We start from the raw sequence: 115343 nt of genomic DNA, 5'->3' as shown, positions 1-115343 counted from the left end.
GAGGAGAACGTCCGCGACCAGATCCAGGCGATCGGCGACGCGGTGCAGGAGCTGGCCGCCGAGGGGCCTGGCGACATCCTGGTCTTCCTCAGCGGTGAGCGGGAGATCCGGGACACCGCCGAGGCGCTGGGCAAGCTGACCCAGTCGAAACGCGCGCTGCTCGGCACCGAGATCCTGCCGCTGTACGCCAGGCTGTCGGCCGCCGAGCAGCACCGGGTCTTCGCCCCGCACGCCGGACGCCGGGTGGTGCTCGCCACGAACGTCGCGGAGACCTCGCTGACCGTGCCCGGCATCAAGTACGTGGTGGACCCGGGTTCGGCCCGGATCTCCCGCTACTCCAGCCGGCTCAAGGTGCAGCGGCTGCCCATCGAGCCGGTCTCCCAGGCGTCGGCCAACCAGCGCAAGGGCCGCTGCGGCCGGACCTCGGACGGCATCTGCATCCGGCTCTACGACGAACAGGACTTCGCCTCCCGGCCGGAGTTCACCGACCCGGAGATCCTGCGCACCAACCTCGCCTCGGTCATCCTCCAGATGACCGCCATCGGCCTCGGTGACCTGGCCGCGTTCCCGTTCATCGACCCGCCGGACCGGCGCAACGTCACCGACGGGGTGAACCTGCTGCACGAGCTGGGTGCGCTGGACCCGACCGAGGCCGACCCGGCCAAACGGCTCACCCCGTTGGGCCGGCGGCTGGCCCAGCTCCCGGTCGACCCCCGGCTGGCCCGGATGGTGATCGAGGGCGAACGCAACGGCTGCGCCACCGAGGTGCTGGTGATCGCCGCCGCGCTGTCGATCCAGGACCCCCGGGAGCGGCCGGCGGACAAGCAGGCCCAGGCCGACCAGGCGCACGCCCGGTTCACCGACCGGGAGTCCGACTTCGTGTCGCTGCTCAACCTGTGGCGCTACCTGCGCGAGCAGCAGCGGGAGCTGTCCTCCAGCGCGTTCCGCCGGATGTGCCGGGCGGAGTACCTCAACTACCTGCGGGTCCGCGAGTGGCAGGACATCGTCGCCCAGTTGCGGCAGGTGCTGCGTACCCCGGAGCAGGGTGACGGGCGGCGGGGCCGGCGGGGCGCGGCGCAGCCCCCGGCCGACGGGGGCCGGCGCGGGGTCGCCGCCGACCTGCCGGAGGAGATCGACACCCCGAAGGTGCACCAGTCGCTGCTGCCCGGCCTGCTGTCGCACATCGGGCTCAAGGACGCCCAGAAGCACGAGTACCTGGGCGCCCGGGGGGCGAAGTTCGCGGTCTTCCCCGGTTCGGCGCTGTTCAGGAAGCCACCGCGCTGGGTGATGGCCGCCGAGCTGGTGGAGACCTCCCGGCTGTGGGGGCGGGTCGCCGGGCGGGTGGAGCCGGAGTGGGTCGAGCCGCTGGCCCAGCACCTGGTCAAACGCAGCTACAGCGAGCCGCACTGGGAGAAGAAGCAGGCCGCCGTGATGGCCTACGAGAAGGTCACCCTGTACGGCGTCCCGCTGGTCACCTCCCGCAAGGTCAACTTCGGTCGGATCGACCCGGCGCTGAGCCGGGAGCTGTTCATCAGGCACGCCCTGGTGGAGGGCGACTGGCAGACCCACCACCAGTTCTGGCGGGACAACGAGAAGCTCCGCGCCGAGGTCGAGGAGCTGGAGAACCGGGCCCGCCGCCGGGACATCCTGGTCGACGACGAGAGCATCTTCGCCTTCTACGACCAGCGGATCCCGGCCGACGTGGTCTCCGGACGACACTTCGACGCCTGGTGGAAGAAGGCCCGCCACGAGCAGCCCGACCTGCTCACCCTCACCCGGGAGGTGCTGGTCAACGCCGGGCGCGGCGGGGTCGACGAGGCCGACTTCCCGGACGAGTGGCGGGCCGACGGGGTGACCCTGCCGCTGACGTACACCTTCGACCCGACCGCGCCCACCGACGGCGTCACCGTCGACATCCCGCTGCCGCTGCTCAACCAGGTGCCGGCGGAGAGTTTCGACTGGCAGGTGCCGGGGTTGCGCGAGGAACTGGTGATCGCGCTCATCCGGTCGCTGCCCAAGGCGGTCCGGCGCAACTTCGTCCCGGTGCCGGACCACGCGCGTGCGGCGTTGGCCGCGATCACCCCGGGCGAGGAGCCGCTGCTGGACGCGCTGAGTCGGCAGCTACGCCGGATGACCGGGGTGACCGTGCCCCGGGAGGCGTGGGAGCCGGCGAAGCTGCCGCCGCACCTGCGGGTGACGTTCCGGGTGATCGGCGACGCCGACCAGCCGGTCGCCGAGGGCAAGGACCTGCCGGCCCTGCAACGCCAGCTCCGCCAGGAGGTACGCCAGGTGGTGGCCGCCGCCGCGCCGGAGGTGGCCCGGACCGGGCTGACCGGGTGGACGATCGGCACCCTGCCGCGCACCATCGAGCAGGTCCGGGCCGGTTACGCGGTGACCGCCTACCCGGCGCTTGTCGACGAGGGCGCCACGGTCGGGGTGAAGGTCTTCGACTCCGAGGCCGAGCAGTCCGCCGCGCACTGGGCGGGCACCAGGCGGCTGTTGCGGCTGACCGTGCCGTCACCGGCGCAGTTCCTCCAGGGGCGGCTGAGCAACGAGGCGAAGCTGGCGTTGAGCCGCAACCCGCACGGCGGGGTGCAGCAGCTCATCGCCGACGCCGCCGGGGCCGCCATCGACAAGCTGATCGCCGATGCGGGTGGGCCGGCCTGGGACGCCGACGGCTTCGCCGCGCTGCGCGACCGGGTCCGCGCCGACCTGGTCGACACGGTGGTGGAGGTGATGGGCCGGGTCCGTCAGGTGCTCGCCGCCGCGTACGCGGTGGAGCAGCGGCTCGGCGCGACCCGCAACCTGGCGGTGGTGGCCGCCCTGGCCGACCTGCGCCAGCAGCTCACCGGCCTGGTGCACGACGGTTTCGTCACCGAGACCGGGTACGCCCGGCTGCCCGACCTGCTGCGCTACCTGACCGCGATGGAGCGCCGCCTCGACCGGTTGACCGCCAACCCGCAGCGGGACAAACAGCAGCAGGACCGGATCGCCACCGTGCAGCAGGAATACCGGGACATGGTGGCCGCGCTGCCCCCGGCCCGCCGCGCCTCGGAGCCGGTACGGCAGATCCGCTGGATGATCGAGGAGTTGCGGGTGAACGTCTTCGCGCAGGCTCTCGGCACCCCCTATCCGGTCTCCGAGCAGCGCATCTACCGGGCGATGGACGACGCCGAGGGGCGCTGATCAGGGCAGCGGTTCCACGCCCGGCGGCAGGTCGCTGGTGCTGGTGGCCGCGTGCACGTAGTCGAGGAGAATGCGGCGCAGTTCCCGCCCGGCGTGGGTGGGTACCACGTCGCGGCGACGGGCGACCGCGATGGTCCGGCTCACCCCGGGCGGGGCGAGCCGGGTGACCCGGACGCCGGGGCGGCGACTGACCACGATGCCCGGCACCAGGGCGATGCCCAGGCCGGCCTCGACGAAGCTGAGCACGGCGTCCATCTCACCGCCGTCGACCGAGAAGGTGGGCTCGAAGCCGGCCTCCCGGCACGCCTGGATGGTGGCGTCGCGCAGGTCGTAGCCCTCGCGGAACATCACCAGCGGCTGGCCGCGCAGGTCGGTGATCCGCAACTCGCCGCTGACCAGCGCGGCGGGTAGCGGTTCCACCGAGGCGACCACCAGGCTCTCCCGCAGGATCGGGTCCACCCGCAGGCCGGGATCGGCCCCCTGGGCCGGCATGATGATCAGGGCCAGGTCGAGGTCGCCGCGCAGCAGGTCGCGGACCAGGTCCTGCGAGCCGCCCTCCTCGACCCGCAGGTCGACGGCGGGGTGGGCGTCGCGGAACCGGCGTAGCACCGGCGGGGCGAGCGAGGTGGCCAGGCTGGGGGTCGCGCCGAGCCGGACCCGGCCCCGGCGCAGCCCGACCAGTTCCTGCACCTCCCGGGTGGCGGTGTCGACGTCGGCGAGGATGCGTTTGGCCAGCGGCAGCAGCACCTCGCCGGCGGCGGTGAGGGCGATGTTGCCGCGTACCCGCTCGAACAGGGGGGCGCCGAGGGTGGTCTCCAGAGCGTGAACTTGCTTACTCAACGACGGCTGGGTTATGCCGACGATGTCGGCGGCTTGGGTGAAATGTCGTACTTCAGCGACCGCAACGAAGTACCTCAGCTGATGGAGCTGCATCTTCATAGCTTACGGCTATCGAGACTGCGAGTTCGATGCATTGGACGACTGATTGCGGGGCTCCTAGCGTCGGTCAGGTGGTAATCACGAAAACTCGGTCGCCCATCCGCTCCAACGTCGGCCTGAAGGCCGTCATGGCGGTGACGGGCATCATGCTCGTGCTGTTCCTCGTCGCCCACATGCTCGGCAACCTCAAGGTATTCACCGGCGAGACCTCGTTCGACCACTACGCCCACTGGCTGCGCGACATCGGCAAGCCACTGCTGCCCGGCGTGTGGTTCCTGTGGATCCTGCGCACCGCGCTGGTGGTGGCCGTGCTCGGGCACATCTGGGCGGCGACCCTGCTGGCCGTGCGGGCCCGCGCCGCCCGCCCGGTGCGCTACGCCCACCGCAAGAAGGTCCGGGGCAGCTACGCCGCGCGCACCATGCGCTGGGGCGGAGTGATCATCCTGCTCTTCGTGATCTACCACATCCTGGACCTGACCACCGGCACCCTCAACCCGGTCGGCGACGCCAGCAACCCGTACGGCAACGTGGTCGCCGACTTCGCCCCGGAACGCTGGTACGTGACGCTGTTCTACACCCTGGCGATCGTCACCGTCGGCTTCCACCTGCGGCACGGGGTGTTCTCCGCGCTGCGCAGCCTCGGTCAGCAGACCCCCCGGGGTGAACGGCGGGCCCGTACCGCCGCGCTGGTCTTCGCCGTGGTGCTCTGCGCCGGCTACCTGGTGGTCCCGTTCGCCGTACTCACCGGATTGGTGTCCTGACATGGAACTCTTCACCGAGGGCGAGCCGATCGCCGACACGAAGGCTCCCGACGGCCCGGTCGAGAAGCGCTGGGAGACCCGCCGCTTCGAGGCCAAACTGGTCAACCCGGCGAACCGGCGCAAGCTGACGGTGATCGTGGTGGGCACCGGCCTGGCCGGCGGCTCCGCCGCCGCCACCCTCGCCGAGCAGGGCTACCGGGTGCGCAGCTACTGCTACCAGGACAGCCCACGCCGGGCGCACTCGATCGCCGCGCAGGGCGGCATCAACGCCGCCAAGAACTACCGCAACGACGGCGACTCGGTGCACCGGCTGTTCTACGACACCGTCAAGGGCGGCGACTTCCGCTCCCGCGAGTCGAACGTGCACCGGCTCGCCGAGGTGTCGGTCAACATCATCGACCAGTGCGTCGCCCAGGGCGTCCCGTTCGCCCGCGAGTACGGCGGGCTGCTGGACACCCGTTCCTTCGGCGGCGCGCAGGTGCAGCGCACCTTCTACGCCCGGGGCCAGACCGGCCAGCAGCTGCTGCTCGGCGCGTACCAGGCGCTGGAGCGGCAGATCGGCCTGGGCAACGTGGAGATGCACACCCGGCACGAAATGCTGGAACTGGTCGTCGTGGACGGCCGGGCCCGGGGCATCGTGGTCCGCGACATGGTCACCGGTGAGATCAGCACCGAGATGGCCGACGCGGTGGTGCTCGCCTCCGGCGGCTACGGCAACGTCTTCTACCTCTCCACCAACGCCAAGGGCTGCAACGTCACCGCCTCCTGGCGGGCGCACCGCAAGGGCGCGTACTTCGCCAACCCCTGCTACACCCAGATCCACCCGACCTGCATCCCGGTCTCCGGCGACCACCAGTCCAAGCTGACCCTGATGAGCGAGTCGCTGCGCAACGACGGCCGGGTCTGGGTGCCCAAGGCCAAGGGCGACGACCGCGACCCCCGGCAGATCCCGGAGGACGAGCGGGACTACTACCTGGAGCGGATCTACCCGTCGTTCGGCAACCTGGTCCCCCGCGACATCGCCTCCCGGGCCGCCAAGAACGTCTGCGACGAGGGCCGGGGTGTCGGGCCGACCAAGCTCGGGGTCTACCTCGACTTCGCCGACGCGATCGACCGGCTCGGCCGCAAGGCCATCGAGGCCAAGTACGGCAACCTGTTCGAGATGTACGAGCGGATCACCGGCGAGGACCCGTACCAGGTGCCGATGCGGATCTACCCGGCCGTGCACTACACGATGGGCGGGCTGTGGGTCGACTACGACCTCCAGTCGACCATCCCCGGCCTGTTCGTCATCGGTGAGGCGAACTTCTCCGACCACGGCGCGAACCGGCTCGGCGCGTCGGCCCTGATGCAGGGCCTGGCCGACGGGTACTTCGTGCTGCCCACCACCATCGCCCACTACCTGGCCTCCGGGCCGCTGGACAAGGTCGACGCCAGCCACCCGGCGGCGGTGCAGGCCCGGCGCGACGTCGAGGACCGGATCGCCCGGCTGCTGGCCGTGAACGGCGACCGGACGGTGGACTCGTTCCACCGGGAGCTGGGCCAGATCATGTGGGAGCACTGCGGGATGGAGCGCTCCGAGGCCGGGCTGCGCAAGGCCATCGACGAGATCCGGGCGCTGCGCGAGCAGTTCTGGCAGCGGGTCCGGGTGCCGGGCGACGGCGAGGGGCTCAACCAGTCGCTGGAGAAGGCCGGCCGGGTGGCCGACTTCTTCGAGCTGGCCGAGCTGATGTGCATCGACGCCCTGCACCGCGAGGAGTCCTGCGGCGGCCACTTCCGGGCCGAGCACCAGACCCCCGACGGTGAGGCGCAGCGCGACGACGACCGGTTCGCCTACGTGGCGGCCTGGGAGTTCACCGCCACCGGTGAGCCGGCCGTGCTGCACAAGGAAGACCTGAAGTTCGAGTACGTCCACCCCACGCAGCGGAGCTACAAGTGAACCTGACCCTGCGCATCTGGCGTCAGTCCGGCCCCCAGGACAAGGGGCGGATGGTGACCTACCCGGTCGACGACGTCTCCCCCGACATGTCGTTCCTGGAGATGCTCGACGTGCTCAACGAACGGCTGATCCTGGCCGGGGAGGAGCCGGTCGCGTTCGACCACGACTGCCGCGAGGGCATCTGCGGCATGTGCGGTCTGATGATCAACGGGGACGCGCACGGCCCGCAGCGCGGCACCACCGCCTGCCAGCTGCACATGCGGCAGTTCACAGACGGCGAGACGATCGACATCGAGCCGTGGCGGGCCCGCGCCTTCCCGGTGATCAAGGACCTGGTGGTCAACCGGAGCGCCTTTGACAAGATCATCGCGGCCGGTGGGTACGTCACCGCCCCGACCGGCAGCGCCCCCGAGGCGCACGCCGCACCGGTGGCCAAGGCCAACGCCGACGCCGCCTTCGAATCCGCCGCCTGCATCGGCTGCGGCGCCTGCGTGGCCGCCTGCCCCAACGGCTCCGGCATGCTCTTCACCGCCGCCAAGGTCACTCAGCTCTCGCTGCTGCCGCAGGGCCAGCCGGAGCGCTACACCCGGGTGATCGGCATGGTCGACGCGCACGACGAGGCCGGCTTCGGCGGCTGCACCAACGCCGGCGAGTGCACGGCGGTCTGCCCCAAGGGCATCCCGCTGAACACCATCGGCCGGCTCAACCGGGACTACCTCACCGCGACCGCCAAGCGCGGCGACACCCCCGGTTCCTGAGCCCCGCGCCCCAACCGCGACCGCCGCGCCCCGCCCGGGGTGCGGCGGTCGCGCCGTTCCCGGGCGGGACGCCAGGCCGTACAGGTGGGACCGGGGTCGCTGGTTCAAGCGCCTCCCTCGGGGTAGCAGACCCGTCGACGGCACCGAGAGGGGATTTCCGGCATGAAGGCACTGACCTGGCACGGCCGGCACGACGTCCGGGTGGACGACGTGCCGGACCCCCGGATCGAGGAACCGACCGACGCGATCGTCCGGATCACCTCGACCGCGATCTGCGGCTCCGACCTGCACCTGTACGAGGTGCTCGGGCCGTACCTGAAGCCCGGTGACATCCTCGGGCACGAACCGATGGGCATCGTCGAGGAGGTCGGCTCCGGGGTGACCCGGCTCAAGCCCGGCGACCGGGTGGTCGTCCCGTTCAACATCTCCTGTGGGCACTGCTGGATGTGCGAGCGGCAGCTCTACGCCCAGTGCGAGACGACCCAGGTGACCGCCGAGGGCAAGGGCGCGTCGCTGTTCGGCTACACCTCCCTCTACGGATCGGTACCCGGCGGGCAGGCCGAGTACCTGCGGGTCCCGCAGGCCCAGTTCGGCCCGATCACCATCCCGCAGACCGGGCCCGACGAGCGCTACCTGTACCTCAGCGACATCCTGCCCACCGCCTGGCAGGCGGTGAAGTACGCCGACACCCCGCCCGGCGGCACCCTGGCCGTGTTCGGGCTCGGTCCGGTCGGGCAGTTCTGCGCCCGGATCGGCAGGCACCTCGGCGCGGGCCGGGTGATCGGGTTGGACCTGGTGCCGGAGCGGCTGGAGATGGCCCGCCGGCACGGCATCGAGACGCTCGACGTCAGCCAGCTCGACGACGTGCCCGGCGCGCTGATCGACCTGGTCGACGGACGCGGCCCGGACGCGGTGATCGACGCGGTCGGCATGGAGGCGCACGGCTCGACCAGCGGCAAGCTCGCCCAGAGCGCGGCCGGTCTGCTGCCGGACAAGCTCGCCCAGACCATGATCGACAAGGTCGCCGTGGACCGGTTGACCGTGCTCAAGGCCGCCCTCAAGGCCGTCCGGCGCGGCGGGACCGTCTCGATCTCCGGGGTGTACGGCGGCGAGGTCGACCCGATGCCGCTGATGGAGATGTTCGACCGGGGCATCCAGTTGCGGATGGGCCAGTGCCACGTACGCCGGTGGACCGACGAGATCCTGCCGCTGCTGTCCGGCGACGACGACCCGCTGGGCGTGGAGGACCTGCGGACCCACCGGCTGCCGCTGGTGGACGCGCCGAAGGCGTACGAGATGTTCCAGAAGAAGGAGGACGGCTGCGTCAAGGTCGTGCTCGCGCCGTGAGCCGGGTGGTGGTGGTCACCGGGGCCACCAGCGGCATCGGCCGCGCGGCGGCCCTGGAGTTCGCCGGGCGCGGGGACCGCCTGGTCCTCGCCGCCCGCTCCCCCGAAAGCCTGGCCGAGGTACGCCGGGAGTGCCACGACGCCGGCGCGGGGCGGGTCCGTACGGTGCCCACCGACGTCACCGACCCCGACGCGCTCGACACGCTCGCCGACACGGCGGTGACCGAGTTCGGACGCATCGACGTGTGGGTGCACACGGCGGCCGTGATGGCGTACGGCCGGTTCGAGGACCTCCCGGCGGCGGTCTTCGACCGGGTGGTCCGCACCGACCTGCTCGGCGCGGCCGGCGTCCTCCGGGTGGCGCTGCGCCGCTTCCGGGCGGCCGGCAAGGGCACCCTGATCCTCACCGGCTCGGTCCTCGGGCACGTCACCGCCCCCTACATGAGCGGCTACGTGACCAGCAAGTGGGGCCTGCAAGGGCTGGTCCGCACCGTGCAGCAGGAGGCCCGGGAGCTGCCCGGGGTGCACGTCTGCCTGGTCACCCCGGGCAGTGTGGACACCCCGGTCTACCAGCGGGCGGCGAACTACCTGGGGCGGGCCGGCCGGCCCCCGCTGCCGGTCACCACCCCGCAGCGGGTGGCGCGGGCCATCGCCCGCTGCGCCGACCGGCCCCGCCGGGAGGTCTCGGTGGGCCGGGTCAACCTGCTCATGCGGGGCGGCTTCACCATCGTGCCGGGCGTCTACGACGCGCTCGTCGGCCGCTGATGCGTCGCGGCGGGCTGACCGGTCAGCCGGTCGCCCCGCACGACGGCGTCGTGTTCACCCCGGACCCGGCCGGGGCGGCGGTGCGCGGCGGCTGGCTGCCGGAGCTGTCCGCCCTGCTGCGCCGGGCCGGCACGCCGGCCGGCGCGACCGCCGTGGCGACCGGGCTGGCGGTCGCCGCCGGGACGGCTCTCGCGGTGGGTGGGGCGGTACGTCGGCGGCGGTGAGCCCGGAACTCGTCACCCCGCTGGTCACGGTCTCCGCGTCGGCCGACCGGCGCAGTGGAGGGGTACCGAGGGTCGGCGTGGGCGGCAGCGGCGGACGGTGACTACCGTGTACCGCGGGACACCGGCGAGGGGGACGACACATGCGGGAACCAGCGGAACGTGCGGTCGAGCGGACGCTCGGCGGGCGGCTGTGGCAACTGGCCGGGCTGGCGGCGGTCGCCGGCCTGGCGTGGACGGCGCGGGACGTGCCGGCGGCGCTGGGCGGCCGGCTGACCGGCGCGCGGGCGCAACGGGCGGCCCGGTCCCCGCAGTTCCGCGACGGCACCTTCCACAACCGGGTGCCCACCCGCACCATGCCCGGCGGCGATTCCGGCCGCAACCTGCTGCGGGAGCTGCTCTTCGGCCAGCAGCGCCGCCGCCCGACCGCCCCGGTCCCGCTGCTGCGTCCGGCCCCCGCCCCGACCACCGACGTCGACCGGGAGCTGAACGTCGTCTGGTACGGCCACGCCTCGACGCTGATCGAGATCGAGGGGCAGCGGGTGCTGGTCGACCCGGTGTGGAGCGACAGGTGCTCGCCGTCGGCCGCGGTGGGACCCCGGCGGCTGCACGAGCCCCCGGTACGCCTCGACGAGCTGCCCACCGTCGACGCGATCCTGATCTCCCACGACCACTACGACCACCTGGACATGGCCACCGTCCGGGAGCTGGTCCGCCGGCAGTCGGCGTCGTTCCTGGTGCCGCTGGGCGTCGGCGCGCACCTCGACCGGTGGGGGGTGCCCGACGACCGGATCGTCGAGCTGGACTGGTCGCAGGGGCACCGGGTCGGCGGCCTGGAGATCACCGCGACCGCCGCCCAGCACTTCTCCGGCCGGGGGCTGCGCCGCGACGGCACGCTGTGGAGTTCGTGGGTGGTCGCCGGGGCGCACCGGAAGGTCTTCTACACCGGCGACTCGGGCTACTTCGACGGGTACGCCGAGATCGGCGCGGAGCACGGGCCGTTCGACCTGACGCTGATGCAGATCGGCGCGTACGACCGGGCCTGGCCCGGCATCCACATGTTCCCGGAGGAGGCCGTCGCCGCCCACCTCGACCTGCGCGGTGACCTGCTCGTCCCGGTGCACTGGGCCACCTTCAACCTGGCCCTGCACGACTGGTCCGAGCCGGTGGACCGGCTCTGGGCCGAGGCCAAGGCGCGGGGCGTGCGGCTGGCGGTGCCCCGCCCCGGCGAGCGGGTGGTGGCCGACGACCCGTCGCCGGTCGACGGCTGGTGGCAGACGGTCGCCTGACCACGGGCCCGGCGCGCCGTTCGCCGCAGAGTGACGGCCCGCCGCGCCGTTCGCCGCAGAACGCCGGGCCGGCGCTCATAGCACGAAGGCGTCGGTCCACAGCGCGCCGGAGCGGCCCGACAACACGTCCAGCATCGCCGCCGCCTGCCCGTCGGTGAGCTGGGCGACGAAGTCGACGATGGCCCGGCCCCGGGCCCGGGAGATCCGGTCCGGGGTACGCGGGTGCAGCTCCGCCTCGGCCAGCTCCACCAGGTCGGGCAGGCGGCGGGGCAGCCGGGACTCCTCCTCGGGGTCGAGCAGCCACTCCCACAGCGACTCGACCAGGGTGCCCAGCAGCCGGGCCTGGCCCCGCTGGTGCAGGGCCAGGTCGGGGCGGGCCAGCACGAAGCGGTGGTGGACGAACTTGAGCACCTGCACCTCGTGCCACTGGGCGCGGGCCAGCAGCACGTGACCGGAGCGCACGTCCGGGGCGGCGGTCACCGTGATCGCGTCGACCAGCCGGGTGGTCCACCGGGCCGAGAAGCGGGCCACGTACTGCTCCGCCTCGATCGAGCCGTCGAAGGGCAGCGCCAGCAGCCCGTCCACCAGTTCCTCGCGGACGTGCTCGACGGCGGCGGCGAACGCCTCGTCGTCGGCGACCCAGGCGTCCTTGCGGTGCAGTTGCCGGCGCAGCGCCTCGATCGCCGAACCGGGGCGGCGGGCCGCGCCGGTCAACGCGGCGTCGGTGACCGCCCGCAGGTGCCCGCCCTCGCGCTGCCAGGCCATCAGCTCGGCGGCGACGGTGCCCTGCTGGAGCACCCCCACCCGGTAGAAGTCCTCCACGTCGTGGATGGCGTACGCGATGTCGTCGGCGGTGTCCATCACCGACGCCTCGACGGTCTGCTGCCACTGCGCGATCCGCCCGGCGAACGGCGCGCGGGCCTGCCGCAGGTCGGCGAGTTCCGTGCCGTACGCGCCGAACTTCAGCGAGCCGCTGTCCGGGTCGTCGGGTGGGGCGGCGGCACCCCGGGGGGCGGGACGCAGGTGCCGGGGGTGCGGGTCGGGGTGGTCCAGCCGGGTCCACGGGTACTTCAGCATCGCCGCCCGGACGGCGGCGGTCAGATCGAGGCCCGTGGTGGCGGCCCCCCGGATCTCGGTGCTGGTGACGATCCGGTACGACTGGGCGTTGCCCTCGAAGCCGTCGGCCAGCCCGAGCCGCTGCCGGGCCAGCCGGTCGAGCACCCGTTCCCCCAGGTGCCCGAACGGTGGGTGGCCGAGGTCGTGGGCGAGGGCGGCGGCCTCCACCACGTCCGGGTCGCAGCCGCCCAACTTGTCCAGCAGGTCCCGGTGCGTCGGGTCGGCGGTCAGCCGTTCGGCGATCGCGCGGGCCACCTGGGCGACCTTGAGACTGTGGGTGAGCCGGTTGTGCACCAGCAGGCCGGAGCCGACCGGGCTGATCACCTGGGTCACGCCGCCGAGCCGGGCGAAGAACGGTGAGGCGACGATCCGGTCCCGGTCGGCCCGGAACGGGCTCGCGGCCAGGTCGCCGAGGGCTCGGGCGCTGCCGCCGAAGAGGCGACGGGCACGCGGGTCCGCAGGTTGCTCCATGATCGCCACGCTAGCGCAGCCGGCCGCCCGGCTGCCGCGTCCCGCACCGGGTCACCGGCGGGGGTGGCGCGGGGCGTCGGGGGTGGGCGGCAGAATGCAGCAGGGAACCCGAAACGAAGGCGGATCAACATCGTGACCCAGTCAGTCCATCAGCGGATCGCCGACGAGCTCGGCGTCGCCGAGCGCCAGGTGCGCGCGGCCGTGGAGCTGCTCGACGGCGGCGCGACCGTGCCGTTCATCGCCCGTTACCGCAAGGAGGCCACCGGCCTGCTCGACGACGCCCAGCTACGCACCCTGGAGGAGCGGCTGCGCTACCTGCGGGAGCTGGACGAGCGGCGGGCCGCGGTGCTGGAGTCGATCCGCAGCCAGGGCAAGCTGGACGAGGCGCTGGAAGCGCAGATCATGGCGGCCGACTCGAAGTCGCGGCTGGAGGACATCTACCTGCCCTACAAGCCCAAGCGGCGGACCCGGGCGCAGATCGCCCGGGAGGCCGGGCTGGAGCCGCTGGCCGAGACGCTGCTCGGCGACCCGACCCGGGACCCGAAGGAGACGGCCGCCGGGTTCGTCGACGCCGACCGCGGGGTGGCCGACGTCGCCGCCGCGCTAGAGGGCGCGCGGGCCATCCTGATCGAGCGGTTCGCCGAGGACGCCGACCTGATCGGCGCCCTGCGCGAGCAGATGTGGTCGCGGGGCCGGCTGGTCGCCCGGGTACGCGACGGGCAGCAGGACGCCGGCGCGAAGTTCGCCGACTACTTCGACTTCGCCGAGCCGTACCCGAAGCTGCCCTCGCACCGCATCCTGGCGATGTTCCGGGGCGAGAAGGAGGGCGTGCTCGACCTCACCATGGCCCCCGACGTCGAGGAGGACCCGGACGCCCCGCCCACCGGCCCGACCCGCTACGAGGCGGCCATCGCCGGCCGGTTCGGCATCAGCGACGCGGGCCGGCCCGCCGACCGATGGCTGGCCGACACGGTGCGCTGGGCCTGGCGTACCCGGATCCTGATCCACCTCGGGGCCGACCTGCGGATGCGGTTGTGGCAGGCGGCCGAGGAGGAGGCGGTCCGGGTCTTCGCCACCAACCTGCGCGACCTGCTGCTCGCCGCGCCGGCCGGCAGCCGGGCGACCATGGGTCTCGACCCGGGCCTGCGGACCGGGGTGAAGGTGGCGGTGGTCGACGCCACCGGCAAGGTGGTCGCCACCGACACGATCTACCCGCACGAGCCGCGCCGGCAGTGGGACGCCTCGATCGAGACGCTGGCGAAGCTGGCCGGGGCGCACCGGGTGGAGCTGGTCGCGATCGGCAACGGCACCGCCAGCCGGGAGACCGACAAGCTCGCCGCCGACCTGATCAAGCGGTATCCGCAGCTCGGTCTGACCAAGGTGATGGTCTCCGAGGCCGGCGCGTCGGTCTACTCCGCCTCCGCGTACGCCTCGCAGGAGCTGCCCACGCTGGACGTGTCGCTGCGCGGGGCGGTCTCCATCGCCCGGCGGCTCCAGGACCCCCTCGCGGAGCTGGTCAAGATCGACCCGCGCTCGATCGGCGTCGGCCAGTACCAGCACGACCTGTCCGAGGTGAAGCTGTCCCGCTCGCTGGACGCCGTGGTGGAAGACTGCGTCAACGGCGTCGGGGTGGACGTCAACACCGCCTCCGCACCCCTGCTGACCCGGGTCTCCGGCATCGGCGCGGGGCTCGCCGAGAACATCGTGCTGCACCGGGACGCCAACGGCCCGTTCCGCACCCGCGCCGAGCTGAAGAAGGTGGCCCGGCTCGGCCCGAAGGCGTTCGAGCAGTGCGCCGGCTTCCTGCGTATCCCCGGCGGCGACGACCCGCTCGACTCGTCCAGCGTGCACCCGGAGGCGTACCCGGTGGTGCGGCGCATCCTGGCCGGCACCGGGCAGGACCTGCGCTCGCTGATCGGGCGGTCGGCGATCCTGCGCGGGCTGCGGGCCACCGACTTCGTCGACGACACCTTCGGCCTGCCCACCGTCACCGACATCATCGCCGAGTTGGAGAAGCCCGGCCGGGACCCGCGACCGGAGTTCCGCACCGCCACCTTCGTCGAGGGGGTGGAGAAGATCGGCGACCTGACCCCGGGGATGCTGCTGGAGGGGGTGGTCACCAACGTGGCCGCGTTCGGCGCGTTCGTCGACGTGGGCGTGCACCAGGACGGCCTGGTGCACGTGTCGGCGATGTCGCACACCTTCGTCAAGGATCCGCGCGACGTGGTGAAGTCCGGCGACGTGGTCCGGGTCAAGGTGCTCGACGTGGACGTGCCGCGCAAGCGGATCTCGTTGACCCTGCGGCTGGACGACGAGGTGCCGGCGGGCGGTGGCCGGCCGGCCACCGACGGGCAGCGGCGCGAGCGCGGCACCCCCCAGGGCGGGCGCGGCGAGACCCCGGGTGGCCGGCGCGGTGGCGCGGGCGGGTCCGGAAGCGCGGGGAGGTCCGGCGGCGCGGGCGGGACCGGCGGCCAGCGGGAGCAGCGGGGCGGTACCCGGGGCGGGCCGCAGCAACGGCAGGGCCGGGGCGGTTCCGCGCCGGCACCCGCCAACGACGCGATGGCCGAGGCGCTGCGCCGGGCCGGCCTGGCCTGACCCGGCCGGCACCGCCCCGCCCCGCCCCGCATCGACCGGGCGGGGCGGCACCCGCCGGTCACCGCGTCGCGGTCGGGCCGGGCGGGTGCGCGCTCGCCGGACCGGTTCGACGGGCGGCGGACCGTGCACCGGGGCCGGGTGCAGCCGGTGACGGGGCGTCGCCAGGTCGCCGGCGGTGGGCGTACCGTCGCGGCATGGATGGTGACGGCGGCCCGCAGTGGCGGGAGCGGCGGCAGCGGGCGGTCCGGGCGCACGCGGCGGCCGACGCCCGCCAGCGCGACGGCGAGCACGCGCGGGCCGAGGAACTGGTGGCCCGGTTCACCGCCGAGGCGACCCGGCGCGGGCTGCGCACCACCCGGCTGGTGGCCCGGGGCTACGACGGGCGGGGCCGGTACCGGACCAGGCTGACCGGCTGGTACGTCGACCGGGCCGGCCTGCGGGCGGTCACCGTCGACGGCCGGTTCTACCTGCTCACCGTGCCGTCGGGCGTACGCGCCCGGCTGCTCGGCGTGGACGTGCCGCCGGCCCGGCCACCCCTGGTCGTCGGGCGCGGCGGACGCGACGGTGAGTCGATCCCGCTGGCCGACCTGCTCACCCGTCGGCTCGCCGCCGGCGACGACTGGCCCTGAACCCCGGCTCCGCCACCATCTCGTGCAGGGTCCGCTCGACCCGGTCGGCACCCACGGCGACGGAGAACATCCGGTCGTAGTGCGCCCGACCGGCCTGCCCGAGCAGTTCCAGCTTCTCCCGGCCCAGGTCGCAGACCTCACGCAGGGCGTCCGCGATCGAGCCGGGGTCACCGGGCCGGGCGGTGATCCCCGCGCCGCTGTCCCGGGCCACCGCGGCGGCGTCGCCCTCCGCGGCGACCAGCAGCGCCCGCCCGGCGGCGAGGGTCGCCTGCACCTTGCTCGGCATCGTGTACGCGGACATGCCGCCGGGGCGCAGGCTCACGTAGTGCACGTCCCCGGTGGCCATCAGCGCGGGCATCCGCTCCCGGGGCAACTGCCCGAGGAACCGGACGTTGGACGCGCCCACCGCCGTGGCCCGCCGACGGAGCCGCTCCCCGGTGGTGCCGGAACCGGCGATCAGGCAGACCAGCCGGGGATCGTCGGTACGGGCGCAGGCGTCGACCAGCGAGTCGAGCCCCTGCGCCTCGCCGAGCGCGCCCGCGTACACCAGCACCACCTGGTCGGGACGGAGCCCGAGTTCGGCGCGCAGGTCGGTGGCGCGGACGCCCACCGTCTCGTCCGCCCACACCGGGATGTGCACCAGCTTGTCCCGGGGCACGCCCCGGTCGGCGAGCAGGTCGGCGGCGCCGGGTGCGACGTGGGCGACCCGGGAGGCGCTGCGGTACATCGCCCCGCACCAGGCGGCCATCCCCCGCTCGACGGCCCGCGACGCCCGGCCGGTGCCGAGGAACCCGCTCGCGACCACGCTGTCCGGCCACAGGTCCAGCACGTGCAGCAGCACCGGCACCCGGTGCACGTGGCGGGTGAACCACATCGGCAGGGCGACGCTGATCGGCGAGTTGCCGACCCAGAGGGCGTCCAGGCCACGCAGCGCCGGGGTGCCGGAGACCAGCGCGGAGACCGCGAAGGAGCCGTAGTTCGCCACCCGGCGCAGCGCGGAACGGTCGTGGCTGGGATAGAGGGCCACCCGGCGGATCCGGGTCGCGCCGTCGACCTCGTCGCGGCGGCGGGCCAGCCGGTAGCCGGGGGCCAGCCGGCCCGTCGGGTAGTTCGGGAACCCGGTGAGCACCCGGACCTCGTGCCCCCGTTCGGCGAGGGCACGGGCGAGCATCCCGGGCAGGGCCGCCGGGCCGGGCTCCGGGTCGAACCACTGGGTGAGCAGACCGATCCGCATCCGCCTCACCCCGCCGCCACACCGGCCACCGGTCGGTCCGACGGTTCGCCGTCGGCCCGCCACAGGGCGCGCAGCGATGCGGCCAGGTCGTACGCCGGGGCCCAGCCGAGCACCCGGCGGGCGCGGTCGACGTCGGCGCACATCCAGGGCACCGCGGCGGAGCGGGTGGCGTCCGGCGGGAAGCCACCGGGGCGGATCTGACCGGTGAACCCGGCCACGTCGGCCAACAGCCGGACGACGTCGCGGGTGGCCGTCGCCCGCCCGCTGCCCACGTTGACGATCCGGTGCCCGCCGACGGGGCCGCACCGCGTCGCGGCCAGCACCGCCGCCGCCACGTCCCGCACGTCGACCAGGTCCCGGTAGGTGTCGTGCAGGCCCAGGGCGATGCCGTCCGCGCCGTCGGCCATCGCCGTACGGACCAGCGCGGTCGCCCGGGCCAGCATGTTGCCGGCCGGCATCCCCGGCCCGACCGGGTTGAAGACCCGCAGCACGACCGTGTCGAGCCGGCCGGCGTCACCCGCCAGTTCGGCCAGCCGGGTCGCCGCCAGATGGCTGAGCCCGTACTCGCTGACCGGTGCGGCCGGATGGTCCTCCGCGACGGCGAGGCCGTGCGGCACGACGCCGTACTCCGCCGCTGAGCCGATCCGGACCAGCCGGGCGGCGGGCGCGGCGACGGCCACCGCCTCGATGAGTTGCGCGGTCGCCACGACGTGTGCCCGGACGAAGTCGGGTCCGGAGCCGACGATGCGACCGGCGGCGCTCACCACCACGTCGGGGCCTTCCCGGGCGACCAGCGCGGTCAGCTCGGGCAGCTCCATCCGGGCCGGGTCGCACCGGGCGCGGGAGGGGGCCCGGACGGTGCCGTGTGCGGCCAGCACGGCATGGATGTGCCGGCCGAGGAATCCGCCCGCGCCCAGCAGCAGCACCCGGCTCATCGGCGCTGCACGACGTCCCGGTCGTCGGCCGACGACCCGCACGCCCGGTCAACTCCCGACGACGGTACGGCGGCACCCGACGACGGCGTGGCGGACCCGTCGACACCGGACGGCGGCGCGGCGGGCCGGTCGTCGGCAGGGGACGGGGCGTTGCCGGTGAACTCGTGCCAGGTGGCCGCGCCGGGGGCCGAGATGCCCTCCCGGGTGAGCACCACCCGGACGGTGGTCAGCACGATCTTCAGATCCAGCAGGAACGAGCGCCTGTCGACGTACTCGACGTCGGAGGCGAACTTGGCCTCCCAGCTCAGGGCGTTGCGTCCGCGTACCTGGGCGAGCCCGGTGATGCCCGGCCGCACGTCGTGCCGGCGGGCCTGCTCGGGGCTGTAGAGGGCCAGGTACCGCACCAGGTGCGGGCGGGGGCCGACCACGCTCATCTCGCCGCGCAGCACGTTCCAGAACTCGGGCAGCTCGTCGAGGCTGCTCGCCCGCAGCCACCTGCCGAACCGGGTGAGCCGTTGCGCGTCGGTCACCAGCCCGCGCTGCGGGTCGGGGTGGCGCATGGTGCGGAACTTGACCACCTCGAACAGTTCGCCGTGCAGGCCGGGCCGGGTGTGCCGGAACAGCACCGGCCGCCCGTGGGTGACGAGCACCAGCAGGGCCACCAGGGCCAGCAGGGGCGCGCCGAGGGTCAGCACGACCAGCGCGCCGAGCACGTCGAGCAGCCGCTTCCACCTGTCGTACGGGCGGCGGGTCGACGGGCCGGTCGCCCGTCCGGTCACCGGGCCGGCGGCACCGGCGCGCGGCTGTGCCGCGGGGGCAGCAACTTTGGACATGGAACAGACCTACCATCTTCCCGGCGACCCGCCCGCAGTTTCACATTTGCCGCACCGGTGGTTCGGCAACGACCGTCGCGAGGCACCGCGCAAAACGTGAAACGTGACTGTCCCTCCCTTTACCGGAAGCCCGCACGGTCTCGTTATCGCAACAGTATGGTCACCATTGACGAGATCGTGATCCCCGCGGATGGTCCGACGGGAAAAGGCAGGAGGAGAAATGCTTTCCTCGCTTGCGGACAGGCGTTTCCTGGTCACCGGGGGCACTGGTTCGTTCGGCCAGACAATGGTTTCCCGACTGCTCGACGCCGGTGCCGCCGAGGTGCGGGTCCTCAGCCGGGACGAGTCGAAACAGGACGCGATGCGCCACCGCCTCGGCAACGACCGGGTCCGCTACTACATCGGTGACGTGCGCGACTACGACAGCGTGCTCAAGGCCGCCCGGGGCATGGAGTTCGTGTTCCACGCCGCGGCGCTCAAGCAGGTGCCCTCCTGCGAGTTCTTCCCCCTGGAGGCGGTCCGCACGAACGTGCTCGGCAGCGCCAACGTGGTGGACGCCTGCGAACGCGTCGGGGTCGAGACGCTGGTCCTGCTCAGCACCGACAAGGCCGTCTACCCGGTCAACGCGATGGGCCTGACCAAGGCGTTGATGGAAAAGGTGGCGCAGGCGCACTCCCGTAACAACGCGACGGCCCGGACCAGGGTCTGCTGCGTGCGTTACGGCAATGTCATGTACTCGCGCGGATCGGTGATTCCGTTGTTCATCGACCAGATCCTGCGCGGCGGCCTGCCGACGGTCACCGACCCGTCGATGACCCGTTTCCTGATGTCGCTGCCCGAATCGGTGGAACTGGTGGAGCACGCGTTCACCTTCGGCCAGCCCGGGGACGTCTTCATCCGCAAGGCCGACGCCTGCACCATCGGCGACCTGGCCACCGCGTTGTGCAACCTGTTCGGGGTGCCGGCGAAATTCACCGTGCTCGGCATCCGGCACGGGGAGAAGCTCTACGAGACCCTGGCCAGCCGGGAGGAACTCGCGTTCGCCGAGGACCTCGGCGACTTCCTGCGGGTGCCGGTGGACAGCCGCGACCTCAACTACTCCCTGTACTTCGAGGAGGGCGACGTCGAACACGGCGGCCTCGCCGACTTCCACTCGCACAACGCCCGCCGACTGTCCGTACCGGAGATCGAGTCGTTGCTGATGACGCTGCCCGAGGTGCGCGCGCAGGTCGAGGCCGCCACTCCGGCAGTGGTGACGCGTTGAGCGCGACCGCCGACGCCACCCGCCCGGACCGGGTGCCCCGCCGTCGCACCGACGACCGGGCGGACCAGCGGGCCGCCGCCCCGGCGCGGCGGGTCCTCGTCGTCGGCGTCACCGGCATGCTCGGGCACGCCGTGCTGCGGGAACTCGCCGACGATCCGACGCTCGACGTGCACGGCCTCGCCCGCAGCATCGACGACCGGGCGGGCTGGTATCCGCCGCACCTGCTGGCCCGCATCGTCCCGGCCGTCGACGTGACTCGCTTCGACCACGTCCGACGGCTCGTCGACGAGGTGCGGCCGGACGTCGTCGTCAACTGCGTCGGCGTCATCAAGCAGCGGCCGGACGTGCAGGACGCGGTCCCGACGGTCACCCTCAACGCGCTCCTCCCCCACCTGCTGGCCGACGCCTGCGCACAGGTCGGCGGCCGGCTCGTCCACGTCAGCACCGACTGCGTGTTCTCCGGCCGGCGGGGCGGCTACACCGAGGACGACCTGCCCGACCCGCCCGACCTCTATGGCCGGTCCAAACTGCTGGGTGAGGCGACGGGGGCGTCGGCGCTCACCCTGCGTACCTCGATCGTCGGGCACGAGCTGACCACGAGCCGTTCCCTGGTCGACTGGTTCCTCTCCCAACGGGCTCGGGTGCGCGGCTTCACCAGGGCGGTCTACAGCGGGGTGACGACCGTGGAGTTCGCCCGGCTGCTGCGTACGGTGGTCCTGCCCCGGCCGGAGCTCACCGGCCTCTACCACGTCGCCGCCGAACCGATCACGAAGTACGACCTGCTCCGGCTGGTCGCCGAGGTGTACGGGTGGCCCGGTGAGCTGGTGCCTGACGACGGGTTCGTCTGCGACCGGTCGCTGCGCGCGGACGCCCTCACCCACGCCACCGGATACCGTCCGCCGAGCTGGCCGGACATGATCACCGCGTTGCACGCCGCCCGGGAACGTTGGGCGTTCGGCCAGGCCCGGCCGGGCCTGGCGGGCGCGCCGCGCTGACGCAGCAAACGACCACCGCCGGCGTTGCCGGCCTGTCGGAGTCGAAGGACATCACGTGGGGAACCGAGTGGGTCAACTGTGCCTGGTCGTCGGGGCGGTCCTGGCCGTGGTGGTCACCACCGTCGCCAGCGTCACCGTCCCGCTGGTCGCGGTCGGCGCGGTGGCGCTGCTGCTGCTCGCGCTGTTCGCGCTCGCGCAGCAGATGGACGGCTGGCGGTGGCTGCTGGGCCTGACCATGGCGCTGCTGGTCTGCGCCTCGTCGAAGCTGCCGGCCCTGGTGGAGGCCAGCTTCTATCCCCGGTACGCGGCGGTGGCCGTCCTGGTCGTCTGGGCGCTGGGCGCGCCGGGCCGGACGGTGGCCCGGGTCGACCCGTGGACCCGCCTGCTCGTCGGCGCGCTCTGGGCGATGGCCGGCCTGGCCACGGTGAGCTTCACCTGGTCGGTGGTGCCGTTGGAGACCCTGCAACGGGGCGTGGCGCTGCTCCTGCTGGCCGCCCTGGTGCACGTCCTGGTCCGCCGCCGGTGGACCGACCGGGCGGTCATGCTGGCCGACCTGCGCATGGTCTACCTGGTCCTCAGCGGCTCCGCAGTGATCAGCCTCGGCGTCGGGTTCACCGACGGTACGCTGATGGCCGCGCTGTCGCGCACCGACCGGTTCGAGGGCCTCTACAACAACCCCAACATGCTCAGCATCGTCTGCGCCCTGACCACGCCGCTGGGCTGGGCCGTCTACCGGCAATCCCGTCGCCGGGTGGACCTGCTCGGCATGGTGCCGGCCGTCGCCTGCCTGCTGCTGTCGCAGTCCCGCACCGGCCTGATCGCCGTGCTCGCCGGGGCCTGCTGGGTGGTGCTGCGCAACGGGCTGGGCCGGATGGTCCGGCTGGGTGCCGGACTGGCCGTGGGGCTGCTGGTGGCGTACCTGTTCAACCTGTTGCCGGTCCTGTTCGCCGGCCCCTGGATGCGGCAGCTCGTGCTGCGTTTCACCGACCCCACCGGCGGCGACCTGTCCAACGGCCGCACCGAGATGTGGCAGGCCACCGTCGACCTGTGGTGGCAGAACCGCCCCACCCTGGGCTTCGGGTACGCCTCCCGCAACCACCTGTTCGCCCTCGCCAGCCTCGACGAGTCCTTCGGGACCGGGGTGAGCGTGGTGCACAACAGCTACCTGCAACTGCTGCTGGAACTGGGGCTCGCCGCCGTGGCGCCGCTGGCGCTGCTGCTACTGGCCGTCGGACGGGTCGCGCTGCGCGCACCGGTACGCCGGGCCGACTCCGGGCTGGTCTGGCTCGTCGTCACCGGCCTGCTGATCCAGATCACCGAGTCGGCCATCTTCGGCACCGGTCAGACGTACCCGTACGTGTTCTGGTGCGTGGCCGCCGGGGTGCTGCTGCACCTGCCCGGTGAACGCGTCGACGTCGACGAACCGGAGGCGGAGCCGGCGTCGTCCCCGCCGTGGGTCGGTGTCCCGGCCGACGGCCTGATCCGCCTACCGGTCCCGGCCCTGCGCTGAGGTCACGCGACGGTGGGCGTCCCGGTCGGGACGCCCACCGCTTCGTGTGCACCCGGCTCAGCGCCGGTCGTCGGCCACCAGGAAGGCGCTGACCTCGTCCCGCCAGGCGCGGTGGTCGAACGAACCGCGGGCCCGGGACCGGGCGGCCCGGCTCATCGCCGTCCACTCCTCGTCGCGCAGCCGCAGCGCCCGCTCGATCCCCCGCCGCACGTCGTCCGGGCCGTTGCCGTCGAGCACCAGCCCTTCGACGCCGTCGTGCACGTGGGCGGCCAGGTCGCTGGTGTGGTTGAGCAGCACCGGGCAGCCGGCGGCGAGGCTCTCCGGCACCTTGGACGGGAAACCGTTGGCCGCGTACCCGCCGGTGGGGCGGACCAGCATCGAGAAGTGCGACTCCGCGAGCAGCGTCAGCACCGTGTCACGGGGGACCCGGCCGAGGAACCGCACCTCGGCCACGATCCCGTCGAGGACCGCGACGTCCAGGTCGGAGTGGGTGGCGGCGGCCTCACGGGTGACCCCGGCGATGGTCAGGCTGACCCGGCGCTGCTGCGCCGGGGTGAGCAGGCTGATCCCGCGCAGGATCACGTCCAGCATGTCCTTGCGGCCGGGGGTGCCGGCATAGAGCAGCCGCAGGCCGGTGGAGAGCGCGGGTGGCCGGGCCGCCGGGAAGTCGTCGCAGTCGACCTGCGGCGGCACCACCAGCACCGACATCCCGTGCCCGGTGAGGTAGCCGGCCAGCGTGGTGGAGACCGCGGTGGCCCGGTCGACCAGCCGGGTGGCCAGGAACGTCGACCACCGGTGCCGGACGTAGTACGGGGTGAGCCACCCGTGGCGGAACTGTCGCCGGTCGTGGCGTTCGCTGGCGTCGACCACCACCGGGCAACGCAACGCGAGCCGCAGGACCGCCCAGTTGCCCAGCGTCATCAGCGCCATCGGCAGCAGCACCACGCTCACGTCGCCCCGGCGTACCCCCTGCCGGCGGGCGGCCCGCAGCACGCGGACCGGGCGGGCCAGCCGGGCCGGCAGCCGGGTGAGCCGGTACCGGCCCCGCACGCGCAGGGTGACCAGGTCGACGCCGGCCGCCTCGGGTGGCCGGGCGGGAAAGGGCAGCTCGCAGGGCCAGTCGTTGACGACGAGCGTGCGGGTGCCCTCGGGCGCGGCGGACCGGGCGAGTTGCAGCAGCCGGTTGGAGGTCGCGTCGCCGTGCGGGAAGGCGTAGGCACCGACGAGCAGGGGACCCGGTGGGCCGGTCCGCACGGTCGGTCCGCCGTCCGGTAGGGGTCGCCGACCCACGACCACGGTCTGCTCGTTCATCTGTCTCACCGTCCCGAGCCGACAGGTGGCCGGCTGCTCTGTCGTGGCGTGCGGTCCCGACCGGGGTGGGCCGCCGCCCACCGGTGGTAGATCTCCAGGTGGGCGGCGGCGGCCGTGTCGATGGCGAAGGCACTGGCGACGAACCGGTCGGCGGCCACCGCGGGGGCGGTCGACGCGGTGTACGCCGCCGCCCGGCCCACCGCCCGCGCCCACACCTGCGGCGGGGCGTCGACCCCGACGACTGTCACCCCGGGCAGCCGCTCGTCGATGAAGCGCACGCCCGGCAGGTCGGCGGCGACCGTGCCGACGCCCAACGCGACGGGCTCCAGCACTCCCCCGGGCAGCCCCTCCAGGCAGGACGGGTGGACGACGACGTCGGCCTGCCGCAGCAGCCCACCCACGTCGTCGCGGGGGCCCAGCAGGTGCACCCGGTCGCCGAGTCCGACGGCGTCCGCCGCCGCGCGGACCCGTTCGTCGTCGGCCGGGTCGCCCGGCCCGACCAGCACCGCGTGCGCGGACACCCCCCGGTCGCGCAGCGCGGCCAGGATCGGCGGCAGCAGCCAGCGGCGTTTCTCGGGTGAGGCCCGGCCCACCGTCACGCAGACCAGGTCGGCCGGTCCCGCGCCGATCAGGGCCCGCAGGTCGTCGGGGCTGGGGCGGCGCAGCCGGTCGAGGTCGAGCCCGTTGAGCACCACCCGGCACCGGGGGTCGGCCCGCCAGCCCGGGTGGTAACCGAAGGTCAGGGAGCTGGGCGAGACACCGAGGATGTCGGTGGCGCAGACCCGCAGCAGCCGCCCGCAGACCCACCGGTAGACCCGGCGGCGCAGGGTGCGCGGCGTGTTGTCGTCGCCCCGGAAGTGCGCGACCCGCCCGGGTACGCCGCGCAGCGCGCCCAGCGCGAGCGGCACGCCGGAGAAGTTGGCGCAGTCGGCGTGCACCACGTCCGGGCGCAGCCGTGCGAGCAGCCGCAGGAACCGCAGCGGGAAGCGCGGGTCGAGGGGGATCGCGGTGACGCTGCCGCCGTGCCGGGCGACCACGTCGGCCAGCGGCCCCGGGCCGATCCGGTCGCTGAGCGTCACCAGGTGCAGGTCGACGCCGCCGGCCGCGAGCCGGGGCAGCAGTTCGGCGGTACGCATCTCGGTGCCGCCGAAGTTCAGCTCGCCGACGACCCGCAGCACCCGCAGCCGGCCGGTCACGACGGACCACACCGGGCCAGCGCCCGCCGGTAGCCCACCAGCGCGGCCGGCACCATGGTCGACAGGTACGCGACGCAGGCCGCCGCCGGCAGCCCGGCCAGGCCGAACTGGCGCAGCCCCCAGACCTTGAGCGCGGTGGCCAGCACCAGGAACGCCGCCCACCCGACGAACTGCGGCCGGAGCAGGCCGATGCTGTTCTGCACCATGAGCAGCGGTGAGGTGACCGCGACCAGCAGCGACCAGCTGGCGAGCCCGACGAGGACGGGCAGCCGGATCGTCGACCGGTCGACGGACCCGAGCCAGAGGGCGATCAGCCGGTGACCGGTGCCGACCAGCGCCAACCCGACCGAGCCCACCACCACCCCGTAGAGCAGCACCATCCGCCGGGTGTTGCGGCGTACCCAGGCCACCTCGCCGCGGGCCAGGGCGGCGCCGTTGACCGGCCAGACCGTCATGCCCACCAGCCCGACGAAGACCCACAGCACGCCGAAAAGCTTTCCCACGACCGCGTAGTGCGCCGCTGCCGCGAGCCCCAGCACGTTGGCGACCAGCGGGTTGTCCACGTTCAGCGCGATCGACGACATCGTGGTGAGCACGAAGAACCGCACGCCCAGCCGGAGCAGGCCGGCGACGGTGTCCCGGTGCACGAGTCGTGGCCCCGGCCGGTGGGCCGGTGGGCAGGCCCAGAAGTAGGTGACGGTGTTGAGCAGGTTGGTCACCGGCAGGGCCAGCACCGCACCGGCGACGACCACCAGCGGTGGCCAGCCGGCGGCGATGGCGGCGAGCACCACGGCCAGGGCGGCCAGGGCACCGGCCGACTGCCAGGCGTTGCTCTGCACCATCTGGCCACGGGCGTACTGCACCCGTTGGACCAGCGAGAGCGGGATGTTGACGACGAACGCGCCGAAGCAGAGCAGGACCAGGGTGGGGGTCTGCGCGGCGACGCCCGGGTCACCGACGGCGAACAGCTCCACCCAGGGCACCACCGGCGTCACCACCAGCAGGGCGGCCAGCAGCAGCACCGCGACCACGCCGAGGGTGGCGAACGCACCGGAGATCTCCCGGGCCTGCTGGCGGGGGTCGTCGGCCAGTTGACCGAGCCGGGTGAGCAGCCCGTTGCCCAGCCCCAGGTCGGCGAACCAGGCCATCCCGGTGAGCGCGGTGATCGCCATCCACAGGCCGTACCGCTGCTCACCGAGGTAGCGGAAGCAGGCGGGGGTGATGACCAGCGGCGCGGCCAGGCCGATCCCCTTGGCCACCATCGCGGTGGCGATGCCCACCGTGACGGTCCGGTCCCGGCTGGGCCCCGACGCCGGGGCTGGCGGCGCGGGGGTGGTCGTCGTCCCGTCGTCGGCCGTCGTGCCGCCGGTCGTCGTTCCGTCGGCCGTCGTGCCGGCCGCTGCGGGGGCGGGGGTGGTGGTCGCGGGTGTGGTCCCGACGGCCGTCGCGTCGGCGGGGACCGTGCCGGCGGCGGCCCGGCCCACGGCCCGGGTCACCGGAGGGGGGCGGGGGCGACGGCCAGCCGCTCGGCCAGCCACCCGGCCGTGGCCCGCAGCCCCTGCCGGCGCTCCACCGGGGTGACGTCCGGGAACAACTCCCGCAGGGTGGTGTTGTCGGCCAGCGAGTGCGGGACGTCCCCGGTACGCGGTGCCACGTGTTCCCGGGCGATCGGCCGGCCCAGCAGTTCCTCCAACTCGTCGAGGACCTGGAGCAGGCTGGCCCGCGCGCCGAAGGCGAGGTTGACCGGGTGCGGGTGGTGCACCCGGCGGCGCACCGCGTCGAGGATGACCTCGCAGACCGTGCCCACGTAGGTGAAGTCGCGGGACTGGGTGCCGTCGCCGTGCACCTGCACCGGCTCGCCGCGCAGGGCGGCGTGGGTGAACCGGGGGATGACGGCCGCGTACGCGTGGTCGTGGCGCTGCCCGGGGCCGAACACGTTGAAGAACCGGAACGCCAGCGTGGGCAGCCCGAACGACGCCTGGTGGGCCAGCGCGTACGCCTCGGTGGCGAGCTTGCTGGCCGCGTACGGGCTCATCGGGCGGGTCCAGGTCAGCTCCGCCTTGGGCAGTGCCGGGTTCATCCCGTACACCGACGAGGAGGAGGCGACCAGTACGTGCCCGACGTCGTGCCGGCGGGCCGCCTCCAGCACCATCAGCGTGCCGGTGGCGTTGGCGTGGTGGGAGGCGAGCGGGTCCCGCAGCGACCGGGGCACGCTGGGCAGCGCGGCCAGGTGGACCACCGCCTCCCGGCCCGCCATCGCCGCGTCCAGGGCCGCCGGGTCCAGGATCGACCCTTCGACGAGGTCGACGTCGAGCCCGGCGAGGTTGCCGCGCAGCCCCACCGAGAAGTCGTCGAGGACGCTGACCTCTTTGACGGCCGGCTCGGCCAACGCGGCGCGGGCCAGGTTGGCGCCGATGAAACCGGCCCCACCCGTAATCAGAATGCGCATGAACCACCCCCATGTACGCACATCACCTGTACATCGAGCCAGGGCGCGGCACGTTACGGCGGCGGCGCGAAATTCACCCTCCCCACGGCGGGGATGTCGGCCGGCGGCCGGACCGGTCTCCACCGAACGGCCGACGGTGCTGTCCGGGAACCGACCAAAAAGCGCCGTGAGCTGCGGAAACGCGCACAGTGACAGGGTCGTCGTGCGTCACGGTGGAGGTGTGGGATGCCCGAGCTGATCGTCTACCGGTCCAACGCCCTGATGTCGGTCAGGTCGCGGTTCGACGCCACCCGGGACGTGGTGATGCCGGCCAACCTGGCGTACCCCGAGGGGATGGTCGGCCTGTGGCACTCCGGCCTGCCGCAGGTGAGCCTCGTGCCCTCGACCGCCACCGACGCCCAGGTGTGGCCGGTCATGTCCGCCGTGGGCACCCGCGTCCACGACACCTCCGACGACAACTGCCCGATCAACACCGGCTGGTCGTACGTCGGCGGCAACCACGGCTACAACGTCGGCAACCAGATCGTCGTGACCAACCACGGCAAGACGACCGCCGACGTGGGTTCGCAGTGGAGCGACGGCACCCGCATCTTCACCCTGCTGGCCGTCACCAACGCCAACAGCCTGCTGTTCGGCAACCCGTACACGGTGGTGGACGGCATCGCGCAGGGTGCCCGGGTCAAGCCGGCCGGGCCGCTCACCCACGTCTCGGGGGCGACCAACCGGACCACCGTGCCGATCACCGGTCTCACCCCGGACGTGCAGATCCGCCCCGCCACCCACTCGCACACGGTCGCCGTCGAACTCGACGGCCGGCCGGTGCCCGACGGCCGGTCGACCGGACTGGAACTGGTGATCCGGGAGTCGTACCTCATCCCGACCTACCAAGGCATGATCGACACGGCGCGGGCGAACGTCGGCACCCCGATCGCCACGATCATGCCCAGGATCCCGTCGCTGTGCCGGATCGCCAACGTCTACCGCTGGTCGCCCGGTGGCGGCCTGCTCGTCACCCAGACGGTGACCGCGCTGACCCGGTTCACCCTCAACGCGGGCGTCACCCAGTGCGCGCCGCTGACACCGGTGACGGGCGGCTCCCGCCGGCAGTTCATGCCGAACGTGGGGGTGGCCGGCGGCCTGAACTGGTCGACCTGGGCCAACATCGACACCCTCGCCGCCCTCACCGACGTCACCCCGGCCAACCTCACCGACCGGACGATGCCGGCGGCCAGCATGACCCAGTGGGTGGTCAGCGGCGGCAGCGTGCAGCAGTGGGGCATCGCCGTCGGGTTGCTGCCGGTCGCGGACGGGGTGCCCACCGTCCGGGCCCGCTACACCACGGCCAAGAGCTGGTTCATCAGCTCCAGCCTGAAGAAGAACTACCCGCAGCTGGTGTGGGGGCGCACCCTGGCCGCCGGTGAGTCGGTGACCGGGACCGCCTACCGCCGCTACCTGGCCCCGCCGTCGACCGCCACCGGGCTCGTCGTCTCCGCCGGCGACGACGACTTCGTGGTGATCGAACGGGTCGGCACGGTCGCCCAGGCCGAACTGGCCGCGCCCGAGCTGTTCCACCGGCTGCTGGTGCCGGTGGGCGCGACGAACCTCACCGTGCCCGACCGGGTCACCGTCGCCGGTGTGCCGTACGCCGTGCCGGTCTCCCCCGGCTACGGGATGTGGCGCGCGGACCCCGACGGGGCCGTGGCGCAGCCGCTGCCGGGGGCGTCCCTCGCCCGGGGCGGCTACTTCCTCGTCCGGTCCGGCCCGACGGTGGAGAGCACCTGCACCGGTGCCTACCAGCAGCTGCTGCTGCACCCGTTCTTCCTGGCCGAGCCGACCCCGGTCGACCGGGCCTGCGTGGAGGTGACCCGGGTCGGCACCGGCGTGCTGCGCCACGGCGTGTACGCCCACGACCCGGCCACCGGCCGGCCCGCCCTGCTCGGCCCGGTCGCCGACTTCGGCGCCGTGGCCGTCACCACCGTCGGGGTGAAGGAGTCGGTGCTGGCCGCGCCCGTCGGGCTGCCGGCCGGCTGGCACTGGTACGCGCAGGTGTGGCAGGTCAGCGGCGGCACCGCGCCGACGGTGCGGGCCAGTGGCGTCGGCTGCGCCACCGTGCTGAACCTGGGTTCGACGGCGGCGGCGATGACCGGCGACCGGTACGGCTACGAGGTGACCGGGGTGACCGGCGCGCTGGGGGCGATCACCATCGCCGGGCTGCACCGGTTCCCCCCGCCGCAGGTCGCCTACCGGCGGGCCTGACCCGGCGGCCGGGCGGGACGTCAGCCGGTGGGGACGCCGTAGATCCGTTTCATCGCCTCGTGCTTGGCCGGGACGGGCAGGTGCCCGATGCCCAGCGACTTGGCCCGCAGCCGTTCCAGGTACTCGTCGGTGGTGCGCAGCGGCCGGGCCGGGACCCCGGCCGCCACCGTGTTGTCCGGGACGTCCCGGGTGACCACCGAACCGGCCCCGATGACGCACCGGTTGCCGATGGTGACGCCGGCCAGGATCATCGCACGCATGCCGATGTAGACGTCGTCGCCGATCGTGATCGGCGCGGTCCAGTCGAGGTCGGGATACTCCTTGCGGAGGATCAGCGTGCCGCCGTCGTGGGTGATGAACTGCACCTCGGAGGTGACGTAGACGTTGTCGCCGATGGTGATCAGCCAGGGTTCCGAGCCGAACATCGCCCGGTTGACCCCGTAGAACCTGACCCGACCGGTGAGGTTGACCCCCAGGGACCTGACGAACGCCTCGGGGTCGCGGGACGCGGCCAGATGGTCCCGTACGCGCCGGGCCATCGTACGAACACGACTGGGCACTGGCTGTCCTCGATCGCAGGTACGGTCCCGGGCTGCCAGCCCGGGGACGGGCGGGTCCGCTCACTGGGACAACGACCGGGGTCCGACCCCGGTGACGGCTGACCGCCGTCCTCGACGGTCAGCCGCAGAACTGGCGGGCGTGGGCCAGCACGTGCAGTTCCCGGTGCCGCTGCCGCCAGTGCCGGTAGCGCCGCCCGGCGGTGGCCTTGGCCTCGGCGCGTTCGGCGGGTGTCCGGTCGGCGAGCAGGTCGAGCACCCGGCTGAGGTCGGCCGCCGTCGCCGGGCGGACCACCATCCCTCCGGTGTCGGCGATCAGGTCGCTGAACGGCGTGTTGTCCGAGCAGACGACCGGGCAACCCGACGCCAGGCTCTCCAGGATGACGTGGCCGAAGTTCTCACCGAGGGTGGGGAAGAGGAACGCGTCGTAGCGGCTGAACGTCGGCATGACGTCCGCCGCCGCGAGTTCGCCGAGGTAGCGGACCCGGACGTGTCCCGGCATGGTCGCGATGACCCGTTGGCAGCGCGACCAGTAGTGCGGGTCCTCCGCCGGGCCGAAGATGTCGAACTCCACCGGCCGGGTGGTGCCGGCCACCGCCTCCAGGGCGGTACGCAGGTTCTTCATCGGCGAGATCCGGCCGACGAAGACCAGCCGCAGCGGACCGTCGTGCGCGACGACAGGTGGGGGCGGGTCCGCCGGGATCGGGCTCTCGTTGCCGTTCACCATCACCTGCGCCCACGGCAGGTTGGCCCGGATCTGCCGCTCCTCCAGCCCGCTGCACGCCTGCCAGCGCACCCGCAGCCGGCGCAGCAGCGGTGCCCACAGCGCCAGGAAGACACGCTTCTTGGTGGCCCTGATCGCCAGCGCGCCGGGCGACAGCTCGCCGCGCGGGGCGACCAGGATGGCCCCGACCCGGGCCAGGCGCAGCGCCACCGCCAGGATCGCCAGCACCGAGAACAACGACCAGATGCTGTTGACGTAGAGCAGGTCGACCGGACGGGCCCGGACGTGGCGGACCAGCCGGGCCCAGTGCCGGGGGGCCCACGGGTTGAGGTAGAAGACGGCGGACCGCCCGTCGCGTCGCAGCAGCCTTCCGGACAGGCCGGGGTACGGTGCTGACGAGCCGAGGTCCCGGTCCCGGGTGATCAGGGTGACGTCGAGGTCCCCCGGCAGCGTGTCCAGGATGAACCGCAGCGAGCGGATCGGGCCGCCGCCCCGGAAACCCGGCTCGAACACCCCCGCGGTCGCGACCACCCGGTAGGTGCCCACGGACCGTCGTGGCGCGTCGGCGACGTCCAGGGAGGGCAGCGTTGTCAACTTGTTCATCATCGGCCCACCTTCACCGTGCCGCCCGGAAGGCGGCGTCCCGTAGGGATGTCTGCACCGCACGGGCGGTGGCCGGAGGGCCCGGCCCGTGCCGGAGTTCGCCGTCGAGGGGAAGGGTGCGCTCGCGGGCCATGGACTCGACCCGTGCCGCCGCGCACGTCGGACGGGCACCGGCGGTCCCGCGCGGGGCCGGCTGGCGGAACGCGACCGGTGTTCTCCGTGGCCGAGGGGGCAACGGTTGACCACCGACGTAGTGATCGTAGGCGCGGGCGGCATGGGCAGGGAGATGTTCGGGGTAATTCGGCTGCTCAATGCTTACGCGGCAGGTGCGGCCCCGTGGCGGGTCCTGGGCTTCGTCGACGACTACCCGACCGAGGAGAACGTGGCCCGGGTGCGGCGGCTCGGCGTCCCCTTCCTCGGCCCCACCCGCTGGCTCGCCGGTGGCCAGGCGGGCCTGACGGTGGCGCTGGGCGTCGGGCATCCCCGGCTGCGCCGCGAGACCGATCTGGCCCTCCAGCGGTACGGCCTGCCCGCCGCCACGGTGGTGCACCCGGCGGCGGAGATCGGGCCGGACTGCGTCGTCGGGGAGGGGCTGTTCGCGGCCGGCGGGGCCCGGGTGACGACGAACGTGGTGCTGGGCCGCCAGGTGCACCTCAACCAGAACTGCACCGTGGGGCACGACAGCGTGCTCGGCGACCACGTCTCGGTCAATCCGCTCGCCGCGGTCTCCGGCTACTGCCGGCTGGACGACGGCGTCATGGTGGGCACCACGGCCGCCGTCCTGCCGGGGCTGCGGGTCGGGCGGGACGCCGTGGTGGGCGCGGGTGCGTGCGTGACCCGGGACGTCCCGGCGGACACGGTGGTCACCGGGGTACCCGCCCGGCCGGTGACGCCGGGGTCAGCGGCGGATGCCCGCCCAGTCGTGGTGTCGGCGCACGGTCGACAGGATGAAGTCGACCACCCGGCGTGAGGTGTCCGGGACCCGGTAGTCCGCCGGGCAGTCGACCGGACCGGCCGCCACCTGGTCCACCACGACCCGCACCGCCTCCACCACACCCTCCGGGTCGAGGCCGGTCATCACGATCGCCCCGGTATCCAGCGCCTCGGGGCGTTCGATGGACTCGCGCAGGGTCACCGCCGGGAAGCCGAGGATCGCCGCCTCCTCGCTGACCGTGCCGCTGTCGGACAGCGTGCACCGGGCGTGCCGTTGCAGGGTCACGTAGTCGAAGAAGCCGAACGGCTCGTGGAAGGTGATGCCGTCCAGCAGGGTGCCGTCGACGGCGAGCACCTCCAGCCGCTTGCGGGTGCGCGGGTGGGTGGAGACCAGCAGCGGCAGCCGCCACTCGTCGCGTACCGCGCACAGGCAGTCCAGCAGCCGACGGAGCCGGTCCGGGTGGTCGACGTTCTCCTCCCGGTGGGCGCTGACGACGAAGTAGCCGTCCGGTTCGAGGGCGAGCTGCGCCAGGATGGTGGACCGTTCGATCTGCGGCCGGTAGTGGTCGAGCACCTCCCGCATCGGTGAGCCGGTGTGCAGGATGCGGCGGGGGTGCAGTCCTTCGGCGAGCAGGTTGCGCCGGGCGTGCTCGGAGTAGACCAGGTTGAAGTCGGCGACGTGGTCGACCAGCCGGCGGTTGGTCTCCTCCGGCACGTTGAGGTCGAAGCACCGGTTGCCCGCCTCCATGTGGTAGACCGGCACCTTCATCCGCCGCGCCATCAGCGCCGCGATGGCGCTGTTGGTGTCGCCGAGCACCAGCAGCGCGTCCGGCCGCAGCTCGGCGATGGCCTTCTCGGTGCCGACCAGCACCGCGCCGAGCAGGCTGCCCAGCGACCGGGTGTCGGCCCGCAGGAACCGGTCGGGCGGGCGTACGCCCAGCTCGGTGAAGAAGATGTCGGACAGCGCCGGGTCCCAGTTCTGTCCCGTGTGCACCAACGTGTGCTGCACGGTCCGGTCCAGCGTGTCGATCACCCGGGCCAGACGGATGATCTCCGGCCTGGTCCCGACGACTGTCATCACCCGGGTCACGGACGCCTCCTCGTGGTTGGTCTGGGTGGTTGCGGGAACCGTCGGCCGTACGGGTCGGCGGTGGTCACGACGAGCGGCCCTGCGGGGGCACCCGGTGCGGCGGTTCGTCGATCGCCTGCCACGCCTGGTCGAGCACGCTGATCCGGGGTCGGCTGCGCTGCCACCTGCGGTAGGCCTCCCCCGCGCTGAGCCGGGCCGCCTGCCGCTGCTCGGGCGGGGCGGTGGCGATCCGGGTGAGCAGCGCGCCGAGCGCCGCCGGGGTCAGCTCGGTGAGCACCTGTCCGCCGCCGTCGCGCAGCACGGGCGTCCACGGTGTCCGGTCCGAACAGACCACCGGGCAGTACGCCGCGAGGCTCTCCGCGATGGCGTTGCCGAAGTTCTCGCCCCGGGTCGGCAGGACCGAGGCGTCGTACCTGGCGAACGTCGCACCCACCTGCCCGGGGGGCAGCTCACCCAGGTAGTTGACCACCGACGGGTCCGGCAGGGCCGCCCGCAGCTCCCGGCACCGTTGCCAGTATCTCGGGTCCTCGACCGGGCCGTAGATGTCCAGCCGCACCGGGGCCCGGACGTGGGCGAGCGCGGCGAGCACCAGGTCGAGGTTCTTGATCGGGGAGATCCGGCTGATGAAGACCAGCCGGGTATGGTCGGTGGCCGGCAGCGCGACCGGGGCGGGGTGCGGCTCGGGGCCGGGGGCGATCGCCACCACCCCGATGCGGGCCCGGGGCAGCACCCGGCGGATGTCGGCGACCTCCTGCGGTCCGGTGGCGTGCCACAGCACCCGGGGTCCCCGCAGCATCCACCGCCAGCCGGCCAGGAACACCCGCTTGCGCAGCCGGTGCAGGCCGAGGGCTGCCGCGCCGAACTCGCCCCGGGGGGCGACCAGGATGCGCTCCGCCCGCAGCAGGCCGAGCCGGGCCGCGACGATGGGCAGGATCGAGAAGACCGACCAGACGCTGTTGACGTAGAGCAGGTCGAACCGCGCCGAGCGCAGCGAGCGCCAGAGCGTCCGCCAGTGCGCCGGGTGCCGTGCGCCGAGGTAGAAGATGTCGGTGCGGCCCCGGCGTACCCAGGTGCCGGACAGGCCGGGATAGGCGGCGGGGCTGCCGAGGTCACGGTCGCGGGTCAGCAGGATGGTGGAGACCCCGGCGCTGGCCGTGTCGAGCACGTCGGAAATGGAGCGGACGGGCCCTCCGGCACGCCAGCCGGGGCTGAAGTAGCCGGCCGTGACGAGGACCCGGAAACTCTTCCCCCCGGCCTCGGCCAACCGTTCGTCGACTTCCGTCGCGGGGCTGGTGTCGCCGGCCATCCTCGCTCCTCGCTGAAGACACGAAACTGATCGGTTCAACGAGCGGAGACCCATTTCGTGACTGCGTTACGCAATTATCGCCAATCCGTCGAACACTAGCCGGAAACCCACAGCCAGCAGGACTTGAGCCGGTATAAGGAAGGCGGCGAAGAAATATCTGACCCGGCACGAGAGGACTCCCATGTCGCGAGTGGCACTCATATCCGGCACCACCGGTCAGGACGGCAGTTATCTGTCCGAGTTCCTTCTCGACAAGGGCTACACGGTGCACGGGATAAAGCGAAGGTCGTCCTCGTTCAACACCGAACGGATCGACCAGGTGGACGTCCATCCCCGCGACGGGGAGGCCCGCCTGTTCCTGCACTACAGCGACCTGTCCGATCCGGCGTCGTTGACCGCGCTGATCCGCGACATCCGGCCGGACGAGATCTACAACCTCGGCGCGCAGAGCCACGTCCGGGTCTCGTTCGACATTCCCGGCTACACCGCCGACGTCACCGGGCTCGGTGCCCTGCGGATGCTGGAGGCGGCCCGCGCGGCCGACGTCGACTGCCGCTTCTATCAGGCGTCCTCGTCGGAGATGTTCGGTTCCGCCCCGCCGCCCCAGCGCGAGGAGACCCCGTTCCACCCCCGCAGCCCGTACGCGTGCGCCAAGGTCTACGCCTACTGGACGGCGGTCAACTACCGCGAGTCGTGGGACATGTTCTGCGTCAACGGCATCCTGTTCAACCACGAGAGCCCCCGACGGGGGGAGAACTTCGTCACCCGCAAGATCACCCGCGCGGTCGCCCGGATCGAGGCCGGCATCCAGGACAGGCTCTACCTGGGCAACCTCGACGCCGTCCGGGACTGGGGCTACGCCCCCGAGTACGTCGAGGCGATGTGGCTGGCCCTGCAACAGGACACCCCGGACGACTACGTGGTGGCCACCGGCGAGGGGCACTCGGTGCGCGAGTTCGTCGAGGCCGCCTTCGACCGGGTCGGGCTCGACTGGCAACGGTACGTCGAGATCGACCCCCGCTACTTCCGGCCGGCCGAGGTCGACGCGCTCATCGGCGACTACACCAAGGCCCGGCGGCGGCTGGGCTGGGCGCCCAAGACCCTCTTCGGCGACCTGGTAAGGATCATGGTGGACGCCGACCGGCAACTGCTGGAGGACGAGCGGATGGGACGCCTGGTGCGGGTGGACCGATGAGGATCACCGTCGAGGCCACCCCGATCCGGCCCGGCCACGCCGCCGGGGTCGAGGCGTTCACCTACGGCCTGCTCACCGGCATGGTCGCCGACACCTCCTGCGAGCTGCGGGTGAACGTGCTGCGGGGCACCCTGGACCAGTGGCGCGACCAGGTGCCCGCCGAACGGATCGGCTGGGCCGAGGTCACCCAGCCGCTGCGCTCGGACACCGCCCCCGGGCAGCTCCTACGCCGCTGGACACCGACCCGGGTCCGCGACTCCCTCGCCGTACGCCGGGCGGTCAATGCGGTCCGGCACCGCTCGGTGCCCCGGCAGCGCGGCGCGGACGTCACGCTCTACCCGTTCCACAGCGCCCCGATCGGCACCGGCCCGTCGGTCGTCGTGGTGCACGACCTGCGGCACCTGCTGGCCGCCTTCCACTCCCCCGGCTTCGCCGCGGTGGTCCGGGAGAACGTGGCCCGCGCCGACGCCGTCGTGGTGACCTGGCCGCACCCGTACCGGGAGACGCTACGGCTGTTTCCCGAGGCGGCGGAGCGGACTGCGCTCATCCCCACCCCGACGTTCCAACCCGCGCCCGCCCGCGCCGCCGCGCGCCCCGAACCGGGCCTGCTGCTCTACCCGTCCTCGACGGCGACCCACAAGAACCACGCGACGCTGCTGGAGGCGATGGCGCTGCTCCCGCAGTGCCGGCTGGTCTGCCCCGGTCCGCTGGTCGAGCCGGACGCCAGCCGGCTGCTCGCCCGCGCCGCGCAGCCCGACCTGCGCGGCCGGGTGTCCTTCCCCGGGTTCGTCACCCTCGACGAGTTGAACGCCCTCTACGCCCGCGCCGACGCGGTGGTGATCCCGTCGCTGTGGGAGGCGGCGAGCGGCGCCATGCTGGAGGCGTTCAGCTGGGGCCTGCCCGTCGCCTGCGCCGACGCCGAACCGCTGCTGGCGCAGTTGGAGTTCACCGGCGCCGAGGCGGCCGTCTTCTCGGCCACCGAGCCCGCCTCGCTGGCCGAGGCGGTCTACCGGCTGCTGGCCGACCGGGCGCACTACGCCGCCGCCGCCCGGCACGCCAACGGCCGGCTGGCCGCCCGCACCTGGACGGCGACCGGCGGCGACTACCTCGACGTGCTGCGCTGGGTGGCCGACGGCCGGCCGGGACCGATGCCGCGCTCGGCGTTCGCCGCCGAACTGACCGGGGAGGAAACCTCGTGAGCCTGACCGACGACAGCTATCCGGTGTCCCGCCCGAGCCTGACCGACCTTGAGCAACGGTACGTCGTGGAGGCCCTGCGCAGCGGCTGGGTCTCCTCCCGGGGTCCCTTCCTCACCGACTTCGAGGACCGCTTCGCCCGCCGGTGCGCCGCCGGCACCGCGGTCGCCACCGCCAACGGCACGGTCGCCCTGCACCTGGTCCTCGCCGCCGCCGGGATCGGTCCGGGCGACGAGGTCATCGTGCCCGCGCTGACCTACGTGGCGACCGCGAACGCCGTCGCGTACTGCGGGGCGCGGGCGGTCTGTGTGGACGTCCTGCCGCAGAGCTGGTGCGTCGACCCGGCCGCGGTCCGCGCGGCGATCGGGCCACGCACCCGGGCGGTCGTCGCCGTCGACCTGTACGGCCACCCCGCCGACTATCCGGCCCTGCGCGCGCTGTGCCAGCGGCACGGTCTGCTCCTGGTCGCCGACGCCGCGGAGTCCTTCGGGGCCACGCTCGACGGGGAGCCGACCGGTTCCCTGGCCGACGCCACGACGTTCTCGTTCTTCGGCAACAAGGTGCTCACCGCCGGCGAGGGCGGCTGCGTGACCACCTCCGACGCGGCGCTGGCCGAACGGATGCGGCTGCTGCGCAACCAGGGGATGGACCCGCAGCGGCGGTACTACTTCCCGGTGCTGGGCTACAACTACCGGATGACGAACCTGGCCGCCGCGCTGCTCTGCGCCCAGCTCGACCGGGCCGAGGAGATCATCGCCCGGCGGGACGCGGTGGTCGCCGGCTACGAGACGCAACTCGCCGACGAGCCGGCGCTGTCGGCCCAGCCGGTGCTCCCCGGGGTCCGCCGCGCGCCGTGGATGGCCTGCTTCCTGGTCGGGCCCGCCGGGGACACCGCCTCCCGGGACGCGCTGGCGCTGGCGCTGGACCGGCTCGGCGTGGAGACCCGGCCCTTCTTCGTGCCGATCCCCGAACTGCCCGCCCACCACGATCCGGCGGCGCACTGCCCGGTGACCGTCGACCTGAGCCGGCGCGGGATCAACCTGCCCACCTATCCGGAGCTGACCGAGCCGGGGGTCAAGACGGTGGTGGAACGCGTCCGCGCCGCCCTGGCGGCGGTCGGCTGAGCCCGGCCGACCCACCCGGTCCCGTCCCCGATCAGCCCATGGGCGGGACGGGGTGGCGTCGACGCCGGTGTGCCGGCGGGTGGGACCGGGCATCCCACCGGTGGGCGGGCGGGCGGCCGGCCCCCCGCAGCAGCAGCAGGTAGCTGCCCGCCCAGGCGACCGCGCTGACCAGGGCCAACACCGCGAGAGCGCCCGCCGCGCCGGTCGCCCCACCCAGGACCGCCGCGCCGACGACCACCGGCACCCGCAGCCCGCCCAGCAGGACCCCGAGCAGGATCGCCAGGCGGCTCGCCTGCTCGATCCGTAGCCCGGCGAAGCCGACGGCGGCCGGCACCGCGAACAGGCTCTCCAGCGCCAGCAGCACCAGCAGGCTGCGGGCCAGGTCCCAGTTGCCGCCGAGGAGCATCCTGCCCAGCCGGTCGGGCAGCAGGGCGACCGCCGCCGTGATCGGCAGGACAGCGGCGGCCACCAGCAGCGCGACCCGCACGGCCGCCCGGGACCGGACCGACCGGGACGCGGTACGGGTGCGGGCCAGGTAGGGCAGGGTCAGCGTGGCGGCGGTGGACAGCAGCAGGTTCACCGGCCCCAGCAGGGTCCGCCCGGCACTCAACGCCCCCACCACCGGGGTGCCCGCGAAGGCCGCCACCGCGCTCAGCGACAGCTGCGCCGACCCGGTGGTGAGCAGGAACTGCGTACCGAATCCCAGCGCGATCCGGCGCTGCGCCCGGTCGACGTACCAGCCGGGCCGCAGGGCGTAGCCGCGTCGGGCCGCCACGACCACGCCCACCACGCCGCCGCCGGCCGCCCAACCGGCCACCACCCACGGCGCGTCGACCAGCCCGAGCAGGCCGGCCAGCGCGGCGCAGCCGGTGAGAGCCGCCCAGGTCGCCTCCTGCCACAACGCGCCCGACGGGACGCCGAGCCCGACGGCGACCGCCTTCGCGTGGTCGTAGAGCACCAGCCCCGGCAGGGCGAGGCCCACCCCGAGCAGATACGGCGACCCGTACGCCACGCCGGCCGCACCGACCGGAACGCCGCAGAGCACCCCGAGCAGGACGACCCGTCGGGCGGCCGGGGCCACGCCCGTCCCCGCCGCCAGGGTCGCCTCGGTCACCATGCTGCGGACCAGCCCGGAGCCGAGCACGTAACACGAGAAGGCCAGCGCGAACTCGCCCACCCCGCCGATCGACTCCAGCCGGGTGACGGTGACCGCCACCAGCAGGTTGCCGCCGCTGGACAACCCCCCGACGACCAGCGCGAGCAGAGCCCGACGACCGCGTCGGGGGGCACCCCGGACACCGGTACCGCCGACCCGGGAGCGGACCGGAACGGTCACCGGACGGCACCCACCGGCAGCGTCACCTCGTCGTCGCGACCGGCGGGGGCGCTGCGGGTCAGCCACAACAGCAGGAAGACCGGTGCGGCCGACACCACGTGTTGCAGGAACCCGATGGTGCAGTCGGGGTAGGTCCCCGACCAGAGCAGCACGTCGGAGAAGACCAGGCAGAACAGCGTCAGGCGGGCCGGGCCGGGCCGGCTCCGCCAGCGCAGCAGCAGTGCCACGAAGCCCGCCCAGAAGGCGTGCACGGCCACCATGCCGGCGGGTCCGTCGAAGAACCAGATGTTGCCCAACAGCAGGAAGGTGTACGCCGACGTCGGTCCCCCGCCGAGGAACTGGTTGATCTGCTGCCCGGTGGACAACGCCGGCCGGTCCGGATCGAGCACCCGGGGCACCAGCCCGTACCTGAAGTAGTCGGCGACACCGGGCTGGCCGATCTCGACCGGCACCGCGAACGCCGTCACGGCGGTGAGCTGGCTGTCCAGCCGGAGCCGGTCGGCAGCGGTGACCTGGGTGTCCACCACCACCCCCTGCTCCTCCCGGATGGCGTTGCGCTGCGCGAACATGGCGGGCCAGGCGAGCAGGAGCACCACCGTCCAGAGCAGGAGGTGACGCAACCGGAAGACCCCGCAGACCGCCCCGGCGGCGGCCACGAAGAACACCAGGGCCACCAGGGGCGCGGACCGGGCCGTCAGCACCGCGACGTACGCCTCCACGCCGACGAGCACGGCCACCCAGCAGTACAACCGCCGCACCGACAGCCGGCCGCTGAGGTGGCTGCCCACCAACAGGGCGAAGCCCAGGGTGCCCCAACCGGAGAAGAGGGCGCACACCATCGCGACAGGGCTGTCGGACAGGTCGCCGGACACCTGGGTGACGATGGTCCCCCGCCCGAGGTGGGCGCCGATGATGCTCGTCACCATCCCGGTCAGGGTCACCAGCCGGGCCACCGGGTAGATCCGGGGATAGCGGGCGGTCGCCTGGCGCATCCCCCGTCGCCACTGCGGGTCGGGACGCCCGAGGAACAGGCCCAGCGTCTCCACGCTGACGCTGCCCAGCAGGGCCAGCCCCACCAGGAGCACGATGAAGTCGGTCTGCGGGTTGTCGTTGAGCACCGCCATCGGGAGGATGAACACCGCGTACGGGGCGAGCACCAGGAAGCTGACCGGATAGCAGCGCAACAGCCCACCGACCAGCTCCCGCTGCCGGGACCAGCCGCCACGGCCCGGCCCGACCGGCACCGCTCCGCTCACCCAGGGCCCGGATCCACAGTCGACGGCCAGCTGCTCTTCGGCCGCCCTGGGCCCGATCATCAGGCGTCCCTTGCGCGGTGAGCGCCACGCCGGCCGCGGCCCCGCAACGCTCCCGACCGCACACGCCCGCCAGCGGGCAGCAGCGCCGGACGGCCACCTGACCCGAGGGGGATCCTGCGGGTCAGCCACAGGAGGAAGAAGACCGTCATGGCCGACACCACGTGTTGCAGGAAGGCTATCGTCGACTCGGGGTAGGTGCCGGACCACAGCAGCACGTCCGAGCAGACGAGGCAGAACAGGCTCAACCGGGCCGGCCCGGGCCGGGCCCGCCACCGCAGCAGCAACGCCACGAAGCCCGCCCAGAAGGCGTGCACGCCCAGCACCCCGACGGGCCCGTCGAAGAACCAGATGTTGCCCAGCAGCAGGAAGTTGGAGGCGGACGTCGGGCCGCCGCCGAGGAACTGGTTGATCTGCTGCCCGGTGGACAGGGCCGGTCGGTCGGGATCGACGATCCGGGGCACCAGCCCGTACCGGAGGTGGTCGACGAGGCCGGGCTGGCCGAGGTCGACGGGGACGTCGATGCCCGCGACGAGGGTCAACTGCCGGTCCAGGCGGATCCGGTCCGCCGCCGTGACGGCGTCGCTCACCTCGATGCCCTGGTCCTGTCGGATCTCGTTGCGGTAGTCGAAGATGGACGGCCAGAGCAGGACCATCACCACCGTGCCGAGCAACAGGTACCGCAGCCGGAACACGCCACAGACCACCCCGGCGGCGACCACGAAGAACAGGAAGGCGATCAGGGGGGCGGTGAGGGCGGTCAGCATGGTGACGACCGCCTGGGTGGTGACGAGCGCGGCGAGCCAGCCGTACAGCTTGCCCCGGGTCAGTCGGCCGCCCAGGTGGCTGGCGACCAGCAGCGCGAAGCCGAGCGCGCCCCAGCCGGAGAAGAGCTTGGTCAGCGCCACCATCGGCGCGTCGGACAACTCCCCGGAGATCTGCGCGACGATGCTCCCCCGCCCGAGGTAGGCGCCCAGCAGGTCGGCCGCGATGCTGGTCGACGTCACCAGCCGGGCCACCGGATAGATGTACGGATACCGGGCGGTCGCCTGCCGCATGCCCTGCCGCCACTGCGGGTCGGGACGCCCGAAGAGCAGACCCAGCGTCTCCACGCTGACGCTGCCCAGCAGGGCCAGCCCCACCAGGAGCACGATGAAGTCGGTCTGCGGGTTGTCGTAGACCACCGCCATCGGAAGGATCAGCAACGCGTACGGGGCGAGCACCAGGAAGCTGACCGGATAGCAGCGCAACAGCCGACCGACCAGCTCCTGCTGTCGTCTCGACCGGGCGTCTCGGGTCGGGCGGACCGCCCGGGTGTCGATGACGTCGATCCGCGGTCCAGGGTCGGTGACCGCCCTGGACCAGACCATCAGATGTTCCCCTCACTGTTTTCGGTCGCCTCATGCGCAACGAGGCAGCGGGGGCGGCGACACGCTCACCGGGAGAAAACCCCGGAAACGGGCGCAGACGACTACGCCCCGCCGGTCACCGTGCGGTGACCGGCGGGGCGCGACGACGTCGTCCGGCTGTTAGCCCAGCACCTCGTCGACCAGGGACTTCGCCTCCTGCTGGATGCGGGCCAGGTGCTCGGGCCCCTGGAACGACTCGGCATAGATCTTGTAGACGTCCTCGGTGCCCGACGGCCGGGCCGCGAACCACCCGGACTCGGTGGTCACCTTCAGCCCGCCGATCGAGGCGCTGTTGCCCGGGGCGCTGGTCAGCGTGGCGGTGATCGGCTCACCGGCCAGCTCGGTGGCGGTGACCTGATCCGGGGAGAGCCGACCCAGCACCGCCTTCTGCTCCCGGCTGGCCGGGGCGTCGATCCGGGCGTACGCGGGCGCGCCGAAGCGCTCGGTCAGCGCGGCGTAGTGCTCGCTCGGGGTCCGGCCGGTGCTGGCGATGATCTCGGCGGCGAGCAGGCAGAGCAGGATGCCGTCCTTGTCGGTGGTCCAGGTGCTGCCGTCGCGGCGCAGGAAGGACGCCCCCGCGCTCTCCTCGCCGCCGAAGCCGACCGTGCCGTCGAGCAGCCCCGGGACGAACCACTTGAAGCCGACCGGCACCTCCAGCAACGGCCGACCCAGATCGGCGGCGATCCGGTCGATCATCGAGGAGGAGACCAGGGTCTTGCCGACGGCCGCCGCCGGACCCCACTGCGAGCGGGTACGGAACAGGTGCCCGATCGCCACCGCCAGGTAGTGGTTGGGGTTCATCAGGCCCCCGTCGGGGGTGACGATGCCGTGCCGGTCGGCGTCGGCGTCGTTGCCGGTGGAGACCTGGAACCGGTCCCGGGCGGCGATCAGCGACGCCATCGCGTTGGGCGACGAGCAGTCCATCCGGATCTTGCCGTCACCGTCCAGGGTCATGAACCGCCAGGTCGGGTCGACCAACGGGTTGATCACGGTCAGGTCGAGGCGGTGCCGCTGCGCGATCTCACCCCAGTAGGCGACGCTGGCCCCGCCGAGCGGGTCGGCCCCGATCCGCACCCCGGCGTCGCGGATCGCGTCGATGTCGAGCACCGAGGGCAGGTCGTCGACGTAGCCGGCGAGGAAGTCGTACGTGCCGGTGGTGTCGGCGGCGCGCGCCCGCGCGTACGGGATCCGCCTGACCTCCTTGAGCCCGGCGGCCAGGATCGCGTTCGCCCGGTCCTGGATCCACTTCGTGACGTCGGTGTCGGCGGGCCCGCCGTTGGTCGGGTTGTACTTGAAGCCACCGTCGTCGGGCGGGTTGTGCGACGGGGTGATCACGATGCCGTCGGCGAGCCCGTCGGTGCGCCCCCGGTTGTGGGTGAGCACGGCGTGCGACAGCGCCGGGGTGGGGGTGTAGCCGTCGCGGCTGTCCCGCAGCACGGTCACCCCGTTACCGGCGAGCACCTCCAACGCGTCGGCCTCGGCGGGGGCGGACAGCGCGTGGGTGTCCCGGGCCAGGAACAGCGGGCCGGTGAGACCCTGCTGGCGGCGGTAGTCGCAGAGCGCCTGGGTGACCGCCAGGATGTGGTCGGAGTTGAAGGCGTTACGCAGGCTGGACCCCCGGTGACCGGAGGTGCCGAAGGAGACCTGCTGCGCCGGGTCGTCCGGGTCCGGGTGCTCGGCGTAGTAGGCGGTCACCAGCCGGGGCACGTCGACCAGGTCGGCGGGCTCGGCGGGCTGTCCGGCACGGGGGTGGGCCACTGCGGAAACCTCCTCGGTGGTACGGGACGGGAACCCTGTCTTCCCCGGCGGCGACCGGGTCACACCCGGCTCAGGGCTCGACGCGCTGACCCTTGCCGATGACGACGACGCCGTTGTCGGAGACCGTGTAGCGCTGCCGGTCCTTCTCCAGGTCGACGCCGATCTCGGCGCCCTCGGGCACGAAGACGTTCTTGTCGAGGATGGCCCGGCGGACCACCGCGTGCCGGCCGATCTCGACGCCCTCCATCAGCACCGCGCCGTCGACCTGCGCCCAGGAGTGCACCTTGACCTTGGGCGAGACGACCGAGTTCTCCACCAGCGAGCCGGAGATCACCGCGCCGGGCGAGATCATCGAGCCGACCGCCCGGCCGACCCGCTCGCCCCACTGGTGGACGAACTTCGCCGGCGGGTACGGCGGCTGGTCGGTGTAGATGGGCCAGTCGAAGTTGTAGAGGTTGAACACCGGGTGCACGTTGATCAGATCCATGTGCGCGTCGTAGAACGAGTCGAGCGTCCCCACGTCCCGCCAGTAGCCCCGGTCCCGGTCGGTGCTGCCGGGCACCTCGTTGTCCTTGAAGTCGTAGACGTTGGCCTCGCCCCGCTCGACGAGCATCGGGATGATGCTGCCGCCCATGTCGTGCTTGCTGGTCTTGTCGGCGGCGTCCCGCTCGACGACCTCGCACAGCGCCCGGGTGGAGAAGACGTAGTTGCCCATCGAGGCGTAGATCTGGTCGGGGGCGTCGGGCAGGCCGACGGCGTCGGTGGGCTTCTCCCGGAAGGACGTGATCCGCTTGCCGTCCGGGCCGACCTCGATCACGCCGAACTGGTCGGCCGTCGACAGCGGCTGGCGGATGCCGGCGACGGTCACCGCGGCACCGGAGGCGATGTGGTCGTCGACCATCTGCCGGGGGTCCATCCGGTAGATGTGGTCGGCACCGAAGACGATCACGTAATCCGGCTGCTCGTCGTTGATCAGGTTGAAGCTCTGGTAGATCGCGTCGGCGGAACCGGCGAACCACCAGGGGCCCCGGCGCTGCTGGGCCGGCACCGGCGTGACGTAGTTGCCGAGCAGCGTCGACATCCGCCAGGTCTTGGTGATGTGCCGGTCCAACGAGTGGGACTTGTACTGGGTCAACACGACAATCTTGAGAAAGCCGGCGTTCGCCAGATTTGACAGGACGAAATCGACCATGCGGTACATCCCGCCGAACGGGACGGCCGGCTTGGCCCGGTCCGCGGTGAGCGGCATGAGGCGCTTGCCTTCTCCGCCGGCCAGGACGATCGCGAGCACCTTGGCAGCCATGACCAGACGCTATCCATACCGCTGCGACTTCACCACTCGTACGGGCGCAGTTCCGTGACCGGTGCCCGGCCGGATTCTGCACTAGGGTGCCGGTCATGACCGACTCCGCCCCGCTGCGCGTGGACCTGCTGACCCGGGAGTACCCGCCGGAGGTGTACGGCGGGGCCGGGGTGCACGTCGAGTACCTGGCCCGGGAGCTGCGCCGGCTCGCCGACGTGCGGGTGCACTGTTTCGGCGCGGCGCGCGACGAGCCGGGCGTCACCGCGTACCCCGAGCCGGCCGACCTGGGCGGCGCGAACGCGGCGCTGCGCACCATGGGCGTCGACCTGGCGATGGCCGCCGGGTGCGCCGGTACCGACGTGGTGCACAGCCACACCTGGTACGCCAACCTGGCCGGGCACACCGCCAAGCTGCTGTACGGGGTGCCGCACGTGGTGACCGCGCACAGCCTGGAGCCGCTGCGCCCGTGGAAGGCCGAGCAGCTCGGCGGCGGCTACGCGCTCTCCTCCTGGTGCGAGCGGACGGCGATGGAGTCCGCCGACGCGATCGTCGCGGTCAGCGCGGGGATGCGCCGGGACGTGCTGACCGCCTACCCGGCGGTGAACCCGGACCGGGTGCGGGTGGTCTACAACGGCATCGACACCGCCCAGTACGCCCCCGACCACGGCACCGACGTGCTCGACCGGCTCGGCATCGACCCGGCCCGCCCCAGCGTGGTCTACGTCGGGCGGATCACCAGGCAGAAGGGCCTGCCGTACCTGCTGCGCGCCGCCCGGGAGCTGCCCGCCGACACCCAGCTGGTGCTGCTCGCCGGCGCCCCGGACACCCCGGAGATCGCCGCCGAGGTCCAGGGGCTGGTCGGCGAGCTGCGGGCCAACCGGTCCGGGGTGGTCTGGGTGGCCGAGATGCTGCCCAAGCCCGAGGTGATCCAGGTGCTCACCCACGCCACCGTCTTCGTCTGCCCTTCGGTCTACGAGCCGATGGGCATCGTCAACCTGGAGGCGATGGCCTGCGAGACGGCGGTGGTGGCGACCGCCACCGGCGGCATCCCCGAGGTGGTCGCCGACGGCGAGACCGGCCTGCTGGTGCCGATCGAGCAGGCCGGCGACGGCAGCGGCAACCCGCTGGACCCGGACCGGTTCGTCGCCGACCTCGCCAAGACGATCAACGAGCTGCTGGCCGACCCGCAGCGCACCGAGGAGTTGGGTCTCGCCGGCCGGCGGCGGGCCGTGGAGCACTTCTCCTGGGACGCGATCGCCGCCCAGACCCTCGAGCTGTACCGCTCGCTCCTGGAATAACCAGGGTCAGGTACAGTTTTCTGTACCTACCTCGGAGGTGGTCATGCGGACCGTGAACTTCACCCAGCTACGGCAGAACCTGGCCGCCGAACTCGACAGCGTCATCAACGACGCGGAGGAGGTGGTGGTGACCCGGTCGGGTCACGAGCCGGTGGTCATCGTGCCGCTGGCGGAGTACGAGTCGATGAAGGAGACCGAGTACCTGCTGCGCAGTCCGGGCAACGCGGCAGCCCTGCGCCGATCGATCGCGGAACTCGACGAGGGTGACTCCACCGAGCGGGAACTGGCCGACCCGACGACCGTACGGGACGTCGCGTGAGGCTGGTCTTCACCGCGACAGCGTGGAGCCAGTACCTCAGCCACACGGACCGCAAGCTGGTCAAGCGCATCAACGATCTCATCGCCGACGTCATGCGCAACGAATACGAGGGCATCGGCAAGCCGGAGCCCCTGCGGGGTGAGCTCTCCGGCTTCTGGTCCCGCCGGATCGACCGCGAACACCGGCTGGTGTACCGGGTCACCAAGGACGACGTCGAGATCATCGCCTGCCGGTACCACTACGGCGACAGGTAGCCCTCAGACTCAGGTGACGTGGAGGGTGGCGGCGAGGCGGGTCAGTGCGGGCGGGGCGGCGGCGGAACGGGCCACCACGGCGACCAGGGGGCGTACCGCCGGGCGGTGGTGGACCTCGCTGCGGGCGGTTCGCTCCGCTTCGAGCACCGCCCGGCCGGCGCGGAGCAGGTTGCCGTCGAGCACGTAGGCACGGGCGGCGTCGAGCAGGTACGCGGCCCGGTGCTCAGGCGGCAGCCACCGCCACTCGTCGCGGGCCACCAGCCGCTCGTGGCGTACCGTCGCCGCCGTGATCTCGCCGAGGGCGGCCTCGGCGACCACCCGCGCCGCCTCGACCGCCGCTGTGCCACCCTCGGCCCCGGCGTCGCGGGCGGCTCGGCCGGCCCGGTCGAGCAGGTCCCGGGCGGCCCGGCCGTCACCCCGCCCGGCGGCGGCCAGGCCGGCCTGGAGCAGCAGCGTGGCGAGCAGGGTCGGGTCGGCCGACTGGTCGTCACCGGGTGTCGACGAGGTCGGCCGTGGCGCGCCCGGGGAGCGCCCCGGCAGGAGGCGGTGGGCGGCGACGGCGGCGGCCTCCATCGCGGCCCGCCGCCGGCCGCCGTGGCGCAGCGCCTGGGCCAACGGCACGGTGGCGGCGGCGGCCACCCACGGGTCCTTCGTGAGCTGCGCGGCGGCCAGCGCCCGGTCGGCGGCCAGCCAGGCCACCTCCGGCCGGTCGACCTTGAGCAGCACCAGCGCGACCAGGCCGTAGCCCCGTGCGAGCAGGCCGTCGGTAGCCCGACTGGGCCGCAGTGCCCGCGCCGCGCGGACGGCGTCGACCAGGCCGGGCAGCAGGACGAGCAGTTCCGGGTACCGGGCGTGCCGGTAGCTCTGCTCCGCGTGGGCCAGCCGGGTACGCAGCTCCGCGACGTCGGGCGGCCGGGCCGGCGGCTCGACGTGGTAGCGGGCCAGCGCGGCCAGCACCGCGTCGACCCCGGTGGTGGCGGTCTCCGGTCGCGCCGACTCCCCCGCCGACCCGGCGAGCAGCACCTCCAGGTCGATCCGGAGCGCCTCGGCGACCATCCGGAGGTTGGACACCTGCTCCAGCCGGCGTACCCCGCGCTCGACCTTGTCGACCCAGCTCTTCGACTTGCCGAGATGGTCGGCGAACTGCTGTTGCGTCATGTTGCGCCGCACCCGCCACTGGGCGACCCGGCGGCCCACCGGCAGCTCGTTCACCGCCGGCCCGTCCCGCTCACCGCGAAACCCCCACCACGAGCAGCACGAGTACGCACACCGCGACCGCCACACCGTAGGCGAACCGCCGCCGACGCAGCAGCGTCCGGCGCGACCGGACCGGCACGGGCACCCGGTCGCCATCCGGCAGCGGAGCAGGACCACCCGGCACCGGGTACGTCCCTCCCCGCAGCCCTTGACGTGAATGCTCATCCATCCCGGCCTCCTCACCGACACGCCAAGATGCAGTTCGCACGGCTCCGAGCAGGGAACCGACGTTGCCGAAGCGGCAGGGCGGAGTGGCCTGGCATGGAAGCCACCCCGCCCCGGTCAGAGGCACCCCGTTTGCTGACGAGAGAGCCGCTGTCGTCACCCAACATAGAAGGCAATGCCGTCAGGGTCAACTGAGCAGGCACGGTAAGTCACCGCGGGTGCAAAGATCGGGGTGCTGACGAGAGGTGGCTCCACCATGCCGCAGGCACCGCTGTATGAGCAGATCATCGCTGATGTCTCAGCCTCGATCCGGGCAGGCACGCTTCACCCCGACGACAAGTTGCCGTCCATCGCGGAGTTGCGCGAGCAGTACCAGTCGAGCGCCTGGCCGGTCCGCTACGCTCTCCGAATCCTGGAGGAGCGCGGCTGGATCGTCACCCGACAGGGCAAGGGTTCGTTCGTGGCATCGAAGCCGCCCGCGTAGCGCGTGGACCGCTGTTGGGCACTCGACAGCCCGGAATGGCGGTGCCCGCACGCACGCTGCGTAACCCCGACAGTCGTACCACTCTCCAGAAGGTCGTATGACTGTCAGGCATATTTATGCCTGACAGTCATACGGGTCTCCGACGAAAGTACTGCCGGACGGAGGCAGGCTCCATGACCATCCCGATGGGCTATCGGAAGATCGCCGCCGACCTGCATGCCCGCATCCAGCAGGGCGAGTACCCACCGGAGAGCCGGCTGCCCACCTACGCCGAGTTGGCCCAGCTCTACTCGGCAAGCGTCTCGATCGTGCAGCGAGCGGTGATGCTGCTACAGGCCCACGGGATCATCATCGGCGTTCAGGGAGCCGGCCCGTACGTCGCCACGACTCCCACCACCTGAGCATCTCCGCTCGGGCGGACCCAGGCGGTGCTGACCCAGCCGTTGGTGTCACCCGAGGCGTCCCAGAGCGAGACGTGGTAGCGGCCGTTGGCCTCCTGCGCGGCGAACATCCGGGTGTTGTAGCCGACCGAGTGCGGCCACTTCGTGGTCGACGAGGTGCTGTCCACGAAGAAGGAGAGCGAGACCGCGTGGAGCACTTGCGGTGCTGGTAGTAGCCGGGCTTGGGCGGCGGTGCCGGGCACCACACCCACGGCGGCCGGCGGGAGAAGGGATCGCTTGGTTGAGCGCGAGGGGATCTCGCACAGTAGGTTGAGCGGGTGAGCGGACGGTTCCCGATCGAAGACGTCTCCCCTGTCGTCGCCTGCGGTCGCTACCCGGCCAAGGCGGTGGTCGACGAGCTGGTGCCGGTGTCGGCCCGCGCCTACCGGGAAGGCCACGACGCGCTCGGCTGTAACGTGGTCTGGCACGGCCCGGACGGCGTGACCCGCCCGTTCACCCGGATGCGCCCCGGCGAACCGGGGCAGGACCGCTGGCACGCCACCATCCGACCGGACGCCGTCGGCGAGTGGACCTTCACCGTCGAGGCGTTCCAGGACCCGTACCTGACCTGGCAGAACGCGGTGACCAAGAAGGTCGCCGCCGGGCAGGGCGCGGCCGAGCTGGCCAACGACCTGGCCGAGGGCGTGCGGGTGCTGACCGCCGCGCTGGAGCTCGTACCGGCCGGCGACGTCGGGCGGGTCGAGGCGGCGGTGGCCGCGCTGGGCGACAAGGAGGCCGAGCTGGCCCACCGGGTCGCCCCGGCCCTCGACCTGGCCGACCTGCTCTGGGCCCATCCGGTGCGGGAACTGGTCACCACCGGCACCCCGCACCTGCTCTGGGTGGACCGCCCCCGGGCGCTCTTCTCCGCCTGGTACGAGTTCTTCCCCCGCTCCGAAGGTGCCATCCCGGCCACCGTCGACGCCCCGGCCCGCTCGGGCACCTTCGTCACCGCGATGGACCGGCTGCCCGGGGTCGCGGCGATGGGCTTCGACGTGCTCTACCTGCCGCCGATCCACCCGATCGGCCGGGTCAACCGCAAGGGCCGCAACAACGCGCTGACCGCCGGCCCCGACGACGTCGGCTCGCCGTGGGCGATCGGCGCGGCCGAGGGCGGCCACGACGCCATCCACCCCGACCTGGGTACGCCCGAGGACTTCCGTGACTTCGTCGCCGCCGCCGCCGAGCAGGGCCTGGAGGTGGCGATGGACCTGGCGTTGCAGTGCGCCCCCGACCACCCCTGGGTGACCGAGCACCCGGAATGGTTCACCACCCGCGCCGACGGCAGCATCGCGTACGCGGAGAACCCGCCGAAGAAGTACCAGGACATCTACCCGGTCAACTTCGACAACGACCCCGAGGGCATCCGGGCCGAGGTGCTGCGGGTGGTGCGGCACTGGATCGGCGAGGGCATCCGGATCTTCCGGGTGGACAACCCGCACACCAAGCCGTTCGACTTCTGGCACTGGCTGATCGCCGAGGTCAAACGCACCGACCCGGACGTGCTCTTCCTGGCCGAGGCGTTCACCCGGCCGGCGATCATGCACGGGCTCGGCAAGATCGGCTTCACCCAGTCGTACACCTATTTCACCTGGCGCACGACGGCCGCGCAGATGCGGGAGTACTGCGAGGAACTGGTCGCCTCGGTCGACTGGATGCGGCCCAACTTCTGGCCCAACACCCCGGACATCCTGCACGAATCGTTGCAGCACGGCGGACCGCCGATGTTCAAGATCCGGGCGGTGCTGGCCGCACTGCTCAGCCCGTCCTGGGGCATCTACGCCGGGTTCGAGCTGTTCGAGCACGTCGCCCGGCCCGGGGCCGAGGAATATCTCGACAACGAGAAGTACGAACTGCGCCCCCGGGACTGGGCCGGCGCGCAGGCACACGGCCGCTCGCTCGCCCCGTTCGTCGCCACCCTCAACCGGGTCCGCCGCGAGCACCCGGCCCTGCACCGGCTGCGCAACCTGGTCTTCCACGACATCGACAACCCGGCGCTGCTCTGCTGGTCCAAGCGCGACCCGGACACCGGCGACACGGTCATCGTGGTCTGCTCGTTCGACTCGCAGACCGTGCAGTGGGGCAACACCACACTGGACATGCCGGCGCTCGGCTTCGACTGGCACGAACGGTTCACCGTGCACGACGAGCTGACCGGGGCCAGCTACGAATGGGGGCAGCGCAACGCGGTCCGGCTCGACCCGTACCTGCAACCGGCGCACGTGCTGACGGTCCGGCGTCCGCCGACACCGCCGGCCGTGCCGCCGGCCGGTGCGGAACCGGCCGAGTTGACCGTGACGGAGGTGCCCGCCGAACTCTCCGGCGGCACCGCCCCGACCGCCCCCGCCCCCGCCCCGGAGGCCGACCAGCCGACCGGAGCCGCCGCGACCGACCTGCCCGCGCCCGGCCCTGCCAGGGTCCGCCGCGGCAGGGCCGGCGGAACCCGGGCCGGTGGCACCAGGACCGGCCGTGCCCCGCACGGCAGCACCCCGACCGACCCCGCCCCGAAGGACGACCGATGGACCAGCTGATCGCCGGCGCGACGCACGACCCGCACGCCCTGCTCGGCGCGCACCCCGCCGACGGGTGGACCACGATCCGCACCATGCGGCGCGGCGCGGGTGACGTGGCGCTGCTCGTCGGCGACGACCGGCACCCGATGAAGCGGGTGCACGACGTCGGCGTCTTCGAGGCCCGCGTCGAGGGCAGCGTGCTCGACTACCGGGTTGACGTCGACGGGTGGGTCACCGACGACCCGTACCGTCACCCGCCGACCCTCGGTGAGCTGGACCTGCACCTGATCGGCGAGGGCCGGCACGAACGGCTCTGGGAGGCGCTCGGCGCGCGGGTCCGCGACGACGGCGTCGCGTTCACGGTGTGGGCCCCGAACGCCCGTGGGGTACGGGTGGTGGGCGACTTCACCGGCTGGGGGGCCGACGACGGCTGGCCGATGCGCAGCCTCGGCTCCAGCGGCGTCTGGGAGATCTTCGTGCCCGGCGCGCCGGAGGGGGCCCGCTACAAGTACCGCGTCCTCGGCGTCGACGGACAGTGGCGGGACAAGGCCGACCCGCTGGCCGCGTACGCGGAGGTGCCGCCGGCCACCGCCTCGGTGGTGCACCGGTCCCGCTACGAGTGGACCGACGCGCTGTGGATGGAGCGTCGGGCCCGCCGGCAGCCGCACCGGGAACCGATGAGCGTGTACGAGGTGCACCTCGGCTCCTGGCGGCCCGGCCTCGGCTACCGGGAGCTGGCCGAGCAGCTCACCGCGTACGTCACCGAGATGGGCTTCACCCACGTGGAGTTCCTGCCGGTGATGGAACACCCGTTCGGTGGCTCCTGGGGCTACCAGGTCACCGGCTACTTCGCACCCACCTCCCGGTTCGGCGACCCGGACGACTTCCGCTACCTGGTCGACCGGCTGCACGCCGCCGGCGTCGGGGTGCTGCTGGACTGGGTGCCCGCGCACTTCCCCAAGGACGAGTGGGCGCTGGCGCGTTTCGACGGCACCCCGCTCTACGAACACCCCGACCCGCGCCGCGGCGAACACCCCGACTGGGGCACGTACGTCTTCGACTTCGGCCGCCGCGAGGTCCGCAACTTCCTGGTCGCCAACGCCCTGTACTGGTGCGACGAGTTCCACGTCGACGGCCTGCGGGTCGACGCGGTCGCCTCGATGCTCTACCTGGACTACTCCCGCCCCGAGGGGCAGTGGCTGCCCAACCAGCACGGCGGCCGGGAGAACCTGGAGGCGATCGCCTTCATGCAGGAGGTCAACGCCACCGTCTACAAGCACCACGCCGGGGTGGTGATGATCGCCGAGGAGTCCACCGCCTGGCCCGGGGTCACCCGGTCCACCAGCGACGGCGGGCTCGGCTTCGGCTTCAAGTGGAACATGGGCTGGATGCACGACACCCTGCTCTACACCGCGAAGGACCCGATCTACCGGCAGCACCACCACCATCAGCTCACCTTCTCCCTGGCGTACGCCTGGAGCGAGAACTACGTGCTGCCGATCAGCCACGACGAGGTGGTGCACGGCAAGGGGTCGCTGGCCGGCAAGATGCCCGGCGACACCTGGCAACGGCTGGCCAACGTACGGGCGCTGCTGGCGTACATGTGGGCGCACCCGGGCAAGCAGTTGCTCTTCATGGGCTGCGAGCTGGGCGACGACCGGGAGTGGAGCGAGGAACGCGGCCTCGACTGGTACCTCCTGCACGATCCGGCGCGGGCCGGCGTGCAGCGGCTGGTCGCCGACCTCAACGCCGCCTACCGGGACACCCCGGCGCTGTGGGCGCAGGACACCGACCCGGCCGGGTTCCGCTGGATCGCCGGTGACGACGTCGCCAACAACACCGTCTCGTTCGTCCGGATCGCCCCGGACGGCGCGACCCTGGTCTGTGTGGCGAACTTCTCCGCGAGCCCGCTGGAGGACTACCGGGTCGGCCTGCCGGCCGCCGGCACCTGGACCGAGGTGATCAACACCGACGCCCACCACTACGGCGGCTCCGGGGTGGGCAACCTCGGCGCGGTGCACGCCCAGGACGTCCCCTGGCACGGCCTGCCCGCCTCGGTGTCACTGCGGGTCCCCCCGCTCGGCGTGCTCTGGCTGCGCCGCGACTGAACCGCCGCCCGGGACGCCGGTCAGGCCGCGGGATCAGACCAGGCCGGCGTCGCGGAGCAGCTTCCACAGGCCCGCCCCGTCCGGGGCGGAGAGCCACTTCTGCCCCACCGGCCCCGCCGACGACGGCCGGTCGTTCGGCACGGGCAGGCTACCGGCGAGCACCGACTGGGTCGGGGAGAGCCGGCGGATCGCCACCCCGGCCACGTTCTCCGGGTGGGCGGCGGCGAACTCCCGGTAGATCTCCTGGTCGTGCTGGCCGTCGTCGCCGATCAGCAGCCACCGCACGTCGGGGAACTCGGTGGCCAGCCGGGCCAGGGTGGCCCGCTTGTGTTCCCGGCCGCTGCGGAACCAGCGGTCGGCCGTCGGCCCCCAGTCGGTGAGCAGCAGCGGACCGGCCGGGTAGAGGTGCCGGGACAGGAACCGGGTCAGCGTCGGCGCGACGTTCCACGCGCCGGTCGACAGGTAGAACACCGGGCTGCCCGGGTGGGCGGTGACCAGGCGTTCGTAGAGCACCGCCATGCCGGGCACGGCCGTACGGGCGTGCTCGTCGAGGACGAAGGTGTTCCACGCGGCCAGCATGGGCCGGGGCAGCGCGGTCACCATCACGGTGTCGTCGATGTCGGAGAGAATGCCCAGGCGCACCTCCGGGTCGATCACCCGGACCAGCGCCTCGACCGGTTCGGCGTCGGCGACCCGCAGCCGCACCGACGCCCAGCCGGGGATGAAGTCGGCCTTGACCACGGTGTCGACGAAGCCGCTGCGGTCGGCCTGGGCGGTGTGCACGCTGCCGCCCGCCTCGATGGTGACCTCGACGTGCTTGGCGGGCAGGGTGGCGAAGCTGCGCCAGCCGCGCACCTTCTCCAGCCGGCCCTGCCGCCGGTCGGGGCGACTGAGCAGCACCCGGCACAGCACCCGGGCCCAGCCGGGCGCGCCGTAACCGGCGTACGCGACGATGTTGGGCTGCCACCCGGTGCGCCGCAGCCGACGCTCCACCAACTGGTGCAGGGCGTCCTCGATACGCGCGGCCCGGTGCAGGGTGGGTACGGCCAGCTGGCCTGCGGTGGTGGATGGCACGCTGCAACCCTGCCACAGGTGTCCGGCAGCGGCCAGGCGAGCGCCCAGGTAGCCACCCGGGCTGCTCGGCACACACCGGGCCGGCGGTCCGGGTGGGAGCGGGAGCGGCCCGAGCGCCGTCCGGCCGGGGCACCGACCTCGGTCCGTACGCTGTGCCGGTGCTCATCCTGCTGCCGCCCTCCGAGGGCAAGGCCGACACCGGCACCGGCCGTCGGCTCGACCTGACCCGGCTCTCCCTGCCCGAGCTGACCCCGGCCCGCGAGGAGGTGCTGGGCGCGCTGATGACGCTCAGCGCCACCGGCCGGTCCGACGCCGCCGCGGACGCCGCCCTGACCGCCCTCGGGTTGACCGCCGGCCAGCGGGGCGAGCTGGCCCGCAACGCCCGGCTGGACCGGGCCGCCACCGCACCGGCCGGGCAGGTCTACACCGGGGTGCTCTACGAGGCCCTCGGCCTTTCCACCCTGCCGCCCGGGGCGCTGCGGACGGCCCGTCGCACCGTGCTGGTCAGCTCGGGCCTGTGGGGCGCGGTCCGGCTCGCCGACCGGATCCCGCCGTACCGGTGCCCGATCGGGGCGCGGTTGCCGGGGGTGGGGGCGCTGTCGGCGTACTGGCGGCGGGTGCTGACGCCGGTGCTGACGGCGGCGGCCGGCAGCGGCCCGGTGCTGGACCTGCGCTCCGCCGCCTACGCGGCGACCTGGACGCCGCCCGCGGCGCTGGCCGGTCGGACGGTCACCGTGCGGGTGCTGCACGAGCGCCGGCCGGGCGAACGCACCGTGGTCAGCCACTTCAACAAGGCGACCAAGGGGCGGCTGGTCCGTGACCTGCTGCTGGCCGGGGCCCGGCCACGGACCGCGACCGCGTTGATCGCCGCGCTGCGTGACCTGAAGTATCCGGTCGAGGAGCAGCCGGTGACGGCGGGCCGGCCCCGGCAGATCGACGTGGTGGTGACCGAACTCTAGGAACGCAAGATTTCCTCAAATCCCGTGCCGATGGCTGGAGGCGGGCCGACCGGCAGGCGACCGTTAGGGGCATCCGACGTCGAGAAGGAGCGGTCCGATGACCTCCGAACCCCGCCTGCTCGACCGGCCACGCCTCCCGTCGTCCCCGCCGCCGCTGGACTGGCTGACCCTGGCCGACGCGTTCGAGGTGGCCTGCCTGGTGCGCTGCACGCCGACACCGACGGCCCGCCCGCACGCCCCCACGCCACCGCAGCGGGTCGCGGTGGAGTTCAACCGGGAGGACGCCGCACTGCGGATGCGGCAACTGCTCGCCCGGCTCGACGTGCCGGTCGAGCACGAGGTGGTCACCGGTGGCCTGCGCCGCCGCTACGAGTTGCACCGGCTGCACGTGCCGGCGGATCACCGCGCCGGGTTCACCAGGTTGCGGGAGACCGGCTGGCGGCAGGGGCGTCGGGAACTGCTCGGGCCGGCCGTCGGCTCCTCCACCCCCCGGGCCGCCTGGCGGACCCGGCTCGCCTCGGCCGCCTGGCGTTCGGCCCTGCTGGCCGGCGGCCGGCATGTCCGGCGGCACATCCTCGGCATCCGGCTGGCCGACCGGGAACTGGCCGCCGTGCTGATCCGGTCGGCGGCGCTGCTGGAGGTGCCGGCACTGCTGCGCCCGGGTGCCGGCTGCCTGGTGGTGAGCGTCGCGGACGGGCCGGACCGGCTGCGGATCATGGAGCGGGCCGCATTGGCGCCCGCCCGGACCCCCACCCTGGTCTGACCACGGCCACCGGCCACCACACCGCACGCTGACCGGTGCTCAGACCGGTCACCGGCCGCCCGAGCTTGCGCCGGAGCCGGTGACGGCGCAGAGTGCACCGCGTGAGCCGTAGCCGGACCGGGCGCGGCCGGCGGCCCGCCTCCGCCGGCGGGGCGCTGCTGATGCTGCTGGTCGTGGTGCTCGGCGGGCTGGCCGCCTGCCAGGACTCCCCCGACGAGCCGATCCCGATCCGGATCGCCACCGGCAGCCCGACCGCCGTCTACCATGCCTTCGGCCAGTCGCTGGCCACCGTGCTCAACCGCGAACTGCCAGGCGTGCGCGCCAGCGTGGTGGTCACCGCCGCCTCCGCCCAGAACGTCCGGCTGGTCGGCTCCGGTGCCGCCGAACTGGGCTTCACCCAGGCCGACGTGCTCGACACCAACCCGACCACCCCGCCGAAGGTGCTGGCCGTGGCCCGCGTCTACGACGACCTGCTGCACCTGGTCACCACGGCCGGCGGACCGATCCACGACCTCGCGGACCTGCGCGGGCGACGGGTCTCGGTGGGCGCGGCCGGTTCCGGCACCGAGGTCACCGTGACCCGGCTGCTGGCGGTGGCCCGGCTCGGCGGGGACCAGGTCCGACAGGAACACCTCGGGCTGGACGACTCGGTGGCGGCGCTGCGCGCCGGCCGGATCGACGCCTTCTTCTTCTCCGGCGGCCTGCCCGTACGCGGGGTGAAGGCGCTCGCCGACGCCACCTCGATCCGGCTGGTCAACCTGGGCGAGTGGACCGAGCCACTGCGCCGCGCCTACCGCGAGGTGTACGTCTCCCGGGACATCCCCCGCTCGGTGTACGGGGTGGACCCGGTCACCACCGTCGCCAACCCCAACTACCTGATCGTCCGGGCGGACCTGCCCGAGCCCCTGGTACGCGAGGTGACCCGGCTGCTGATGGAACGCCGGTCGGAGCTGGCCGCCGCCCACCCGGCGGCCGGCCGGATGAGTCCCCGCTCGGCGATCGCCACCACGCCGTTACCGCTGCACCCGGGCGCGGCCGACTGGTACCGGTCCGCCAAACCCTGACCGCTCAGCCCGCCCCGGCGGGCAGGGCGGGGGCACCGGCGTCCGACGGAGGGTCGGTGCCGCACGGGCCGGGGAACCACAGCTCGGCGACCAGGCCGCGCGGCTGACCCGGGTGCATGGTGAGCCGGCCGTCGGAGGCGTCCACCAGCACCGCCACGATGGTCAGCCCGAGGCCGGCGCCCTCGATGTTCTGCGCGTCCGGGGCCCGCCAGAACCGCTCGGTGGCCTGGTCGAGCTGGCCCGAGGTCATCCCGGGGCCGGTGTCGCGCACCTCCAGCGCGGTGCCCCCGTCGGCGTGCCGGACCGCCACGGTCACCTCACCACCGTCGCCGCTGAACTTGATCGCGTTGTCGATCAGCGCGTCCAACGCCTGGTCGACGGCGGTCGGCACGGTCCGGGCGTAGGCCGGGCCGGCCGCCGCCAGGCGCAACGTGACCGACCGGTGCCGGGCCAGCGGCTCCCACGCGGCGACCCGGGACGCGGCCACCGCCGCCGCGTCCACGGTGACCCGCTCGTTCTGCTCCCGCTCGGCGCGGGCCAGGGTGAGCAGCCCGTCGAGGACCAGCGCCAACCGGTCGGTCTCCTCCAGGGCGAGCCGGTGCTCGGCCCGGCCGTCCTGATCGACCACGCTCGGCCCCAGCTCCTCCACCCGCAGCCGCAACGCGGTCAACGGATTGCGCAGCTGGTGACTGGCGTGCGCGACGAAGGCCCGCTGCCGGTCCATCACGTCGGCGACCACCGCCGCCATGTGGTTGAAGCTGGCCGCCAACCGGCGCAGCTCCGGCGGGCCCCACCGGTCCTGCACCCGGGCACCCCGGTCCCCCTCGGCGATCTCGTGGGTCACCGCGTCCAGCTCGGTCACCGGGCGCAGCACCCAACCGGCCAGCCCGAACGCGGTGGAGACGCAGGCCAGCACGGCGAGCAGGCCGATCCCGGCCAGCAGCAGCCACCACGCGGTGACCGTGCGGCGCACCTTCGCCACCGGTGTGGCGGTGACCACCGCGCCGAGCACCTCACCACCGTCGTTGATCGGCACGGCCACCACCAGCGGGCCGTCCACCCACGGCCACACCGAGTCCGGACCGTTGAACTGCTGCCCGGCCAGCGCGGTGTCCAGGGCCGCCCGGGTGTCCCGGCCGGTACGCCAACTCGTCGACACCACCAGCGCCCGGCCGTCCCGGTCGACGACGGCCGCCCCGATGCCGTAGAGCTGGTCGTAGCTGACGAGTTCGCCGGTCAGCGGCCCTGCTCCGCCGCCGCGCAGCGCCGGCCCGGCCAGCGAGGCGAACCGGGTCGCGTCGGCGAGCCGGTCGGCGCGGACCCGGTCGGTCTCCCGGGACGCCAGGGTCGCCGCGAGGGGTGTCTCCAACGCCAGCAGCACCAGCACCATCAGCAGCAGGTAGCTGATCACCAGTCGACGCCGCACCGGCTGCCCCTCACTCGCCCCGGAGCCGGTAGCCGACCCCGCGTACGGTCTCCACCAGCCGGGCGTCGCCGAGCTTGCCGCGCAGCGAACCGACGTGCACCTCCACGGTGTGCCGGTCGGCCCAGGTGGTGCCCCAGACGTCGAGCAGGATGCGGTCCCGGGGCACCGCCGTGCCGGGCTGACGGGCCAGCGAGAGCAGGATGTCGAACTCCTTACGGGTCAACGCCACCGGCTGACCGGCGACGGCGACCGTCCGGGCGGACACGTCGATGCGGACCGGCCCGACCTCGATCAGGTCCCGGGCCGGCGCGGCGTGCGCCGCCCGCCGCAGCACCGCCTCGATCCGGGCCTGCAACTCCACCATCGAGAACGGCTTCACCACGTAGTCGTCGGCACCGAGCCGCAGCCCGAGCACCCGGTCGCGTTCCTCGCCCCGGGCGGTGACCGCGATGATGCCGAGCTGGCTGCTGCGCCGCCGCAACTCCCGGCACACCTCGGTGCCGTCCCCGTCGGGCAGGGTGAGGTCGAGCAGGACCAGGTCGCAGGGGGCGGCGGAGAGGGCGGCGGCGACGGTGGCCGCGTGCTCGACCTCGTACCCGCGTCGGGTCAGCGCCGAGGCGAGGGCGGCGGCCACCCGTCGGTCGTCCTCGACCAGCAGGATGCGCACCGGTGACCCCCATTCGTCGTACGGATGTCGAGCGAATGGTGGCAGAAGCGCCGGCGTGGGGGAAACGGTGGGCGACCCCGCGCCGGTCACCGGGATGCCGCCGCCACCGGCCGGGGAAACGGCGCGGGACCCGGGGCGGGCGTCCACCCCGGGTCCCACGGCCCGGTCGGTCAGCGGCAGAGCCGGCCGATCTCCTCCTGGAACCGGTCCATCGGGTTGGCCTCGGCCGGGCCGAGCAGGTAGGTCTTCAGCTCCCGCCGGGCGTCGGTCATCGGGTCGTCACCGGCCCGGGTCACCGCGACGATCTTCTCCAGCTCGCCGCAGTCCCGGGAGAGCAGGTACGCCCCCCGGGAGGTGGGGAACTCGCGCCGGAACTCGTCCTCCGGCAGCCCGCTCGGGTTGGCCACCACGTACGGCCGCTGGCTCTGCACGAAGTCGGAGACCACGCTGGAGATGTCGCTGATCAGCAGGTCGGTCTGGTTGAAGCAGTCGAACAGGGCGGGGACCCGGCCGGTGACCACCCGGTGCCCCGGGCCGTCGAGCGAACCGGAGTCGGGGTCGCCGCCGGCGGCGCGGATCAGCGACACCAGCCGCTCGTGCACCGCCCGTGCCTCCTTGGAGCGGGAGCCGGTCAGCGGGTGCGGCTTGTAGACCAGGCGCACCTGCGGCGAGGCGAGCACGCCCCGGACGATCCGCTCCCCCATCAGCACCAGCGAGGTGTGGTACGGGTCGTCGTCGAGCCAGCCCTCCCAGGTGGGGGCGTACAGGACGGTGAACGGCCGGTCCGGGGCGGTCCCGCCGAAGGTGTGCACCCCGGCCAGCTGCGGCCGGCCGATCTCCACGATGTCCTCGTCGCGGACACCGACCGCGGCCCGCGCGTACCGCTCCCGGCCGGCCAGGCCGGCGACCCACACCTCGTCGTACACCTTGCTGTACGGGTTGACGCTGGCCTGTTTGTCGCTGTCGCCGTGGCCGACGAACACGTGCTTCATGCCCGGCTCACGCAGCATGTGGATGTTCGCGCCGACGTTGGCCGCGTAGAGGGCGGCCCGCACGGTGCCCAGTTCGAGGTTCATGAAGTCCGGGCCGGTCGGCACGCAGATCACCGGCAGCCGGGTGTCGGCCAGTTCGAAGAACGCCTCCCTGCTGCGCATCAGCACGACCGCCCGCTGGTTCAGCGCCTCGGTCGGGGCCAGCCACATGTTCGCCTGGTAGACGTCCTTGGCCGGGCCGGCGAAGTAGAGCGCGACCTCGGGGCGGTAGCCGTCGATCCAGCGCTGGAGCACCGGCAGCACCGGGCTCTTGCCGGTGCCCCGCCCGCGCAGCCAGGTCACCGCGACGACCGCGCCGACCAGGGCGGCGAGCCCGGCGGCCAGCGCGGCGACCGCCAGCATGACGGTGACGTCGGTGCGGACCGCCGCGACCACGGCGGCCGGGATCAGCAGCACGTTGAGCACCGCGAGCGGGACGCCGGCCAGGGCGGCGACCCAGCCGGGCGGGCGGGGGGCCGACCGGATCGGACCCAACTCGATGTTGCGGACCAGGGCGGAGACCGGGTTCCGCCTGTCGATCATGGTGTTGAGGGCGCCCGAGAAGACGGCGGTCACCCAGACCGCCGCCGGCAGCACCAGCAGCCAGGTCAGCTCGACCCCGGTGAGCGGGACCGTGGCGGCGACCAGCAGCACGCTGGCCAGGTCGCGGCTGAGCTGCCGGTAGCCCCGGTTGAGGCCGACCTTCTCCAGCAGCGTCTCCGAGGGAGGCGACCAGCGGGTGACGGCGAACTCGCCGACGACGGCGGCCAGCCCGGCCACGGCGAACAGGGCCACCCATCCGAAAACGCCCGCGACGAGCATGACCAGGTAGGACAGCACCAGCAGCGCGCCTCGGGCGGCGGTGCCGGTGCGTTCCAGTAACGAGCCGAACAAGGGGGACGCTCCCAACGAGATCGATGACGGGCGGGGCCCGGCGGTCGACGGCCTCGTCGTACGACGGGCGTGACCGCAGCACCGCGACCGAACGGGCCGGCCTGCGGGTGACTGCGACTTTAACGCGAGAGGACGTCCCGGTGTCGCTCGGGTATCCAGGTCCATTTCGGTCAGACGAGACGATACCTGGCGGACGACCCGGGCCGTCCGCCGCTCAGCCCGTCCGGCCGTAGCAGGTCGTCGCGCCCGGGCCACGCCGCGAGGCGAACTCGGTGAAGCCCAGCTCGACGGCCGTCTGCCGGGCGTACCGGTTGCCGTTGTAGACGCAGATGGTGCCCACCCCGAGCCGCTCCACGGCGGTGGCGACCTGCGCCCGGTCGGGTTTCTCCCGCCCGTCGGCGAAATGGGCCAGCAGCAGCCGGTCCTTGGCGAAATCGGAGTTCAGGTCGTACTCGACCAGGTAGAAGTCGCGGGGCAGGACGACCCGGACCCGACTGGTGACGATCAGTGAGGTTCGCATGATCGTCGAGGGGGCCAGGACGAGCCCGTCCGGCCGGTCCCGTCCGGCGATCCAGAATGCGATCTCCTGCCGCTGCTGGGGCAGTTTCCAGGTGGGTCGGGTGTGCGTCTCCACCCAACTGTCCGGCGACCACATCGGGGTGGCCCAGACGGCGAACGAGGTGACCATCGCGGCGGCGACCAGCGCGCCGACCGCACCGCGCAGCAGCCGCGACGGCGACGGGACGTGCACCGTGCAGAGCAGACCGATCAGGGTCGGCAGGGCGAGCAGCCACGGCACCCGCCAGAGCACCACGGAAATGCCGGTCAGCGCGCCGAGCGTCTCCAGCACGCCGGGCACCAGCAGCACGCTCATCACCAGGGCGGCACCGGCGGCCAGCAGCGCCGGGGTGCGCCGGCGGGCCAGCAGCGGCCCGCACCACAGCGCCAGGCCACTGATCACCCCGACGATCCCGACCAGCAGCGTGCGCCGGTAGGTGTACTCGGCGTCGAAGAAGGCGTCGTCCGCACCGGCGGCGTCCATGCCGCCCAGCACGAGCCGGGACACCACGATCGCCCCCACCGGGTACGCCACGGCGGCGAGCCCACCGACCACCGCGTCCTTCCACCGGCCGACCAGCAGCATCGCCAGCCCGGCCGCGCCGACCAGCATCGGCAGGATGATCGCCGAGGTGGTGGTGAGGCCGGCCGCGGTGACCGAGAGGGCGAAGACGAGCAGCAGCGAACGGCGGGACCGGGTGTCGAACCACTCGGTGAGGTAGAGCCACATCAACGGGATGACCGCCGAGACGAACATCCCCTTACCCTCGTAGAGGCGGGGCAGGTGGAAGGTGCCGAGCGCGGCGTCCGACCCGGCCACCAGGTAGAGGTAGGTCACCGCGACGCTGAACGCGAGCACCGGGCGGCGCGGGGCCCACCGGTGGGTGAGCCGCCACAGCGCCAGGACGGCCAGCACCGCCATCACCGGCAGCGCGAGGTACCAGGTGGCGGACGCCCCGTGGATGCCGAGCACGTGGGCGAGCGCGCCGTCGAACACCTCGATCGACGGGGTGGGCGGCAGCGACCCCATCGCCGGGGCGACGTTCTCGGTGAACAGGAAGTCGTTGGTGGGCACCAGGTCACGCTCGGCGACCCAGACCGTCTTGCCCACGTAGTAGACGTCGTCCGGGGTGTTACGGGCCAGGTAGAGCGAGGAGATCGCGACCCCGACCGAGATCAGCAGCGCGTACCCGGACTGGAGAGCGGTGGGGACGGGTGGCGCGGGTGGGTCGGCGTCGTCGGCCCGCCACGCCCGCCGGGTGAGCAGCATGACGCCGATCCCCGCGACAGCGCCGGCGACGGCGGGGACCCACCAGGACAGCACGTCGCCGGCCGGGGTGCCGGCGAGGCCGGCGGTGACGGCGGCGACCACTCCGGCGGCGACCACGGGCAGCAGGAAGCGGCGCGGCTGGCCCGTCCCGCCCGCCGGGACGGGGTCGGCGGCCGGTGCGGGGGGCGTGACGGGGACACGGGTCCGCCGCAGGGCGCGCACCGCGACCACGGCGGCGATCACGACGCAGCCGACGAGCCAGCTCAGGAAGGTCACCGACGGGCGCAGCCCGAACAGGAAGGAGGCGTGGTAGAGCACCGTCCACAGCGCGAAGCCGAGCACACCCGCGTCGGTGATGACGGCCGGGGCGGCGGCGAGCGCCGACCGCAGCCGGTGCGCGGGGCGCGGTCGTCCGGCGACCGGCCCGGCGGGGGGTGGTGCGACGGGCGGGGGCGCGACGGCAACGGGGTCGGCGTTCGGCACGGGTCGTCCTTGTCGTCGTACGGGCACGGTACGCGAGAGTCGTACGGCCGGCGGGCGGCGGACGGTCGCCCGGCTCCGGTCCGCAAAGCAGGGTAACCGCAACCACCTCGGATCGATGGCCGGTGGGCGGCGTGGCGGTGTCCCGGAGACGGCCGGGTGGGGACCGGTCAACCGGACACCGGTGCCTCCCGCTGGCGGGGCACCGTGCCGTTCGCGGTCAACCCGGTCGCCACGGACTCCACCAGCAGGTCCAGGTAGCTCGGGGTGAGCGGGGTCCGTGCGATGGCCAGCCGCCAGTACAGCGGGCCGACGATCAGGTCGACGGCCGCGTCGGCGTCGGTGTCGGCGGGCAGTTCGCCGCGCTGCACCGCCAGGCCGATCAGTCGCCCGCCGATCTCCTGCTGCTTGGCCCGCAGGAGCTGCTGGAGGGTGGCGTCGATGGTCGGGTTGCGGGCCGCCTCGGCCAGCAGGTCGGGGATGATCTGCGAGGCCAGCGGGTGGCCGAGCGCGTGGGCGATCACCTGGAACAGCAGCGTCAGGTCGCCGCGTAGGCTGCCGGTGTCCAGCGCCGGCAGTTTGTTGCCGGCGGCGGCCACCACGGTCTCGATCACCAGGTCGAGTTTCGAGTTCCACCGCCGGTAGATCGCGGTCTTGCTCACCCCGGCCCGGCGGGCCACCGCCTCGATGGAGAGCCGCCCGTATCCGACCGCGGCGAGTTCCTGCATCAACGCGCGGCGGATGGCCCTGGTGATGTCGCCTCTCAGCACTGCGGCACCGGCCGGCGTACGCCTCTTGTCGCTGGTCATCGGGGACTTCTCGCACCTGTCACGGGGGCCAATGTAGCGCAACGACGGTACGGTTGCGTCCCGACGTGTTATGGACTACCGTCCACGCAGCGACGAGGCTGCCCCGGCGCCGCGCCGACCCACAGTTCCCATCGTCGCGCGCATCCCGTTGGTACGAAAGATCGGAGCGCCCTTCCCATGGCCACCACCGCGCTGGTCGACCCCGAAACGGGCCTGACCCAGGCGCAGCTGGCCGCTCGGCACGGACTACGGGTCGCCGGCGAGCGCCCCTCCCTGACCGAGTACAGCCGCAGACTGTGGGCCTACCGGCACTTCACCGCCGCGTACGCCAACGCCAAACTGGTCGCTTCGTACAGCAACGCCAAGCTGGGCCAGATCTGGCAGGTGCTCACCCCGCTGACCAACGCCGCCGTCTACTACCTGATCTTCGGCGTGGTGCTCGGGCAGAACACCATCCCGAACTTCATCGCGTACCTGACCACCGGGTTGTTCATCTTCAACTTCACCCAGAGCGCGGTGCTGGCCGGCACCCAGTCGATCAGCGGCAACCTGGGGCTGATCCGGGCCCTGCACTTCCCCCGGGCCTGCCTGCCGCTGGCCGCCACGCTCACCCAGTTCCAGCAGCTGCTGGCCTCGATGATCGTGCTGGTCGGCATCGTCCTGGTGACCGGCGAGCCGATCACCCTGGCCTGGCTGATGCTGCCCCCGGCGCTGCTGCTGCAGGCGCTGTTCAACGCCGGGGTCGTGATGGTGGTCGCCCGGATGGGCTCCAAGGCCAGCGACCTCAAGCAGGTCATGCCGTTCATCCTGCGCACCTGGATGTACGGCTCCGGCGTGCTCTACAGCGTCAAGCTGTTCGACCGGCTGCCCGAGTGGGCCTCGACGCTGATCCAGTTCAACCCGATCCTGGTCTACATCGAGCTGGCCCGGTACGCCCTGCTGGAGCAGGCGCCGCTGCTCAACGAGTCGGTGACCCAACTCTGGCTGGTGGCGTTCGGCTGGGCGGTGCTGGGTGGCATCGCCGGGTACGTCTACTTCTGGCGCGGCGAACAGGAGTACGGCCGTGGATGACCGGTTCGAGACGTCCAACGACGTCACCGTGACCCTGCCCCGGATCGTCGAGCGGATCCCCACCGTGGTGGTCGACGACGCACACGTGATCTACCGGGTACACAAGGGCGCCGGGGGCGGTACCACCCCGGTGGCCGCGCTGCGCCGGCTGGTCAAGCGCTCCTCCGCACCGAACATCCAGGAGGTGCACGCGGTCAAGGGGGTCTCCTTCACCGCCTACCGGGGTGAGGCGATCGGCCTGATCGGCAGCAACGGCTCCGGCAAGTCGACCCTGCTGCGCACCATCGCCGGGCTGCTCCCGGTCAACCGGGGCGCGGTCTACACCCAGGGCCAGCCGTCCCTGCTCGGGGTGAACGCCGCCCTGCTCAACGACCTGTCCGGTGAGCGCAACGTCACCCTCGGCTGCCTGGCGATGGGCATGCAGCCCGACGACGTGGCCCGGATGACCCCGGAGATCATCGAGTTCTCCGGGATCAACCAGCGCGGCGACTTCGCCAGCCTGCCGATGCGGACGTACTCCTCGGGCATGGCGGCCCGGCTGCGGTTCTCCATCGCCGCCGCCAAGAAACACGACGTGCTGCTGATCGACGAGGCGCTCGCCACCGGCGACAAGGGCTTCCGCAAGCGCAGCGAGCAGCGGGTGCGGGAACTGCGCGAGGGGGCCGGCACGGTCTTCCTGGTCAGCCACCAGCTCTCCTCGGTACGGGACACCTGTGAACGGACGATCTGGTTGGAGTCGGGGCTGATCCGGATGGACGGGCCCACCGACGAGGTGATCCGGGCGTACGAGGCATTCGCCAACGGCAAGTAGCATTCCGGGCGCGCGTACCGCGTCGGTTCGACGCCCGGCGGACCGCGTCGTCCCGTTGGGGCGGCGCGGTCCGCGCGTTAAGGTTCATCCCGTCGCCACGCTGGCGCAACCCTCCGTTCAGGGTGACCCCCGGGACGCGTGCAGACATCCCCCGAGAGTGAGGATCGGCAATGACGCAGGACCACACCACTGGCCCGGACGCCACACCGGAGACCCCGGCGCCGTGGCGGCCCTCGCGGACGGTGGCGGTGGTGCTGGCCGGAGGCACCGGGACCCGGCTGGGCCTGGGCATCCCGAAGCAGTTGCTGAAGATCGCCGGCAAGCCGATCATCGAGCACACCCTGGCCGTCTTCGAGGCCGCCCCGGAGATCGACGAGATCATCGTGCTGATGGCCACCGGCCACGTCGCCGACGCCCAGCAGATCGTCGACAAGGCCGGCTTCCGCAAGGTCAGCAAGGTGATCGAGGGCGGCGACACCCGCAACGCCACCACCCGGATCGCCCTGGACGCGGTCGGCGACGGCGACGTCAACATCCTCTTCCACGACGCGGTCCGCCCGCTGGTCAGCGCCCGGATCGTCCGCGAGTGCGTGAACGCGCTGTGGACCTACTCCGCCGTCGACGTGGCCATCCCCTCGGCCGACACGATCATCCAGGTCGACGAGGACGAGTGCATCACCGACATCCCGGTCCGGTCCCGGCTGCGCCGGGGGCAGACCCCGCAGGCGTTCCGCTCGGGCACCATCCGGGAGGCGTACCGGCGGGCCGAGGGCGACCCGGACTTCGCCGCCACCGACGACTGCGGCGTGGTGCTGCGCTACCTGCCCGGCACCCCGATCAAGGTGATCGACGGGTCGGACGAGAACATCAAGGTCACCCACCCGGTCGACGTGCACCTCGCCGACAAGCTGTTCCAGCTCGCCGCCGCCCAGGCCCCCCGGCTGTCGCACCGCAGCTACACCGAGGAGCTGGCCGGGCGCACGATCGTCATCTTCGGCGGCAGCTACGGCATCGGGCACGACCTGGCCGAGCTGGCCCGGGGCTACGGCGCGCAGGTCTTCCCGTTCAGCCGGTCCAGCACCGGCACCCACGTCGAGCAGACCGGCGACGTCGAGGCCGCGCTGAAGACCGCGTTCGAGGCCACCGGCCGGATCGACCACGTGGTGGTCACCGCCGGCATCCTGGAGAAGGGCGCGCTGGCCGAGATGGACGAGGAGACCATGGACCGGGTGCTCCAGGTCAACTTCGTCGGGCCGGTGATCGCCGCCCGGCAGTCGCTGCCGTACCTGCAACAGACCAAGGGTCAGCTGCTGCTCTACACGTCCAGCTCCTACACCCGGGGCCGGGCCCAGTACGCGCTCTACTCGTCGACGAAGGCGGCGCTGGTCAACCTGACCCAGGCGCTGTCCGACGAGTGGGCCGAGTACGGCGTCCGGGTCAACTGCATCAACCCGGAGCGCACCGCCACCCCGATGCGTACCAAGGCGTTCGGTGAGGAGCCGGAGCACACCCTGCTGGCCGCCGAGACGGTCGCCCAGTCCTCGCTCGACGTGCTGATCTCCGACCTGACCGGCCAGGTGATCGACGTCCGGCGGGCCCCCGGCGAGCCGGCCCCGGTGCCGGCCCAGCCGACCGCGGCCGAGCAGGACCGGCTGCCCAGCGGCGTCGACGCCGGCTGACCCGACCCCCCGGAGACGTACGACATGCGTGGTGACCTGGTCAGGAAACTGATCGCACGGTGCCTGACCACCGGCCTGGCCGTGCTCGCCTTCCTGGTGGTGGCGTTCACCGGCGCGACCGGCTGGGGCCTGGCCCTGGCGGTGGCCGCGCTGGCCGCCGCCGGCTACGAACGCCGGGTCCGCCCCGACGCCGACATCGTCGCCGAGACGGTGCTGCTGGCCGCCGGCATCCTGGTCGGCTACGCCCGCCGGCTCGACGACGGGTTCGACCCGGTGCTGGCGCTCACCGCGCTGCTGCTGCTGGGCCTGGTGCTGCTGGTGGGGCCGCTGCGCGATGCCGGCAACCTGGAGATCCGGGCGGCGAACCTGCCGGTGCGGGCGTGGACCCCGCTGGTCGCCGCCCGCCTCGGCGGCATCCTGCTGGGGCTGCTCGCGGTGGTGGCGGTGGCCGCCGCCCTCGCCCTGCCCGCCGTGGTCGCGCTGGCCGTCGTGCTGGTGGTGGCGGCCGGCTGCGGCGCGGTCGGCCTGGACCTGGCCCGGCGGCGGTTCCGGCCGCCGGGCGGGGGCGGCCCGGTGACCCGGGCGCTACGTGCGCACCAGCCGGAGTTCCTGCTCTACTTCTCCGCCCCACCCGGCTCGGAATACCAGGTCACCATGTGGCTGCCCTACCTGGAACGGTTGGGCCGGCCGTTCCTGGTGCTGCTGCGGGAGCCGGAATTCCTGCCCACGATCGCCGCCGCGACCAGCGCCCCGGTGGTCTACTGCCCCACCCTCAAGGCCATGGACGAGGCGCTGGTGCCCAGCCTGCGGGTGGCGTTCTATGTCAACCACGGGGCGAAGAACAGCCACTGCATCCGGTTCACCCAGCTCACCCACGTGCAGCTGCACCACGGCGACAGCGACAAGGCCCCCAGCGCCAACCCGGTCTCGGCCATCTTCGACAAGATCTTCGTGGCCGGTCCGGCGGCGATCGAGCGGTACGCGCGGGCCGGCGTGGAGATCCCCGCCGAGAAGTTCGTCGTGGTCGGCCGTCCGCAGGTCGAAGCCATCGAGGTACGCCGGGAGGCCCGCCCGCCGGCCGCCCCGACGGTGCTCTACACCCCCACCTGGACCGGCCACCACGCCGACGCCAACTACTGCTCGCTGCCGGTGGCAGAGCCGCTGCTGCGCCGGCTGCTCGACCGGGGGGCCACGGTGATCCTGCGGGCCCACCCGTACACCGGGCAGAACCCGGCCTCGGCCCGGCAGTTGGCCCGGCTCACCGAGCTGCTCGCCGCCGACCGGACCCGGACCGGGCGGCAGCACCTGTGGGGGGCAGCGGCCAGCCGTGAGCTGAGCCTGACCGACTGTGTCAACCGCTCCGACGCGCTGGTCTCCGACGTCTCCGGGGTCATCTCCGACTACCTCTACTCGGGCAAGCCGTACGCGGTGACCGACCTGGGCGTCGACGGTGACGAGTTCCTGGACCGGTTCCCGCTGGCCCGCTCCGGTTACGTGCTGCGCCGGGACATGGCCAACCTGGACGAGGTGCTGACCGGGCTGCTGGACACCGATCCGCTGGCGGCGGCCCGGTGGGACACCCGCCGCCGCTACCTGGGCGACTTCCCCGACGACGCGTACGCCGACGGTTTCCTCGACGCGGCCCGCCGGGAGCTGGAGCCGGGCTGGAACCCGCCGGCCCCGCGTACCGCCGGCACCGCCACCTGGGACGACGCTTCGGTGTCCCCGCGCGGCTGACCGGGAGTCGACCCGGGCCGGGGTGGTGGCGTGGTTCGCCACTCGGGCCCGACGCGTGCACGGACGCCCCCTCGCAAGTGCCGTCTGCCGCCTACAGACCTGATGACGCAAACGAATCACGCCGTGTGTGCCCTCGCTGACCGGCCGGGTACCGGCAATGATCGGCTCCGCCTGAAGTAGGTGCGGCGTCGGCACTGAGTCGTTGCCGTCATCAGCTCTGTAGGGAGCGAGGGTGGTATGTGCACCCCTCGGACGATGCAGGCGTGGTTGGTCCGGGGCGCGCCGGGTGGCACCCGGCATCGGTGGTGCCGATGCCGTCAGTCCTCGTCGGTCGGGCCGACAGCGGACCGCCCCGGTGCCCGTGGTCAGGCAGCCGAGGCGGTCCGGATCGAATTCGAGAGCAACGGGTCAGGCGGAGTAGCCCCGGGTGGCGATCCAGTTCGCCAGGGTGGTCACGCCGACCCAGTAGGCCGGCAGGGACGGGTCGGCCGAGTCGGCGATCCGCACGGTACGGCCGTTGTCCCGGTAGCCCACGGCGGCGACGTAGTGGCCACCGGGGAAGGAGTGCCAGCCGCCGTCGAGGTCGGTGGCGTCCCCGGCCACGTTCGCGACCACGGCCCGCTTGTCGGTGACCGCCGCGACCACGTCGGCCCGCAGCCGCTCGACCTGCGCGTCGCTCGGGGTGCCGGCGAACATCCGGGTCCGGTACGGATCGCCCTTGACCACGGCGTTGAGCACCCGGGTGGTGTCCTCGGCCGAGTTGGTGCCCATCTCGGTGGTGCCCAACTGGGCGGCGAGGTCGTCCTGGCCGCGCTCGATGCCGGCCGCGCTGAGCGCGTTACGCACCGCCGCCGGGCCACAGTAGTAGTAGGTGATCTGGGCCTGGTAGTCGTAGCGCAGAACCTTCGACGACGGCGGCTTCGGGGCCGCCTTGCGGGTCAGGTCCGGGTCGACGGTGGGACGGGACTTCGCCCGGGTGACGCGCGGCGACGGGGTGGGGCTCGCCGACGGGCTGGCCGTGGGGGTGGCCGACGGGCTGGCCGGGGCGGGCGTGGCCACCCGGGCCTGGGCGCGGCTGGCGACGTCGTCGAGGCGGGGGGCGGTCTCGGCCACGGCGGTGGCGCGCTGCTGGTCGGTCGGGGCGTCGTCGACCCCGGCGGCCAGGGCGGTGCCACCGGCGGCCAGGACGAGGACCGCCGCCGAGCCGACGACCATCCGGTACGGGCGCTGGGCGCCCAGTCGGCGGAGCTGTCGCTTCATGTGGTGCTTCACGGGGTGTTCCTCCACGGGGCGAGGCGGCCGGGCACGCCGGACCGGCACGTGGCGGGTACGCCACGCGCGGATCGGGTGTTTGGGCCGCTCGTTCGGTAGGGTCCGCCCGACGGGAGCCGGGCGGATCGGCGGGTCGCCCGAGTGGGGTCGGGCGGCGGGGTGGACGGCCGGGTCAGCGCGTCAGGCGCGACGGTCCGGCGGCACCCCGGCACCGAGGTGGAGGGATTACCGAGGGGGTGGGGTCATGCTGCACGAGGAGGGAACTCCTTCCGCTGCCGCCGACCGGGTTAGCTGACGGATTCGGGCGGGAAGATCGCCCTACCCCGGGCCGTGGCCCGGAGATTCACCCCAGGTGGTGCGTGTGGGTCCCCGGTTCGTGACAAGCACGATTGAGCGGGTCGGCGCGGCGTCGCCTGCTGCGATCGGGAACCGCACCGGACCGCAGCGACACTACTGGTCGCCCTTGCCTCCCGCCAAGCCCTGTGACCTGCGTAAACATCGCCGGGCAGGCCGATGTGCGGGGCGTTCGGGCAGCCCGGGTGCGGGCCGGGGACGAATGGTCGTCCGGGCCCGTCGGGGCCGTGACCGGACAACCGACCCGCAACCTCCGATGATCAACGAAGTCGATGTGACCGGGTGTGACGGGCTGTCCGGTTCCGCCGCTGCGTGACCGCGTCCACACCCGCCTGGGTAACAATTCGGTCCCCGGGACTCCCGACCTCCCGACCTCCCGGCCCACCCGGCCCGGGGTGGGACCAGGCGGTAGTCGCGGGGCGGGTCAGCCCACCCGGGCCGGGTGCCAGCGGGTGGCCGGGGTCGGGCGGGTCGCCGCCGACGTCGCGGCCCGGGGCAGCGGCACCCGGCCCGGACGCACCCGCTGCGTCGCCGCGTACGCCTCGGCGGCCAGCGACCGGGCGGCCTCGGCGGCCAGCTCGGCGTCCCGCCACGCGACGCGTTCCCGCCAGTGCGCCGCCCGGTACGCCGCCCGCCGGTCCTCCCGGACCGCCCGGGCGAGCATCACCTCGTGCTCAACGGGGTGCCGGCGCGGGTCCCAGCCGTCGCGGTGCGCGAAGACGTCCCGCAGCCGCTCCACCGACAGTTCGCCCCGCCAGTGCGCCGCCACCGCCTCCTGGTGCAGCCACCGCTCCCGGCCGGCGTACTCGGCAGGCGTCCGGGGGGTACGCGGGGTGGGCAGCGCCCCCGCGCCGGTGAACCGTCGGGCCGCCGTCTCCGCCTCGTCGTACTCCTGCCAGGCCCGTTCCAGGGTGTCCTGCGCGGCCAGCCAGGCGGCCCGGTGACGGCGGGCGGTCTGGGCGGCCCCGGCGGCGGCCACGGTCACCTCGTCGGCGTAGCGGCGCAGGTCGGCGACCGGGGGTGGGGCGTCGGGCGGCGGCCCGACGGCGGTCACGTCGGTCGGCTGCTCCCGTTCGGGGCGGGCGACCAGGACGGCGAGGCCGGTCAACGCGAGGACGAGCAGCAGGGACCAGATCGCGGTGGCGGTCGGCACCCCGATCAGGAACTGGGACAGCACGGTGGTCACGGGTCGACACCTCGCGGGCGGATGGGGCGGATCGGGGCCGTACCGGGGCGGAACCGTTGCGGGCAACGTCCGTCCGGGGCGGTACGGGGACGAGGTCGTGGTGGTGGCGGCGGGCGGGCGGCCCCGGTGGGGCGGGGTCAGCGCGCCGGGGGTGCCCGGGGCCCGGGGGCGGCGGGCATCCGACCGGCCGGTGTCGACAGGGTGGCCGTCGGAAGCTCCCGTGCCGGACCGGCCGGCACGGCGGGCAGGCCGGCGTCGACCCGGTCGGTCGTCACCACGTCGACCCGCTCCGTCCCGCGGCCGTCGGCGCGGATGCCGTCACCCTGACCGGACGGGGTGTCGAGGGCCCCGGCCGCGGGGAAGGAGTGCGACGCGTCGGCCGACAGTGCGCCGGGGACCGGATCGAACAGCGCGGGGCCGGACAGCGCCGGGCCGGCGGCGGCGAACGCGAGTGCGACGGCGAGGCCGGCGAGCAGCCGGGACATCCCGCGCGCGACCCACCACAGGGGACTGGTGAGCGCGACCGGGAACACGGGAACACGCTACCGAAGGGGCCACCGGCCCGCAGCACCGCCGGGCGTGTCGCCGCGCCGGCCGCGCGGCAACCGGTCACACCCGGGCGGGCGACGGACCCCGGGCTCGGCATCCACCGTGGAGGGAGTCCCGCCGCCGCCCACGACCGAGCCGGCACACCGCCACCGAGGCGGCAGGTAGCGGCAGGCCGGCAGGGAACAGAGCCGGGGCAAGATCAGTGCGGGTCGCGCGGGCCCGCGTACTCGACGGGGCGGGCGTCGCGCGGCCCGCCGTCGGCCCCCCTCGGCCCCGGCACGACCGCCGTCCCGCCGGCACCCGGAGCAGCGGCACCGGGAACAGCGGCCGGGGCGGGGCGGCGGCGGGGGGCCAGCCGGCGCATCATCGGGGTCTCCACGAAGCGGTGCAACGCGGCGGCCAGCGCCAGGTTCACCACCAGGAAGCCGAGTACGGCCAGCGGCCCCGACCAGCCGGGCAACCCGACGCCCCAGTGCCCGGTGAGCCGCAGCACGGTCATCATCACCAGCACGTGCACCAGGTAGAAGGCGAACGACACCTCACCGAGCCAGATCAGGGTGCGGTGCCGCCACGGCGACCGGCGACCCTGCACGTCCGCGCGGGCCGCCGCCGGGATGACCAGGATGTACGCCACCGACAGCAGCGCCGCCCACATCTCGGCCGGGATCCAGTGCGCCGCCACCCAGACGACCACGAACAGCAGGCTGGCCAGGGTCAGCCCGGGACCCCGCCAATGGCCCCGACGCAGCAGCTCGGCGGCGGCCACGCCCAGCCAGAACTCGGTGGAGCGGACCAGCGGGAAGACCTGGGTGAACCACCAGTTGCTGCCCTCGGGCAGCAACTGCTGGCCGGGCCAGAGCGCCAGGATCACCAGCGGCACCGCCACCACCACGGCCCACAGCACGCCGGAGTGGGCCCGTCGGATCGCCGGCAGCGCCAGCGGCAGGCAGAGGTAGAAGAACAGCTCGCAGGAGAGCGACCAGCTCACGTTGTTGATGCTGTAGAAGTAGCCGGGGGTGGGGTCCCACGCCTGGACGAGGAAGAGGTTCTCCAGGGCGGCGCGGGGCACCACCGGGTCGGCGAACCACCACATCACCAGCAGCGCCGCCGCCCAGGTCAGCACGTGGTTGGGATAGATCTTGGCGAGCCGGCGACGCCAGAAGTCCCGCCGCCGGTCGCCGTCGCGGGCCGACCAGACCAGCACGAAGCCACTGAGGATGAAGAAGAACTGCACCCCGGACAGGCCCAGGGTGAACAGCCAGTCGACCACCGCCTTGGCGTCGGGCTGGGTGACGATCCGCATGGTGCCGACGTGGTAGCCGAAGACCAGCATGGCGGCGATCCACCGCAGCCCGGTCAGCGACGGGAGCCGGTTCAGCGCCGGGGACGCGGGGGTGGGCACGCTGGTCACCCGGGGCACCCTACCGGCACACCCCGGTACCGGCGACGGACCGGGGTGGTGCGGATGTGCGGAAGGTGTACGAAATCCCTCCACTGCCCTAACATCGCGGGACCTGTCGGTGTCGGCGTACCCGTGGGTCAGATCGGCGGCCGGCGGAGGCTCCCGGCGAACGAGGAACGGAGCGAAGTGGTGCACCAACGGATCCTGATGCGGGCGAAGAAGGACCCGTTCGACGTACGCGGCCCGGAGGAGGCGTACGAGGGGAACTGGATCGGGGAGAACAACGGCAACCTGGTCTTCAGTCACGCCGCCCACAAGCTGCTGCGCACCTCCACCGCGCGGATCACGTCGACCGAGTTCAAGGTCGACCTGCGCGACGCCGACCGGATCAACGAGCAGTACGACGTGTACGTCATCCCGCTGGCCAACGCGTTCCGGCGCAGCTACGCCCACCGCATCGAGGTGATGACGAAGCTGGTCGAGCGGCTGCGCATCCCGGTGGTGGTGTTCGGGGTGGGCGTACAGACCGACATCCACGGCGACCGGGAGTACCTGCGTCCGATCGACGACGTGGTCAGCCGGTTCGTCCGGGCGGCGCTGGAGCGGGGGCCGAGTATCGGCGTACGCGGGGAGATCACCGCGCAGTACCTGAACACGCTGGGCTTTTCCGCCGTCGACGTGATCGGCTGCCCGTCGATGTTCCTGCACGGCGACCAGCTCCGGGTGGAGAAGTCCGCGCCGGCCCTGAGCACCGACGCCCGGGTGGCGCTGACCGTCTCCCCGTACGTCAAGTCGATGGCGAAGATCATCGCCTCGCACCAGGCCCGCTACCCCAACCTGCGCTACCTGCCGCAGGACCTCAAGACGCTGGGCACCCTGCTCTACGGCGACGCGCCGCAGGACCGGGGCAAGACCAGCGCCATCCCGATCCACACCTCGCACCCGCTGTTCACGCAGGACAAGGTGCGGATGTTCCTCGACCCGTGGACCTGGATGGACTACCTCGCCGGGTTCGACTTCGCCTTCGGCACCCGCATCCACGGCACCATCACCGCGCTGGTCTCCGGCACCCCCGGCTACCTGTTCGCGCACGACTCGCGCACCCTGGAGCTGGCCCGCTACTTCGACATCCCGCACCGGCTGATGCCGGACGTGCCGGCGGACGTGGACGCCGCCCAGCTCTACGCCGAGGCCGACTACACCGGCCTGAACACCGGGCACCGGGCCCGCTACGAGGTGATGCGCGCCTTCCTCGCCCGGCACGACCTCGGCAACGCGTTCGACGACGGCGACAGCGCGGCCCGCTTCGACGCGCAGGTCCGCGAGACGGTGTTCCCACCGGCGGTCCGGCCCGCCTCGGCCAGTTCACCCGAGGAACTGCTGGCCCGCATCCAGTGGCTGCGCGACCGCAACACGGCGCTCGGCGACGACGTGCGGGAGCTGCGTGACCAGCGGCTTCGGGCCCGGGTGCGGCGCGCGGTCCCGGCACCGGTACGGCGGATCATAGGTCGTTAACCTGCCGCTCGGCCGGTGTTCAGCAGCTCCATCTCCACCGGATACGTCACGTTCCGTGGCCGTCCATACCCGTGCACCAGGGTGGCGGGGTGGTCAACCAGCCCGCGCCCACCCCGCTGCTCAGCGTCGTCGTCCCGGTCCACGGGGTGGAGGCGTACCTGCACCAGTGCCTCGACTCGGTGCGCACGGACGTGCCGGCCGACGCGGCGGGCGCGGTCGAGATCGTCGCCGTCGACGACGCCTCGCCGGACCGGTGCGGGGAGCTGCTGCGCGCGTACGCGGCCGAGCATCCGGGCGTCCGCGTGGTGCACCTGGCCCGCAACGTCGGGTTGGGTCCGGCCCGCAACGCCGGCCTGGACGTGGCCGTCGGCGAGTACGTCTGGTTCGTCGACAGCGACGACTGGCTGCCGCCGGGCACCGTCCCGGCGGTGCTGGACCGGCTCCGGGCGCACCGCCCCGACGTGCTGATGCTCGACCACCTGCGGGTACGCGACGACGGCCGGCGCGAGGTGGACGCGAGCAGTCACCTGCTGCGCGGCATCCCCGGGGTGGTCCGCCTCGCCGACCGCCCCGGGCTGCTGCGGGTGCAGCACACCGCGTGGAACAAGGTGGTCCGCCGGGCCCACCTGCACGCGCTGGAACTGCGCTTCCACCCCGGCTGGTACGAGGACATCCCGTTCAGCAACCCGCTGCTCATCGGTGCCGAGCGGATCTCCGTGCTGGACCGGGTCTGCTACCTCTACCGGCAGGGCCGGCAGGGCGCGATCACCTCCACCCGCAGCGGTCGCCACTTCGACGCCTTCGACCAGTACGACCGGCTGTTCGACTGGGTCGCCCGCCGGTATCCCGACGAGCGGCTGCGCGGCGAGCTGTTCGCCCTGATGGTCAACCACATGCTGGTGGTGGTCGGCAACGACGGCCGGCTGCACCCGCACCTGCGTCGGGAGTTCTTCCACCGGGTCGCCGCGCACTACCGCCGGCACCTGCCGCCGGGCGGCTACCCCCGGCCGGGCGGGGTGGCCGGGCTCAAGCACCGGCTGGTCGGTCGGGACGCCTATCTCGCGTACGCGGTGCTGCGCAACGCGCACCGGCTGGCCGGCTGGCTGCGCCGCCCGGCCGCCCCACCGCAACCGGTGCCGCCGGTCGTCGGGCCGGCCCACCACTCCCCCGCCGACCGCGACGCGCTGGCGGGTCGCGGCAGCAGGTGACCGGCCGGTGGTTCGGCGGCGGCGGGGGTACCAGCAACGAGCACAGGGAACAGGGGTTTCAGATGACGACAGTGAAGATCGGGCCGCACCTGGTGGGGGCCGGGGAGCAGCCGTTCGTGGTGGCGGAGATGTCCGGCAACCACAACGGTGACCTGGGCCGGGCGCTTTCGATCGTGGACGCGGTGGCGGCCAGCGGGGCGCACGCGCTGAAGCTGCAGACGTACCGGCCGGACACCATCACCATCGACGTGGACACCCCGGCGTTCCGGATCTCCGGCGGGCACGAGCTGTGGGGCGGGCAGAACCTCTACCGGCTCTACGAGCGGGCCCACACCCCGTACGAGTGGCACGGGCCGATCGTCGAACGGGCCCGGGAGCGGGGGTTGACCGTGTTCTCGTCCCCGTTCGACCCGTCGGCGGTGGAGCTGCTGGAGGGGCTGGACGTCCCGGCGTACAAGATCGCCTCGTCGGAGCTGGTCGACCTGCCGCTGATCCGGCTGGTCGCGGGCACCGGCAAGCCGCTGGTCATCTCCACCGGCATGGCCACGCTCGCCGAGATCGACGCGGCGGTGCGCACCGCCCGTGACGGCGGGGCCGGCGGCATCGTGCTGCTGGCCTGCACCGCCGCCTACCCGGCCCCGCCTGCCGACAGCAACCTGCGCCGGATCCCGGTGCTGGCCGACGCGTTCGGGGTGCCGGTCGGCCTGTCCGACCACACGCCGGGCATCGGGGTGCCGGTGGCCTCGGTGGCGCTGGGCGCCTGCTTCATCGAGAAGCACGTCACCCTCGACCGGGGCGACGGCGGGGTCGACTCCGACTTCTCGCTGCACCCCGACGAGTTGGCCGCCCTGGTGGTGGAGTCGGCGCGGGCGCACGCGGCGCTCGGCGGCACCGCCGTCGGGCCGACCCCGGCCGAGCGGGAAGGGCTGCGGTTCCGCCGTTCCCTGTTCGTGGTGGCCGACGTCCGGGCCGGCGACGAGGTGACCACCGCGAACGTCCGCTCGATCCGTCCGGCCGGCGGCCTGCCCCCGGTGGAGATCGACCGGGTGCTCGGCCGCACCTTCACCACCGACGTCCCCCGGGGCACCCCGCTGAGCTGGGACCTCGTCTGAGCTGACCTGCTGCCCCGCCGTTGCGGTGGGGCAGCAGGACGCCTCAGGGAGCGAAGGCGACCGTGACCACCAGGTCGGCCAGGCGCAGGGTGCGCCAGACCGCGCGGGTGTGCGGGGGTACGGCCAGCCCGTGCCGCCGCCACCAGGCCGCCACCGGCACCTCGGCCAGCTTGCACAGGCTCTCCGCCCGGGTCCAGCGGGCCCAGAAGTCGGCCGGGCCGAAGCGCGCGGCCAACGCGGGCGGGACCTCGGCGGTGGCCCGTTCGGCGTCGATCGCCACCCGCCAACCGGGCGCGGTCGGCCCGTACCAGCCGACGCAGCGCCCGTCGTCGAGGTGGCTGCGGGTCACCGCGTACCGCAGCTCGGCGGGGGTGCCGACGCGCAGGTGCCGTTCGGCGGCGCCCAGCAACGCCGGCACCGGCCGTAGCCCGACGTCCCGGCCCGGATGGGCCAGGTCAGATCGAGGCGGCACCGTCGACCACGATGACCTGGCCGTTGATGTTGGTGTGCGCGCACAGCAACATCCGCACCACCGGGACCACCTCGGCCGGTTCGGTCAGGTGGCCGGTGGGGGTGCGACGGACGATCTGGTCGAGCTGGGTGCTGCCCAGCACGGCGGACATCTCCGAGGCGAAGAAACCCGGTGCGACGGCGTTGACCAGCATCCGCCCGCCCAGCTCGCGGGCCAGCGAGCGGGTCGCCGCGTCCATCCCGCCCTTGGTGGCCGAGTACGCGACCAGGCCGGGGAAGCCGCGCTGCGCGCAGATCGAGGTGACGTTGACGATCCGCCCGCGCCGCCCCTGGCCGAGCATCCGCCGGGCCACCAGGCGGGTGAGCTGCAACGGCGCGGTCAGGTTGGTCTCGACGATCCGGGCGATGTCGGCGGTCGCGGTGTGCGTGTGCATCGAGTCCTGGCCGACGGCGGCGTTGTTGACCAGGCCGTCGACCGGGCCGAACCGCGCCTCGACCTCCCGCAGGAAGCGCTGGGCCGCCGCGAGGTCGGTGACGTCCACCGCCCCGACGTGCACCCGGTCGGGGTGCGCGTCGGCCAGCTTCTCCAGCTCGGGGGTGACGCTGCGGGCGAACGCGGCCACGGTGAGCCCGGCGTCGAGCAGGTCGGTGACGATGGCCAGGCCCAGCCCCCGGGACCCGCCGGAGACGAGGACCACGGTGCTGGCGGGAACGGGCGGGGAGTCAGACATCGCTCTTCAGGGTCTCCTTGACGGGGATCTCGGTCAGCAGGCGGATGCGCCGGGGCACCGCGTACTCGGGGAGCCGGTCGGCGCACCAGCGCACCAGCACGCCCTCGTCAGGCGGGACCCCGGCGTCGCCCGGCGCGGTGCTGGGGACGACCTCGGCGACCACCATCCGGCCGAGCACCGGCGCGCGGCGGCCGGTGACCCGGGCCCAGGCCACCCCGGGGTGGGCGGTGAGCACGGCGCGGACCAGCCCGGCGGAGACCTTGCTGCCGCCGACGTTGATCTCGTCGGAGTCCAGCCGGCCGGTGATCACCACCCGGTCGTCGACCACCTGGGCCCGGTCACCGGTGCGCACCGGCCCGCCGAGGCCCACCCCGTGGTGCGGGGAGGTGATCACCAGTTCGTCGTCGCGCAGGGAGAGGGTGGGTCGGCCCGGGGTGACCCGGTCGAGCCAGGAGACCGGGAACCCGGCCCGCCCGTCGTGCACCACGATCGACGCGCCGACCTCGGAGGAGGCGTAGATCCAGGAGATCCGGGCGGTCGGGAAGAGCTCCCGCAGGCGGTCCAGGACGGCCTGGTCGACCGGTTCGCCGCCGAGGGTCAGCTGGCGCAGCGGCACCCGGGCCAGCGCCTGCGGGTCGCGGTGCAGGGTGCGCCGCCAGAAGGTGGGGGTGCCGGAGACGGCGTCGACGCCGTGCGCGGCGGCGAGCGCCGGCCAGTCGTCCAACTCGTGCGGGTCGACCACCACGAGGTGCTGACCGGGCTGGGTCAACGACAGGGTGACCACCTGCCACCAGGCGTAGCTGCCGGGGGCGTACGGGCACAGCCAGGTCCGGGCCGGCTGCGCCGACCGTACGGTGGTCAACGAGTCGAGGCTGTGCCCGACCCGCTTGGGCCGCCCGGTCGACCCGGAGGTCAGCAGCCAGAGCCGACCCGGCTCGGGTGACCTGGTGGTGGCCGGCGGCTCGGTCTGCGGCACCCCGTCGGTGAGCACGGTGACGGCGAACCCGGCGGCGCGCAGCTCGTCGCGCATCGCCGCGTCGACCCGGGTGGGGGCGGCGAGCAGCAGTTCGGTGCCGTCGACGGCGTGCCGCCCGGCGACGGCGAGCGCGTCGGCGGCCCCGGCGGTGAGGACCACCCCGGGGGACGGCAGCGCCGGGGCGGGCAGGTCGCGCCAGCTCCGGGCCACCCCGGCGACGACGACCCGGTTGTCCAGCCCGGCCGGCGAGGTCGCGACGGTCACTGTCGCTGGAGTTCGGCGAGGAAGTCGAGGACGTCGCCGACGGTGGCGATCCGGCGCAGGCCGGGGGCGTCGAAGTTCAGCTCCTCGCCGGTGGCGTCCTCGACCCGCAGGGCCAGCTCCGAGAAGTCCAGCGACCGGAAGCCGATCTCCCGCAGGTCGGTGGCGTCGTCGTCGGGCAGCACCCGGCCCTGGTTGCGCACCACCTGCGCCATGAGGTCGCGAATCTGCGCGCGACTCAATTCGTTCATGCGCCGGAGTGTACAGCCCGACAATTATCGGGCCGCTTTACCCGGGTAAGGTCCGCAGGAGTCCACAAGGTGAATACAAAGGGGTACGGGTGCTGCGCGAGGCCACGACGGACGACGTTAACCTGATGTTGTCCTGGCGTAATCAGGAAACCAACCGGCGGGTCAGCAAGACCAGTCACGAGATCACCGCCGCCGAACACGCGGCATGGTGGTCGCGGGTGCGTACCGACCCGACCCGCCGGGTGCTGATCTACCTGTACGACGACCGGCCGGCCGGCGTGGTGACCTTCTTCGACCTGCGCCCGGACGGGCCGCAACGCACCGCTTCCTGGGGTTTCTACCTGGACGCCGACGGGTTGGCCGAGCGGGGGGCGACGCTGCCCGCCTGGCTGGGCGTGATGCGGGCGGCGGTGGACCACGCCTTCGACGTGCTCGCGCTGGACCGGCTCGACGGCGAGGTACTGGCCGACAACACGGTCGTCCGGCAGATGAACCGACGGTTCCGGTTCGTCGAGGGCACCGCCCGACGGGAGACGCACGACGGCCGGGAAATCACCGTCGTCCCCATTTCCCTGAATCGGGAGAACCGCCGTCATCGCTGATTTTCCCGATTGTCCGGCGACCATTCACCGACTCGCCACCCCCCGTTAACCGAATTGCGCCCCGGCGGGGCGGTCACGGGCGGCCCGGCGATGGAGTCAGCTCCGCCGCCAGGCGGCCCAGCGCTGCTCCGGGTTGCCGCCGAGGCGGACGAAGCCGTACCGGGTGCCGTCCCAGTCGTCCGGCTCGCCGGGGGCCCACCTGACGAACACCACGTCGGCGTCGGCCGGCGGGTCGTCCCCGAACCACCGCACGTCGGCCCAGGTCACCTGGTGGCTGAGGTTGAACCGGAGCACCCACTGCACGCCGAGCGACGCCCAGACCCGGTCGCCGGGACGTACCCCGAGGTCGGAAACCCGGGGGGTGGGCGCGGTCGCCGCGACCAGCGGCCGGACCAGCCGGTCGGTGATCACCTGCATGGTGCCGAGGTTCACCACCACCAGGGCGGCGAGCACCGGCAGCCGCCACCGGGGCAGCCGCAGGGCGGCGACCAGCAGCAGGCAGCCGGCGATCCCCACGGCCGCCCCGGTGAACGGCCGGAACTCCCGCCAGCCACCGGTGAGCGCCATCAGGTCCGGTGCGCCGAACCCGCCGTAGCGCAGCTCGTGTCCCCGGCCGGCGACCCAGGCCAGCCGGGCGGCGATCAGGGTCGCGCCGGCCAGCAGCAGGCCCACCGCGACCGCCGCCCGCCGCCACCGCTGCCGGGGCGTCGCCGTCACCAGCAGCCCCACCCCGAGCAGCAGCCAGAACGGGGCGAGCATCTGCACGTACCGGCCGTAGATGGCGTCCAGCGGTTTGCCGGTGATGCCGGCCAGGATCACCGACGCTCCGGCCGCCACCCCCACGCTGGTCACCAGCGCCACCCCGACCGTCCACCGGGTCGCCCCGACCGCGTCCGCCGGGCCGGCGGCAGGCCCCGGGGGCACGGCGTCGGGCCCCGGGGTCGCGGCGGGGGTGGGACGACGCAGCAGGAGGTGCACGGCACCGGCCCAGGCGACGCCGGCCAGCCCGAAGGTGATGACCACCAGGTACCAGAGTTGGGTGGCGACCGCCGCCCCGACCCGCAGCAGCCCCGGCCCGGAGGCGACCGCCCGGACGGTGCCGCCGCCTGGCGGGTCGCCCAGCAGGTAGACCCGGTCGCCGAGCAGCCGGATGACCACCTCGTTGAGCAGCGCCAACGCCAGCACCGGCAGCACCGCGGCGAGCACCTGCGCCGGGCTGACCCGACGCCGCAGGAACAGCAGCAGCACCAGGCCGGCGTGCACGCCCACGATCACCAGGCCCCGGGAGTGCAGCAGGTGGAACACCCCGACCAGGGCGCCCACCCCGGCGGCGGCCAGCGGGCCGGGCCGGCGCACCCAGTGGTGCACGGCCAGCAGCCAGGCCAGCACCAGCGGCGCGAGCACCGCGTCGATCATCGCCACCCCGGCGTAGAACACCGTCGCCGGCAGGGTGGCCGCGACGGTGGCGGCGACCAGGGCGACCGGCCGGCGCACCGGCGTCAGCCGACGCAGCAGCAGGTACGCAAGCGGCAGCACCGTCGCGTTCACCGCCGCATTGATCAACTGCACCAGTCGGTAACTGTCGGCGAAGTCCCGCTCCCCGAGGAACACCGGGGAGATCAGCAGCGGGTAGCCGACCCGGCGCAACGGCCCGTTCTCGCTGCTGAACCCGCCCGGCCCGCCGGCCAGCGCGCGGGCGGTGTGCAGGTAGCTGTCCTCGTCGGTGTGGGCGATGGGCAGCGGCACGTGCCGGGACAGCCACATCCGCCAGCCGACGCCCAGCAGCCAGCCCACCACCAGCAGCACCGGCACCAGTCGACGGCGTCGGCCCACCGGCCGCCCGGCCGGGTCGGCGACCCGGTGTCCCACCTCGGTGACGGCCACCATGCGTCGCCTCCTGCTCGTCGGGGCACCCACGTCGGCCCGCCCGGGACACGCGGCGGTCCCGGGCCGGCTGGTGTCCGGCCGTGGGTGTCGGATGCGGTCCCGGTGCCCACCGGCCGCGCCGGGCCACTGTAGTCAGCGGCGTACCCGCTGGTCAGCCGGCAGCCACCGGGTCGGCAAGTGTTCGCCTGCCGGGGGGCCGGCATTCACACGACCAGCGTGGTCGGTTCACCCGGGGGCGTCGGGGTGTTAACCCGGCCTGGCTAGCGTCCGTCCGGTCGCCTGGCCCGAGCCGGCGGCGCAACCACGAGCTGGGGAGCACCACCTTGAGTGAGTTGAACGGGTCCTCCATTCTGGTCACCGGCGGGACGGGTTCCTTCGGGAAGACGTTCCTCCGGCACGTCCTCGACGTGGCCGACCCGGCCCGGGTGGTGGTGTTCTCCCGCGACGAACTCAAGCAGTACGAGCTGCGCCAGCAGCTCGGCGACGACCCCCGGCTGCGCTGGTTCATCGGCGACATCCGGGACCGGCACCGGCTCACCCGGGCCATGCACGGGGTGGACCACGTGGTGCACGCCGCCGCCCTCAAGCAGGTGGACACCGCCGAGTACAACCCGTCGGAGTTCATCGCCACCAACATCACCGGCTCGCAGCACGTGGTCGACGCGGCCATCGAGGCCGGCGTCAAGAAGGTCATCGCGCTCTCCACCGACAAGGCGTCCAGCCCGATCAACCTGTACGGCGCGACCAAGCTCGTCGGCGACAAGCTGTTCGTCTCGGCCAACCACTACGCCGCCCAGCACCCCACCCGGTTCGCCGTGGTCCGCTACGGCAACGTGGTCGGCAGCCGGGGCTCGGTGGTGCCGCTGTTCCGCCGGCTCGCCGCCGAGGGCAAGAGCCTGCCGATCACCGACAAGCGGATGACCAGGTTCTGGATCACCCTGGACCAGGCCGTGCAGTTCGTGCTGGACAGCTTCGACCAGATGCAGGGCGGTGAGCTGTTCGTGCCGCGCATCCCCAGCATGCGCATCCTCGACCTGGTCGAGGCGGTCGCCCCGGACGCCACCACCCACGAGATCGGCATCCGGCCGGGCGAGAAGCTGCACGAGGAGATGATCGCCCCGGACGACAGCCGCCGGACGCTGCGCGCGAAGGACCGGTTCATCGTCCAGCCGACGATCGCCACCTGGGGCTACCGGCCGCCCGTCGACTGCGAGCCGGTGCCGGACGGCTTCGCCTACCAGTCCGACGGCAACGACGAGTGGTTGAGCGTCCCGCAGCTGCGCGACATGCTCGGCATCGCCGCATGACGACGATGCTCCCGTACGGCCGGCAGTCGGTGACCGACGACGACGTCGCCGCCGTGGTCGCCACCCTGCGCAGCGACTGGCTCACCACCGGCCCGCAGGTCGACGCGTTCGAGGCCGACCTCGCGGGCTGGACCGGCGGGGCCGGCTGCGCGGCGGTCGCCAACGGCACGGCCGCCCTGCACGTCGCCTACGCGGCGGCCGGGGTGGGCCCCGGCGACGAGGTGGTGGTGCCGCCGATGACGTTCGTGGCGACCGCCAGCAGCGCGGTCGCCCTCGGCGCGCGGATCGTCTTCGCCGACGTCGAGGAGGGGACGTTCACCCTGGACCCGGCGGCGGCAGCCGCCGCGACCACCGCCCGGACGAAGGTCGTCGCGGCCGTCGACTACGCCGGCCACCCGGCCGACTACGACGCCCTGCGCACCGCCCTGGCCGGCTCCGACGCGCTGCTGCTGGCCGACGCCGCCCACTCGATCGGGGCCAGCTACCGGGGCCGGCCGGTCGGGTCGCTGGCCGACCTGACCACCTTCTCGTTCTTCCCCACCAAGAACCTCACCACCGCCGAGGGCGGCGCGGTCGCCACCGCCGACCCGCAGCTGCTGACGCGGGCCCGCCGGTTCCGCAACATCGGGCTGGTCCGGGATCGCGCCGAGCTGCGCGCCCCGGACGAGGGCGGCTGGCACCAGGAGGTGCACGAATTCGGGCTGAACTACCGGCTACCGGACGTGCTCTGCGCGCTGGGCCGCAGCCAGCTGCGCCGGCTCGGCGACTTCCTGGCCGCCCGCGCCCGGCTGGTGGCCCGCTACGACGAGGCGCTGGCCGACCTGGACGGGGTGCTCACCCCGACCCGCCGGTCCTGGGCCGCCCCCGCCTGGCACCTCTACCCGGTCCGGGTCCTCGACGGCCGCCGCCGCGAGGTGTACGACCGGATGCGCGCCGCCGGCATCGGCGTCCAGGTCAACTACCTGCCGGTGCACTGGCACCCGGCCTTCGCCGACCTCGGTTACCGGCGCGGGTCCTGCCCGGTGGCCGAGTCGTTCTACACCCAGCAGCTCTCGCTGCCGCTGTACCCGGGTCTCACCGACACCGACCAGGACCGGGTGATCGACGCGCTCGGCGCGGCGCTGCGCGGCGTCACCGCGCCCACCGCCGCCTGACCGGGGGAACCGATGCACCACGCGAACCACTTCTACGGCCACGCCCACGTGCTGGCCCGCTACTGCGGGCTGGGCGACGGCCACCCGCCCCGGATCAACGGGTACGTCCAGCACGGCTGGAACATCGGCGACGGCCTCGCCCCCGGCCACCCGTACGCCGAGCGCACCCCCAGCCTGCTCTGGTCGGAGCAGACCCGGCGACGGGCCTGGTCGGTGGGGCGGCGCAACGTGGTGGTCGTCGGCGCACCCTTCGCGTACCTGCTCGACCTGCGCCGCGACGACCCGCCGCCGGCCGCCCGGGAGGGCACCATCTGGTACCCGTTCCACGGCTGGGAGGGTCAGCACGTCAAGGGCGACCACCGGGAGCTGATCGCCCGGATCCGGGACACCGAGCCCGGCCCGGTCACCGTCTGCCTCTACTGGCACGAGTACGGCATGCGCCGGGTCCGCCGGCTCTACGAGAACGCCGGCTTCCGGGTGATCTGCCACGGCTACCGGGGGCACTGGTGGCGCGACACCGACCCGCTGTTCCTCGACAAGCAGCTCACCGAGCTGCGCCGGCACGCCCGGGTGGCGTCCAACCGGTTGACCAGCGCCATCTTCTACGGCATCGCCGCCGGCTGTGAGCCGGCCGTCTACGGCGACCCGATGATCCTGGCCAAGGAGGACCCCACCTTCGGCGGCACCGCCCGGATCCGCCGGCAGTGGCCGCAGCTGCACGGCGAGTCGGTGGACCTGCCGACCGCCGTCGCGATCGCCCACGCCGAGCTGGGCACCGACCACCGCTGCACCCCCGCCGAGCTGCGTGAACTGCTCGGCTGGGCACGTCCCGCAGGAGGCACGAGTTGACCACTGGAACCACCGCCCCCGTCGTCCTGCCCGGTGGGGAGATGCTGGCCTGGTCCGACCTGCCGGAGCAGCGGCTGGCCGACGGGGGGCCGCTGGGCGCGCTGGCCGCCCTGGTCGTACCGGCCGGGGCGCGGGTGCTGCTGGCCGGGCCGCACGACCCGGCGCTGCTGGACCGGCTCGCCCACGCCGAGGTGACCTGCCTGCTGCGTAGCCACCCGGACGCGGTGGCCCTGGCCGACCGGGCCGCCCGGGTGGTCGTCGGCGGCCCCGCCGGACTCGACCCGGCCGACACGTTCGACGTGGTGCTGGCCGGGGCCGGACTGGACGCCGTCGAGTCGGTCGAGGGGGCCCGGCTGGGCTGGACGGGGGTGTTGGCCCGGCTGGCCGCCGCCCTGCGGCCCGGCGGCACGCTGCTGCTGCGCCTGGACAACCCGCTGGGGGTGTCCCGGCTGGTCGCCCCCACCCCCTGGTACGCCGACCGGGGCGACGCGGCGTGGAGCATCGGCGGGGTGCTCGACGCGGGCCGCCCGGCCAACCGGGAGCAGCTGCGGGCCCAGCTCGCCGAGGTGGGGCTGACCGTGGGCGTCAGCTATGCCGCGTACCCCGGTCCGGGTGCCCCGACGGCCCTGGTCGCCACCGACGCGCTGGAGCAGCGGCCCACCTCGGGGCTGCTCGACGCGGTGCTGCACGGTGCCTGCGCGGGCGGGTTCACCGCCGGCCCGGTGCTCCAGGACCCGGCCCGGCTGGCGGTCGACGCGCTGCACGCCGGGCTCGGCGCGGCGCTGGCCCCCGGCTGGCTGACGCTGGCCCGCCGCCCCGGCCCCGACGCGCCCGTCGACTGGGCGCTGCCGGTGGTGCTGGTGCAGACCGGCCCGCCCGGCGTCGGAGTGGTCGAGGTGGCCGACCGGTCGGACGGCTGGCACTGGTCGGTCACCGGCGGCGGGGCCGACCGGACCCGGCCGGCGCCCTTCGCCAGCCGGGAGGCCGCCCACCGGGACCCGGCCGCACTCACCGGCCCGGTTCCGCCGGGACGGCTGCTGCGCACCGTGCTGCTCGACGGTTGCCTGCGTCGCGACCTGGACGCCCTGCGCCGGCTGCTGCGCGGCTACGCGGGCTGGCTCGCCGGGCAGGCCGACCCGGACAGGCGGCTCACCGGCGCGGCGGCGCTGGCCGACCCGGACACCGTGGTCGTCGACGGGGACACCTTCGCGGTGCTCGACCCGAGCTGGCGGGCCAGCGAACCGTTGCCCCTCGACGTGGTGCTGGCCCGGGGGCTGTGGCGGTTCGCGGTCACCCTGCTCACCGGCGGCTACGCCCACCCGTGGCCGTCCACCCTCGACGTCGCCGGGCTGACCGTGGTCCTCGGTGGGGTCGCCGGGCACGACCTGGACCGGGCCACCGTGGACGCGGCCGTGGAGACCGAGGCGGCGGTCGCCGCCGCCCTGCGTGGCCTGGACGCCGACGGGCGGGGGATGCTCGCCACCGAACTGCACGCGGTCACCCCCACCGATCCGCCCGCCGGACCGCGCAGCTACCAGCAGATGCGCGAGGCCTGGGTACGCCAGCGGGAGGAGCTGACCCGGCTGGCCGCCCTGCTGAAGTGGACCGAGGAGCTGCTCACCTCGCGGGAACGGGCGCTGCGCCGCGCCGACGCCACGATCAACCTGCTCAGCGGCTCGCTCAGTTACCGGGTGGGCCGGCTCGCCATCACCCCGGCCCGGCTGGCGAAGCGGGGTGCCCGGGCGGCCAAGCGGCGGGCCCGCGAGGCGCTCGGCCCGAAGCCGGCGGAGGAACAGCAGTGACCGCCCCGCACACGGGACAGTCCGACGCCCCACCGCACGGCGCGCTCGCACCGGCCGGGCCGGCCGGCTCCGACCTGCGGATCGTCGGGATCGTGCAGGCCCGGATGGGTTCGTCGCGGCTGCCCGGCAAGGTGCTGCGCCCGCTGGCCGGACGCAGCGTCCTCGGCCGGGTGGTCCGGGCCGCCCGGGACAGCGGGGTCCTCGCCGACCTGGTGGTCGCCACCAGTGTCGACCCGGTCGACGACGCGGTGGTCGCCGAGTGCGCGCGGCTCGACGTGCCGGTGCACCGGGGACCGGTGGACGACGTGCTGAGCCGGTTCGTCGGCGCGCTCGACGCCCACCCCGGCGACGCCGTCATGCGGTTCACCGCCGACTGCCCGCTGCTCGACCCGGAGATCGTCACCCTGGTGGCGGCGGTCTACCGGGCCGTCCCCGGGCTCGACTACGCCAGCACCTCGATCGCCCGTACCCTGCCCCGGGGGTTGGACGTGGAGATCATCCGGGCGGACGCGCTGCGCACCCTGGACCGGCTCGCCGCCGACCACCACCGGGTGCACGTCACCTCCTTCGCGTACGCCCATCCGGAGCTGTTCCGGGTGCTCGGGGTGACCCTCACCCCGGACCGGTCGGCGCTGCGGCTCACCCTCGACACCGACCAGGACTGGGCGCTGGTCAGCGCGGTCGTCGACCACTTCGGCGACGTCAGCGTGCCGCTGGCGAAACTCGCCGACTGGCTGGACGGGCGGCCCGACCTGCGTACCCTCAACTCCTCGGTACGCCAGAAGCGGCTGGAGGAGTCCTGAACCCACCACGGATCGGGCTGCGCTGCGACGCCGGCCCGCACACCGGCGTCGGGCACCTCGTGCGCTGCCTGGCCCTCGGCGAGGAGTTCCTGGCCCGGGGCGCCCGGGTCGAACTGTTCGGCACGGTGGACCGGGTCGGCTGGGCCGCCGCCCATCTGGCCGCCTGCGGCATCCCGGTCCACCCCGGCCCCGACACCCCCGCCGGGCTGGTCGAGGCGGCCCGTACGCACGCCCTCGACGCGTTCGTGCTCGACTCGTACGAGCTGGACCCGGCGGGCGCGGGAGCGCTGCGGGCGGCCGGCGTGCTCACCCTCTGCCTCGTCGACGGCGACACCCGGGGTCAGGACGCCGACCTCTACCTGGACCAGAACTTCGGCGCGGACACCCCCGACGGGCAGCCCACCGCCGGCACACCCGGCGACGGGCGGCTGCTGGCCGGCGTCCGGTACGCGCTGCTGCGCGACGCGGTGACCGCCGCCCGGCCGCCGGCGCCACCGCCGGCCACCCCGACGGACCGACCCCGGGTGCTGGCCTTCTTCGGCGGCACCGACGCGGTCGGCGCGGCCCCGGTGCTGACCCGGGTGCTGCTCGGCACCGGCCACCCGATGGCGGTGACCGTGGTCGTCGCCCGCCCCGGGATCGAGGCCGAACTGTCGCGGGTCGGCACCGGGCGGGGGCAGTCGCTGCACCTCGTCGCGCCGACCGACGCCCTGCCCACGCTGATCGGCGCGGCCGACCTGGTGGTCAGCGCCGCCGGCACCTCCACCTGGGAGCTGTGCTGTCTGGGTGCGCCCGCCGCGCTGGTCTGCGTGGTGGACAACCAGCGCGACGCGTACCGGCGGGTGGTGGCGCACGGGCTCGCCGCCGGCCTCGGCGAGCTGCCGGAACTGGCCGCACCGGGGTTGGCCGGGCGGGCCGCACGGGCGGACGCGGCCCGCACCCTACGCACCCTGCTGGCCTCCCCCCGACGGCGGGCTGCCCTCGCCGCCCGCGCCTGGACCACCGTCGACGGGCGCGGCCGGCAACGGGTCGCCGACGCGGTCCTCACCCGGATCGCCGATCGTACGGGTGTACTAAAGCACTGATAGGGTGCCGGGTATGCCGCAGGCCGCCTACCAACCGTCGATGCTCGACCTCACCGACACCGGCCCGACGCTGACCCCGCTGGCCGGGCTGCGCCGCCGGACGCTCACCCGGGGCGCCTGGGTCGACCACCTGCCCGGCTGGGTGCACGGCTCCGACGCGGTCCTCGACACCCTGCGCACCGGCGTCCCCTGGCGGGCCGAACGCCGCACCATGTACGACACGCAGGTCGACGTCCCCCGCCTGCTCTGCTGGTACGGCCCCGACCGCCCGCTGCCGCACCCGCTGCTCACCGCCGCCCGCACGGCACTGAGCCGGCACTACGCCGCCGAGCTGGGCGAGCCGTTCGTCACCGCCGGCATGTGCCTCTACCGCGACGGGCGGGACAGCGTCGCCTGGCACGGCGACACCCTCGGCCGTTCCGCGCACAGCGACACGATGGTGGCGATCGTGTCGTTCGGGTCTCCCCGCCCGCTGCTGCTGCGCCCCCGGGGCGGCGGCGACACCGTGCGCTTCCCGCTCGGCCACGGCGACCTGGTGGTGATGGGCGGGTCCTGCCAGCGCACCTGGGAACATGCCGTGCCCAAGACCACCCGCCCGGTCGGCCCCCGGGTCAGCGTCCAGTTCCGCCCCGTCGACGTCGCCTGACGCCGACGGGGCGGCCGGCCGCCAGCCCCTGCGGCGGCCGGGCCGGGCTCAGTCGCGTTCGATGAGGTGCCCGACGACGGTCGGGCCGAGCATGACGGCGAAACCGGACCCGTCCCGGCGCGGATCGGCCGGCGGCAGCTCCACCGGGTCACCGGTCGCCGTCGCGCCCACCGGCCGCGCCCCGATCCAGGCCACCACCAGATCCGTCTCACCCTTGAGGAACCGCTGCGCGCGCACCCCGCCGGTCGCCCTGCCCTTCGCCGGGTACGACGCGAACGGCGTCACCTTGACCGTCGCCCCCGTCGAGGTGACCACCATCGGCTCCCCGTGCGCGGCGTCGTCGGTGCGGACCGCGCCGAAGAACACCACCCGGGCGCCCGCCGGCAGGCTGACCCCGGCCATCCCCCCACCCTTGAGCCCCTGCGGGCGGACCACGGACGCCGCGAACCGCAGCAGGGACGCCTCACTGGTCACGAACGCCAACGTCTCGCTGCCGTCGTCGAGCCAGGTGGCCCCCACCACCTCGTCGCCCGACCGCAGCGAGATCACCTCGAACTCGTCCGACCGCACCGGCCACTCCGGCGTGCACACCTTCACCACGCCCTGCCGGGTGCCCACCGCCAGGCCCGGGGAGCCCTGCGCGGTCGGACCGAGCGGGGCCAGCCCGATCACCGTCTCCCCCGCCGCCAGCGGGACCAGCTCGGCGGCGGCCATCCCGCCCCGCAACGACACCGTGCCGGCCTGCTCGGGCAGCACCGGCAGCGGCAACACGTCGACCTTGAAGGCCCGGCCGGCGCTGGTGACCAGGAGCACCCGCCCCCGGGCCGTGGTGTGCACGACCGCGCGTACCGTGTCGTGCTTGACCCGGCCGTTGCGTCGACGCCCCTCGGACGCCTCCTCCGACTCGGCCGCCGTCCGGGCGACCAGCCCGGTCGCCGAGAGGATCACCTGACACGGGTCGTCGGCCACCTCCAGCGGCCCGGCCGGCACCGACGCGGCCAGCACCTCCTTGAGGTCCCCGTCGACCAGGGTGGTCCGCCGCGACCCGGAGAACTGCTTCACCACGGCCGCCAGCTCGTCGGAGACGACCTTGCGGAGCACCTTCGGGTCGTCGAGGATCTTCGACAGCGCGGCGATCTCCCCGCGCAGCTTGTCCTGCTCGGCCTCCAGCTCGATCCGGTCGTACTTCGTCAGCCGGCGCAGCGGGGTGTCCAGGATGTAGGTGGCCTGGATCTCGGAGAGCTTGAACTTCTGCATCAGGCCGTCCTTCGCGGCCTGGGCGTCCTCGCTGGCCCGGATCAGCTTGACCACCCGGTCGATGTCGAGCAGGGCGATCAGCAGGCCGTCGACCAGGTGCAGCCGCTCCTCGCGCTTGCGCCGCCGGTACGCGCTGCGCCGGGTCACCACCTCGTAGCGGTGGGCCAGGAACACCTCCAGCAGCGCCTTCAACCCGAGGGTGCGCGGCTGGCCGTCGACCAGCACCAGGTTGTTGATGCCGAACGACTGCTCCAGCGGGGTCAGCCGGTAGAGGTCGGCCAGCAACGCCTGCGGGTTGACCCCGACCTTGCACTCGACGACCAGCCGGGTGCCGCTCTCCCGGTCGGTGAGGTCCTTGACGTCGGCGATGCCGGTGAGCCGCTTGGTCTTGTTGACCTCGTTGGTGATCGCCGCGATGACCTTCTCCGCGCCGACGCCGTACGGCAACTCGACGACGGTGATCGCCTGCCGGCCCCGGCTGCCCTCCAGCGGGCCGATCTCCACCCGGCCGCGCATCCGCACCACACCGCGCCCGGTCTCGTACGCCCGGCGCACCTCGTCCAGCCCGAGCAGCAGACCGCCCGTGGGCAGGTCGGGGCCGGGGACGAACTCCATCAGCTTGTCGAGGTCGGCGTCCGGGTGGTTGATCAGCCAACGGGCGGCGGAGACCACCTCGCCGAGGTGGTGCGGGATCATGTTGGTCGCCATCCCGACCGCGATCCCGGACGCGCCGTTGACCAGCAGGTTGGGGAAGGCGGCGGGCAGCACGGTCGGTTGGGTCAGCGAGCCGTCGTAGTTGGGCTCGACGTCGACGGTGTCCTCGCCCAGCTCACCGACGAGCAGCATCGCCTCCCGGGCGAGCCGGGCCTCGGTGTAGCGCGCCGCGGCCGGGCCGTCGTCCGGGCTACCAAAATTTCCATGCCCGTCGATAAGTGGGGCGTTGAGCGAGAAGTCCTGGGCCATCCGGACCATCGCGTCGTAGATCGCGGTGTCACCGTGCGGGTGGTAGCGCCCCATCACGTCGCCGACCACCCGGGCCGACTTCACGTGCGAGCGGTCCGGCCGGAAGCCGTTCTCGTGCATCGAGTACAGGATGCGGCGGTGTACCGGCTTGAGGCCGTCGCGGGCGTCGGGCAGGGCGCGGGAGTGGATGACCGAGAAGGCGTACTCCAGGTAGGAGTCGGACACCTCGGTGACCAGCGGGTTGTCGAAGACCCGCGCGCCGGCCTGGTCGAAGGCGGACAGGTCCACCTTGGCGCGGTCGTCCTTACGGCGTGCCATCGTTCAGCTCTCTTCCCGGTGTGCGGCGGCCACGGTGCTCATGCGTCGATCGCGTCCCGGTCGACCCGGTCGGAGGAGTCGATCAGCCAGTTACGGCGCGGCTCGACCTTCTCGCCCATCAGCAGTTCGAGGATGCGCTCGGCGGCGTCGACGTCGTCGAGGGTGATCCGGCGCACGGCCCGGGTGGCCGGGTTCATCGTGGTCTCCCACAACTCGTCGGCGTCCATCTCACCGAGGCCCTTGAAGCGCGGGATCGGGGTGACGATCTGCTTGCCGGCCTTCTCCAGCTTGCGGACCGTCGCCTCCATCTCGGCCTGGGTGTAGGTGTAGGTGGTCTGCGGGCTGCGCCCCTTCGTGGTGATCTTGTGCAGCGGCGGCATCGCGGCGTAGAGCCGGCCGGCCTCGATCAGCGGGCGCATGTAGCGGGCGAACAGGGTGATCAGCAGGGTCCGGATGTGCGCACCGTCCACGTCGGCGTCCGCCATGATCAGCACCCGGCCGTAGCGCAGCGCGGACAGGTCGAAGGTACGTCCCGAGCCGGCCCCGAGCACCTGCACGATCGCGGCGCACTCGGCGTTGTCGAGCACCTGCTGGAGGTTGGCCTTCTGCACGTTGAGGATCTTGCCGCGAATCGGCAGCAGCGCCTGATATTCCGCAGAACGGGCAAGTCGCCCTGTGCCGAGGGCGCTGTCCCCTTCCACGATGAATAATTCACTCCTATCGATGCCTGCGGCGCGGCAGTCGACGAGTTTGGCGGGCATCGACGCGCCCTCCAGGGCGGTCTTGCGCCGGGCGGCGTCCTTCTGCTGTTTCTGGGTCAGCCGGACCCGGGCCGCGTCGACGATCTTCTGGAGCACCGTGCGCGCCTCGGCCTTGCTGCGCTTGTCCTCCAGCCAGGCCTTGACGTGCTGCTCGACCAGGGTCTGGAGCACCTTGGTGATGCCGGCGGTGGAGAGCTCGTCCTTGGTCTGCGAGGTGAACTGCGGCTCGGGGATGCGCACGTGCACCACCGCCGTCATCCCCTCCAGGACGTCGTCCAGGGTGGGCGGGTCCTCCTTGGGCTTGAGCAGGCCCCGGATGTTGCGGACGGCGTCGGCCAGGGTCCGGGTCAGCGCCCGCTCGAAGCCCCGGCGGTGGGTGCCGCCGTGGGCGTTGCGGATGGTGTTGGTGAAGCACTCGACGGTGCGCTCGTAACCGGTGCCCCAGCGGAAGGCGATCTCGACCTCGGCCCGGCGCTGCACGTTGGACTGCATCACGCCGTTGGCGTCGGCGGCGTTCTCCCGGTACGTCCCCTCGCCGGTGACCAGCAGGGTGCCGGAGACCGGCCGGTCACCGGCCGGCGCCAGGAACTCGACCATGTCGGTGAGCCCGTTGGGGTAGTGGAAGCGCTCCTCGACCGGTTCCTCGGCGGTCTCGTCGCGCAGCCGGTAGTCGACCCCGGGGACCAGGAAGGCGGTGTTGCGCAGTTTCATCCGGACGGCCTCGACGTCGAGGCGCGCGCCGGTCTCGAAGTAGCGGGCGTCGTGCCAGTAGCGGATCGAGGTGCCGGTGCGCTGGCCGCGTTTCATCGCCCCGACGACCTGCAGGCCGGGGCCGGGGGTGAACGGGGCGTCCGGGCCGTCACCGGCGAAGACGCCGGGCACCCCGTGCCGGAAGGACATCGCGTGCACCTTGCCGCCGCGCCGGACGGTTACGTCGAACCGGCGGGACAGCGCGTTGACCGCGGAGGCACCCACGCCGTGCAGGCCGCCCGAGGTCTTGTAGCCGGAGCCGCCGAACTTGCCGCCGGCGTGCAGCCGGGTGAGCACCAGCTCGACCCCGGAGATGCCGGACTTGGCGTGCACGTCGGTGGGGATGCCCCGGCCGTCGTCGTCGACCTGCACCGAGCCGTCGGCGTGCAGGATCACCTCGACCGTGGTGGCGTGACCGGCGACACCCTCGTCGGTGGAGTTGTCGAGGATCTCGTTGACGAGGTGACCCACGCCACGACTGTCGGTGGAGCCGATGTACATGCCGGGACGCTTGCGGACGGCGTCCAGGCCCTCCAGGTGGGTGAGGTCGTCTGCCCCGTAGAGGGTCTCAGGCTGTGCGGTCAACTGGTCGTACTCCCCGGTCTCGGCGGTGTGGTGCCGCTCACCGTCTCGATCTCCACGCGCGGCGTGCCGCAGCGAGCGTAGCCGTACGCCCCGACAGCGCCGTGCAGCCCCACGTCGGACGGCGGGTGCGCGTCCGCCGGTGACAACGCCGTCAGGCGTCGGGGCCTTCCCTGACGGGGTGCACCCCGGGCCGGAAACGACCGTTTCCGCCGTTGGACGATCGTGTTAAGAGGCATTGACGTCCATCTCGCCAAGTGATCTGATCCGGCCCGGAAGGATCTTTCACATTTCCATGGACAGATGGGGGACGTCATGTCCAGGTTCCACCGTAGCGCCCTCGCCGCGCTGCTCACCGTCGCCGCGGCCGCCCTGCCGGTCGCCGCCGGCCCGCCCGCGCCGGCCGTCGCCGCCCTGCCCACCGCCGCGGTCGCCCTCGGCGACAGCTTCATCAGCGGCGAGGGGGCCGGGGCGTACTCGGCGGTGACCGACGTCAACGGGGTCGCCCAGCCGTTCCCGGGCTGGTCGGCACCGAACACCAACGCGTACTTCTGTCACCGGTCACCCAACGCCTCACTGTTCAGGGCGGATCTGCCGGGGATCGCCGACCGGTTCAACCTGGCCTGCTCCGGCGGCCAGCCCTACGACATCGCCAACGCCTCGGCCAGCCGGGCCAAGGGCCGCCAGGTCGCCGCCCAGCTCGACCAGTTGCGCGCGGTCGGGCAGACCCACGACATCGACCTGGTGCTGGTCGGTCTCGGCTCGAACAACAGCTCGTTCACCTTCGGCAGTGTCGCCGAGAAGTGCGCGAACCGGTTCATCGCCGACGCCTGGACCGGGTGGTGGGAGTTCTGGGCGTACCTCGGCGGCCCGGTTGAGCAGGAGCCCTGCTCGGACGCCGACCTGGCCACCTCCGCCCAGGTCGCCGCCGCGACGGCGGAGACCACGGCGGCGGTCCGGCAGATCCTGACCACGCTGGACGAGATCGACGCCGACGGCCAGCACCGGATCGTCTTCCAGGACTACACCAACCCGCTGCCGCCGGAGCTGGCCTCGACCTACTGGGAGGAGGACAGCCGGGACGACACCCGGGACAAGTTCCGCGACCTGGGGGCCGAGCGGTACGCGGCCGGCTGTCCGATCCACCGGGCCAGCCTCGCCCCCGGTCAGCGTTTCTCGCAGGGCCTGGGCACCCTGGTCAGCTCGGTCCGCAGCACGCTGTCCGCCGAGTTCCCCGCCGCCGACCTGGTCTACCTCAACGTGCAGCGGGCCTTCGACGGGGCCCGGCTGTGCGAGTCGGCGGGCAGCCCCGGCAACGCGCTGGCCACCCCGATCCGGCTCCAGGACGGCACCTCCGGGGTCTTCGTGACCAGCCTGTCCGGTTACGACAAGCTGGACATCCAGCGGATCGCGAACACCTGTGGGACGTACTTCCAGACGTGCCAGGAGTCCTGGCACCCGAGCGCGGCCGGGCACCAGGTGCTCGGCCGGTGCCTGACCGGTGCGGCGGCGACCAGCGCCCACGCGGTCTCCTGCGTCCGCTCGCCGGACGGGACGATCCAGATCAGCTGAACCCGACGCCGGCAGGGCGATCGTGTGGGTCGCCCTGCCGGCCGGTCCGCGCCCCGGGCCGCTCAGGTCGCCACCGGGGTGCGGGCCGCGGCCGGGCCGGGCGCGGGGGTGGGCAGCAGGGCCACCGCCGGGCCGCCGGCCAGTTCCTCCAGGGGCATCTCGTCGAGTACGGCGAGGAAGGCCGCCTGGGCGCGGCGGAGCTGGACCCGCAGGCGGCAGCCGGCGCGCAGGGCGCAGCCGGTCTCCTCGCAGGAGACCACCTCCCCCTCCCCCTCGAAGGCACGCACGACCCGGCCGACGGTGATCCGTTCGGCCCCCTCGGCGAAGGCCACCCCGCCGCAGCGGCCCCGGACGGTGAACAGCACCCCGATGCGCTGGAGCCGCTGGACCACCTTGGCCACGTGGCTGCGGGGCAGGTCCAGCCGTTCGGCCAACTCGTCGACGGTGGTCCGGGTCGACGCGGGGGCGGTGAGCATGACGATCCGCAGGGCCATGTCCGTCGACAGGTTGAGCTTCACGGTCCGACCCTAGCCAGCGCCCCTGGTGGCGGACAGGGGCCGGGTGGCGGTGACCGGCGTGCCGACGGGCCCGGGACTTTCGGCTCTAAGAGGACTTTCAAGTTCCTGTTTTAGTGGTCTCCGGTACCCGTTTGGAGGAGGAGCCGTGCTCTCGGAGTCGTCAGCCGCCGTCGTCACCGCCACCCTGCCCGTGGTCCGGGCCCATGCCGACCGGATCACCGGCCGGTTCTACGCCCGGATGTTCGCCGCCCATCCGGAACTGCTGAACCTGTTCAACCGGGGCAACCAGGCGACCGGCCGGCAGCAGGCGGCGCTGGCCGCCTCCGTGGTCGCGTACGCCGGGCACCTCACCGGCGAGAACGCGACCGGGTGGACGGCGGTGCTGGAGCGCATCGCGCACAAGCACGCCGCACTGGGCATCGCCGCCCACCAGTACCCGCTGGTGGGCAGGCACCTGCTGGCCGCCGTCGGCGAGGTGCTGGGCGCGGCGGTCACCCCGCAGGTCGCCGCCGCCTGGGATGAGGTGTACTGGCTGATGGCCTGCGAACTCGTCGCCCGGGAGGCCCGGCTGTACGCTGCCACCGGGCTGCCCCACGGCGGGGTGGTCTGGCGCGACTGGCGGGTCACCGGGGTGACGCCGCAGGCCACCGACGTCGTCTCGGTCACCCTCGTCCCGGTCGACGGCGGCCCGGTGCCGGGCTTCGTGCCCGGCCAGTACGTCTCGGTCGCGGTGGACCTCGACGGCGGGCGCGGCCGGCAGATCCGGCAGTACAGCCTCTCCGGCCGGCCCGACGCCGACCACTGGCGGATCACCGTCAAGCGGGTACGCGGCGCGGGCGCGGCCCCGGACGGGCTGGTCTCCGGCTTCCTGCACGACCACGTCGGCCCCGGCGGCACCCTGCCGCTGAGCCCACCCTTCGGCGAGGTGAGCGCGGTGGCGGGCCAGGGGCCACTGTTGCTGGTCAGCGCCGGGATCGGGCTCACCCCGGCGATGTCGGCCCTGGCCCACCTGGCGGCGACCGCGCCGGACCGGCCGGTGGTGCTGGCCCACGCCGACCGGGACGGCGCCGCCCACGCCCACCGGGCCGACCTGGTCGAGCTGCACGCCCGGTTGCCCCGGCTGCGCCTGCGGCTGTGGTACGAGGAGACCACCGGCGACGACGCCCGGGGGTTGCCCGCCGAGGTGACCCGGGGCCGGATCGACCCGGAGCTGATCCCGCTCTCCCCCGACGTGCACGTGCACCTGTGCGGTCCGCTGCCGTTCATGAACCGGGTCCGCGGCGGCCTGCTGCGCCGGGGGGTGCCGGTGGAGCGGATCGCCTACGAGGTGTTCGGTCCGGGGATGCTGCCCGAGGTGGGCTGAGCACTGCCGGTCACGGGGACGCAGGGCGCTCGGACGGGCACGCAAAGTTGTTGTTTACCGCCTCCGCGCTGGGCAACTGGTTCGGCATGCCGGGCGGCGCGTGACGTCCGGGCACCGACGCCGCAGGGGCGGCCGGGTGCCTGTCACGCGCCCGGTGCGCGGGACCGGGTGATGACGCCGGCCGGAGCCGCCGCACCGGATTCCGCCTCGCCGGTGACCGGCCCACGGAGGAGGAAGCATGCGCATCGCGATGGTCTCGGGACACGCCAGCCCGCTCGCCGTTCCCGGCGGACATGACGCCGTGGGGCTGCACCTGCACGTCGCCGAGCAGGCGGCGGCGCTGGCCGCCGAGGGCCACGAGGTGCGGGTCTACACCAGACGGGACGACACCGGGCTGCCCGACACGGTGCCGACCGACGCGGGGTACCAGGTGTGGCACGTGCCCGCCGGTCCGGCCCGGCCGGTGCCCGCCGACGAACTCCTGCCCCACCTGGGCGAGTTCGGCCGCTGGCTGGCCACGCACTGGCAGCAGGACGGGTGGCGGCCGGACGTGGCGCACGCCCACTTCTGGCTCAGCGGCCTGGCGGCCGTGCACGCCGGCCGACGTACCGGCACGCCCGTGGTGTTGACGTACCACGACCTGGGCAGCGCGTACCGTCGCCGCCCGGATGGCCGGGAGCGGGCCGGCCGGGGGCGGATCGGCTACGAGCGGGCGCTCGGGCGGGCCGTCGACCGGGTCGTCGTCCAGTCACACGACGAGTTGGGGGAGCTGGTCCGGCTCGGGGTGCCCCGGGCGAAGCTGGCGCTGGTGCCGTCGGGGGTGGACGAGCGGCTGTTCAGCCCGACCGGGCCGGCCGCCGCCCGGGTCGCGGGCCGGCCCCGGCTGCTCACCGTGGGTCCGCTGCACGAACGCCGGGGCGTGCAGGACGTCGTGCGGGCACTGCCCGGCGTGCCCGGGGCCGAGTACGTGGTGGTGGGCGGGCCGCCGGCCGGGTCGCTGCCGGCCGACGACGTCGCCCGCCGGTTGACCGCGCTCGCCGGGTCCTGCGGTGTCGCCGACCGGGTCCGGCTGGTCGGTGCGGTGCCCCGTGCGGAGTTGGCCGCCTGGTACCGCTCCGCCGACGTCCTGGTCGCCGCCCCGTGGTACGAGCCGTTCGGCCGTAGCCCGCTGGAGGCGATGGCGTGTGGCGTGCCGGTGGTGGGCACGGCGGTCGGCGGGATCACCGACAGTGTGGTCGACGGGTTGACCGGGGACCTGGTGCCGCCGCGTGACCCCCGGGCGCTGGGCACCGCGGTCCGCCGGCTGCTCGCCGACCGGGTACGCCGTTTCGCGTACGCGACGGCGGCGTTGGACCGGGTGCGGGTGCGCTACTCGTTGCGGCACTGGGCCGAGCAGCTCGGCACGGTCTACGCCGCGGTCAGCGGGGTCGGCCGGCTGGCCCCGGCGGCGGCCTGACCGCCCCCGGCGGGCGGCGCGACAGACCGCTTATTACCGACCGGTAGGATGTTCCGGTGAGCGGGGACGCGGATTACACGCAGCAGTTCGTCGACGTCGACGGGGCCCGGATCGGCATCCAGGTCTATCCGGAGCCCACCGGGTCGCCCGCCGCGCCGCTGGTGCTGATCTGCCCGGCGATGGGGGTCCGCGCCCGCTACTACCGCCCGTTCGCCGCCGCGCTGCGCGCCGCCGGGCTGGCCGTGGTCGTCGCCGACCTGCGTGGCACCGGGGCCAGCACGCCCACGCCGTCGCGGGCCTGCCGGTACGGCTACCGCGAACTGGCCGCCGACGTCGGCGCGGTCCTCGACGCGCTCAAGTCCCACCGGGACGGCCGCCCGACGCTGCTGCTCGGGCACTCCCTGGGCGGGCAGGCGGCCCTGCTGCACCTCGCCCTGCACGGTGTCGACCAGGTCGACGGGCTGGCCCTGTTCGCCGTCGGCATGCCGTACTGGCGCGGCTACCCGGGCCTGCGCCGGTACGGCGTGCTGCCGTACAGCCAGGGGATCGCGGCGGTCGCCGGCACGCTCGGGGTCTGGCCGGGCTGGGGGTTCGGCGGCCGGCAGGCGCGCGGGGTGATCCGGGACTGGGCGCGTACCGCCCGCACCGGTCGCTTCCCCACCCTCGACGGGGTGGACGGCGACGCGGCGGTGGGCCGGCTGACCCTGCCGGTGCTGGCGGTCAGCGTCGACGACGACCAGTACACCCCGCACCCGATCGTCGACCACCTCTGCGCCAAGCTCACCGCCGCGCCGGTCACCAGGCACCGGTACACGGCGGCCGAGGCCGGGGCCCCGCTGGACCACTTCCGCTGGGTCCGGGCCGGCCTGCCGCTGAGCCGGCGGGTAGCCGACTTCGCGGCCGGTCTGCCCCGCCGCTGACCCCGGTGTCCGGTCCGGTACCTGCCCGCCGGCAGCCGGGCGCGTAGCCCCCGTCGGGACGGGTATGCCGCTGCGCCCGAACACGGTGGAGGGGGATCAGATGTCGGAACGACACACCGCACTGCGCTCGATGCACGATCTCGGCCTGGCGGCCTGGTTCGGTGGCTCCCTGATGGGGGCGCTGGGCGTCAACGGAGCGGCGGCACGGATCAGCGACTCGACCCAACGGCTTCCGGTGGCCTCGGCCGGCTGGTCGCGGTGGACGCCGGTCAACGCGGCGGCGATCGGCGCGCACCTGGCCGGCGCGGTGGGTGAGCTGGCCACCGAGAGCCCCCGGATGATGGCCCAGTCCGGGGTGGGTCGGATGAGCGCGGTGAAGACGGCGCTGACCGTCGGCGCGCTCGCGGTCACCGGCTACAGCCGGCTGGTGGGCATGAAGTTGCAGAACGCCGGCAACCCGCCGGTGTCGGGGACCACCGAGCCCAACTACCAGACGCCCGCCGAGGTGGCGCACCGGCAGCGGCAGATGAAGGTCCTGCAGTGGACCGTGCCGGCGTTGACCGGGGCGTTGGTGGTGGTCACCGCGTACATGGGTGAGCAGCAGAAGCCGGGCCAGGTGTTCCGGGGGATGCTCGGGCGCGCCGGTGGGCTGATGGGTGCCCCGATGACGATGGGCCGGCTGGCCGCGACGGGGGCCCGGCGGCGGATGGCGATGGCCGGCTGACCGGCGGGCCGGGACCGGCCGGTACGGGGGCCGCCGTCAACGCCGACGGCGGGCCCCGTACCGGCGCGGTCAGTGGCCCGGCACGGACGGTGGGCCCGTACCGGCACGGTCAGTGGCGGGCGGCTGCCGTCGTGGGGGCCACCACCCCGAGCAGTTCGGCCAGCCGGGCGGCGTCGCGCTGGGCCTGCCCCGCGCAGCAGTTGTTGAACAGCACGTGCACCTCGCCGGACCGGTCGGCCAGGTCGGTGAGCAGGTCGGCCCAGCGGCGCAGTTCGTCGTCGGCGTAGGCGTACCGGAACCGGTCCTCCTTGCTGCCGTGTTCCCAGTGCGCGCTGTGGCCGTGCATCCGGACCAGCACCGGCTCGGCGGTACCGATCATGATCGGGGGCACCGAGGACGGGTGCCCCTGCGGCATGTCCACGCAGACCAGGCTGAGGTCGTGGTCGCGCAGGAAGGTCACCGTCTCGGCCGCCGCCGCACCGTCGAACCAGGACCCGTGGCGCAGTTCCACGGCGACCCGCCAGGGCCGGCACCGGTCGGCCAGTTCCGCGATCCGCCGCCGGGCGCCCTCCCCGCGCACCAGCCACGGCGGGAACTGCAGCAGCACCGCGCCGAGCCGGTCGGCCGCCGCGAGCGGCGCCAGCGCCGCCCGGAACCGGGCCCACAGCTCGTCGTACGCCGCCTCGGGCAGGTCCCGGCGGCGGACCCGGGACGGCCCGGCGGGCGGGCGCAGGTCCCTCGGCAGCACCTGGACCGGTGTCGGGTGCCCGGTGAACAGGCTGAACGCCTTGACGTCGAAGGTGAAGCCCGGTGGGGTGGCCGCCGCCCAGCCGGCGGTGGTCTGCGGCACCGGGACGGCGTAGTACGAGGTGTCGACCTCGACCAGCCCGAACCGTCCGGCGTACCAGCCCAGCCGCTGGGCCGGGGTACGCACCGACCGGGGATACCAGCCGGCGCGCAGCAGCGTCTGATCCGCCCAGGACGAGGTGCCCACCCTGATCGTTCCCATGTGGTCCAGTCCACCGCCAGGCGGCCGGATCGGCAACCGCAGGGGCGGATGCGGTCGCAGGTGCGGTGGGGCGGGGCGGGGCGGAAAGTGTCGGAGGGTGGCCCTAGCGTGACCCCCGACGACATCGACCACGGAGGGTGGCGGATGACCACTTCGGAGCGGGTGCTCACCGGCGAACGGGCCGACCTGGTGCAGTCCCTCGGCCTGCACCGCGGCTTCCTGCGGCACACCGTACGCGGGTTGACCGACGCGCAGGCGGCGACCCGCAGCACCGCCAGCGAGCTGTGCCTGGGCGGCCTGATCAAGCACGTGACCCTGGTGGAGCACCGGTGGGCGCGGTTCATGGCCGGCGGTGCGGAGGCGATGGAGAGCGAGCCGGTCGACTGGGCGGGCATGTTCCGGATGACCGACGACGACACCCTGACCGACCTGCTCGCCCGGTACGCCGGGACGGCGGCCTGCACCGACGAGCTGGTCGCCACCCTCGACCTGGACACGGTCCACCCGTTGCCGGAGGCACCCTGGTTCGAGCCGGGAGCGAGCTGGTCGGTGCGGCGGACGGTGCTGCACGTGATCGCCGAGACCGCCCAGCACGCCGGGCACGCCGACATCATCCGCGAGTCCATCGACGGCGCGAAGACGATGGGCTGAGCCGGCCGGTCAGCGTGGGCGGTCGACGACGTAACGGGTCAGGCCGAGCAGGAACCGGCCGTCCTCGGTGTCGGCCCGGTCACCGAGGACGGTACGCCCCTCGGCAAGCGCCGCCCCGGCCAGTTCCCGGGCGCTGCGGCGGGCCACCTCGACACTGTCGTACGCGGTCAGCCGGCGGTGCAGCCAGCGCACCTCGGTCGCCGTGCGCTCGGCGCGGGGGGTGCCGAGGAAGGCCACCGCCCGTTCCCGTTCCCCGGCCGTGCAGCGGGCGAGGAAGTCGATGAGGATCAGGGTGCGCTTGCCCTCCCACAGGTCGCCGGCGATCTCCTTGCCGTAGGCGGCGTACTCCCCCACCAGGTTCAGCACGTCGTCGGTGATCTGGAAGGCCGCACCGAGATACCAGCCGTAGCGGTCCAGCCGGTCGGGGCGCAGCCGTCCGCCGCCGGCCGCCAGCACGCCGGTGCGGCACGGGTAGATGCAGGTGTACCAGGACGTCTTCTTCAGGCACATCCGGTAGTAGTCGTCGGGGGTGAGGTCGCAGGCGTTGTCCCTGATCCAGCCGATCTCGATGGCCTGGCCCTCCAGCGAGTGACGCAGCATCAGCCGGGTCTGTTCGACCAGTTGCCAGGTGGTGCCGGAGCCGAGGGCGTCCCGGTTGGCCAGCAGCCGGTCCAGGGCGAGCAGGTTGGTCATGTTGCCGACGTTGAGCGCCACGCCCACGCCGTACGCGGCGGGCAGGGTCGGCGCGCCCCGCCGCTGCTCGCTGCCGTCCTGGATGTCGTCGTGAATGAGGAAGGCGTTGTGGAACAACTCGACGGTGGTGGCCACGTTGACCGCCGCCTCGTCCGGTTCGCCGCCGTCCCCGGCGAGCCGACACGCGGCCAGGCAGAGCGCCGCCCGCAGCCCCTTGCCGGAGCGGCGGGGATAGTCGGCGACCAGATCGTAGAGGTGGCGGGGGCCGCCGGTGGGCAGGTCGGCGAGCAGGGTCGCCATGGTCCGCGCCCGGTAGCGGTCCAGCACCGCGCCGACCTGGTCGTCGATGCCGGGGAGGGTCATCGGTTCAGGACACCGGGCCGGGCCCGCCGTCGGCCGCCGGGGCCCCCGCGTCCCGGTCGACGCGGACCGGGCCGGGAGTGGGTTCCGACCCCTGCCGGGACATCCGGTCGATCAGTCCGTTGGCCAGTTCCGGGGCGAGCCGCGCCAGGTCGAGCAGGCTGTCCAGCACGTCGTGGGCGTCGGCGGCGTAGCGGCGGGTCAGCTCGCCCCGGTCACCGGTGGCCGGCAGCTGGGCGACCACCATGTCGATCAGCGCGTGGGTGTCCCTGCGGACCCGTCCGGCCACCTCGTCGAAGGCCGCCGGGTCGACCCGCCGGTCGGCGGTGAGTTTCTCCTGGAGCCGGCGGGCGCTGTCGATGCCGGCGGACAGCTCCTCCTGGAGCACCGATGCCGCGCGGGTGACGGCGGCCGACACCTCGTCGCCGACCTGATCGAAGCGTTCGTCACGGTGGGTGTCACGTTCGGGCATGGCGCCAACCTCCCTCGATGCGACCTGTCCAGCGGATTTTTACACCAGCGCACACCAGCCGGTCACGTACTGTAGGGATGCCGACCGGGTTCGCGTCGTCGCCACGCGGGTCGGATGTGACCGGGGCCACGCCGGGCTCCGGCGGCGTGACGTCCCACGCCGCGCCGACGCTGAGGGACACGAGATGACCCGATACCGTCTGGATCAGGAAACCGCTGAGCGGCTGCTCAGCGGGGTGGTCGACGGGTCGACCGGTCCGGTCCGGCCGCTGGCGACGCTGCTGACCGCGGTGCGCGCCGCCGTGGCCCCGGCCGAACTGCCAGGCGAGCCGGCGGCGGTGTCGGCGTTCCGGGCCGCGCGCGCCGCCCTGGCCACCCCCGTCCCCGCCCGGTCCGCCGCCGATCCGCCCGGACCGCTGGACGGCGACGACGTCCAGCCGCCGACGCCGACCGACGACCGCCGGGGCCGGTGACCGCCGAGCCACGGCAGACGACGGCACCGGCGGGAGCTGGTAGCTTGCGCCGATGAGTCTGCGGCGTCGACGCCTGGCGGTGGCCTTCCGGCTGACGATCGTGATCGGTGTGCTGGCCGGGATCGTGCTCACCGCCCTCGGCCCGGCCACCGTCACCGGGCTGCTGCCGTACTTCACCATCCAGAGCAACCTGGCGGTCGGCCTGTTCGCCGGTTACGCCGCCTGGCAGGCCGCGCGACGTCGGCCCGAACCGCCGTCCGCGCTCAAGGGCGCGGTGACGCTCTACATCACCATCACCGGCGTGGTCTACCACCTGGTGCTGGCCAACCCGGCCAGCCCGTTCGCGATGACCCAGCCCGACCGGACGCCGGGCGAGGCGGTGGGCAACCAGCTCCTGCACACCGTCGTGCCGCTGCTCGCCGTCGCCGACTGGACGCTGTTCGACCCGCGCGGCCGGCTGCGCCCCCGGTACGCCCTCTGGTGGCTGGCGTTCCCGCTGGCGTACCTGGGGTTCGCCCTGGTACGCGGGCTGGTCGTGCACCGCTACCCGTACCCGTTCGTCGACGCCGGGCAGCTCGGCTACGACGGCGTCACGGTCAGCGCGGTCTTCTTCGCCGTCGCCTTCTGGCTGCTCGGCCTGCTCTTCGTCGGCGTCGACCGGGCCCTGTCCCGGTGGGTCACCCACCCGCCGGCCGACCCGGTCACCCCCACGCGACCGACCCCGCCACCGGCCGGGCGGTCAGCGTAGCCGGGGGCGACGCCCCGGGCGTACGGCCGACCGGTCCCGGCCGTACGCGTCGGCCCGACCCCACCGGCCCGGCACGTCCAGCAGCTCGACCCGGCCGAAACCGGCGGGCAGGGCCGGGTTCACCAGCAGGTTGTCCCCGCAGGGCCGCAGCCCGAGGATCGTGCCGAGCAGCATCAGCAGGGCCCCGGCGGACCACGACTGCGGCCGGCCGGCCATCGGCAACTGCACCGGGTAGCCGGTGCTCTCCCGGGGATAACCGGCGACCACCTCCGGCACCGACCCGCCGACCAGATCCGCCATCGCGAAGATGCCGTCGGCGATCCGGGCGGCCTCCTCGTCATGGTGGTACCGCCGCAACCCGGCCGCGACCAGTGCGTTGTCCGACGGCCACACGGCACCCAGGTGCGCGCCCACCGGGTTGTACGCCAACTGCCCGGCGGCGAACGTGCGGACCCCGAAGCCGGAGAAGAGCTGCGGCCCCACCAGGTGGGCGGCGAGGGCGGTGGACCGGTCCTCGGCGACGATCCCGCTCCACAGCAGATGCCCGAGCTGGGACGTCAACGCCACCACGGGTGTGCCGTCCGGCTCCAGGGCCGACGCGTAGTACTCCTGGCCGGGCAGCCAGAAGTCCCTGTCGAACCGTTCCTTCAGCGCGGCGGCCTGCCGCTCCAGCAGGTCGGCGTACTCGGGCTCGCCCCAGAACTCCCGGGCCAGGCGGGCTCCGCGCCGTTTCGCGTCGTAGGCGTAGCCCTGGAGTTCGCAGGTGGCCCTGGGCCCGGCGGGAGCCCGGCCGTCGGCGTCCACGATCGCGTCAGGCGAGTTGCGCCAGCCCTGGTTGACCAGCCCGTTGCGGGTGTTGCGCCGCTGGTAGCGCAGGTAGCCGTCGCCGGTCAGGTCGCCGTACCCGTCGATCCAGTCCAACGCCATCCGGGCCGGGTGGCGCAGCTGACGGACCAGCGCGGCGTCGCCGGACCAGCGCTCGTACTCGTCGAGCAGGATCACGAACAGCGGGGTGGTGTCGGCCGCCCCGTAGTAGAGCCCGGTCGGCTGCTCGTCGAAGGCGGCCGACTCGCCGTACCGCAGCTCGCCGAGGATCTTGCCGGGCTCCTCGTCGTGCTGGTCGTCGAGCCGGCCGCCCTGGAGCAGGGCGAGCATGCGCAGCGTGTTCGGGGCCAGTTCGGGGGTGAACGGCAGGGTCATCAGACAGGTGATCAACGCGTCCCGGCCGTAGAGCGCCATCGCCCAGGGCAGACCCCCCACCGGAACCCGCCCCGAGTACGCCAGCGGCACGTAGCGCAGCGCGGCCAGGTCGGTCAGCGCCTGCTCGTACGTCGCCGGCAGCCGTTCCCGCTCGCTGACCAGTTGCGGCGCCCGGTCGAGCCAGTCGCTCAGGTCGTGCCGCATGTCGTGGCGTACCCGCAGCCGGTGCGACTCCAGGCTCTCCCGCAGGTCGTGCCCGCCCTCGCCGCGGATGGACATCGCGACGTGCAGGTCGGTGGTCCACTTCCCGTGTGCCGGCACGGTGATCCGGTAGGTGAAGCCCCCCTCGTCGACGTCGGCCGGGGCGGTGCTGGAGACCGTCGCCTCCCGGGCGAACCGCTCCCGGTGGTAGCGCAGCCGCAGCACCGCGTCGGACGGGGAGGCGACCGTGGTGATCCGCCGGGGCGTCGGGCTGCGGATCTCCGAGGTGTCGGCGAAGTCCGCGCCGACCTCCATCCGCACCACGAACTCGGCCGGCTCGGCGGAGTGGTTGAGCACCGTCAACTGCTCGGTGAAGCTGTCGTCGATGGACCGGTGCCGGATCACCGACACGTCCGCGTCGACGTAGTGACTGGCCGTGCCGGGGACCAGGAAGAACCGGGTCTCGAAGTAGGTCATGTCGTCGCGGGACAGGGCGTGCAGCCGCTGCCCGTCGACGGTGAGCACCCAGCGGGACAGGAACCGGGTGTCGAAGGAGAACAACCCCACCGGCGTCCTCGGGTCCACCTCCATGTCGCCGTGCGCGTCGCTGACGGCGAAGGCGTTGCCGGCGATGACGTGGACCCGTTCCTCCCTCACCGGTGACCGTCCCGCTCCCGGGCGGCCTCCCGGGGGTGCCGGGCGTCGGGCGGGCCGGGGAAGATCCGCCGCAGCAGCATCAGCAGCCGCATGTTGCCCCGTACCGACAGGTCGTTGCGCAGCAGCGCGGTGGCGAGGTGGGTCCGGCCCGACGCCAACCGGTCGAAGACGTCCCGGTCGGCGCGGACGACCAGGTCGGCGTCCTCGGCGGACCGGGTGACCTCGACGCGTTGGTCGCGGACGGTCAACCGCCAGTGCGCGGTGTGCCCGTCCTCGGCGGCGTCCAGGCGCAGCGTGCCGCTTGTCGTCTCCGGCAGGTCGGGCCGCCGACCCCCGTCCCACCGGTCCAGGAACTCCGCCACCGACGTCCCCACGGCTGCCCTCCCCCACGGTGTGTCACGTGCCTGCTCAGCCTGCCGGTCGAGAGGGTGAGGCCGGCTCACCCGGGCCGGACGAGATCGGGCCGGACGAGATCGGGCCGGACGAGTCACGGTCGCAGCAGGCCCCGCAGGTAGGCGGCCTGGCCGACATGTTGGAGGTCGTCGGCGGCGATGCTGACCAGCCGGACCCCGAGGGTCACCGGCGGGTCCCAGCTCTCGTCGACCACCCGGTCCAGGTCCGCCGGGCGCAACCCGGTCAGGAACCCCCGGGTCCGTTGCGCCACCGCCCGGTGGTAGTCGACGAGCGCCTGCGCGTTCTCCGGCCGGACCGTGGCGACCTGCTCGGGGGTGTGGCCGTAGCCGGTGTCGGCCGGGTCGGCGGGCAGCCCGAACCGGGCCGCCCGGTCACCGGCGACCCACACCTGGTCGACCCCGAGCAGGTCGGCGACCTGCTGGTCCTGGATCCGGGTGAGGTGCCAGACCAGCCAGCCGACCGGGTTGACGCCCGGCCGGGGCGTACGGCACAGCTCCTCGGGGCCGAGCCCGTCCACCGCCGCGTCCACCAGGTCGGGCAGTTGGTCGTAGATTCCGGTCAGCAGGTCGTCGACGTCCACCGGGGCCTCCTCGTAGCGGCGTACCCGACCGGGATACCGCAACCGGACGACCACAAACCGCCGCGCCGGGAACCCCGGTGGCGCAGCGTGGTAGGGGTGGTGACGGGCCGGTCGCCGCACTAGCGTCGGCGGCACGGGGCCGCACCGTGCCCCGGGCGAATCGACCGGAGGGGCGTGGACCGTGTCGCTGCTGGCCGCGATGTCATCGTCGGTGGACGACCGTCCGGATCTGATCCGGGTGGGTGACCTGTCGCTGTCCCGGTCCCGGCTGCACGGGCTGGCCACCGCCGTCGCCGACGACCTGCACGGCCTGGACCGGGTCGCGGTCGAGACCACCCCGACGATGGAGACCGTGGTGGGGGTGGTGGGCGCGCTGCTGGCGGGCACGGCGGTGGTGCCCGTGCCGCCGGACGCCGGGCCCCGGGAGCGGGAGCACATCCTGCGCGACTCGGCGGCCGGGGCCCTGCTCGCGCCGGCAGGCACGACCCCGGAGGACTCCCCGGCGGCGGACAGGTTGCCTGTCGTCCCGGTCGACCTGGGCCGGGTGTCGGCGACCACGCATCCGGAACCCGGACCGGAGCGGACCGCCCTGATCCTCTACACCAGCGGCACCACCGGCGCGCCGAAGGGCGCGCTGCTGTCCCGGGGGGCGATCGCCACCTGCCTGGACGGGTTGGCCGACGCCTGGGCGTGGACGCCTGACGACCTGCTCGTGCACGGGCTGCCGCTGTTCCACGTGCACGGGCTGGTGCTCGGGGTGCTGGGCCCGTTGCGGGTCGGTGGCCGGCTGCACCACGTCGGCCGGCCGCAGCCCGAGCGGTACGCGGCGGCCGGCGGGACGCTCTACTTCGGCGTACCGACGATCTGGTCGCGGATCGCCGCGGCGTCGGCCTCGGCGCGCGCCCTGCGCGGCGCGCGGCTGCTGGTGTCGGGCAGCGCGGCGCTGCCCACGGCGGTCTTCGACGAGCTGACCGGGTTGACCGGGCACCGGGTCGTCGAGCGGTACGGCATGACGGAGACCCTGATCACGGTGAGCGCCCGCGCCGACGGCCCGCGCCGTCCGGGCGCCGTCGGGGTGCCCCTGCCCGGGGTACGCACCCGGATCGTCGACGAGCAGGGCCGGGACCTACCCACCGACGGGGCTGCGATGGGCGAGCTGCTGGTCACCGGCCCGACCCTGTTCGACGGTTACCTGAACCGGCCGGACGCCGACGCGGCGAGCCGTACCGCCGACGGCTGGTTCCGCACCGGGGACGTCGCCACCGTCGGCCCGGACGGGTGGCACCGCATCGTCGGCCGGGCGAGCACCGACCTGATCAAGAGCGGCGGGTACCGGATCGGGGCGGGTGAGGTGGAGGAGGCGTTGCTGGCCCACCCGGCGGTGCGTGAGGCGGCCGTGGTGGGCCTGCCGCACCCGGACCTGGGGCAGCAGGTCACCGCGTACGTGGTCGGCGACGGGGTGACCGGGCCGGAACTGGTGGACTTCGTGGCCCGGCACCTGTCGGTGCACAAGCGGCCCCGGGAGGTGCGGCTGGTCGACGCCCTGCCCCGCAACGCGCTGGGCAAGGTGCAGAAGAAGCGCCTCGTCGAGGGGTGAACCGTCAGACCTGCACGGGCGTCGGCAGCACCCGCCGCAGCCACGAGTCGGGGCGGGGACGGGTACGCCACTCCCGGGGGTAGCCGACGGAGACCTCCTCGAAGCGCACCCCGTCGTGCCAGGTCACCCGGGGGATGTGCAGGTGCCCGTAGATCACCGCGGTGGCGTGGAAGCGGCGGTGCCAGTCGGCGGTGAGTTCGGTGCCGCACCACTGGGCGAACTCGGGGTAGCGCAGGATGTCGGTGGGCATCCGGACCAGCGGGTAGTGGTTGACCAGGACCTTCGGCACCGCCGGGTCGCTGCCGGCGAGCCGGGTCTCGGTCAGCGCCACCCGGGCCCGGCACCAGGCGTCCCGGCTCGGGTGCGGGTCGGGGTGCAGGAAGACCTCGTCGGCGCAGACCACCCCGGCGGCGTGGGCCCGGGCCAGCGCCTGTTCCTTGCTGGTGACACCCGGCTCGCGGAACGAGTAGTCGTAGCCGACGAACAGCGGCGCGACCAGCAGCGGGCCGCCGGGCCCGGTCCAGATCGGGTAGTCGTCCTCGGGGGTGGCCACCCCCAGGTCCCGGCACTGCCGCACGATGGCCTGGTAGCGGGCCTCGCCGCGCAGCCGGACCGGGTCCTGCGAGTGGGTCCACAACTCGTGGTTGCCGGGCGCCCAGATCACCTTGGCGAACCGTTCGGCCAGCAGCGCCAGCGCCCAGGTGACGTCGGCGAAGAGTTCGGCGACGTCACCGGCGACGATCAGCCAGTCGCTGGCCGCGCGGGGCCACAGGCTCTCCACGATCTTCCGGTTCTCCGGGTACGCCACGTGCAGGTCGCTGACGGCGTAGATGCCGGCGTTCATCGGGTGTGGTCCCCTCGTTCGTCAGGTCCGCACGGCGGGGCGCGGTTCCGGGTCGGCTGGTGCGGTACGGCTCGGGTTCAGTGCGGTACGGCGACGACGGTCAGGGTCAGGCCGGCGTCGTGCAGGTAGCGACCGTCGAAGTCCCGACCGCGACCGGGGACGAGGACGCGGGCGGCGAAGGTGCGGTCGGTCGGGTGCAGGACGATCCGGGCCTCGTCGAAGCCGAGGAAGATCCCGGTGATCGGGAACCATGCCTTGTAGAGGGACTCCTTGGCGCTGAACAGCAGCCGGTCCCAGTGCGGTCCGGGGGCGTCGGTGGCCAGCCGGTCCACCATGGCGCGTTCCTCGGGCAGGGCGATCGCGTCGAGCACGCCGTCGGGCAGTGCCGCATCGGGTTCGGCGTCGATGCCGATGGCGCGTACGTCGGCCGCGCGGGCGACCACGGCGGCGCGGTAGCCGGGGCAGTGGGTGAGGCTGCCGACCACACCGGACGGCCAGACGGGTGCGCCGCGTTCGCCGGTGAGCACCGGCGCGGGCGGTACGCCGAGGGCGCGCAGCGCCCGGCGGGCGCAGGTTCGGGCGGTGGTGAACTCCCGCACCCGCTTCTCGACGGCGCGGGCCACCAGCGCGGCCTCCGCGGGGTGCAGCGGCTCGGTGTCGGTGTCGTCGAACGCCTCGACGGCGACGACGCCAGGCGGTGTGATCCGGTCGATCATGCGTCGGCCAGCGGCCTGATGGTCCAGGTGTCGCCGGTGTGGAGGAGGGTGGTGAGTTGTTGTTCGGGGGTGTCGGTGGTGGTGTTTTTGGCGGTGGTGATTTGGTGTTGGACGAGGGTGTCGTAGGTGGGGCGTTGGGTTTGGCGGAGGATGCCGATGGGGGTGTTGCGGAGGTCGGGTTGGGGGAGGCGGGTGAGGGCGAAGGCGTAGGCGGGGTCGGTGATGGTGGTGTCGTGGGTGACGATGTTTTCGGGTGGGGTGGTGGCGGTGTCGCGGATGTCGAGTCCGAAGCCGTGGGGTGGGTGGACGACGCAGTGTTGTTTGTTGCGGCCGAAGGTGATGGGTTGGCCGTGTTCGAGGCGGATGAGGTAGTCGTCACGGGTGTCGGGTTGTTTGAGTGGGTCGAAGGCGCCGTCGTTGAAGATGTTGCAGTTTTGGTAGATCTCGACGAAGGCGGTGCCGTGGTGTTCGGCGGCGGCGCGGAGGATGGTTTGGAGGTGTTTGCGGTCGGAGTCGATGGTGCGGGCGACGAAGGTGGCTTCGGCTCCGAGGGCGAGGGAGAGGGGGTTGAAGGGGGCGTCGGTGGAGCCGGCGGGGGTGGATTTGGTGATTTTGCCGGTTTCGCTGGTGGGGGAGTATTGGCCTTTGGTGAGGCCGTAGATGCGGTTGTTGAACAGCAGGATTTTGAGGTTGACGTTGCGGCGTAGGGCGTGGATGAGGTGGTTGCCGCCGATGGACAGGGCGTCGCCGTCGCCGGTGACGACCCAGACGGACAGGTCGGGGCGGGTGACGGACAGTCCGGTGGCGATGGCGGGGGCGCGGCCGTGGATGGAGTGCATCCCGTAGGTGTTCATGTAGTAGGGGAAGCGGGATGAGCAGCCGATGCCGGAGATGAACACGGTGTTTTCGCGGGCGATGTTCAACTCGGGCATGAATTGTTGGACGGCGGCGAGGATGGCGTAGTCGCCGCAGCCGGGGCACCAGCGGACTTCCTGGTCGGATTTGAAGTCTTTGCCGGTGAGTTTCAGGGCGACGGGTTCAGGCATTTTTGCAGACCTCTTCCAGCATCGTCTCCAGTTCGGCGGCGGTGAAGGGTAGGCCGCGGACCTGGTTGTAGGTGATCGCGTCGGTCAGGTATCGGGCGCGGAT

100 protein-coding genes and 1 riboswitch (1 of these 101 running past the window's edge) are annotated in these 115343 nt (G+C 73.4%); of the genes, 52 read left to right on the top strand and 48 right to left on the bottom strand.

Translation table 11 applies throughout. The features are described from left to right. A protein-coding gene (gene hrpA / locus JQN84_RS26245; protein WP_204961242.1) for an ATP-dependent RNA helicase HrpA crosses the window boundary here: on the top strand, positions 1-3186 show its 3' portion. Its footprint begins 870 nt before the window's first position; 3186 of the gene's 4056 nt are visible here — the last part of the coding sequence; the start codon falls outside the window, past its left edge; its stop codon occupies positions 3184-3186. On the opposite strand, the gene JQN84_RS26240 is transcribed toward hrpA, so the two are convergent. Next, positions 3187-4125, bottom strand: coding sequence for a LysR family transcriptional regulator (locus JQN84_RS26240; RefSeq protein WP_204961241.1), 939 nt, complete (start codon positions 4123-4125; stop codon positions 3187-3189). A gap of 77 nt (positions 4126-4202) precedes the next feature. Between JQN84_RS26240 and JQN84_RS26235 the strand changes: the two genes are divergently transcribed. From JQN84_RS26235 to JQN84_RS26210, 7 genes are all read left to right on the top strand, one after another. Then, entirely contained in the window at positions 4203-4886 is a 684-nt protein-coding gene (locus JQN84_RS26235; RefSeq protein WP_307821453.1) for a succinate dehydrogenase cytochrome b subunit, read from the top strand. A gap of 1 nt (position 4887) precedes the next feature. After that, complete coding sequence (locus JQN84_RS26230) at positions 4888-6825, top strand: fumarate reductase/succinate dehydrogenase flavoprotein subunit (RefSeq protein WP_204961239.1); 1938 nt, start codon at positions 4888-4890, stop codon at positions 6823-6825. Then, positions 6822-7583 (top strand): succinate dehydrogenase/fumarate reductase iron-sulfur subunit, encoded by a 762-nt coding sequence (locus tag JQN84_RS26225; protein WP_204961238.1) that lies wholly within the window; start codon positions 6822-6824, stop codon positions 7581-7583. Before JQN84_RS26230 ends, JQN84_RS26225 begins: the two co-directional genes overlap by 4 nt. A gap of 162 nt (positions 7584-7745) precedes the next feature. Then, positions 7746-8930 (top strand): zinc-dependent alcohol dehydrogenase, encoded by a 1185-nt coding sequence (locus JQN84_RS26220; RefSeq protein ID WP_204961237.1) that lies wholly within the window; start codon positions 7746-7748, stop codon positions 8928-8930. Beyond that, the gene (locus JQN84_RS26215; RefSeq protein ID WP_307821439.1) at positions 8927-9694 is read left to right on the top strand and encodes an SDR family NAD(P)-dependent oxidoreductase; all 768 of its coding nucleotides are present in this window, start codon (positions 8927-8929) and stop codon (positions 9692-9694) included. The genes JQN84_RS26220 and JQN84_RS26215 overlap by 4 nt, the downstream gene beginning before the upstream one ends. Continuing rightward, a complete protein-coding gene (locus tag JQN84_RS31695; protein ID WP_239486212.1) occupies positions 9694-9918 on the top strand; it encodes a hypothetical protein in 225 nt (74 codons plus the stop codon). Before JQN84_RS26215 ends, JQN84_RS31695 begins: the two co-directional genes overlap by 1 nt. Before the next feature lie 140 nt (positions 9919-10058). Continuing rightward, positions 10059-11204 carry an MBL fold metallo-hydrolase gene (locus JQN84_RS26210; protein ID WP_204961236.1) on the top strand — a complete coding sequence of 382 codons (1146 nt, stop codon included), beginning with the start codon at positions 10059-10061 and terminating at the stop codon, positions 11202-11204. 75 nt (positions 11205-11279) lie between these two features. Here the strand turns inward: JQN84_RS26210 and JQN84_RS26205 are convergent, their stop codons facing one another. Next, positions 11280-12791, bottom strand: a complete 1512-nt coding sequence (locus JQN84_RS26205) for a deoxyguanosinetriphosphate triphosphohydrolase family protein (protein ID WP_204961235.1) — start codon at positions 12789-12791, stop codon at positions 11280-11282. Positions 12792-12923: 132 nt separating this feature from the next. Between JQN84_RS26205 and JQN84_RS26200 the strand changes: the two genes are divergently transcribed. Continuing rightward, on the top strand, positions 12924-15386 hold the full coding sequence (locus tag JQN84_RS26200) for a Tex family protein (RefSeq protein WP_307821437.1): 2463 nt from the start codon (positions 12924-12926) through the stop codon (positions 15384-15386). A 194-nt stretch (positions 15387-15580) separates the two neighbouring features. After that, positions 15581-16015 carry a hypothetical protein gene (locus JQN84_RS26195; RefSeq protein ID WP_204961234.1) on the top strand — a complete coding sequence of 145 codons (435 nt, stop codon included), beginning with the start codon at positions 15581-15583 and terminating at the stop codon, positions 16013-16015. Here the strand turns inward: JQN84_RS26195 and JQN84_RS26190 are convergent. Genes JQN84_RS26190 through JQN84_RS26180 form a run of 3 tightly spaced genes read right to left on the bottom strand, consistent with a single transcriptional unit; the run spans position 15978 to position 19017 of the window. After that, positions 15978-17249, bottom strand: coding sequence for a glycosyltransferase family 4 protein (locus JQN84_RS26190; protein WP_204961233.1), 1272 nt, complete (start codon positions 17247-17249; stop codon positions 15978-15980). The genes JQN84_RS26195 and JQN84_RS26190 overlap by 38 nt on opposite strands. Positions 17250-17254: 5 nt before the next feature. Further along, positions 17255-18184 (bottom strand): NAD-dependent epimerase/dehydratase family protein, encoded by a 930-nt coding sequence (locus tag JQN84_RS26185; RefSeq protein ID WP_204961232.1) that lies wholly within the window; start codon positions 18182-18184, stop codon positions 17255-17257. Further along, positions 18181-19017, bottom strand: a complete 837-nt coding sequence (locus tag JQN84_RS26180) for a sugar transferase (RefSeq protein WP_204961231.1) — start codon at positions 19015-19017, stop codon at positions 18181-18183. The genes JQN84_RS26185 and JQN84_RS26180 overlap by 4 nt, the downstream gene beginning before the upstream one ends. A 220-nt stretch (positions 19018-19237) precedes the next feature. Between JQN84_RS26180 and JQN84_RS26175 the strand changes: the two genes are divergently transcribed. Genes JQN84_RS26175 through JQN84_RS32415 form a run of 3 tightly spaced genes read left to right on the top strand, consistent with a single transcriptional unit; the run spans position 19238 to position 22786 of the window. After that, positions 19238-20281, top strand: a complete 1044-nt coding sequence (locus tag JQN84_RS26175) for a polysaccharide biosynthesis protein (protein ID WP_204961230.1) — start codon at positions 19238-19240, stop codon at positions 20279-20281. Next, entirely contained in the window at positions 20278-21276 is a 999-nt protein-coding gene (locus JQN84_RS26170) for a dTDP-4-dehydrorhamnose reductase family protein (RefSeq protein WP_204961229.1), read from the top strand. The genes JQN84_RS26175 and JQN84_RS26170 overlap by 4 nt, the downstream gene beginning before the upstream one ends. Before the next feature lie 55 nt (positions 21277-21331). Beyond that, positions 21332-22786, top strand: a complete 1455-nt coding sequence (locus JQN84_RS32415) for an O-antigen ligase family protein (RefSeq protein ID WP_204961228.1) — start codon at positions 21332-21334, stop codon at positions 22784-22786. Between the two features lie 57 nt (positions 22787-22843). On the opposite strand, the gene JQN84_RS26160 is transcribed toward JQN84_RS32415, so the two are convergent. Genes JQN84_RS26160 through JQN84_RS26145 form a run of 4 tightly spaced genes read right to left on the bottom strand, consistent with a single transcriptional unit; the run spans position 22844 to position 27742 of the window. Then, on the bottom strand, positions 22844-24097 hold the full coding sequence (locus tag JQN84_RS26160) for a glycosyltransferase (RefSeq protein WP_204961227.1): 1254 nt from the start codon (positions 24095-24097) through the stop codon (positions 22844-22846). Between the two features lie 5 nt (positions 24098-24102). After that, complete coding sequence (locus JQN84_RS26155; protein WP_204961226.1) at positions 24103-25305, bottom strand: glycosyltransferase; 1203 nt, start codon at positions 25303-25305, stop codon at positions 24103-24105. Further along, entirely contained in the window at positions 25290-26789 is a 1500-nt protein-coding gene (locus JQN84_RS26150; protein ID WP_204961225.1) for a lipopolysaccharide biosynthesis protein, read from the bottom strand. The genes JQN84_RS26155 and JQN84_RS26150 overlap by 16 nt, the downstream gene beginning before the upstream one ends. Continuing rightward, complete coding sequence (locus tag JQN84_RS26145) at positions 26786-27742, bottom strand: NAD-dependent epimerase/dehydratase family protein (protein WP_204961224.1); 957 nt, start codon at positions 27740-27742, stop codon at positions 26786-26788. The genes JQN84_RS26150 and JQN84_RS26145 overlap by 4 nt, the downstream gene beginning before the upstream one ends. Positions 27743-27967: 225 nt before the next feature. Between JQN84_RS26145 and JQN84_RS26140 the strand changes: the two genes are divergently transcribed. After that, positions 27968-29998 carry a hypothetical protein gene (locus tag JQN84_RS26140; RefSeq protein WP_204961223.1) on the top strand — a complete coding sequence of 677 codons (2031 nt, stop codon included), beginning with the start codon at positions 27968-27970 and terminating at the stop codon, positions 29996-29998. A gap of 20 nt (positions 29999-30018) precedes the next feature. Here JQN84_RS26140 and JQN84_RS32140 read toward each other — a convergent pair whose 3' ends face one another. Together JQN84_RS32140 and JQN84_RS26130 are read right to left on the bottom strand one after the other, a co-directional pair. Then, positions 30019-30537, bottom strand: a complete 519-nt coding sequence (locus JQN84_RS32140) for an acyltransferase (RefSeq protein ID WP_204961222.1) — start codon at positions 30535-30537, stop codon at positions 30019-30021. 139 nt (positions 30538-30676) lie between these two features. Continuing rightward, positions 30677-31882, bottom strand: coding sequence for a glycosyltransferase family 4 protein (locus tag JQN84_RS26130; protein WP_204961221.1), 1206 nt, complete (start codon positions 31880-31882; stop codon positions 30677-30679). A gap of 238 nt (positions 31883-32120) precedes the next feature. Between JQN84_RS26130 and JQN84_RS26125 the strand changes: the two genes are divergently transcribed. After that, entirely contained in the window at positions 32121-32852 is a 732-nt protein-coding gene (locus JQN84_RS26125; protein WP_204961220.1) for a NeuD/PglB/VioB family sugar acetyltransferase, read from the top strand. Here JQN84_RS26125 and wecB read toward each other — a convergent pair. Continuing rightward, positions 32781-33905 carry a non-hydrolyzing UDP-N-acetylglucosamine 2-epimerase gene (wecB, locus tag JQN84_RS26120; protein WP_204961219.1) on the bottom strand — a complete coding sequence of 375 codons (1125 nt, stop codon included), beginning with the start codon at positions 33903-33905 and terminating at the stop codon, positions 32781-32783. The genes JQN84_RS26125 and wecB overlap by 72 nt on opposite strands. 64 nt (positions 33906-33969) lie before the next feature. Continuing rightward, the gene (locus JQN84_RS26115; RefSeq protein ID WP_204961218.1) at positions 33970-35211 is read right to left on the bottom strand and encodes a glycosyltransferase; all 1242 of its coding nucleotides are present in this window, start codon (positions 35209-35211) and stop codon (positions 33970-33972) included. A 181-nt stretch (positions 35212-35392) separates the two neighbouring features. Here JQN84_RS26115 and gmd point away from each other — a divergent pair, with 181 nt between their 5' ends. Genes gmd through JQN84_RS26100 form a run of 3 tightly spaced genes read left to right on the top strand, consistent with a single transcriptional unit; the run spans position 35393 to position 38726 of the window. Then, complete coding sequence (gene gmd, locus JQN84_RS26110) at positions 35393-36406, top strand: GDP-mannose 4,6-dehydratase (RefSeq protein WP_204961217.1); 1014 nt, start codon at positions 35393-35395, stop codon at positions 36404-36406. Then, positions 36403-37605, top strand: coding sequence for a glycosyltransferase (locus JQN84_RS26105; RefSeq protein WP_204961216.1), 1203 nt, complete (start codon positions 36403-36405; stop codon positions 37603-37605). The genes gmd and JQN84_RS26105 overlap by 4 nt, the downstream gene beginning before the upstream one ends. After that, on the top strand, positions 37602-38726 hold the full coding sequence (locus JQN84_RS26100; RefSeq protein ID WP_204961215.1) for a DegT/DnrJ/EryC1/StrS family aminotransferase: 1125 nt from the start codon (positions 37602-37604) through the stop codon (positions 38724-38726). The genes JQN84_RS26105 and JQN84_RS26100 overlap by 4 nt, the downstream gene beginning before the upstream one ends. Positions 38727-38757: 31 nt before the next feature. Here JQN84_RS26100 and JQN84_RS26095 read toward each other — a convergent pair whose 3' ends face one another. The 5 genes from JQN84_RS26095 to glgC form a co-directional block, all read right to left on the bottom strand. Continuing rightward, positions 38758-40062 (bottom strand): MATE family efflux transporter, encoded by a 1305-nt coding sequence (locus tag JQN84_RS26095; RefSeq protein WP_204961214.1) that lies wholly within the window; start codon positions 40060-40062, stop codon positions 38758-38760. Next, a complete protein-coding gene (locus tag JQN84_RS26090; RefSeq protein WP_204961213.1) occupies positions 40059-41378 on the bottom strand; it encodes a hypothetical protein in 1320 nt (439 codons plus the stop codon). Before JQN84_RS26090 ends, JQN84_RS26095 begins: the two co-directional genes overlap by 4 nt. Further along, positions 41378-42745: a hypothetical protein gene (locus JQN84_RS26085; RefSeq protein ID WP_204961212.1), complete on the bottom strand. Its 1368-nt coding sequence runs from the start codon at positions 42743-42745 to the stop codon at positions 41378-41380. Before JQN84_RS26085 ends, JQN84_RS26090 begins: the two co-directional genes overlap by 1 nt. Positions 42746-42904: 159 nt before the next feature. Further along, on the bottom strand, positions 42905-44542 hold the full coding sequence (gene pgm, locus JQN84_RS26080; protein WP_204961211.1) for a phosphoglucomutase (alpha-D-glucose-1,6-bisphosphate-dependent): 1638 nt from the start codon (positions 44540-44542) through the stop codon (positions 42905-42907). 70 nt (positions 44543-44612) lie between these two features. Beyond that, complete coding sequence (glgC, locus tag JQN84_RS26075; protein WP_204961210.1) at positions 44613-45845, bottom strand: glucose-1-phosphate adenylyltransferase; 1233 nt, start codon at positions 45843-45845, stop codon at positions 44613-44615. 95 nt (positions 45846-45940) lie between these two features. Here glgC and glgA point away from each other — a divergent pair, with 95 nt between their 5' ends. The 3 genes from glgA to JQN84_RS26060 are packed head-to-tail and all read left to right on the top strand — an operon-like array spanning position 45941 to position 47716. Beyond that, the gene (gene glgA, locus JQN84_RS26070; protein WP_239486211.1) at positions 45941-47143 is read left to right on the top strand and encodes a glycogen synthase; all 1203 of its coding nucleotides are present in this window, start codon (positions 45941-45943) and stop codon (positions 47141-47143) included. A gap of 43 nt (positions 47144-47186) precedes the next feature. Further along, positions 47187-47462 carry a type II toxin-antitoxin system Phd/YefM family antitoxin gene (locus JQN84_RS26065; RefSeq protein ID WP_204961209.1) on the top strand — a complete coding sequence of 92 codons (276 nt, stop codon included), beginning with the start codon at positions 47187-47189 and terminating at the stop codon, positions 47460-47462. Beyond that, the gene (locus JQN84_RS26060; protein ID WP_204961208.1) at positions 47459-47716 is read left to right on the top strand and encodes a Txe/YoeB family addiction module toxin; all 258 of its coding nucleotides are present in this window, start codon (positions 47459-47461) and stop codon (positions 47714-47716) included. Before JQN84_RS26065 ends, JQN84_RS26060 begins: the two co-directional genes overlap by 4 nt. A gap of 9 nt (positions 47717-47725) precedes the next feature. Here JQN84_RS26060 and JQN84_RS26055 read toward each other — a convergent pair whose 3' ends face one another. Next, positions 47726-48928: a helix-turn-helix domain-containing protein gene (locus JQN84_RS26055; RefSeq protein ID WP_204961207.1), complete on the bottom strand. Its 1203-nt coding sequence runs from the start codon at positions 48926-48928 to the stop codon at positions 47726-47728. A 16-nt stretch (positions 48929-48944) separates the two neighbouring features. Then, on the bottom strand, positions 48945-49142 hold the full coding sequence (locus JQN84_RS26050) for a hypothetical protein (RefSeq protein ID WP_204961206.1): 198 nt from the start codon (positions 49140-49142) through the stop codon (positions 48945-48947). A 252-nt stretch (positions 49143-49394) separates the two neighbouring features. Between JQN84_RS26050 and JQN84_RS26045 the strand changes: the two genes are divergently transcribed. Both JQN84_RS26045 and JQN84_RS26040 read left to right on the top strand, forming a co-directional pair. Next, positions 49395-49622, top strand: a complete 228-nt coding sequence (locus JQN84_RS26045) for a winged helix-turn-helix domain-containing protein (RefSeq protein WP_067303456.1) — start codon at positions 49395-49397, stop codon at positions 49620-49622. A 173-nt stretch (positions 49623-49795) separates the two neighbouring features. Beyond that, positions 49796-50023: a GntR family transcriptional regulator gene (locus JQN84_RS26040; RefSeq protein ID WP_204961205.1), complete on the top strand. Its 228-nt coding sequence runs from the start codon at positions 49796-49798 to the stop codon at positions 50021-50023. On the opposite strand, the gene JQN84_RS26035 is transcribed toward JQN84_RS26040, so the two are convergent. Next, the gene (locus tag JQN84_RS26035; protein ID WP_204961204.1) at positions 49981-50220 is read right to left on the bottom strand and encodes a hypothetical protein; all 240 of its coding nucleotides are present in this window, start codon (positions 50218-50220) and stop codon (positions 49981-49983) included. The two genes, JQN84_RS26040 and JQN84_RS26035, sit on opposite strands and share 43 nt — an antisense overlap. A gap of 120 nt (positions 50221-50340) precedes the next feature. Between JQN84_RS26035 and JQN84_RS26030 the strand changes: the two genes are divergently transcribed. Both JQN84_RS26030 and glgB read left to right on the top strand, forming a co-directional pair. Beyond that, on the top strand, positions 50341-52590 hold the full coding sequence (locus JQN84_RS26030) for an alpha-1,4-glucan--maltose-1-phosphate maltosyltransferase (protein WP_204961203.1): 2250 nt from the start codon (positions 50341-50343) through the stop codon (positions 52588-52590). Then, entirely contained in the window at positions 52578-54680 is a 2103-nt protein-coding gene (gene glgB, locus JQN84_RS26025) for a 1,4-alpha-glucan branching protein GlgB (RefSeq protein ID WP_204961202.1), read from the top strand. The genes JQN84_RS26030 and glgB overlap by 13 nt, the downstream gene beginning before the upstream one ends. A 33-nt stretch (positions 54681-54713) precedes the next feature. Here the strand turns inward: glgB and JQN84_RS26020 are convergent, their stop codons facing one another. Then, a complete protein-coding gene (locus JQN84_RS26020; RefSeq protein ID WP_204961201.1) occupies positions 54714-55754 on the bottom strand; it encodes an App1 family protein phosphatidate phosphatase in 1041 nt (346 codons plus the stop codon). A gap of 158 nt (positions 55755-55912) precedes the next feature. Between JQN84_RS26020 and yaaA the strand changes: the two genes are divergently transcribed. The 3 genes from yaaA to JQN84_RS26005 all read left to right on the top strand — a co-directional run bounded on the left by yaaA (position 55913) and on the right by JQN84_RS26005 (position 58540). Then, on the top strand, positions 55913-56713 hold the full coding sequence (yaaA, locus tag JQN84_RS26015) for a peroxide stress protein YaaA (RefSeq protein ID WP_307821436.1): 801 nt from the start codon (positions 55913-55915) through the stop codon (positions 56711-56713). A gap of 97 nt (positions 56714-56810) precedes the next feature. After that, positions 56811-57476: a hypothetical protein gene (locus JQN84_RS26010; protein ID WP_204961199.1), complete on the top strand. Its 666-nt coding sequence runs from the start codon at positions 56811-56813 to the stop codon at positions 57474-57476. A gap of 101 nt (positions 57477-57577) precedes the next feature. Beyond that, on the top strand, positions 57578-58540 hold the full coding sequence (locus JQN84_RS26005; RefSeq protein ID WP_372446016.1) for a TAXI family TRAP transporter solute-binding subunit: 963 nt from the start codon (positions 57578-57580) through the stop codon (positions 58538-58540). Positions 58541-58544: 4 nt separating this feature from the next. Here JQN84_RS26005 and JQN84_RS26000 read toward each other — a convergent pair whose 3' ends face one another. The 5 genes from JQN84_RS26000 to JQN84_RS25980 all read right to left on the bottom strand — a co-directional run bounded on the left by JQN84_RS26000 (position 58545) and on the right by JQN84_RS25980 (position 65675). Further along, on the bottom strand, positions 58545-59966 hold the full coding sequence (locus JQN84_RS26000) for a sensor histidine kinase (protein ID WP_204961198.1): 1422 nt from the start codon (positions 59964-59966) through the stop codon (positions 58545-58547). Positions 59967-59976: 10 nt separating this feature from the next. Then, entirely contained in the window at positions 59977-60633 is a 657-nt protein-coding gene (locus tag JQN84_RS25995; protein WP_204961197.1) for a response regulator transcription factor, read from the bottom strand. 170 nt (positions 60634-60803) lie between these two features. Further along, the gene (locus JQN84_RS25990) at positions 60804-62558 is read right to left on the bottom strand and encodes a CDP-glycerol glycerophosphotransferase family protein (protein ID WP_204961445.1); all 1755 of its coding nucleotides are present in this window, start codon (positions 62556-62558) and stop codon (positions 60804-60806) included. Between the two features lie 214 nt (positions 62559-62772). Continuing rightward, on the bottom strand, positions 62773-64869 hold the full coding sequence (locus JQN84_RS25985; RefSeq protein ID WP_204961196.1) for a DUF6077 domain-containing protein: 2097 nt from the start codon (positions 64867-64869) through the stop codon (positions 62773-62775). A gap of 167 nt (positions 64870-65036) precedes the next feature. Beyond that, the gene (locus tag JQN84_RS25980; protein ID WP_204961195.1) at positions 65037-65675 is read right to left on the bottom strand and encodes a TetR/AcrR family transcriptional regulator; all 639 of its coding nucleotides are present in this window, start codon (positions 65673-65675) and stop codon (positions 65037-65039) included. Positions 65676-65852: 177 nt separating this feature from the next. Between JQN84_RS25980 and JQN84_RS25975 the strand changes: the two genes are divergently transcribed. The 4 genes from JQN84_RS25975 (at position 65853) to JQN84_RS25960 (ending at position 70973) form a co-directional block, all read left to right on the top strand. Beyond that, positions 65853-66746: an ABC transporter permease gene (locus tag JQN84_RS25975; protein WP_204961194.1), complete on the top strand. Its 894-nt coding sequence runs from the start codon at positions 65853-65855 to the stop codon at positions 66744-66746. Next, entirely contained in the window at positions 66739-67557 is an 819-nt protein-coding gene (locus tag JQN84_RS25970) for an ABC transporter ATP-binding protein (protein ID WP_204961193.1), read from the top strand. The genes JQN84_RS25975 and JQN84_RS25970 overlap by 8 nt, the downstream gene beginning before the upstream one ends. A 170-nt stretch (positions 67558-67727) precedes the next feature. Beyond that, on the top strand, positions 67728-69236 hold the full coding sequence (locus JQN84_RS25965) for a bifunctional cytidylyltransferase/SDR family oxidoreductase (protein ID WP_204961192.1): 1509 nt from the start codon (positions 67728-67730) through the stop codon (positions 69234-69236). A 24-nt stretch (positions 69237-69260) separates the two neighbouring features. Further along, positions 69261-70973, top strand: coding sequence for a CDP-glycerol glycerophosphotransferase family protein (locus JQN84_RS25960; RefSeq protein WP_204961191.1), 1713 nt, complete (start codon positions 69261-69263; stop codon positions 70971-70973). A gap of 408 nt (positions 70974-71381) precedes the next feature. Here the strand turns inward: JQN84_RS25960 and JQN84_RS25955 are convergent, their stop codons facing one another. The 4 genes from JQN84_RS25955 to JQN84_RS25940 form a co-directional block, all read right to left on the bottom strand. Next, positions 71382-72233 (bottom strand): C39 family peptidase, encoded by an 852-nt coding sequence (locus JQN84_RS25955; RefSeq protein ID WP_204961444.1) that lies wholly within the window; start codon positions 72231-72233, stop codon positions 71382-71384. A gap of 273 nt (positions 72234-72506) precedes the next feature. Beyond that, positions 72507-72651, bottom strand: a riboswitch (cyclic di-AMP (ydaO/yuaA leader). Positions 72652-73023: 372 nt separating this feature from the next. Then, entirely contained in the window at positions 73024-73785 is a 762-nt protein-coding gene (locus tag JQN84_RS25950; RefSeq protein WP_204961190.1) for a hypothetical protein, read from the bottom strand. Positions 73786-73922: 137 nt separating this feature from the next. Further along, a complete protein-coding gene (locus JQN84_RS25945; protein WP_204961189.1) occupies positions 73923-74318 on the bottom strand; it encodes a hypothetical protein in 396 nt (131 codons plus the stop codon). Positions 74319-74533: 215 nt separating this feature from the next. Next, positions 74534-75745, bottom strand: coding sequence for an acyltransferase family protein (locus tag JQN84_RS25940; RefSeq protein WP_307821435.1), 1212 nt, complete (start codon positions 75743-75745; stop codon positions 74534-74536). A gap of 180 nt (positions 75746-75925) precedes the next feature. Between JQN84_RS25940 and JQN84_RS25935 the strand changes: the two genes are divergently transcribed. The 3 genes from JQN84_RS25935 (at position 75926) to pseI (ending at position 79571) form a co-directional block, all read left to right on the top strand. Beyond that, complete coding sequence (locus JQN84_RS25935) at positions 75926-77251, top strand: polysaccharide pyruvyl transferase family protein (RefSeq protein ID WP_204961188.1); 1326 nt, start codon at positions 75926-75928, stop codon at positions 77249-77251. An 89-nt stretch (positions 77252-77340) separates the two neighbouring features. After that, the gene (locus JQN84_RS25930; protein ID WP_204961187.1) at positions 77341-78459 is read left to right on the top strand and encodes a glycosyltransferase family 2 protein; all 1119 of its coding nucleotides are present in this window, start codon (positions 77341-77343) and stop codon (positions 78457-78459) included. 62 nt (positions 78460-78521) lie between these two features. Continuing rightward, entirely contained in the window at positions 78522-79571 is a 1050-nt protein-coding gene (gene pseI, locus JQN84_RS25925; RefSeq protein WP_204961186.1) for a pseudaminic acid synthase, read from the top strand. Between the two features lie 43 nt (positions 79572-79614). Here the strand turns inward: pseI and JQN84_RS25920 are convergent, their stop codons facing one another. Genes JQN84_RS25920 through JQN84_RS25905 form a run of 4 tightly spaced genes read right to left on the bottom strand, consistent with a single transcriptional unit; the run spans position 79615 to position 82261 of the window. After that, positions 79615-80043: a hypothetical protein gene (locus tag JQN84_RS25920; protein WP_281899197.1), complete on the bottom strand. Its 429-nt coding sequence runs from the start codon at positions 80041-80043 to the stop codon at positions 79615-79617. Continuing rightward, entirely contained in the window at positions 80027-80773 is a 747-nt protein-coding gene (locus JQN84_RS25915) for an SDR family NAD(P)-dependent oxidoreductase (RefSeq protein WP_204961185.1), read from the bottom strand. The genes JQN84_RS25920 and JQN84_RS25915 overlap by 17 nt, the downstream gene beginning before the upstream one ends. Next, the gene (locus JQN84_RS25910) at positions 80766-82013 is read right to left on the bottom strand and encodes an AMP-binding protein (RefSeq protein WP_204961184.1); all 1248 of its coding nucleotides are present in this window, start codon (positions 82011-82013) and stop codon (positions 80766-80768) included. The genes JQN84_RS25915 and JQN84_RS25910 overlap by 8 nt, the downstream gene beginning before the upstream one ends. Beyond that, complete coding sequence (locus JQN84_RS25905; protein WP_239486210.1) at positions 82010-82261, bottom strand: acyl carrier protein; 252 nt, start codon at positions 82259-82261, stop codon at positions 82010-82012. Before JQN84_RS25905 ends, JQN84_RS25910 begins: the two co-directional genes overlap by 4 nt. Before the next feature lie 89 nt (positions 82262-82350). Here JQN84_RS25905 and JQN84_RS25900 point away from each other — a divergent pair, with 89 nt between their 5' ends. Then, positions 82351-82863 carry a GNAT family N-acetyltransferase gene (locus tag JQN84_RS25900; protein ID WP_204961183.1) on the top strand — a complete coding sequence of 171 codons (513 nt, stop codon included), beginning with the start codon at positions 82351-82353 and terminating at the stop codon, positions 82861-82863. A 96-nt stretch (positions 82864-82959) separates the two neighbouring features. Here the strand turns inward: JQN84_RS25900 and JQN84_RS25895 are convergent, their stop codons facing one another. Further along, on the bottom strand, positions 82960-84750 hold the full coding sequence (locus JQN84_RS25895; RefSeq protein ID WP_204961182.1) for a hypothetical protein: 1791 nt from the start codon (positions 84748-84750) through the stop codon (positions 82960-82962). Positions 84751-85073: 323 nt separating this feature from the next. On the opposite strand from JQN84_RS25895, the gene pseB reads away from it, so the two are divergent. The 7 genes from pseB to JQN84_RS25860 all read left to right on the top strand — a co-directional run bounded on the left by pseB (position 85074) and on the right by JQN84_RS25860 (position 92396). Further along, the gene (gene pseB, locus JQN84_RS25890; protein WP_204961181.1) at positions 85074-86057 is read left to right on the top strand and encodes a UDP-N-acetylglucosamine 4,6-dehydratase (inverting); all 984 of its coding nucleotides are present in this window, start codon (positions 85074-85076) and stop codon (positions 86055-86057) included. Beyond that, on the top strand, positions 86054-87211 hold the full coding sequence (locus JQN84_RS25885) for a DegT/DnrJ/EryC1/StrS family aminotransferase (RefSeq protein WP_204961180.1): 1158 nt from the start codon (positions 86054-86056) through the stop codon (positions 87209-87211). The genes pseB and JQN84_RS25885 overlap by 4 nt, the downstream gene beginning before the upstream one ends. 12 nt (positions 87212-87223) lie before the next feature. After that, positions 87224-88060 (top strand): hypothetical protein, encoded by an 837-nt coding sequence (locus JQN84_RS25880; protein WP_204961179.1) that lies wholly within the window; start codon positions 87224-87226, stop codon positions 88058-88060. Next, positions 88057-89862 (top strand): class I SAM-dependent methyltransferase, encoded by a 1806-nt coding sequence (locus JQN84_RS25875; RefSeq protein ID WP_372446015.1) that lies wholly within the window; start codon positions 88057-88059, stop codon positions 89860-89862. Before JQN84_RS25880 ends, JQN84_RS25875 begins: the two co-directional genes overlap by 4 nt. 74 nt (positions 89863-89936) lie before the next feature. Then, positions 89937-90665, top strand: coding sequence for a cytidylyltransferase domain-containing protein (locus JQN84_RS25870; RefSeq protein ID WP_204961439.1), 729 nt, complete (start codon positions 89937-89939; stop codon positions 90663-90665). Then, entirely contained in the window at positions 90662-91750 is a 1089-nt protein-coding gene (locus tag JQN84_RS25865) for a PseG/SpsG family protein (protein ID WP_239486225.1), read from the top strand. The genes JQN84_RS25870 and JQN84_RS25865 overlap by 4 nt, the downstream gene beginning before the upstream one ends. A 13-nt stretch (positions 91751-91763) precedes the next feature. Beyond that, positions 91764-92396, top strand: coding sequence for an alpha-ketoglutarate-dependent dioxygenase AlkB (locus tag JQN84_RS25860; protein ID WP_204961177.1), 633 nt, complete (start codon positions 91764-91766; stop codon positions 92394-92396). Positions 92397-92444: 48 nt separating this feature from the next. On the opposite strand, the gene JQN84_RS25855 is transcribed toward JQN84_RS25860, so the two are convergent. Both JQN84_RS25855 and JQN84_RS25850 read right to left on the bottom strand, forming a co-directional pair. Further along, positions 92445-94934 (bottom strand): DNA gyrase/topoisomerase IV subunit A, encoded by a 2490-nt coding sequence (locus JQN84_RS25855; protein WP_204961176.1) that lies wholly within the window; start codon positions 94932-94934, stop codon positions 92445-92447. A 38-nt stretch (positions 94935-94972) separates the two neighbouring features. Then, the gene (locus tag JQN84_RS25850) at positions 94973-97030 is read right to left on the bottom strand and encodes a DNA gyrase/topoisomerase IV subunit B (RefSeq protein ID WP_204961175.1); all 2058 of its coding nucleotides are present in this window, start codon (positions 97028-97030) and stop codon (positions 94973-94975) included. A gap of 312 nt (positions 97031-97342) precedes the next feature. Between JQN84_RS25850 and JQN84_RS25845 the strand changes: the two genes are divergently transcribed. Next, positions 97343-98599, top strand: coding sequence for an SGNH/GDSL hydrolase family protein (locus JQN84_RS25845; RefSeq protein WP_204961174.1), 1257 nt, complete (start codon positions 97343-97345; stop codon positions 98597-98599). Positions 98600-98661: 62 nt separating this feature from the next. Here JQN84_RS25845 and JQN84_RS25840 read toward each other — a convergent pair whose 3' ends face one another. Beyond that, positions 98662-99117 (bottom strand): RrF2 family transcriptional regulator, encoded by a 456-nt coding sequence (locus JQN84_RS25840; RefSeq protein WP_204961173.1) that lies wholly within the window; start codon positions 99115-99117, stop codon positions 98662-98664. Positions 99118-99262: 145 nt separating this feature from the next. Here JQN84_RS25840 and JQN84_RS25835 point away from each other — a divergent pair, with 145 nt between their 5' ends. From JQN84_RS25835 to JQN84_RS25820, 4 genes are all read left to right on the top strand, one after another. After that, positions 99263-100480: a globin domain-containing protein gene (locus tag JQN84_RS25835; protein WP_204961172.1), complete on the top strand. Its 1218-nt coding sequence runs from the start codon at positions 99263-99265 to the stop codon at positions 100478-100480. A gap of 238 nt (positions 100481-100718) precedes the next feature. Then, complete coding sequence (locus tag JQN84_RS25830) at positions 100719-101936, top strand: glycosyltransferase (protein WP_204961171.1); 1218 nt, start codon at positions 100719-100721, stop codon at positions 101934-101936. Positions 101937-101992: 56 nt separating this feature from the next. After that, entirely contained in the window at positions 101993-102856 is an 864-nt protein-coding gene (locus tag JQN84_RS25825; RefSeq protein WP_204961170.1) for an alpha/beta hydrolase family protein, read from the top strand. 100 nt (positions 102857-102956) lie between these two features. After that, the gene (locus JQN84_RS25820; protein WP_067311729.1) at positions 102957-103580 is read left to right on the top strand and encodes a hypothetical protein; all 624 of its coding nucleotides are present in this window, start codon (positions 102957-102959) and stop codon (positions 103578-103580) included. 109 nt (positions 103581-103689) lie between these two features. Here JQN84_RS25820 and JQN84_RS25815 read toward each other — a convergent pair whose 3' ends face one another. Beyond that, entirely contained in the window at positions 103690-104589 is a 900-nt protein-coding gene (locus JQN84_RS25815) for a DUF72 domain-containing protein (RefSeq protein ID WP_204961169.1), read from the bottom strand. Between the two features lie 144 nt (positions 104590-104733). Between JQN84_RS25815 and JQN84_RS25810 the strand changes: the two genes are divergently transcribed. Further along, a complete protein-coding gene (locus tag JQN84_RS25810; RefSeq protein ID WP_204961168.1) occupies positions 104734-105240 on the top strand; it encodes a DinB family protein in 507 nt (168 codons plus the stop codon). Between the two features lie 9 nt (positions 105241-105249). Here JQN84_RS25810 and JQN84_RS25805 read toward each other — a convergent pair whose 3' ends face one another. Further along, positions 105250-106296: a polyprenyl synthetase family protein gene (locus JQN84_RS25805; RefSeq protein ID WP_204961167.1), complete on the bottom strand. Its 1047-nt coding sequence runs from the start codon at positions 106294-106296 to the stop codon at positions 105250-105252. Between the two features lie 4 nt (positions 106297-106300). After that, a complete protein-coding gene (locus tag JQN84_RS25800) occupies positions 106301-106765 on the bottom strand; it encodes a hypothetical protein (protein WP_204961166.1) in 465 nt (154 codons plus the stop codon). Between the two features lie 184 nt (positions 106766-106949). On the opposite strand from JQN84_RS25800, the gene JQN84_RS25795 reads away from it, so the two are divergent. After that, positions 106950-107237, top strand: a complete 288-nt coding sequence (locus JQN84_RS25795; protein WP_204961165.1) for a hypothetical protein — start codon at positions 106950-106952, stop codon at positions 107235-107237. A gap of 52 nt (positions 107238-107289) precedes the next feature. After that, the gene (locus JQN84_RS25790; RefSeq protein ID WP_204961164.1) at positions 107290-107985 is read left to right on the top strand and encodes a Pr6Pr family membrane protein; all 696 of its coding nucleotides are present in this window, start codon (positions 107290-107292) and stop codon (positions 107983-107985) included. Here JQN84_RS25790 and JQN84_RS25785 read toward each other — a convergent pair. From JQN84_RS25785 to JQN84_RS25775, 3 genes are all read right to left on the bottom strand, one after another. Continuing rightward, positions 107977-110043: an amylo-alpha-1,6-glucosidase gene (locus JQN84_RS25785; RefSeq protein ID WP_204961163.1), complete on the bottom strand. Its 2067-nt coding sequence runs from the start codon at positions 110041-110043 to the stop codon at positions 107977-107979. The genes JQN84_RS25790 and JQN84_RS25785 overlap by 9 nt on opposite strands. Then, complete coding sequence (locus JQN84_RS25780) at positions 110040-110417, bottom strand: SCP2 sterol-binding domain-containing protein (protein WP_204961162.1); 378 nt, start codon at positions 110415-110417, stop codon at positions 110040-110042. The genes JQN84_RS25785 and JQN84_RS25780 overlap by 4 nt, the downstream gene beginning before the upstream one ends. Positions 110418-110530: 113 nt before the next feature. Then, positions 110531-111037, bottom strand: a complete 507-nt coding sequence (locus JQN84_RS25775; protein ID WP_204961438.1) for a mycothiol transferase — start codon at positions 111035-111037, stop codon at positions 110531-110533. A gap of 181 nt (positions 111038-111218) precedes the next feature. Here JQN84_RS25775 and JQN84_RS25770 point away from each other — a divergent pair, with 181 nt between their 5' ends. Further along, positions 111219-112634: an acyl-CoA synthetase gene (locus JQN84_RS25770; protein WP_204961161.1), complete on the top strand. Its 1416-nt coding sequence runs from the start codon at positions 111219-111221 to the stop codon at positions 112632-112634. A 4-nt stretch (positions 112635-112638) separates the two neighbouring features. Here the strand turns inward: JQN84_RS25770 and JQN84_RS25765 are convergent, their stop codons facing one another. The 3 genes from JQN84_RS25765 to JQN84_RS25755 all read right to left on the bottom strand — a co-directional run bounded on the left by JQN84_RS25765 (position 112639) and on the right by JQN84_RS25755 (position 115240). Then, entirely contained in the window at positions 112639-113478 is an 840-nt protein-coding gene (locus JQN84_RS25765; RefSeq protein WP_204961160.1) for a metallophosphoesterase family protein, read from the bottom strand. A 77-nt stretch (positions 113479-113555) separates the two neighbouring features. After that, complete coding sequence (locus tag JQN84_RS25760) at positions 113556-114194, bottom strand: 4'-phosphopantetheinyl transferase family protein (RefSeq protein ID WP_204961159.1); 639 nt, start codon at positions 114192-114194, stop codon at positions 113556-113558. Beyond that, positions 114191-115240, bottom strand: coding sequence for a 2-oxoacid:ferredoxin oxidoreductase subunit beta (locus JQN84_RS25755; protein ID WP_204961158.1), 1050 nt, complete (start codon positions 115238-115240; stop codon positions 114191-114193). Before JQN84_RS25755 ends, JQN84_RS25760 begins: the two co-directional genes overlap by 4 nt. Positions 115241-115343: the final 103 nt, after the last annotated feature.

The organism is Micromonospora humidisoli, from assembly GCF_016900955.1.
In the GTDB taxonomy this organism is placed as follows: Bacteria; Actinomycetota; Actinomycetes; order Mycobacteriales; family Micromonosporaceae; genus Micromonospora; species Micromonospora wenchangensis.
The sequence above is the reverse complement of the archived record's forward strand: the minus strand, read 5'-3'. Positions and strand labels throughout refer to the sequence as shown.

Excerpts from the sequence above, each read along its gene's own strand:
- JQN84_RS25830 (WP_204961171.1), top strand. The coding sequence starts at position 100,719 with ATGCGCATCGCGATGGTCTCGGGACACGCCAGCCCGCTCGCCGTTCCC.
- JQN84_RS25855 (WP_204961176.1), bottom strand. The coding sequence starts at position 94,934 with ATGGCACGCCGTAAGGACGACCGCGCCAAGGTGGACCTGTCCGCCTTC.
- JQN84_RS26085 (WP_204961212.1), bottom strand. The coding sequence starts at position 42,745 with ATGGTCTGGTCCAGGGCGGTCACCGACCCTGGACCGCGGATCGACGTC.
- JQN84_RS25815 (WP_204961169.1), bottom strand. The coding sequence starts at position 104,589 with ATGGGAACGATCAGGGTGGGCACCTCGTCCTGGGCGGATCAGACGCTG.
- JQN84_RS31695 (WP_239486212.1), top strand. The coding sequence starts at position 9,694 with ATGCGTCGCGGCGGGCTGACCGGTCAGCCGGTCGCCCCGCACGACGGC.
- JQN84_RS25965 (WP_204961192.1), top strand. The coding sequence starts at position 67,728 with ATGACGCAGGACCACACCACTGGCCCGGACGCCACACCGGAGACCCCG.
- JQN84_RS25895 (WP_204961182.1), bottom strand. The coding sequence starts at position 84,750 with ATGGTGGCCGTCACCGAGGTGGGACACCGGGTCGCCGACCCGGCCGGG.
- JQN84_RS26040 (WP_204961205.1), top strand. The coding sequence starts at position 49,796 with ATGACCATCCCGATGGGCTATCGGAAGATCGCCGCCGACCTGCATGCC.
- JQN84_RS25955 (WP_204961444.1), bottom strand. The coding sequence starts at position 72,233 with ATGAAGCGACAGCTCCGCCGACTGGGCGCCCAGCGCCCGTACCGGATG.
- JQN84_RS26090 (WP_204961213.1), bottom strand. The coding sequence starts at position 41,378 with ATGATCGGGCCCAGGGCGGCCGAAGAGCAGCTGGCCGTCGACTGTGGA.
- JQN84_RS26145 (WP_204961224.1), bottom strand. The coding sequence starts at position 27,742 with ATGCGCATTCTGATTACGGGTGGGGCCGGTTTCATCGGCGCCAACCTG.
- JQN84_RS26105 (WP_204961216.1), top strand. The coding sequence starts at position 36,403 with ATGAGGATCACCGTCGAGGCCACCCCGATCCGGCCCGGCCACGCCGCC.
- JQN84_RS25915 (WP_204961185.1), bottom strand. The coding sequence starts at position 80,773 with ATGTCTGACTCCCCGCCCGTTCCCGCCAGCACCGTGGTCCTCGTCTCC.
- JQN84_RS25765 (WP_204961160.1), bottom strand. The coding sequence starts at position 113,478 with ATGAACGCCGGCATCTACGCCGTCAGCGACCTGCACGTGGCGTACCCG.
- JQN84_RS26140 (WP_204961223.1), top strand. The coding sequence starts at position 27,968 with ATGCCCGAGCTGATCGTCTACCGGTCCAACGCCCTGATGTCGGTCAGG.
- JQN84_RS26195 (WP_204961234.1), top strand. The coding sequence starts at position 15,581 with ATGGATGGTGACGGCGGCCCGCAGTGGCGGGAGCGGCGGCAGCGGGCG.
- JQN84_RS25845 (WP_204961174.1), top strand. The coding sequence starts at position 97,343 with ATGTCCAGGTTCCACCGTAGCGCCCTCGCCGCGCTGCTCACCGTCGCC.
- JQN84_RS25795 (WP_204961165.1), top strand. The coding sequence starts at position 106,950 with ATGACCCGATACCGTCTGGATCAGGAAACCGCTGAGCGGCTGCTCAGC.
- JQN84_RS26045 (WP_067303456.1), top strand. The coding sequence starts at position 49,395 with ATGCCGCAGGCACCGCTGTATGAGCAGATCATCGCTGATGTCTCAGCC.
- glgC (WP_204961210.1), bottom strand. The coding sequence starts at position 45,845 with ATGGCTGCCAAGGTGCTCGCGATCGTCCTGGCCGGCGGAGAAGGCAAG.
- JQN84_RS25800 (WP_204961166.1), bottom strand. The coding sequence starts at position 106,765 with ATGCCCGAACGTGACACCCACCGTGACGAACGCTTCGATCAGGTCGGC.
- JQN84_RS25885 (WP_204961180.1), top strand. The coding sequence starts at position 86,054 with ATGACGACGATGCTCCCGTACGGCCGGCAGTCGGTGACCGACGACGAC.
- JQN84_RS25960 (WP_204961191.1), top strand. The coding sequence starts at position 69,261 with ATGCGTGGTGACCTGGTCAGGAAACTGATCGCACGGTGCCTGACCACC.
- gmd (WP_204961217.1), top strand. The coding sequence starts at position 35,393 with ATGTCGCGAGTGGCACTCATATCCGGCACCACCGGTCAGGACGGCAGT.
- JQN84_RS25760 (WP_204961159.1), bottom strand. The coding sequence starts at position 114,194 with ATGATCGACCGGATCACACCGCCTGGCGTCGTCGCCGTCGAGGCGTTC.
- glgA (WP_239486211.1), top strand. The coding sequence starts at position 45,941 with ATGACCGACTCCGCCCCGCTGCGCGTGGACCTGCTGACCCGGGAGTAC.
- JQN84_RS26175 (WP_204961230.1), top strand. The coding sequence starts at position 19,238 with ATGCTTTCCTCGCTTGCGGACAGGCGTTTCCTGGTCACCGGGGGCACT.
- JQN84_RS25810 (WP_204961168.1), top strand. The coding sequence starts at position 104,734 with ATGACCACTTCGGAGCGGGTGCTCACCGGCGAACGGGCCGACCTGGTG.
- JQN84_RS26130 (WP_204961221.1), bottom strand. The coding sequence starts at position 31,882 with ATGAACAAGTTGACAACGCTGCCCTCCCTGGACGTCGCCGACGCGCCA.
- JQN84_RS25980 (WP_204961195.1), bottom strand. The coding sequence starts at position 65,675 with ATGACCAGCGACAAGAGGCGTACGCCGGCCGGTGCCGCAGTGCTGAGA.
- JQN84_RS26050 (WP_204961206.1), bottom strand. The coding sequence starts at position 49,142 with ATGGATGAGCATTCACGTCAAGGGCTGCGGGGAGGGACGTACCCGGTG.
- JQN84_RS26210 (WP_204961236.1), top strand. The coding sequence starts at position 10,059 with ATGCGGGAACCAGCGGAACGTGCGGTCGAGCGGACGCTCGGCGGGCGG.
- JQN84_RS26160 (WP_204961227.1), bottom strand. The coding sequence starts at position 24,097 with ATGAACGAGCAGACCGTGGTCGTGGGTCGGCGACCCCTACCGGACGGC.
- JQN84_RS26230 (WP_204961239.1), top strand. The coding sequence starts at position 4,888 with ATGGAACTCTTCACCGAGGGCGAGCCGATCGCCGACACGAAGGCTCCC.
- JQN84_RS26010 (WP_204961199.1), top strand. The coding sequence starts at position 56,811 with ATGACCTCCGAACCCCGCCTGCTCGACCGGCCACGCCTCCCGTCGTCC.
- JQN84_RS26180 (WP_204961231.1), bottom strand. The coding sequence starts at position 19,017 with ATGTCCAAAGTTGCTGCCCCCGCGGCACAGCCGCGCGCCGGTGCCGCC.
- JQN84_RS25880 (WP_204961179.1), top strand. The coding sequence starts at position 87,224 with ATGCACCACGCGAACCACTTCTACGGCCACGCCCACGTGCTGGCCCGC.
- JQN84_RS32140 (WP_204961222.1), bottom strand. The coding sequence starts at position 30,537 with ATGGCCCGGCGCGTACGGGACCATCTGGCCGCGTCCCGCGACCCCGAG.
- JQN84_RS25860 (WP_204961177.1), top strand. The coding sequence starts at position 91,764 with ATGCCGCAGGCCGCCTACCAACCGTCGATGCTCGACCTCACCGACACC.
- JQN84_RS26205 (WP_204961235.1), bottom strand. The coding sequence starts at position 12,791 with ATGGAGCAACCTGCGGACCCGCGTGCCCGTCGCCTCTTCGGCGGCAGC.
- JQN84_RS26190 (WP_204961233.1), bottom strand. The coding sequence starts at position 17,249 with ATGCGGATCGGTCTGCTCACCCAGTGGTTCGACCCGGAGCCCGGCCCG.
- JQN84_RS26240 (WP_204961241.1), bottom strand. The coding sequence starts at position 4,125 with ATGAAGATGCAGCTCCATCAGCTGAGGTACTTCGTTGCGGTCGCTGAA.
- glgB (WP_204961202.1), top strand. The coding sequence starts at position 52,578 with ATGGACCAGCTGATCGCCGGCGCGACGCACGACCCGCACGCCCTGCTC.
- JQN84_RS26115 (WP_204961218.1), bottom strand. The coding sequence starts at position 35,211 with ATGGCCGGCGACACCAGCCCCGCGACGGAAGTCGACGAACGGTTGGCC.
- JQN84_RS25755 (WP_204961158.1), bottom strand. The coding sequence starts at position 115,240 with ATGCCTGAACCCGTCGCCCTGAAACTCACCGGCAAAGACTTCAAATCC.
- JQN84_RS25905 (WP_239486210.1), bottom strand. The coding sequence starts at position 82,261 with ATGAACGAATTGAGTCGCGCGCAGATTCGCGACCTCATGGCGCAGGTG.
- JQN84_RS26065 (WP_204961209.1), top strand. The coding sequence starts at position 47,187 with ATGCGGACCGTGAACTTCACCCAGCTACGGCAGAACCTGGCCGCCGAA.
- JQN84_RS26185 (WP_204961232.1), bottom strand. The coding sequence starts at position 18,184 with ATGAGCCGGGTGCTGCTGCTGGGCGCGGGCGGATTCCTCGGCCGGCAC.
- JQN84_RS25975 (WP_204961194.1), top strand. The coding sequence starts at position 65,853 with ATGGCCACCACCGCGCTGGTCGACCCCGAAACGGGCCTGACCCAGGCG.
- JQN84_RS25805 (WP_204961167.1), bottom strand. The coding sequence starts at position 106,296 with ATGACCCTCCCCGGCATCGACGACCAGGTCGGCGCGGTGCTGGACCGC.
- JQN84_RS25820 (WP_067311729.1), top strand. The coding sequence starts at position 102,957 with ATGTCGGAACGACACACCGCACTGCGCTCGATGCACGATCTCGGCCTG.
- pseI (WP_204961186.1), top strand. The coding sequence starts at position 78,522 with ATGACGACAGTGAAGATCGGGCCGCACCTGGTGGGGGCCGGGGAGCAG.
- JQN84_RS26220 (WP_204961237.1), top strand. The coding sequence starts at position 7,746 with ATGAAGGCACTGACCTGGCACGGCCGGCACGACGTCCGGGTGGACGAC.
- JQN84_RS25790 (WP_204961164.1), top strand. The coding sequence starts at position 107,290 with ATGAGTCTGCGGCGTCGACGCCTGGCGGTGGCCTTCCGGCTGACGATC.